107 protein-coding genes and 6 pseudogenes (1 of these 113 cut by a window edge) are annotated in these 113,845 nt (G+C 58.4%); 55 read left to right on the forward strand and 58 right to left on the reverse strand.

Annotated features, from left to right (window positions below):
- Positions 1-134 precede the first annotated feature (134 nt).
- Complete coding sequence (locus ACIQUB_RS24240) at positions 135-1,058, forward strand: LysR family transcriptional regulator (RefSeq protein WP_402932927.1); 924 nt, start codon at positions 135-137, stop codon at positions 1,056-1,058.
- 303 nt (positions 1,059-1,361) lie between these two features.
- Here ACIQUB_RS24240 and ACIQUB_RS24245 read toward each other — a convergent pair whose 3' ends face one another.
- From ACIQUB_RS24245 to paoA, 4 genes are read right to left on the reverse strand one after another with little or no spacing between them, the layout of a single operon-like run.
- Positions 1,362-2,294: an XdhC family protein gene (locus ACIQUB_RS24245; RefSeq protein ID WP_402932930.1), complete on the reverse strand. Its 933-nt coding sequence runs from the start codon at positions 2,292-2,294 to the stop codon at positions 1,362-1,364.
- Between the two features lie 47 nt (positions 2,295-2,341).
- The gene (paoC, locus tag ACIQUB_RS24250; protein WP_402932932.1) at positions 2,342-4,546 is read right to left on the reverse strand and encodes an aldehyde oxidoreductase molybdenum-binding subunit PaoC; all 2,205 of its coding nucleotides are present in this window, start codon (positions 4,544-4,546) and stop codon (positions 2,342-2,344) included.
- A 5-nt stretch (positions 4,547-4,551) separates the two neighbouring features.
- Positions 4,552-5,502 carry an FAD binding domain-containing protein gene (locus ACIQUB_RS24255; RefSeq protein WP_402932935.1) on the reverse strand — a complete coding sequence of 317 codons (951 nt, stop codon included), beginning with the start codon at positions 5,500-5,502 and terminating at the stop codon, positions 4,552-4,554.
- Positions 5,499-6,140: an aldehyde dehydrogenase iron-sulfur subunit PaoA gene (paoA, locus tag ACIQUB_RS24260; RefSeq protein ID WP_113237692.1), complete on the reverse strand. Its 642-nt coding sequence runs from the start codon at positions 6,138-6,140 to the stop codon at positions 5,499-5,501. Before paoA ends, ACIQUB_RS24255 begins: the two co-directional genes overlap by 4 nt.
- A 1,123-nt stretch (positions 6,141-7,263) precedes the next feature.
- Here paoA and ACIQUB_RS24265 point away from each other — a divergent pair.
- From ACIQUB_RS24265 to ACIQUB_RS24275, 3 genes and pseudogenes are all read left to right on the forward strand, one after another.
- A complete protein-coding gene (locus tag ACIQUB_RS24265) occupies positions 7,264-7,737 on the forward strand; it encodes an NUDIX domain-containing protein (protein WP_402932939.1) in 474 nt (157 codons plus the stop codon).
- A 791-nt stretch (positions 7,738-8,528) separates the two neighbouring features.
- Positions 8,529-10,340: a diguanylate cyclase gene (locus ACIQUB_RS24270; RefSeq protein WP_402932942.1), complete on the forward strand. Its 1,812-nt coding sequence runs from the start codon at positions 8,529-8,531 to the stop codon at positions 10,338-10,340.
- A gap of 264 nt (positions 10,341-10,604) precedes the next feature.
- Positions 10,605-11,352 (forward strand): annotated as a pseudogene (locus ACIQUB_RS24275) (SDR family NAD(P)-dependent oxidoreductase).
- A gap of 58 nt (positions 11,353-11,410) precedes the next feature.
- Here ACIQUB_RS24275 and ACIQUB_RS24280 read toward each other — a convergent pair.
- Together ACIQUB_RS24280 and ACIQUB_RS24285 are read right to left on the reverse strand one after the other, a co-directional pair.
- Complete coding sequence (locus ACIQUB_RS24280) at positions 11,411-11,590, reverse strand: hypothetical protein (protein WP_402932945.1); 180 nt, start codon at positions 11,588-11,590, stop codon at positions 11,411-11,413.
- A gap of 92 nt (positions 11,591-11,682) precedes the next feature.
- Positions 11,683-11,871, reverse strand: coding sequence for a hypothetical protein (locus tag ACIQUB_RS24285; RefSeq protein WP_018902156.1), 189 nt, complete (start codon positions 11,869-11,871; stop codon positions 11,683-11,685).
- 251 nt (positions 11,872-12,122) lie between these two features.
- Between ACIQUB_RS24285 and ACIQUB_RS24290 the strand changes: the two genes are divergently transcribed.
- On the forward strand, positions 12,123-12,764 hold the full coding sequence (locus ACIQUB_RS24290) for a hypothetical protein (RefSeq protein ID WP_113237688.1): 642 nt from the start codon (positions 12,123-12,125) through the stop codon (positions 12,762-12,764).
- Between the two features lie 470 nt (positions 12,765-13,234).
- Here ACIQUB_RS24290 and ACIQUB_RS24295 read toward each other — a convergent pair whose 3' ends face one another.
- Genes ACIQUB_RS24295 through ACIQUB_RS24305 form a run of 3 tightly spaced genes read right to left on the reverse strand, consistent with a single transcriptional unit; the run spans position 13,235 to position 18,673 of the window.
- The gene (locus tag ACIQUB_RS24295) at positions 13,235-16,489 is read right to left on the reverse strand and encodes an error-prone DNA polymerase (protein WP_402932950.1); all 3,255 of its coding nucleotides are present in this window, start codon (positions 16,487-16,489) and stop codon (positions 13,235-13,237) included.
- Entirely contained in the window at positions 16,486-17,997 is a 1,512-nt protein-coding gene (locus tag ACIQUB_RS24300) for a Y-family DNA polymerase (RefSeq protein WP_402932953.1), read from the reverse strand. Before ACIQUB_RS24300 ends, ACIQUB_RS24295 begins: the two co-directional genes overlap by 4 nt.
- Positions 17,918-18,673 carry an ImuA family protein gene (locus ACIQUB_RS24305; protein WP_402932956.1) on the reverse strand — a complete coding sequence of 252 codons (756 nt, stop codon included), beginning with the start codon at positions 18,671-18,673 and terminating at the stop codon, positions 17,918-17,920. The genes ACIQUB_RS24300 and ACIQUB_RS24305 overlap by 80 nt, the downstream gene beginning before the upstream one ends.
- A 458-nt stretch (positions 18,674-19,131) precedes the next feature.
- On the opposite strand from ACIQUB_RS24305, the gene ACIQUB_RS24310 reads away from it, so the two are divergent.
- From ACIQUB_RS24310 to dinB, 3 genes are read left to right on the forward strand one after another with little or no spacing between them, the layout of a single operon-like run.
- Positions 19,132-19,458 (forward strand): hypothetical protein, encoded by a 327-nt coding sequence (locus ACIQUB_RS24310; protein ID WP_402932959.1) that lies wholly within the window; start codon positions 19,132-19,134, stop codon positions 19,456-19,458.
- A 12-nt stretch (positions 19,459-19,470) separates the two neighbouring features.
- The gene (locus tag ACIQUB_RS24315) at positions 19,471-20,199 is read left to right on the forward strand and encodes an SOS response-associated peptidase (RefSeq protein WP_402932962.1); all 729 of its coding nucleotides are present in this window, start codon (positions 19,471-19,473) and stop codon (positions 20,197-20,199) included.
- A 1-nt stretch (position 20,200) separates the two neighbouring features.
- The gene (gene dinB, locus ACIQUB_RS24320) at positions 20,201-21,316 is read left to right on the forward strand and encodes a DNA polymerase IV (protein WP_402932964.1); all 1,116 of its coding nucleotides are present in this window, start codon (positions 20,201-20,203) and stop codon (positions 21,314-21,316) included.
- Positions 21,317-21,369: 53 nt separating this feature from the next.
- Here dinB and ACIQUB_RS24325 read toward each other — a convergent pair whose 3' ends face one another.
- Entirely contained in the window at positions 21,370-21,819 is a 450-nt protein-coding gene (locus ACIQUB_RS24325; RefSeq protein ID WP_402932967.1) for a hypothetical protein, read from the reverse strand.
- A 405-nt stretch (positions 21,820-22,224) separates the two neighbouring features.
- A complete protein-coding gene (locus ACIQUB_RS24330; RefSeq protein ID WP_402932969.1) occupies positions 22,225-22,422 on the reverse strand; it encodes a hypothetical protein in 198 nt (65 codons plus the stop codon).
- Positions 22,423-22,537: 115 nt separating this feature from the next.
- Here ACIQUB_RS24330 and ACIQUB_RS24335 point away from each other — a divergent pair, with 115 nt between their 5' ends.
- The 3 genes from ACIQUB_RS24335 (at position 22,538) to ACIQUB_RS24345 (ending at position 25,421) form a co-directional block, all read left to right on the forward strand.
- A complete protein-coding gene (locus ACIQUB_RS24335) occupies positions 22,538-23,419 on the forward strand; it encodes a LysR family transcriptional regulator (RefSeq protein WP_402932971.1) in 882 nt (293 codons plus the stop codon).
- A gap of 293 nt (positions 23,420-23,712) precedes the next feature.
- Entirely contained in the window at positions 23,713-24,597 is an 885-nt protein-coding gene (locus ACIQUB_RS24340; RefSeq protein ID WP_402932974.1) for a Ku protein, read from the forward strand.
- Positions 24,598-24,599: 2 nt separating this feature from the next.
- The gene (locus ACIQUB_RS24345; protein ID WP_402932977.1) at positions 24,600-25,421 is read left to right on the forward strand and encodes a Ku protein; all 822 of its coding nucleotides are present in this window, start codon (positions 24,600-24,602) and stop codon (positions 25,419-25,421) included.
- A 74-nt stretch (positions 25,422-25,495) separates the two neighbouring features.
- Here ACIQUB_RS24345 and ligD read toward each other — a convergent pair whose 3' ends face one another.
- Positions 25,496-28,150 (reverse strand): DNA ligase D, encoded by a 2,655-nt coding sequence (gene ligD, locus ACIQUB_RS24350; protein WP_402932980.1) that lies wholly within the window; start codon positions 28,148-28,150, stop codon positions 25,496-25,498.
- Positions 28,151-28,854: 704 nt separating this feature from the next.
- Complete coding sequence (locus tag ACIQUB_RS24355; protein ID WP_402932982.1) at positions 28,855-29,820, reverse strand: NmrA/HSCARG family protein; 966 nt, start codon at positions 29,818-29,820, stop codon at positions 28,855-28,857.
- A 99-nt stretch (positions 29,821-29,919) separates the two neighbouring features.
- Here ACIQUB_RS24355 and ACIQUB_RS24360 point away from each other — a divergent pair, with 99 nt between their 5' ends.
- Complete coding sequence (locus ACIQUB_RS24360; protein ID WP_018902171.1) at positions 29,920-30,294, forward strand: helix-turn-helix domain-containing protein; 375 nt, start codon at positions 29,920-29,922, stop codon at positions 30,292-30,294.
- Positions 30,295-30,794: 500 nt separating this feature from the next.
- Here the strand turns inward: ACIQUB_RS24360 and ACIQUB_RS24365 are convergent, their stop codons facing one another.
- The 6 genes from ACIQUB_RS24365 to ACIQUB_RS24390 form a co-directional block, all read right to left on the reverse strand.
- Positions 30,795-31,796, reverse strand: coding sequence for a sensor histidine kinase (locus ACIQUB_RS24365; RefSeq protein WP_402932985.1), 1,002 nt, complete (start codon positions 31,794-31,796; stop codon positions 30,795-30,797).
- A gap of 188 nt (positions 31,797-31,984) precedes the next feature.
- The gene (locus tag ACIQUB_RS24370) at positions 31,985-32,980 is read right to left on the reverse strand and encodes a sensor histidine kinase (protein WP_402932988.1); all 996 of its coding nucleotides are present in this window, start codon (positions 32,978-32,980) and stop codon (positions 31,985-31,987) included.
- 136 nt (positions 32,981-33,116) lie between these two features.
- Complete coding sequence (locus ACIQUB_RS24375) at positions 33,117-33,392, reverse strand: hypothetical protein (protein ID WP_402932991.1); 276 nt, start codon at positions 33,390-33,392, stop codon at positions 33,117-33,119.
- A gap of 95 nt (positions 33,393-33,487) precedes the next feature.
- Complete coding sequence (locus tag ACIQUB_RS24380; protein ID WP_402932993.1) at positions 33,488-33,868, reverse strand: DUF6481 family protein; 381 nt, start codon at positions 33,866-33,868, stop codon at positions 33,488-33,490.
- Positions 33,869-33,899: 31 nt separating this feature from the next.
- Positions 33,900-34,124 (reverse strand): hypothetical protein, encoded by a 225-nt coding sequence (locus ACIQUB_RS24385; protein ID WP_402932996.1) that lies wholly within the window; start codon positions 34,122-34,124, stop codon positions 33,900-33,902.
- Between the two features lie 124 nt (positions 34,125-34,248).
- The gene (locus tag ACIQUB_RS24390) at positions 34,249-34,458 is read right to left on the reverse strand and encodes a cold-shock protein (protein ID WP_018902430.1); all 210 of its coding nucleotides are present in this window, start codon (positions 34,456-34,458) and stop codon (positions 34,249-34,251) included.
- Positions 34,459-35,295: 837 nt separating this feature from the next.
- Between ACIQUB_RS24390 and ACIQUB_RS24395 the strand changes: the two genes are divergently transcribed.
- Positions 35,296-35,487, forward strand: a complete 192-nt coding sequence (locus ACIQUB_RS24395) for a CsbD family protein (RefSeq protein WP_018902425.1) — start codon at positions 35,296-35,298, stop codon at positions 35,485-35,487.
- Positions 35,488-35,715: 228 nt separating this feature from the next.
- The gene (locus ACIQUB_RS24400) at positions 35,716-36,057 is read left to right on the forward strand and encodes a hypothetical protein (RefSeq protein WP_402933002.1); all 342 of its coding nucleotides are present in this window, start codon (positions 35,716-35,718) and stop codon (positions 36,055-36,057) included.
- 106 nt (positions 36,058-36,163) lie between these two features.
- Here ACIQUB_RS24400 and ACIQUB_RS24405 read toward each other — a convergent pair.
- The 3 genes and pseudogenes from ACIQUB_RS24405 to ACIQUB_RS24415 all read right to left on the reverse strand — a co-directional run bounded on the left by ACIQUB_RS24405 (position 36,164) and on the right by ACIQUB_RS24415 (position 41,711).
- A pseudogene (locus ACIQUB_RS24405) lies at positions 36,164-39,350 on the reverse strand (type II toxin-antitoxin system ParD family antitoxin).
- A 201-nt stretch (positions 39,351-39,551) separates the two neighbouring features.
- Positions 39,552-40,319, reverse strand: a complete 768-nt coding sequence (locus ACIQUB_RS24410) for an EAL domain-containing protein (RefSeq protein WP_402933005.1) — start codon at positions 40,317-40,319, stop codon at positions 39,552-39,554.
- A 468-nt stretch (positions 40,320-40,787) separates the two neighbouring features.
- The gene (locus tag ACIQUB_RS24415) at positions 40,788-41,711 is read right to left on the reverse strand and encodes an AraC family transcriptional regulator N-terminal domain-containing protein (RefSeq protein ID WP_402933008.1); all 924 of its coding nucleotides are present in this window, start codon (positions 41,709-41,711) and stop codon (positions 40,788-40,790) included.
- A 162-nt stretch (positions 41,712-41,873) separates the two neighbouring features.
- Between ACIQUB_RS24415 and ACIQUB_RS24420 the strand changes: the two genes are divergently transcribed.
- From ACIQUB_RS24420 to ACIQUB_RS24440, 5 genes are all read left to right on the forward strand, one after another.
- On the forward strand, positions 41,874-43,187 hold the full coding sequence (locus ACIQUB_RS24420; RefSeq protein WP_402933011.1) for an MFS transporter: 1,314 nt from the start codon (positions 41,874-41,876) through the stop codon (positions 43,185-43,187).
- A gap of 54 nt (positions 43,188-43,241) precedes the next feature.
- Positions 43,242-44,093: an SDR family oxidoreductase gene (locus ACIQUB_RS24425; protein WP_402933014.1), complete on the forward strand. Its 852-nt coding sequence runs from the start codon at positions 43,242-43,244 to the stop codon at positions 44,091-44,093.
- 268 nt (positions 44,094-44,361) lie between these two features.
- Positions 44,362-45,345: an oxidoreductase gene (locus tag ACIQUB_RS24430; protein WP_402933016.1), complete on the forward strand. Its 984-nt coding sequence runs from the start codon at positions 44,362-44,364 to the stop codon at positions 45,343-45,345.
- A gap of 3 nt (positions 45,346-45,348) precedes the next feature.
- Positions 45,349-45,987 carry a DedA family protein gene (locus ACIQUB_RS24435; RefSeq protein WP_402933019.1) on the forward strand — a complete coding sequence of 213 codons (639 nt, stop codon included), beginning with the start codon at positions 45,349-45,351 and terminating at the stop codon, positions 45,985-45,987.
- Entirely contained in the window at positions 45,984-46,589 is a 606-nt protein-coding gene (locus ACIQUB_RS24440; RefSeq protein WP_402933022.1) for a class I SAM-dependent methyltransferase, read from the forward strand. Before ACIQUB_RS24435 ends, ACIQUB_RS24440 begins: the two co-directional genes overlap by 4 nt.
- 38 nt (positions 46,590-46,627) lie before the next feature.
- On the opposite strand, the gene ACIQUB_RS24445 is transcribed toward ACIQUB_RS24440, so the two are convergent.
- Positions 46,628-47,308 (reverse strand): TetR/AcrR family transcriptional regulator, encoded by a 681-nt coding sequence (locus ACIQUB_RS24445; RefSeq protein ID WP_402933025.1) that lies wholly within the window; start codon positions 47,306-47,308, stop codon positions 46,628-46,630.
- A 360-nt stretch (positions 47,309-47,668) separates the two neighbouring features.
- On the opposite strand from ACIQUB_RS24445, the gene ACIQUB_RS24450 reads away from it, so the two are divergent.
- Both ACIQUB_RS24450 and ACIQUB_RS24455 read left to right on the forward strand, forming a co-directional pair.
- On the forward strand, positions 47,669-48,058 hold the full coding sequence (locus ACIQUB_RS24450; RefSeq protein WP_402933027.1) for a limonene-1,2-epoxide hydrolase family protein: 390 nt from the start codon (positions 47,669-47,671) through the stop codon (positions 48,056-48,058).
- A gap of 228 nt (positions 48,059-48,286) precedes the next feature.
- Positions 48,287-49,426: an epoxide hydrolase family protein gene (locus ACIQUB_RS24455; protein WP_402933029.1), complete on the forward strand. Its 1,140-nt coding sequence runs from the start codon at positions 48,287-48,289 to the stop codon at positions 49,424-49,426.
- Between the two features lie 185 nt (positions 49,427-49,611).
- On the opposite strand, the gene ACIQUB_RS24460 is transcribed toward ACIQUB_RS24455, so the two are convergent.
- The 3 genes from ACIQUB_RS24460 to ACIQUB_RS24470 form a co-directional block, all read right to left on the reverse strand.
- Positions 49,612-50,118, reverse strand: a complete 507-nt coding sequence (locus ACIQUB_RS24460) for an intradiol ring-cleavage dioxygenase (protein ID WP_402933032.1) — start codon at positions 50,116-50,118, stop codon at positions 49,612-49,614.
- Between the two features lie 129 nt (positions 50,119-50,247).
- Entirely contained in the window at positions 50,248-51,330 is a 1,083-nt protein-coding gene (locus tag ACIQUB_RS24465; protein ID WP_402933035.1) for an aldo/keto reductase, read from the reverse strand.
- A 22-nt stretch (positions 51,331-51,352) separates the two neighbouring features.
- Positions 51,353-52,345, reverse strand: coding sequence for an MBL fold metallo-hydrolase (locus tag ACIQUB_RS24470; protein ID WP_402933038.1), 993 nt, complete (start codon positions 52,343-52,345; stop codon positions 51,353-51,355).
- 166 nt (positions 52,346-52,511) lie between these two features.
- On the opposite strand from ACIQUB_RS24470, the gene ACIQUB_RS24475 reads away from it, so the two are divergent.
- Complete coding sequence (locus ACIQUB_RS24475; RefSeq protein ID WP_402933041.1) at positions 52,512-53,432, forward strand: LysR family transcriptional regulator; 921 nt, start codon at positions 52,512-52,514, stop codon at positions 53,430-53,432.
- 146 nt (positions 53,433-53,578) lie between these two features.
- On the opposite strand, the gene ACIQUB_RS24480 is transcribed toward ACIQUB_RS24475, so the two are convergent.
- The gene (locus tag ACIQUB_RS24480; RefSeq protein ID WP_402933044.1) at positions 53,579-54,070 is read right to left on the reverse strand and encodes a lipocalin-like domain-containing protein; all 492 of its coding nucleotides are present in this window, start codon (positions 54,068-54,070) and stop codon (positions 53,579-53,581) included.
- A gap of 48 nt (positions 54,071-54,118) precedes the next feature.
- Positions 54,119-54,949 (reverse strand): SDR family oxidoreductase, encoded by an 831-nt coding sequence (locus ACIQUB_RS24485; RefSeq protein ID WP_402933047.1) that lies wholly within the window; start codon positions 54,947-54,949, stop codon positions 54,119-54,121.
- 97 nt (positions 54,950-55,046) lie between these two features.
- Here ACIQUB_RS24485 and ACIQUB_RS24490 point away from each other — a divergent pair, with 97 nt between their 5' ends.
- The gene (locus tag ACIQUB_RS24490; protein WP_402933049.1) at positions 55,047-55,946 is read left to right on the forward strand and encodes a LysR family transcriptional regulator; all 900 of its coding nucleotides are present in this window, start codon (positions 55,047-55,049) and stop codon (positions 55,944-55,946) included.
- Between the two features lie 43 nt (positions 55,947-55,989).
- On the opposite strand, the pseudogene ACIQUB_RS24495 reads toward ACIQUB_RS24490, so the two are convergent.
- Together ACIQUB_RS24495 and ACIQUB_RS24500 are read right to left on the reverse strand one after the other, a co-directional pair.
- Positions 55,990-56,317: pseudogene (locus ACIQUB_RS24495) on the reverse strand (Atu4866 domain-containing protein).
- A 40-nt stretch (positions 56,318-56,357) separates the two neighbouring features.
- Positions 56,358-56,897: a nuclear transport factor 2 family protein gene (locus tag ACIQUB_RS24500; protein WP_402933051.1), complete on the reverse strand. Its 540-nt coding sequence runs from the start codon at positions 56,895-56,897 to the stop codon at positions 56,358-56,360.
- A gap of 160 nt (positions 56,898-57,057) precedes the next feature.
- Here ACIQUB_RS24500 and ACIQUB_RS24505 point away from each other — a divergent pair.
- The 3 genes and pseudogenes from ACIQUB_RS24505 (at position 57,058) to ACIQUB_RS24515 (ending at position 59,419) form a co-directional block, all read left to right on the forward strand.
- Positions 57,058-57,971, forward strand: a pseudogene (locus ACIQUB_RS24505) (LysR family transcriptional regulator).
- A 157-nt stretch (positions 57,972-58,128) separates the two neighbouring features.
- Positions 58,129-58,605, forward strand: a complete 477-nt coding sequence (locus ACIQUB_RS24510) for a MarR family winged helix-turn-helix transcriptional regulator (protein WP_402933053.1) — start codon at positions 58,129-58,131, stop codon at positions 58,603-58,605.
- 4 nt (positions 58,606-58,609) lie between these two features.
- On the forward strand, positions 58,610-59,419 hold the full coding sequence (locus tag ACIQUB_RS24515; protein ID WP_402933055.1) for an NAD-dependent epimerase/dehydratase family protein: 810 nt from the start codon (positions 58,610-58,612) through the stop codon (positions 59,417-59,419).
- A gap of 179 nt (positions 59,420-59,598) precedes the next feature.
- Here ACIQUB_RS24515 and ACIQUB_RS24520 read toward each other — a convergent pair whose 3' ends face one another.
- A complete protein-coding gene (locus ACIQUB_RS24520) occupies positions 59,599-60,549 on the reverse strand; it encodes a LysR family transcriptional regulator (protein WP_402933058.1) in 951 nt (316 codons plus the stop codon).
- 108 nt (positions 60,550-60,657) lie between these two features.
- Here ACIQUB_RS24520 and ACIQUB_RS24525 point away from each other — a divergent pair, with 108 nt between their 5' ends.
- The 19 genes from ACIQUB_RS24525 to ACIQUB_RS24615 all read left to right on the forward strand — a co-directional run bounded on the left by ACIQUB_RS24525 (position 60,658) and on the right by ACIQUB_RS24615 (position 77,893).
- The gene (locus ACIQUB_RS24525; RefSeq protein WP_402933061.1) at positions 60,658-61,080 is read left to right on the forward strand and encodes a DUF1330 domain-containing protein; all 423 of its coding nucleotides are present in this window, start codon (positions 60,658-60,660) and stop codon (positions 61,078-61,080) included.
- Positions 61,081-61,740: 660 nt separating this feature from the next.
- Positions 61,741-62,373 carry a hypothetical protein gene (locus ACIQUB_RS24530; protein WP_402933467.1) on the forward strand — a complete coding sequence of 211 codons (633 nt, stop codon included), beginning with the start codon at positions 61,741-61,743 and terminating at the stop codon, positions 62,371-62,373.
- Between the two features lie 186 nt (positions 62,374-62,559).
- Complete coding sequence (locus ACIQUB_RS24535; protein ID WP_402933064.1) at positions 62,560-63,129, forward strand: hypothetical protein; 570 nt, start codon at positions 62,560-62,562, stop codon at positions 63,127-63,129.
- On the forward strand, positions 63,126-63,839 hold the full coding sequence (locus ACIQUB_RS24540; protein WP_402933067.1) for a hypothetical protein: 714 nt from the start codon (positions 63,126-63,128) through the stop codon (positions 63,837-63,839). Before ACIQUB_RS24535 ends, ACIQUB_RS24540 begins: the two co-directional genes overlap by 4 nt.
- A gap of 478 nt (positions 63,840-64,317) precedes the next feature.
- Positions 64,318-64,623 (forward strand): hypothetical protein, encoded by a 306-nt coding sequence (locus tag ACIQUB_RS24545; RefSeq protein ID WP_402933070.1) that lies wholly within the window; start codon positions 64,318-64,320, stop codon positions 64,621-64,623.
- Between the two features lie 242 nt (positions 64,624-64,865).
- Positions 64,866-65,453, forward strand: a complete 588-nt coding sequence (locus tag ACIQUB_RS24550; RefSeq protein WP_402933073.1) for a thioredoxin family protein — start codon at positions 64,866-64,868, stop codon at positions 65,451-65,453.
- A gap of 52 nt (positions 65,454-65,505) precedes the next feature.
- Complete coding sequence (locus tag ACIQUB_RS24555; protein WP_402933076.1) at positions 65,506-67,137, forward strand: FAD-dependent oxidoreductase; 1,632 nt, start codon at positions 65,506-65,508, stop codon at positions 67,135-67,137.
- Positions 67,134-67,460 carry a 4Fe-4S binding protein gene (locus ACIQUB_RS24560; RefSeq protein ID WP_402933078.1) on the forward strand — a complete coding sequence of 109 codons (327 nt, stop codon included), beginning with the start codon at positions 67,134-67,136 and terminating at the stop codon, positions 67,458-67,460. Before ACIQUB_RS24555 ends, ACIQUB_RS24560 begins: the two co-directional genes overlap by 4 nt.
- Positions 67,461-67,474: 14 nt before the next feature.
- Complete coding sequence (locus ACIQUB_RS24565; protein ID WP_402933081.1) at positions 67,475-68,311, forward strand: ABC transporter ATP-binding protein; 837 nt, start codon at positions 67,475-67,477, stop codon at positions 68,309-68,311.
- Positions 68,312-68,325: 14 nt separating this feature from the next.
- A complete protein-coding gene (locus ACIQUB_RS24570) occupies positions 68,326-69,183 on the forward strand; it encodes an ABC transporter permease (RefSeq protein WP_402933084.1) in 858 nt (285 codons plus the stop codon).
- A 41-nt stretch (positions 69,184-69,224) separates the two neighbouring features.
- Entirely contained in the window at positions 69,225-70,259 is a 1,035-nt protein-coding gene (locus ACIQUB_RS24575) for an aliphatic sulfonate ABC transporter substrate-binding protein (RefSeq protein ID WP_402933086.1), read from the forward strand.
- Positions 70,260-70,310: 51 nt separating this feature from the next.
- Positions 70,311-70,514, forward strand: coding sequence for a hypothetical protein (locus ACIQUB_RS24580; protein ID WP_402933089.1), 204 nt, complete (start codon positions 70,311-70,313; stop codon positions 70,512-70,514).
- Positions 70,515-70,746: 232 nt separating this feature from the next.
- A complete protein-coding gene (locus ACIQUB_RS24585; protein WP_402933092.1) occupies positions 70,747-72,273 on the forward strand; it encodes an FAD-binding protein in 1,527 nt (508 codons plus the stop codon).
- Positions 72,270-72,608 carry a ferredoxin family protein gene (locus tag ACIQUB_RS24590; protein WP_289727441.1) on the forward strand — a complete coding sequence of 113 codons (339 nt, stop codon included), beginning with the start codon at positions 72,270-72,272 and terminating at the stop codon, positions 72,606-72,608. The genes ACIQUB_RS24585 and ACIQUB_RS24590 overlap by 4 nt, the downstream gene beginning before the upstream one ends.
- A 12-nt stretch (positions 72,609-72,620) precedes the next feature.
- Positions 72,621-73,676, forward strand: coding sequence for an ABC transporter substrate-binding protein (locus tag ACIQUB_RS24595; RefSeq protein ID WP_402933096.1), 1,056 nt, complete (start codon positions 72,621-72,623; stop codon positions 73,674-73,676).
- Positions 73,677-73,687: 11 nt separating this feature from the next.
- On the forward strand, positions 73,688-74,521 hold the full coding sequence (locus ACIQUB_RS24600; RefSeq protein ID WP_402933099.1) for an ABC transporter permease: 834 nt from the start codon (positions 73,688-73,690) through the stop codon (positions 74,519-74,521).
- Positions 74,514-75,290: an ABC transporter permease gene (locus ACIQUB_RS24605; protein ID WP_402933102.1), complete on the forward strand. Its 777-nt coding sequence runs from the start codon at positions 74,514-74,516 to the stop codon at positions 75,288-75,290. The genes ACIQUB_RS24600 and ACIQUB_RS24605 overlap by 8 nt, the downstream gene beginning before the upstream one ends.
- Positions 75,287-76,024, forward strand: a complete 738-nt coding sequence (locus ACIQUB_RS24610; RefSeq protein ID WP_402933105.1) for an ABC transporter ATP-binding protein — start codon at positions 75,287-75,289, stop codon at positions 76,022-76,024. The genes ACIQUB_RS24605 and ACIQUB_RS24610 overlap by 4 nt, the downstream gene beginning before the upstream one ends.
- A 1,053-nt stretch (positions 76,025-77,077) precedes the next feature.
- Positions 77,078-77,893, forward strand: coding sequence for a hypothetical protein (locus ACIQUB_RS24615; RefSeq protein WP_402933108.1), 816 nt, complete (start codon positions 77,078-77,080; stop codon positions 77,891-77,893).
- Between the two features lie 168 nt (positions 77,894-78,061).
- On the opposite strand, the gene ACIQUB_RS24620 is transcribed toward ACIQUB_RS24615, so the two are convergent.
- Positions 78,062-79,225, reverse strand: a complete 1,164-nt coding sequence (locus tag ACIQUB_RS24620) for a zinc-dependent alcohol dehydrogenase (RefSeq protein ID WP_402933111.1) — start codon at positions 79,223-79,225, stop codon at positions 78,062-78,064.
- 35 nt (positions 79,226-79,260) lie between these two features.
- Positions 79,261-80,139, reverse strand: a complete 879-nt coding sequence (locus ACIQUB_RS24625; RefSeq protein WP_402933114.1) for an SDR family oxidoreductase — start codon at positions 80,137-80,139, stop codon at positions 79,261-79,263.
- Positions 80,140-81,223: 1,084 nt separating this feature from the next.
- On the opposite strand from ACIQUB_RS24625, the gene ACIQUB_RS24630 reads away from it, so the two are divergent.
- Entirely contained in the window at positions 81,224-81,550 is a 327-nt protein-coding gene (locus tag ACIQUB_RS24630; protein WP_402933117.1) for a hypothetical protein, read from the forward strand.
- Positions 81,551-81,660: 110 nt separating this feature from the next.
- A complete protein-coding gene (locus tag ACIQUB_RS24635; RefSeq protein ID WP_402933119.1) occupies positions 81,661-82,128 on the forward strand; it encodes a sigma-70 family RNA polymerase sigma factor in 468 nt (155 codons plus the stop codon).
- 359 nt (positions 82,129-82,487) lie between these two features.
- On the opposite strand, the gene ACIQUB_RS24640 is transcribed toward ACIQUB_RS24635, so the two are convergent.
- Positions 82,488-82,694: a hypothetical protein gene (locus tag ACIQUB_RS24640; RefSeq protein ID WP_402933122.1), complete on the reverse strand. Its 207-nt coding sequence runs from the start codon at positions 82,692-82,694 to the stop codon at positions 82,488-82,490.
- A 66-nt stretch (positions 82,695-82,760) separates the two neighbouring features.
- Positions 82,761-83,693, reverse strand: a complete 933-nt coding sequence (locus ACIQUB_RS24645; protein WP_402933124.1) for a calcium:proton antiporter — start codon at positions 83,691-83,693, stop codon at positions 82,761-82,763.
- On the opposite strand from ACIQUB_RS24645, the gene ACIQUB_RS24650 reads away from it, so the two are divergent.
- The 4 genes from ACIQUB_RS24650 to ACIQUB_RS24665 all read left to right on the forward strand — a co-directional run bounded on the left by ACIQUB_RS24650 (position 83,614) and on the right by ACIQUB_RS24665 (position 86,257).
- Positions 83,614-84,285 carry a copper chaperone PCu(A)C gene (locus tag ACIQUB_RS24650; protein ID WP_402933127.1) on the forward strand — a complete coding sequence of 224 codons (672 nt, stop codon included), beginning with the start codon at positions 83,614-83,616 and terminating at the stop codon, positions 84,283-84,285. The genes ACIQUB_RS24645 and ACIQUB_RS24650 overlap by 80 nt on opposite strands.
- 241 nt (positions 84,286-84,526) lie before the next feature.
- A complete protein-coding gene (locus ACIQUB_RS24655; RefSeq protein ID WP_402933130.1) occupies positions 84,527-85,129 on the forward strand; it encodes an SCO family protein in 603 nt (200 codons plus the stop codon).
- Positions 85,130-85,598: 469 nt separating this feature from the next.
- The gene (locus ACIQUB_RS24660; RefSeq protein WP_112821908.1) at positions 85,599-85,853 is read left to right on the forward strand and encodes a type II toxin-antitoxin system prevent-host-death family antitoxin; all 255 of its coding nucleotides are present in this window, start codon (positions 85,599-85,601) and stop codon (positions 85,851-85,853) included.
- Positions 85,850-86,257, forward strand: coding sequence for a hypothetical protein (locus tag ACIQUB_RS24665; RefSeq protein WP_402933134.1), 408 nt, complete (start codon positions 85,850-85,852; stop codon positions 86,255-86,257). The genes ACIQUB_RS24660 and ACIQUB_RS24665 overlap by 4 nt, the downstream gene beginning before the upstream one ends.
- 9 nt (positions 86,258-86,266) lie before the next feature.
- Here the strand turns inward: ACIQUB_RS24665 and ACIQUB_RS24670 are convergent, their stop codons facing one another.
- The 13 genes and pseudogenes from ACIQUB_RS24670 to ACIQUB_RS24730 form a co-directional block, all read right to left on the reverse strand.
- Positions 86,267-86,674 carry a hypothetical protein gene (locus ACIQUB_RS24670; RefSeq protein ID WP_402933137.1) on the reverse strand — a complete coding sequence of 136 codons (408 nt, stop codon included), beginning with the start codon at positions 86,672-86,674 and terminating at the stop codon, positions 86,267-86,269.
- A gap of 327 nt (positions 86,675-87,001) precedes the next feature.
- The gene (locus ACIQUB_RS24675; protein ID WP_402933140.1) at positions 87,002-87,499 is read right to left on the reverse strand and encodes a TOBE domain-containing protein; all 498 of its coding nucleotides are present in this window, start codon (positions 87,497-87,499) and stop codon (positions 87,002-87,004) included.
- Positions 87,500-87,704: 205 nt separating this feature from the next.
- A pseudogene (locus ACIQUB_RS24680) lies at positions 87,705-88,183 on the reverse strand (IS630 family transposase).
- 109 nt (positions 88,184-88,292) lie between these two features.
- Complete coding sequence (locus ACIQUB_RS24685) at positions 88,293-88,652, reverse strand: IS630 transposase-related protein (protein ID WP_402933143.1); 360 nt, start codon at positions 88,650-88,652, stop codon at positions 88,293-88,295.
- Positions 88,653-88,873: 221 nt separating this feature from the next.
- Complete coding sequence (locus tag ACIQUB_RS24690; RefSeq protein ID WP_402933145.1) at positions 88,874-90,160, reverse strand: amidohydrolase family protein; 1,287 nt, start codon at positions 90,158-90,160, stop codon at positions 88,874-88,876.
- 25 nt (positions 90,161-90,185) lie between these two features.
- Positions 90,186-91,130: an ABC transporter permease gene (locus ACIQUB_RS24695; RefSeq protein WP_402933148.1), complete on the reverse strand. Its 945-nt coding sequence runs from the start codon at positions 91,128-91,130 to the stop codon at positions 90,186-90,188.
- A complete protein-coding gene (locus ACIQUB_RS24700; RefSeq protein WP_402933151.1) occupies positions 91,127-92,176 on the reverse strand; it encodes an ABC transporter permease in 1,050 nt (349 codons plus the stop codon). The genes ACIQUB_RS24695 and ACIQUB_RS24700 overlap by 4 nt, the downstream gene beginning before the upstream one ends.
- Entirely contained in the window at positions 92,166-93,683 is a 1,518-nt protein-coding gene (locus ACIQUB_RS24705; protein ID WP_402933154.1) for an ABC transporter ATP-binding protein, read from the reverse strand. The genes ACIQUB_RS24700 and ACIQUB_RS24705 overlap by 11 nt, the downstream gene beginning before the upstream one ends.
- On the reverse strand, positions 93,680-95,083 hold the full coding sequence (locus ACIQUB_RS24710) for an amidase (RefSeq protein WP_402933157.1): 1,404 nt from the start codon (positions 95,081-95,083) through the stop codon (positions 93,680-93,682). The genes ACIQUB_RS24705 and ACIQUB_RS24710 overlap by 4 nt, the downstream gene beginning before the upstream one ends.
- A gap of 9 nt (positions 95,084-95,092) precedes the next feature.
- Positions 95,093-96,079, reverse strand: coding sequence for a BMP family protein (locus ACIQUB_RS24715; RefSeq protein WP_402933160.1), 987 nt, complete (start codon positions 96,077-96,079; stop codon positions 95,093-95,095).
- Positions 96,080-96,476: 397 nt separating this feature from the next.
- The gene (locus tag ACIQUB_RS24720) at positions 96,477-97,241 is read right to left on the reverse strand and encodes an exonuclease domain-containing protein (RefSeq protein ID WP_402933163.1); all 765 of its coding nucleotides are present in this window, start codon (positions 97,239-97,241) and stop codon (positions 96,477-96,479) included.
- A gap of 9 nt (positions 97,242-97,250) precedes the next feature.
- The gene (locus tag ACIQUB_RS24725) at positions 97,251-98,309 is read right to left on the reverse strand and encodes a DUF1932 domain-containing protein (protein ID WP_402933166.1); all 1,059 of its coding nucleotides are present in this window, start codon (positions 98,307-98,309) and stop codon (positions 97,251-97,253) included.
- Between the two features lie 153 nt (positions 98,310-98,462).
- On the reverse strand, positions 98,463-99,122 hold the full coding sequence (locus ACIQUB_RS24730; RefSeq protein ID WP_402933169.1) for a hypothetical protein: 660 nt from the start codon (positions 99,120-99,122) through the stop codon (positions 98,463-98,465).
- A gap of 899 nt (positions 99,123-100,021) precedes the next feature.
- On the opposite strand from ACIQUB_RS24730, the gene ACIQUB_RS24735 reads away from it, so the two are divergent.
- Positions 100,022-101,164: a Fic family protein gene (locus ACIQUB_RS24735; protein ID WP_402933172.1), complete on the forward strand. Its 1,143-nt coding sequence runs from the start codon at positions 100,022-100,024 to the stop codon at positions 101,162-101,164.
- A gap of 210 nt (positions 101,165-101,374) precedes the next feature.
- Positions 101,375-101,884, forward strand: a pseudogene (locus ACIQUB_RS24740) (IS110 family transposase); the annotation flags it as partial.
- Between the two features lie 90 nt (positions 101,885-101,974).
- Here ACIQUB_RS24740 and ACIQUB_RS24745 read toward each other — a convergent pair.
- The 10 genes from ACIQUB_RS24745 to leuC form a co-directional block, all read right to left on the reverse strand.
- Positions 101,975-102,832: an oxaloacetate decarboxylase gene (locus ACIQUB_RS24745; protein WP_402933175.1), complete on the reverse strand. Its 858-nt coding sequence runs from the start codon at positions 102,830-102,832 to the stop codon at positions 101,975-101,977.
- Positions 102,833-102,910: 78 nt separating this feature from the next.
- Positions 102,911-103,990, reverse strand: a complete 1,080-nt coding sequence (gene rutA, locus ACIQUB_RS24750; protein WP_402933178.1) for a pyrimidine utilization protein A — start codon at positions 103,988-103,990, stop codon at positions 102,911-102,913.
- Between the two features lie 88 nt (positions 103,991-104,078).
- Positions 104,079-105,008: an electron transfer flavoprotein subunit alpha/FixB family protein gene (locus ACIQUB_RS24755; protein ID WP_402933181.1), complete on the reverse strand. Its 930-nt coding sequence runs from the start codon at positions 105,006-105,008 to the stop codon at positions 104,079-104,081.
- Between the two features lie 23 nt (positions 105,009-105,031).
- Complete coding sequence (locus ACIQUB_RS24760) at positions 105,032-105,778, reverse strand: electron transfer flavoprotein subunit beta/FixA family protein (RefSeq protein WP_402933183.1); 747 nt, start codon at positions 105,776-105,778, stop codon at positions 105,032-105,034.
- Between the two features lie 29 nt (positions 105,779-105,807).
- Positions 105,808-106,323, reverse strand: coding sequence for a flavin reductase family protein (locus tag ACIQUB_RS24765; RefSeq protein ID WP_402933186.1), 516 nt, complete (start codon positions 106,321-106,323; stop codon positions 105,808-105,810).
- Positions 106,324-106,351: 28 nt separating this feature from the next.
- Positions 106,352-107,287: a 3-hydroxyacyl-CoA dehydrogenase gene (locus ACIQUB_RS24770; RefSeq protein ID WP_402933189.1), complete on the reverse strand. Its 936-nt coding sequence runs from the start codon at positions 107,285-107,287 to the stop codon at positions 106,352-106,354.
- Position 107,288: 1 nt separating this feature from the next.
- The gene (locus ACIQUB_RS24775; RefSeq protein WP_402933192.1) at positions 107,289-108,170 is read right to left on the reverse strand and encodes an oxaloacetate decarboxylase; all 882 of its coding nucleotides are present in this window, start codon (positions 108,168-108,170) and stop codon (positions 107,289-107,291) included.
- A 3-nt stretch (positions 108,171-108,173) separates the two neighbouring features.
- A complete protein-coding gene (locus ACIQUB_RS24780; RefSeq protein ID WP_402933194.1) occupies positions 108,174-108,809 on the reverse strand; it encodes an isochorismatase family protein in 636 nt (211 codons plus the stop codon).
- Entirely contained in the window at positions 108,802-109,455 is a 654-nt protein-coding gene (gene leuD, locus ACIQUB_RS24785) for a 3-isopropylmalate dehydratase small subunit (protein ID WP_402933197.1), read from the reverse strand. The genes ACIQUB_RS24780 and leuD overlap by 8 nt, the downstream gene beginning before the upstream one ends.
- Positions 109,442-110,878 (reverse strand): 3-isopropylmalate dehydratase large subunit, encoded by a 1,437-nt coding sequence (leuC, locus tag ACIQUB_RS24790; RefSeq protein WP_402933200.1) that lies wholly within the window; start codon positions 110,876-110,878, stop codon positions 109,442-109,444. Before leuC ends, leuD begins: the two co-directional genes overlap by 14 nt.
- A gap of 168 nt (positions 110,879-111,046) precedes the next feature.
- Here leuC and ACIQUB_RS24795 point away from each other — a divergent pair, with 168 nt between their 5' ends.
- Both ACIQUB_RS24795 and ACIQUB_RS24800 read left to right on the forward strand, forming a co-directional pair.
- The gene (locus tag ACIQUB_RS24795) at positions 111,047-113,098 is read left to right on the forward strand and encodes a hydantoinase/oxoprolinase family protein (protein WP_402933202.1); all 2,052 of its coding nucleotides are present in this window, start codon (positions 111,047-111,049) and stop codon (positions 113,096-113,098) included.
- A gap of 1 nt (position 113,099) precedes the next feature.
- On the forward strand, positions 113,100-113,845 hold the 5' end (the start) of the coding sequence (locus ACIQUB_RS24800; RefSeq protein WP_402933205.1) for a hydantoinase B/oxoprolinase family protein. It continues 1,027 nt past the right edge of the window; the window shows 746 of its 1,773 coding nt (coding positions 1-746); the start codon lies at positions 113,100-113,102; the stop codon falls past the right edge of the window.

Genomic DNA, 113,845 nt, shown 5'->3' on the forward strand with positions numbered 1-113,845 from the left:
AACAACATCAAATCACACATGACGGTCCCTCTGTTCAATCCAAGTGAATCAAAACCGAGGCAACATAACAAGTAATTTAATAGGTCCTGAACCTAAGTTTGCTCGCGGGCTATCCACAAATGGATAAGGGACACATGCAAGATTGGAACGATCTGCGGTTTTTTCTGGCTGTGGCGGAGCACGGCAGCACACTGGCGGCAAGCGTTGTCTGCCAAACCAGCCAGAGCACGGTGTTTCGCCGGATCGCATCGCTGGAACAGTCTACCGGCGTCACTCTCTTTGATCGGCATGCGTCCGGCTATCGGTTGACCGCGGAGGGGATCAAACTGCTGCCACTTGCTCGCGAAGCTGCAGCGGCCATGGGTATCTTTGGCCAGGCTGCGGCGAGTGAACGCAGACGACAGACGACGGTCATCCGGTTTTCCGCGCCCGACGTGACGATGGAATTTCTGCTGCCCACAATCATGGGCACGTTTCGTGAGAAGCACCCAGAAGCCCAAGTCGAGCTGATCGCTTCAGACAGGAAGTTAGATCTGGCGGCGGGCGAGGCCGACATCGCCTTGCGAACAAACCCTTTGTGGACAGACGCCTCGCTGTTCGGCCGGCGGGTTGCCTACGAGCGGCCGATGCTGGCTGCCAGCAAGAAATACGTCGAGAGCCATCGACTTCCAGCAACAGAAGCAGAGTTCGCCAATCATGATTTTGTAAGCTTGACCAGCAATCTCTCGGAAGTGCTCGGCGATTGGTTTCAACGCAACGTGCCGAGACATCGGATTGTTCTCCAGCCGGACACGCTCGCCAGCACCTTGAGTGCGGTGCGTAGCGGCCTTGGGATATCTGTTCTGCCGCAATTCCTCTGCGATCGAGACGATACCTTGGTGGCCGCTCCTTTGGCACTTCCGGTACCAGAGTTTGAGCTCTGGATCGTATGCCACAAGCGGCTCAAAAGCTCCGAGCCGGTCCGCAGCCTGATGGAGTCCATCCGCAACTATATCGCCGCGACCACGAAGCCGCGACTGTCTCAAGAACCGCTGATGACTAGCGCGGCTTGTCCTTGAACCCATTAAAACGCGCTTCGAACCGCCCCCTCCCCGTTTGGGCGGAATCTTCGCGCCTCATCTCCTCATCCGGGTAACACCTGCTGTGTGACAGGGAGGCGCGCGGTCCCTACGCAGGGCTTAACCCGTCCAACACCGAGATGCCGGTGGTTGCTGGCAACCGAAGTTAGGGATGACGGGATTAATCCTTTCAAGACGCGCAGCTAAGTCACCGCGCGCCCGAACGGGTCGACCATAGGAGCTACTTTTTATCGAGGTAAAACCGGATAGGATTCTAGTGCAACCTCTGCGAAAGTGTCACGGTCAATCGAACACCTCTAGCCGGGCAGCGGCAACGTCGGCGAGAACCGAGAGCGCTAACGAAGTGGCGTCCCTGGTCGGGCCAAATAGCCCGATCGGAGCCTTGATCCGATCGAGGGATTTTGAAGGGGTACCGCGCGACCGCAGCCGCTCGATGCGGCTACGATGTGTCCGAGTGCTTCCAAGAGCACCAATATAGAATGCCGGAGATGCCAAGGCTTCGCTCAGCACATTTGCTTCCAAATCCAAGTCATGATGGAGGAGTACGACAGCCGTAAACGCATCCATAAGAATAGCGCCCTTATCCACTCGAAGCCGAGTGCTTTCTGCCACTTGAACATCGTAGCCTGACACGTCTGCAAGACGACAAACTGCCTCGGCTTCACCCGTTTGACCGGATATGACGAGCCGCGTCCGGGGACGATAGACCGACACGAACGTACCTTCAAACCACTTCGATCGTCGAGGAACCGTGTCAGCCCGAGATAGCGTTTGCGATGCGGGTGTGTAAGCTAGAGCGGCTGAGCAACGGTTGGCCAGATCAACAAGCGCATCAGCCAAAATCCTTGTGTCGCGGATGACATGAATAGCAACGGTGATGCCCCCACCACAGGGAAGTTCGATATCGAAGAACGGCGAGCCCTCACCGAACCTGACAGTCCGATCGCGGCCTACCGAAATGGCTTGTAAAGCTTCGGCCGCCACTGCCGCCTCGACACATCCGCCCGAAACATATCCGCAAAATCGACCATCTGCCGCAACGGCAACATGCGCGCCAAGAGCCCGAGCGGCTCCGCCTCTGATCTCCACCAGGGTTGCAAGAGCCGCGCCACCGCATCCCGTGGCCTTGACTGCAAAGCCAAGGATGTAAGCGGGATCGTCGATCGAGCTCGCCCTGACGGGGACTGGTATTGTCGTGACTAAAGGCTTGTTCAAGTCGGGTCCTCGAAGGGTTGCGGTGGCCAACCGGGCCACCGCTCTGATCAGGCGACGTCCGGCAACCCGCCGATCAGCTTGTCGAGGGTCATCGGGTAATTCCGCAGGCGAACTCCCGTCGCATTATAGATCGCGTTGGCGATCGCTGCCGAAACGCCGCACAGGCCAAGCTCACCTATACCCTTCGCCTTCATCGGCGAAGACATCGGGTCGGTCTCATTCATGAAGATCACTTCCTGATAAGGTATGTCGGCATGCACTGGCACCTCGTACCCGGCAAGGTCGTGGTTGACGAAAAAGCCAAGGCTGGTGTCGACCGCGAGTTCTTCCGATAAAGCCAGACCTGCACCCATCGTCATCGCGCCGATCACTTGGCTTCGCGCCGTGATCGGATTGAGAATACGGCCTGCGGCGCAGACGGCGAGCATGCGGCGGATACGGGTCTCACCGGTGGCAACATCGACGCCAACCTCGACGAAATGCGCCCCAAAGGTCGATTGCTGATGGCTTTCAGACAGCTTCTCCCATTCGATTTTGTCTTCGCCGACAAGTCCGTCTGGACCGGCAGCTTCACCCAGCGAGACCGATCTGGTCCCGGAGCGGACGGCACCGTTTTCGAAGGCAACGTCGCTTGCATTGAGCCCAAGCCTCTCTATCACTGCCTCGCGCAGCTTAACACAGGCGGCATAGACACCCGAGGTCGAACAGTTTGCACCGAACTGTCCGCCAGAGCCCGCGGAGACCGGAAAGCGGGAATCGCCAAGCTGCACAGCGACCTTGTCGATCGGCAGGCCCATCATCTCCGCTGCGGTCTGAGCGATAATCGTATAGCTGCCAGTGCCGATGTCCGTCATGTCGGTCTCGACGATGACGATGCCTTCCCGGTCCAAACGTACCCGTGCGCCGGACGGGATCAACAGATTATTACGGAAGGCAGCGGCGACGCCGGTGCCGATCATCCATTTCCCTTCGCGACGTGTCCCAGGGCGGCCGCGGCCGCCCCAACCGAAGCGTTCAACGCCCAGCTTGAGACAACCGACAAGATCGCGATGAGAGAATGGACGTTCCGGTTTCTCCGGATCGACCTGAGTATCGTTGAGGATGCGGAAATGCACAGGATCCATGCCGAGCTTTTCCGCCATCTCGTCCATGGCAATTTCGAGAGCCATAAGGCCCGGTGCCTCGCCGGGCGCACGCATAGCGTTGCCTTCGGGAAGGTCCAGCGTAGCCAGGCGCATCGCGGTCATGCGGTTTTCGCCAGCGTACAGAAGGCGGGTTTGCATCGCCGCCGTCTCAAGTTGGCCGCCGGGTTGGTCGCCTGACCAGCTCTCGTGCGCGATTGCAGTGATCTTTCCATCGCGGCTCGCACCGATCCTGAGCCGCTGGATCGTCGCTGGACGATGTGTCGTGTTATTGGGGATGAAGGGACGAGGTAAAGCGACCTTGACCGGACGCTTTGCGGCCTTGGCACCAAAAGCTGCAAGAACGGCATCAACTCGTAAGAACAACTTGCCGCCGAAGCCGCCGCCGATGAACGGCGACATCAGATGGATCTTCTCCTTATCGATGCCCAGCGTGGTTGCAAGATCGGACCGCCACCAGTCGATCATCTGGCTAGACGTCCAGACAGTGATTTCTTCTCCGTCCCATGCGGCAATCGAAGCATGCGGTTCCATCATCGAATGCGACTGGTCCGGCGTCGAATAGGTCTCGTCCAAGGCGACCGGGGCGGACCTGAAGGCCCCTTCAAAATCGCCCACCGCCGTATCGGGCGGAGCGCCGCCCGCGTCCTTCGGCTTCACCGCTGACGTCATAGCCTTCGCGAGGTCATAGGCGCCCTTGTCTTCGGCGTAATCGACTTTCACAAGATTTGCCGCAGCACGGGCCTGCTCGAAGGTCTCTGCGACCACCACCGCGATTGCCTGATGGTAATGTTGGATCTCGTCACCGCCGAACAGGCTAGCGGTGTTGAACTTGCCTTTCTCCCGCTTGCCGACGTCGAGCGTCGTGACGACGGCAAGAACGCCGGGGGCGCGCTTTGCGGCATCGACGTTCATGGTCTTGATGCGTCCCTTGGCGATGGTTGATCCCACAGGATAGCCATAGACATAGGGCATGTTTGGATCATGCCATTCATAGGCATACATCGCCTTGCCGGTGGTCTTGAGCTCGCCGTCGATACGGTGGATCGGCTTGCCGACCACCTTGAGCTGATCGATCGGATTGGTGGTTACTGGTGTATCGAACTTCATGGCGATCAGCCTCTCGCTTCGGCGATCACGGCACCGAGCGTGCGCTCGACGAGATCGACTTTGAACTTGTTCTCTTCGGTCGGACGGGCGTCGGCGAGGAGGATCCCGGCGGCCGCTCTTGCTCCCTTACCGAGTTCTGCGTCCGCCGCGTCGACGCGCCACGGCTTGTGGGCAACGCCTCCAACCGCCACCCTTCCCGTTCCGTCAGACTGAATGACGGCGCCAACAGAAACCAAGGCAAACGCGTAGGACGCACGGTCGCGGACCTTGCGGTAGATATGCTTGCCGCCGACTGGAGGTGGCAGCACGACTGCGGTTATGCACTCTCCTTGGTCGAGAACCGTCTCGATATGTGGCGTATCTCCAGGCAGCCGGTGGAAGTCGGCGATCGGGATCGAGCGGTGGGTCCCGTCCCGCTTGACGGTCTCGACGACCGCGTCGAGCACGCGCATCGCGATCGCCATGTCGCTTGGATGCGTGGCAATGCAAGCGTCGCTGACGCCCACCACCGCGTGTTGGCGGCTAAAGCCGCCAATGGCGGAACAGCCGCTTCCCGGCGACCGCTTATTGCAAGGCTGGGCAGTGTCGTAGAAATACGGACAGCGCGTCCGCTGCAGAAGATTGCCCGCGGTCGTCGCTTTGTTGCGCAGCTGTCCCGAAGCGCCCGCCAGAAGAGCTCGAGAGAGAAGGCCGTAGTCACGACGGACCACTTGGTCTGCAGCCAGGTCGGTATTGCGCACCAGGGCGCCGATGCGCAGGCCCCCTTCGGTGGTTGTCTCAATCTTGTCCAGTCCGAGATCATTGACGTCGATGAGATGCGTCGGCTTCTCAATTTCCAACTTCATCAGGTCGAGAAGATTCGTACCTCCGGCGATGAACTTGGCTTCGGGATTATTTGCAGCCGCCTTGGCCGCGGCCTCCGCAGAGGAGGCGCGTTCATATGTAAAGGCCTTCATGCCGGCACTCCTGCAACTTCATTGATCGCATCGAGAATGTTGGAGTATGCCCCACATCGACAGATATTGCCGCTCATGCGCTCGCGGATTTCGGCGGATGTAAGGGCCGCCTGCTCGGTCAGATCTTCGGTTACATGGCTCGGAATGTTGGCTTTGATCTCCTCGAGCACAGCCACGGACGAACAGATCTGTCCGGGTGTACAATAGCCGCATTGGAAGCCGTCATGTTTGACGAAGGCGGCTTGCATTGGATGCAGATTGCCAGGCTGGCCGAGCCCCTCGATCGTCGTGATTGAAGCGCCGTCGTGCATGACGGCAAGCGTCAGACAGGAATTAATGCGACGGCCGTCGACCATGACCGTGCAGGCGCCGCATTGCCCGTGGTCGCAGCCCTTTTTCGTGCCGGTCAAATGCAGGTGTTCGCGCAAGGCGTCAAGCAAGGTTGTTCGGTTGTCGACAACCAATGTCTGTTGCGCGCCGTTCACCGAAAATGCCACAGAGGTGGTGAGGTCCATCGTACTCCCCGAAGATTGTGCTGGCGCCGCAAGCGGTGCGGCGACGCTGGTCGCTGCCAAAGTTGCAGCGGACGTGATAAATAAGTCTCGTCGAGAGATTTCAAGTTGCTTGGTGGTTCGCATGGCAAGCTCCGGGTCCACATGTGGGCAAAAGGCGGTTTAAGCGGCACCACCTTAGCGCATCGCCGTCAAAACAGATTGTCATTGCTCAACGAGCGACTGGACTGATTCGTTCCTGAACGTAGGTCATTTGTCCTCTCGATGACGGGCCAAAGGCCTAGGCCACGAGACGCCGCGAAGGCGATCGTAAAAGTAAGAGGGATTTGCGCGGCATGTCGCAGGCGATAGGTGTCTCGCAGCAGAACCACTTCGGCTAAAAAAGGCCAACAGCGCGACGAACAGCCGTACCATGAATAGTGCCAGCCAAAATCTTGACGCTGATTGCTTTGTCAACTTCGCGCTACCGTGTCACGGCTTGCCTCGCTTTGAGCGTGATCATGGACGGACAGTTTCTGGAAATGCGTGCTGCCTCGAGGCTCGCCCGATGACGCTCACGTCATGTTGGATACGGTCTTTTCTGGCGTCAGGAACGCTTTGGTTACAGCTTCGGGGCAACCGGTCTGCGATCGTCGCTTACGGCAGAAGGCGCCTCGGGAACTCGCGCTTACTGAGAATAAGCTGCTTTAGGTCGTAGGAAATTCACTTCCAAGCGACCCAGAAGCCGTTACAAGGCGGATCTCGCACGATCTACCCGTGCCGCCGATCGTCTGGGTACCAGCGGATTGAGCGCGGTCCAGAACAGCGCCAATGCGCGCTCGCGCGACTTGTCCCAGCGGACTGGGTCCAGGTCGCTATCGACATGCCGAGCCGGGTTGTCAGGAGATCCTGAGGTCGCGCCACTGCGGACTAAGCCACCCCTCACCATTCCCTGTCAGACCATCGTCATTACCGAATGCGAAACGGTGAACATGGGTCATCTTCGCCACCACCTAATCTTCTAGTCTCGTTTGATTAATCCATCCTCGACAGTCTGCCTCTCGGCACATCCCGTGGATCTGGCGTGAAACCGTTGTCGGTGTCGGTGACATTTTTTATCACTTGGAAGACCAGCTCGCAAAAAGCGCTGACCCGAGAACGCCATCGCAGCAAGCTCGCGGGCAGGCATTAGCGCTTATTCAGGGATCCCACTTGGGGTGCCAATAAGCGCTGATATGTTGACGGGGAATGGAAGCAAAAAGGCAGTGGCATGGCAGCGGTGAGTGCCGGCATTCTCTTGTATCGTCTGGTAACGAGCGGCATCGAAGTACTGCTTGTCCATCCGGGCGGGCCATTTTGGCCCAAAAAGAACGAGTCAGCTTGGTCGATACCAAAGGGTCTCGTCGACCCTAGGGAAGACCACCTAGATGCCGCAAAGCGTGAACTACTCGAAGAAACCGGTATCAAGCTTCGTAGCGATCCACAATGGCTTGGATCCTACAAGCAACCTGGATCGAAAACGGTCGATGTGTGGGTCGCTAAGGCAGACGGTTCAGAAAATCCCGATCTATCAGTTAGCACAATGCTCGAGCTAGAGTGGCCGCCGCGTTCCGGACAACGCGCGTTTTTCCCCGAAGTTGATCGGGCTGAGTGGTCCAATCTCGAGGACGCAGCAAGAGCTTTGCACAAGGGTCAAGTTGCCATATCGACCGACCTGAGATCCAAGTTGAGCGACAGTGAGTAAGCTCGCCAGGGGCAGGAGGAGATAAAGCAAAGAAACGCGTCGGGCTGCCGAAACTAACCCGATCTTCCTGAGGATTGGCCGCATATGCATTCACCTCGTCCGCTGCAGCAATCCAACAACTCGGACAAGCCAGATTGCATCTGGGCGTAGCTGAATGGCATCTAGGCAAGTGTGCGGATAGTTTGCCTTATCGGCTGCCGGCCCGCATATAGGAAGAGATCGAAGCGGATAGGTGGGGCGCTCGGCTGCCATTTCGTTGGCCATAGCGAGAAACTGGAAAAACCGCCATGTTCGCCATCTCTGTCGCGTCCAGTTGACACGCTTTCGATCTCCTACAAGCTAATGTCAAACAGCGCATACGGTTCCGAAAACGCGCGGTTTGTACGTTTGCATACATAAGCGACGGACAGCTCCGGTCGGCGTCGATGCGTCCGAACTTGCTTTCCGAAATGCCGCAGGCGACATGATCGAAATCATTGACATCGCTCGGCAGTACGGCAAGAGCATCGAAGGTGCCTGAGTGCTGCACTGAGCGGGCGACGCCACCTGACATCTCACGCCGAATAAGTCGACAGCACGGGTTCCGAACGGCCGGGAAGAAATGGCAATGCACCCTCGCCTCAGCTACAGACCGAAGATATTCCGGAAGACCCCCTTCGTCCGGCGTCATAGTTGAGTTGGGCCAACGGATGGCGAATCTCAAAGTTAGGGAACTCTAAATCACAGCGCCTTATATTAGGTCGCAGACGCGCAGCTCACGAAGCGATCGGCTGCGGCGCAGAGGTGGACAAATGCGCATCAGCACTATCACGAACTGGGCTTATTGGGTCACCGTTGTCCTAACTCTGCTTTCTGGCGGCGCCTTCATCATGGCCGTTCGCGGCGCCGATCAAGAGCGTGACGCGGCAACGACTGCTTGGAAGTTGGACGAGATCGCCGAGCAACTCCAGAGCGCGGCCGAGCAGACGACTGAAGATGCCCGCCTCTATGTCTTGAAAGGTGAACAACGTTATCTCGCGGCATTTGGTGGTGCTAAGACGCAAGAGAATGCCAGGCAGCAGGTTATAAAACGGATGGACGCCGGGTTGCTGACCGAGCAAGAGCGTAAGGCATTGCAGACCGCAGAAACAGATGCGGAACGGCTCGATGCGATTGAGGAGCAGGCTGTCATGGATTATACCGACGGCAACGTCGATAAAGCCCGCGCCGCCTTGCTTTCTCCAGAGCATGAAGAAGCCCAGTCGGGGTTGCTTTCGAGCGTGACCCACTTCACTGATCTCGTTGACGCAAGAGCGCAGGAAGACCTTCGCGCAGCCAAAGAGAAAGCCGATCTCTGGGGTTTGACAGCCAAAGCGCTCCTGGCACTCACCGCCCTCGTCTTCCTGAGCGTCCTCTATTTCGTTTTGAAACGTCGTGTCGCCCAACCCCTTTTGCAAATGAGCGGTGTCGTCAGGCGGTTGGCCAAACAAGACTACACAGTCGAACTTCTGGCAGACGATCGTCGCGACGAGATCGGCGACATGAACGAGGCGATCCAAATTTTTAGGGACAACGGGCTCGAGCGGGACCGATTGGATGCGGAGTTGCGCAAAGATCGCCAGATCAAGGATCTTATCCTGCAACTGATGCATCGCCTTCAAGCATGTCAGGATGGAGCTGAACTCGCACCAATCATGGCAAGATATGCGATCCAGATCTTTCCCAACCTCAGCGGGCATCTGTTTTTCATGAACGAGGGCAGGACAGTTGCGGTCGCGGCAAGCACCTGGGGTGCGCCAACACGGTCGACACTCGATTTTCCGTCGGTCCAATGCTGGGGTTTACGACGCGGCCGACCTCACCTCAGCGAAATCGAGCATGGAGACGTGCCGTGCCAGCATCTCGAAGAGGATAGTGCTGATGGTGGCCTATGCATGCCACTTGCAGCGCACGGCGACACGGTAGGTATGGTCTACTTCGAGCAGAGTAGCGGCGCATCCGACTTGCTGGATGCACGCGTTTACATCGAGCTGATTGCCGAGAACCTCGGGCTTGCCATTGCCAACCTTCAGCTGCGGGATCGGCTGACAAATCTCGCAATCAAGGATCCCCTCACCGGGCTGCTCAACAGGCGGTCGCTCGATGAGAACCTCAATCGCCTCCGCCGCGAAGCCACCGACCTTCCCGCGGCCCTGATGATGGTCGATATCGACCATTTCAAGCGCTTCAATGACGACTTCGGTCACGACGCCGGCGATTTCGTCATGAACCAAGTTGCCGCTATCATGACAGATGTGACCGGTGCCAGAGGGACGGTTCATCGCTTTGGTGGCGAGGAGTTTGCCATTGTGATGCCGGGCTCGGGAAAGGCGGCGGTTGCTACGGTCGCCGAGGCGATCCGTGTTGCGGTCGAAAAGGCGCCGATCACCTACCTTGGACGGCCGCTTGGCACAGTGACGATATCGGTTGGAGTGGCGGCGACGGATAGCAGTCAGCCAGCTGCCACCTTGATGCAGCGCGCTGACCAAGCGCTGCTGCGGGCCAAGGCAAACGGTCGGAATGCCGTTGCGACCGATTGGAACGTCGATGAAGGTTTCACTCAATCGATAAGCCGACGGATCTGAAGCGCATAGGGCTAAGCTACGCCGGCGTCCACGGCGATGGCGTCATGGCGTAGTCGTCGCGCCGAGTTGGCGCTGATGGGGCGCAGCAATTTCTGCTACGTTCGCCATGTCAGGAGGTCAGCTCGACCGGATCCAATCGTGTTCGCATTTCAGAAGCCTGCTGTTCGGCCTAGCCGAACAGCAGGGTCGGCGAAAGGGCACTAATTTGGGCGCTTCAATCGTAGTAAGTCAGTGGTCAGACAATACTCAACGATGGAGCAGGCAATGCAAATTGATCTTACAGGCAAAAAAGCACTCATAAGCGGGTCAACCGAAGGCATCGGTTATGCGATCGCGCGACAGCTCGCAAGGGCTGGTGCGGACGTCATTGTGAATGGCCGTTAGGACGGCAAGACTGCGGCAGCAGCTGAGCGTCTGCGAGGCGAAGGTGCCAAGGGCAATGTTTTGGCCCTCCAAGGTCCCGCAGGTTGATATTCTCATCAACAACGCTGGCATTTTCCAGCCCCTCGATTTTTTCGAGGCCAGCGACGAAGTCTGGGACCGGCACTGGCAGGTCAACGTCATGTCAGCCGTCAGATTGTCGCGTGCCTATCTCCCAGGGATGCAGAAACGAAACTGGGGAAGGGTCATCTTTATCGCGTCGGAATCGGGCTTCAACATCCCAGTCGAGATGATCCACTACGGTGTCAGCAAGACAGCCGACATCGCGGTTGCCCGCGGTCTGGCCAAGCGCATGGCCGGGACTGGCGTCACCGTAAATTCCGTCCTTCCTGGACCGACACTTTCACAAGGCGTGGAGGCAATGCTTGCCGATGAGCGTAGCAAGACGGGCAAACCGATTGAAGCGGTCGCTGCCGATTTCGTCAAGCAACACCGCAGTACATCGATCATCCAGCGAGCGGCGAGCGTCGACGAGATCGCTAGTCTCGTCACCTATCTGTCTTCACCGCTGGCATCCGCCACGACAGGTGCCTCCGTGCGAGTGGACGGCGGGGTAATCGATACGCTCTAATTCCCCATCTCATCCTATCCATAGCGGTCTGTCCGCCCGCGGTTGATCGCCAGAGTGGCTATAACTGACGTCCTTGAGCTTCGGCTTGCAGCCGCCTGACACGTAATCTGTCGGCATCGGCTTCCCGCCGAAGTCTCTCATTGGCCAGATAATCTGCCGCAGATTGCTGCTTGAGCTTGGGAGTTTCAGTACGCAATGTCGTTGATACCACGCCCAGTTTCGCCGAATTCTCGGTCAAAGATGTGTTTCCTCGATTGCGCCAAAGGACGCTGAAACTCGCAAAAGGATAAAGCTTCGACGGAGGTTCCATCGACGGTGCCCCGATCGGGGCTACGCTCGCCCTTCGAACGCCTGCAACATCATCAACGTGCGATCATCGGTGTCTTGAACGACCAAGTGAGCATCGGACTGTTTCATCGGCTTCAATAGGTCAGGGTTGCCGCCCTGTGCAAATTGCAGCTTGGATTTATCGGAATCGACATCCTCGAGATCGGCTTTAAACTCAAGTGCGTTGGACATGGCAGAACTCCGCATTCGCGCTAGGGAATTTAGACGCCTAACGAGAAACCTGCGTCCTTGTTCCAGGCATCTACATGGAATCTGTAATCCCAACTTGGCCGCAAGCATCCGTCGCGCTCCATCGCCGGTATCGGTCCGAGCCTAAAATCAAAGTTCGAGCTGATGCTACCATTTCAAACTGTTTCTGGTAGCGCCTTTTAGGCGGCACCTTCTGCGTTGACGCGGCGGCGTCATGACACCATCTGTTTAGTATGAACAAATCGAAGACTAAAAACAAAGAAGCGGACGAGCCCGAACTGATGAGGGAATGGACCCTTCCGGTAGAAGCAACTCTTGGATCCGCTGTCCGGGTTAAGGGAATCTTGCAGGAATTGCGCTCTCGCTTGCCGCCCGCGGTCAGGAAGTCTCTCGATATGCAAACAGGTGCCCTCATCCTGATCATGCCTGAGACCTCGAAGACGGCGTTTCGCACGACGTCATCGGCTGTGTCGCAGGCGCTCAAGGACATTGCGGGGCTTCCCATCATACCTCGCGAGATCGAAGACATTCTGGCTATCACGACCTCTGAGCGGAAACGCTGGCTCGAAGATGGCCGGCTAAAAAGCGCCGGTACCAGGACCGTGAGGTTGCAAGGTAGAGCGCGACAGATCACTTTTCATGTGTTCGATCCACGCGTCGTTGAGGATCTTCTCAATCGTGGCTCGGTTGATGAGTGGCGCGAAGAGGATGCCGCCCTCAAGGCTGAGAACCGCAGGCGTGCGGCTTACCAGGCAAAGCTTACCCGGTCGCTGAGGAAGCAGGCGCCAGGACAGACAGCCAATGTGACCGTTGGCGAGGATGCTACAGGTCTTAGCGGGTGGGCCGAATTCGGGAATGACGGTTTGCTGCGATAAGTCGCCGGCTTGGATCATTTACGAATTGAGCGACGGCAAACATGCGCGTCGTCAGTAGTGAAGCTTGAACCAATAGCGTCCCACTCCGAGCCCAAGCACATCCATGTGCAGCCAGGGAAAGCTCAAGTCCAAACCGAGCGTTTTGCTGTCCGCAAGGATAAAAAAGCGCCGCCCAGAAGACCGCAGGGATGAAGACTGCGATCATCGTGCCACCTGCACCTTCCACCGTTTGCTATCTCTTTTCCTGCCTTGATGATATGCTATTTGACGGCGAAAAACATGGCTGATCCCAATGCCGGCTTCTTCAAGGTGACGAACGCGACCGGGCGCGATCCATGCATCAGACCCTTATTTGCATGGTCTGCGTATCTTACGACCCTGTTCGTGGCAAACTCATACGACTGACTGGCCAACGCTTGATATTTTATCCGGCTGGCGTTTCGGGCCTTTTGTGGTTTAGACCGCGCGTCTTAGTGAAAATTCCGGCTCTTGATCTTGAGTGTGTCGATATGGAGGTCAGGAATGAAGATATTCCGCGGCTTGATTGGATCTCGGCTGTCATGACCGGCGGGGCCCCCGTGAGCGAATTCATCACCTCGCCCACTTGGCAGTACGAAGCCAGCGTCTCGGTCCGCCAAGCCGGATAGGTCCGCGGTCAAGTCGAACAATTGCTGGGCGACGAGATGAACAACCTCCCCTTCCCGCTGGATGCGACCGTTGATCGCCATCATCGATGCCCCAAGTACGACTTGGCGTCGACGCTCGAACAACGATGGCCAGACAACAATGTTGGCGGGTCCGGTCTCGTCTTCGATGGTGATGAACATGACGCCCTTGGCGCTCCCCGGCTTCTGTCGCACCAACACAAGGCCCGCCGTCATCACCCAGCGGCCGTCACGAGCGCTCATGGCTTCGGCGCAAGTGACGATCCGGCGCTCACTCAAATCCCTGCGAAGAAAGGCGATCGGATGTTCTCGCAGCGTCAAGCCGACATGGCTGTAGTCCTCCACAACGTTATGGCCTTCATTCATCTGGCGGAGCTCGACCGTTGGCTCCTGCTGTTCGGCGACCGCGCGATCCTCACGCTCGGCCGCAGCCGCGAACAATGGCAGCGGCTCGTCGCGCAACGCTTTGATCGCCCATAGAGCGTCGCGCCGTTGGAGACCCAGCGACGGCCGGAACGCATCAGCCTCGGCCAGTTCGACAAGAGAGTCCGCCGGCACATTCGCCCGATGCCACATGTCATCAACAGTCTCGAACGCGCGGTTCATACGGGCCGAGACGATCCGAGCGGCACTGGCATTCGGCAGCCCTTTGATGAGCCTCATTCCTAGACGAACAGCGTGACGATGGGAGCCTTCAATTTCCTCAAGCGTGCAGTCCCAACGCGATCGGTTGACGCAGACAGGTCGGATTTCGACGCCGTGGCTTCGGGCATCTGCGACAATCTGGGCAACAGCGTAAAAACCCATTGGTTGACTGTTCACCAGGGCGGCACAGAAGACCTCAGGGTGATGGCATTTCATCCAGTTGGACGCGTAGGCAATCAGCGCGAAGGATGCGGCATGGCTCTCTGGAAAGCCGTAGGACCCGAACCCCTCGAGCTGGCTGAAGGTCTTTTCGGCGAATTCGGGACTGTATCCATTGCGCACCATCCCGTCGACGAGCTTTGCCTTGAACTTAGAAACGCCGCCGGTGAATTTGAACGTGGCCATACTCTTTCGGAGCTGGTCTGCCTCGCCGCCGGTAAATCCGGCGCAGACCATCGCCACCTTCATCGCACTTTCCTGAAAAAGTGGGACGCCCAGCGTCTTGCCGAGAACCGCTTCAAGCTCAGGCGTCGGATACTCAACCTTTTCCTTACCCTCACGGCGGCGCAGATAAGGATGGACCATGTCGCCTTGTATCGGACCAGGCCTGACAATTGCAACCTGGATGACCAGGTCGTAGAACGTCTGCGGCTTCAAACGCGGTAACATCGCCATCTGCGCCCTGCTTTCCACTTGGAAAGTCCCCAAGGTGTCGGCTCGTCGGATCATGGCATAAGTCGCGGGATCTTCCTGCGGTATGCTGGCGAGATCAAGCGGGATATCCTTATGCTGCTTTAGCAGTTCGAATGCTTTAGCCATGCAAGTGAGCATACCGATGGCGAGCACGTCCACCTTCATGAACTTCAAAGCCTCGATGTCATCCTTGTCCCATTCGATGACCTGACGATCGGCCATGGTTGCAGGCTCGATCGGAACAAGATTGTCAAGACGGTCATGCGTGAGAACAAATCCACCCGGATGCTGGCCCAGATGGCGGGGTGCCCCCATTAGCTGCTGCGCGAGCTTGAGCGTAAGGGCCAGGCGACGATCATTCGGATTGAGGCCTCGCGTCTCGAGTCTCTGATCCGTAACCAGTTCTTCCGACCAATGCCACATTCCTGACGACAAAGCCTTGATGACATCCTCAGGCAGGCCTAGCGCCTTGCCGACATCACGGATTGCCCCCTTGGCTCGATAGCGATTCACGGTGGCGCAAAGGGCCGCCTTGTCCTTGCCATAGGTCTTGTAAATCCACTGGATGACTTCCTCTCGTCGCTCGTGCTCGAAGTCGACATCGATGTCCGGCGGCTCGTCACGCTCTTTCGATACAAATCTCTCGAACAGCAGGTCATTGGTCTCCGGATCGATCGAAGTGACGCCGAGGATGTAGCAGATCGCGCTATTTGCCGCCGATCCCCTACCCTGGCAAATGATGCCCTGGCTCCTGGCGAACCGGACAATCGAGAAGACCGTCAAAAAATAGGGGGCATACTGCATCTCCTTGATCAGGTCGAGTTCGTGGCGGATCGCCTTCACCACCTTTTGGGGCACGCCCTCCGGATAGCGGTTCGGGAGGCACTCGCGGACATAATGCTCGAGCGACTGCTGCGCATCCATGCCCTCAACAATGGCTTCAAGCGGATACTGGTATGTCAGTTCGTCGAGGCTAAAGCGGCAGCGGTTGACGATCTCCATCGTCCGGGCGAGTGCCTCCTTATATCGTGGAAACAGTCTGGCCATCTCCTCGGGAGGCTTCAGGTAACGGTCCGCGTGGCGCTCGCGCTCAAAGCCTACTTCGTCAATGGTTGTCCTGTTGCGAATGCAGGTCACGACATCCTGGAGCTGCCGGCGGCCAGGCTCGTGGAACAAGACATCGTTGGTGACCACGGTCTTCACCCGGAACTTCGTCGCCATGTTCGAAATCTCGTGCAGGCGAAGCTGATCATTCGGGCGACGACGCAGGCTAAGGGACACATATGCCCGGTCGCGGAAGATGTCCGCCGTCTTCCTGAGCTGGACCGCGCACACTTCGTCCGCAAGGTCAGGAACCAGGATGCCAATTAGACCGTCGGCAAAGAGCGCAACGTCACTTAACGTCAGGGTGCAGTTCGCCTTGCCGCCGCGCTCCTTGCCGAATGTCAGCAGGCGCGTAAGCATGGAATAGGCCGCGCGATCCGTTGGGTAGACCAGAAGTGACATACCATCCTGGAGGTCCAGCCGACAGCCGACGACAAGCCGAACCCCGGTAGCGCGCGATGCTTCCAAGGCGCGAACGATCCCGGCAAGAGAGTTGCGGTCGACGATCCCCAGCGCCTCGATGCCCAGCGCCTTGGCCGTGGCGAACAGCTCGTCGGCAGATGACGCACCCCGCAAAAAGCTGAAGTGGCTCGTGACCTGTAGCTCGGCGTAGGTCATGCGAATATTCCATGCACGAACCACCGATGCGATCCGGTCTCAGGATCGACGCCGTCGCCTTGGCGAAAAATCCAAAGGCGCTCTCCGCCCTCACCCTCGATGACAAAATAGTCGCGGACGGCCTCAAGCTCGGCATCGCGTCGCCACCATTCTCCGAACACGCGCTCGGGACCGTCGGCGCGTTTGACCTTTATCCGTCGCCCACGCCAGACAATACTGGCCGGAGGATAGTCAGGCATCAGGGCGATTGCGTCGATGCGATCCGGTCGAGCCAGCAGGCGCACAGGACGTGGCCAGTGAAGCGCCCAGGTATCATCGGCAACCGCGGCGACGGCAGCGATCCGCTGAACACTGCGTTCAGGCACGTCAGATGCGACTGGGCCAATCCTGTAAACCCGTTGCCCTCGATTGCCAAACACGTCGATCAGCGGCGTGACATCGGTCACCTCGTCTTCGACGAGCGCCGACGCTGTCTGCAGCGCGTCAAGCGGCTCCGTCATTACCGCCACCAGTGTCAGCTTCTCGATGCCGTAGCCGGGTTCGATCTTTTCCGTGCGATCGCGGAACAACTTGGCCAGCCAAGCTATGTCGCGCGCGGGCTTCGCGGTACCAGCGCGGATGGCCTGTCGGGTGCCATCCACCTTCTCGACAAGCAAGTCGGTCCGGCGCACGCCTAAGCCTTTGCGCTGAAGCTCCGTCACCAGCTCCTTGACCAGTCGGCCGACATACTTGTCGATCGTCTCCGCAGCTCCAATGGGTTCAGCAAATGCCCGGCTGACCTCGATCAGGTCTGGGGTCCGGATGGGATCGATTGGCTCCGCCATCCGGCCGAACATCTGGTCCAGCCGTCGGCCTAGCTCTGGGCCGAAGCGAAGCGCTAGCGGCGCTCGAGGCTTCGCCGCCAGCTCCCCGATCGTCCTGAAGCCGAGTGTGCGGAGATCGCTGGCAATCTTTGGCGGAAGCCGCAGAAGGGACAACGGCAAGCTGTCTACAGCTCGCACCGTTTCGCCAACAGGCACGATGACAATCTCTCTTCGGATGGCGCGGGCACACGCATGGGCGGCGCCCCAGGTGTCAGCGATCGCGACACGCGCCGATAGCTTTTTCGCGCGAAAACGGTTGGCGATCCCGGTCAACATCGGCAGTTCGCCGCCTTGCAGATGATCTGCACCCTCGGTGTCCATGACGATCCCGTCAGGCGCATCCATCGCCACGATTGGGGAATACTGGCCAAGCGCCCACAGCGTGATGCGCTCAAGTGCGGCCGCATCCGCAACCGGGTCAGCATCGGCCAGTATTAGACCCTGAAAGATGGCCTGCGCTTTGGCTGCGGGCATGCCGACACGGACGCCGGATTTCTTGGCGGCCGCATCGACTGCCGACACCCAGCGCTTGGCCCCGCTGCGTGCGATAACGGCAATGGCCTGCTCAACGGGAATAGACGGATCGGCTCGCCTGATCCTGTCCGTCGCCAGGTTCGGTAGATAAATCGAGACGACCCGTGGCATCACACGCTCCAACAATAAAATCTGCGCACTCGCCCGCTTTCACTCTTATCAATTCCAGCAGCCAGCGCGCCCGACCGATACCGGGCACCGGAAGAGGCTCGCTTGGAAGCACACTGACACGCCACCGCGTGCTCGCAGCCGTCGGCTGGCCGTAATCACTGGCCTCGGTTTGTCGTCGCCATCGTCGGACGGCCAGGCCCATGGTCCCAGTCTTTTCGGCGGCAAGCTGTAGCCGTCTCGACGTCGTCATTGGCAGTCTTACCAGCTCGCCGACCACCGCGCCTAGCCCGCCAAAGGCCAGCGCTTCCTCCATCGAGGCCAAGACGTCCTCCTCCTTGTCGCTTTCGACGAAGATGACGCGTTTCGGATGGAGACCTGCCTGTGCCAGAGCTGGGAAAAAGAGATCAGGTCGCGTGAGGCACCAGACGACCTGGCCCTTTGTCTGCGCTGCGATCCCAGCCACCATCAGCGCGGCGGCTGCTCCGTCGACGGTCCCTGCTCCACCGCCCGCGAATTCATGAAGAGCACCGAAGGCGAGTCCGCCGCCAGGCAAGCGGTCATCGATCTCCGGAATACCGAAGGGCAGCACCTGCTTGTTGCGCGCGGACGTGACTTCGAGATGCTGGATGCGCTCCCGCAGCTCCGAGATCACAAGATTTGTGGCACCCTGCGCCATCGCGACCTCTGTCTAAAACCGGGTTTCCATTTCGCTCCAAAGCGAGTAGGTTCTCTTTTTGTTCCTGATCGGCATGTGAGTCAATCATGATGTTTTGGTCGAAATCGGTCATCCAATAGCCATCCACAGCGGCGCTGCTGGCGATCAGGAAACGAATTCAACAAGCTAACGAGCATCCATCCACAGATGAGCACAATCGAAAAAATAAGAAAAAATTCCTCTGGCGAGGACATTATTCTTCGACAGTTACGTGGTCACATCCTGCGCGTCGACTGTCGGACATGTGACCGCTGCGACGATCTCGATCGGAAGGCCGTCGTAAAACGGCACGGCGCATCAATCCCAATGCACAAGCTGCGCCGTAGGATCGGCCTGGGATGCGACCGGATGAATGCCGCGGACGGTATTGACCGATGCCAACTCACCATTTCCGCGAAAGCCGACAAGGAGGACTGAACATGATCGACAATATCGTTTCATTCGAAGATCGTCGTCTCGCTGGGTTGGACGGTACGCATTTTAGCCGCAGCGATGAAGACGTCATGATCGCGAGCACCATCGAGAGCCTTAAAGCACGTATCAGGGAGCGCGATACCGTTCGCGACCACATCGAGCGTATGGAAACAGGAGAGATCATTCTGCATCCTGACGACGGCAGCGCCGTCTCGCCTTTGCCGCTGGCCCAACTTGCCGACCTTCTGTCCGGATACGACCACATGCTGTCCATCGAAATCGACAGGCTTGAAGTCGAGGCGGAAAGGCTTCACGGTCCCTATCAGGATTAAGGAGGCTTTCGCATGTGCAATGCCTATAACGTCACTACCAATCAGGAAGCGATCCGGTCGTTCGTGTCTATGACCCACGACCATATCGGCAACATGGAGGACTCCATCGATGTCTATCCTGATCGCTTGGCTCCCATCGTTCGCAACAACGAAGACCGCCGGGAACTGACTATGGTCCGCTGGGGCATGCCCTCGTCCAGCAAGGCGCTGCTCGATGCTGCCAGCAAACGGGCCGACAAGCTGCGCGCAAAAGGCAAGGAGTTCGACTTTAACGAACTCCTGAAGATGGAACCAGACGGTGGCACGACCAACATCCGGAACACCTCCAGCCAACATTGGAAACGATGGCTTGGCGTGCAGAACCGTTGTGTGGTTCCGTTCACCCGGTTTGCCGAGCCCGATCCGGCCAGCAAGGTCGAAGGTGGCCGCACGCCGAATGCCTGTTTCGCCAGCACAAGCGACGACCCGCTCATGTTCTTTGCCGGACTGTGGGTGAAGGACTGGACCAGCGTGCGCAAGGTCAAGGATGGTCTCGTCACCATCGACCTGTTTGCCTTCCTGACGACCGAGCCGAATGGCATCGTCGCCCCGATCCACCAAAAAGCGATGCCAGTGATCCTGACAACGCAAGACGAGGTCGAAACCTGGCTCACCGCCTCATGGGACGAAGCCAAAGCGTTGCAGCGCCCGCTGCCAGACGACTTGCTGAAGATCGAGCCCGTGATGGATGCGGGCGCATGATATGGAAGACGTCTTGACCGCAACCCCCGACAGCGTAACACCAGCCCCCGTGCGAAAGATCATCCATGTCGACATGGATGCCTTCTATGCGTCGGTAGAGCAGCGCGACAATCCGGAGCTGCGCGGCAAGCCCGTGGCGGTCGGCGGGTCAGAGGCGCGCGGTGTCGTCGCGGCAGCCAGTTACGAGGCCCGCATATATGGTGTCCACTCGGCAATGGCATCGGTGACGGCCAAGCGGAAATGCCCCGACCTCATCTTCGTCAAGCCGAGATTCGAGGTCTACAAGGCCATCTCTGCGCAGATCCGGGAGATCTTCGCCGATTACACGCCTCTGATCGAGCCGTTGTCATTGGACGAGGCCTATCTCGACGTGACGGAAAATCTAAAGGGCATCGAGATCGCCACACAGATCGCGCTCGAGATCCGCACCAGGATCAAGGACGCCACCGGGCTAAACGCGTCTGCCGGGATCAGCTACAACAAGTTCTTGGCCAAGATGGCGAGCGACCTGAACAAACCAAACGGTCAGGCGGTCCTCACGCCGAAGGTCGGCCCGCGGTTCGTCGAAACGCTTCCGGTCAAGAAATTCCACGGTGTCGGCCCGGCTACAGCAGAGAAGATGCACCGTCTCGGGATCCAAAACGGCGCCGATCTCAGACAAAAGGACCTGCCTTTCCTTGTCGAGCACTTTGGGAAATCGGGGCCATATTTCTATGGCATCGCCCGCGGCATCGACGAGCGACGCGTCAAGCCGGACAGAGTTCGCAAATCGGTCGGCGCCGAGGACACCTTCGCCCAGGACATCCATTCGTATGACCCGGCACTTGAAGGCATGCAGCCATTGATCGCCAAGGTCTGGCGCTACTGCGAGGCCAACGCCATACGCGCAAAAACTGTCACGTTAAAGTTGAAGTACTCGGATTTCACACAGATCACGCGCGCAAAGACAATCGAGCAGCCATTCGAATCAATGGGCGAAATCGAGCAGACGATCGCATTGTTGCTCAAGCCTATGTTTCCACCGCCAAGAGGTGTCCGGCTGCTGGGAGTTACACTCTCATCGCTCGAGAGAGTAGGGCAGCACCTCCAGACAGAGCAATTGCGCTTTTTGCTCTGATTGGCATTGATTGATTTTGAAGTTTTCTGGTGAAGAATGGCAACCTTTCGCGCTCAGTCTGACCCAAGATCTCGCCCGTGAAACAGCTCTCTAAACGCTTTCGCGCCTTTCTTGTGAGGTGAGGTCACGATCACAAAGCGGCGGCCTTTTCCATCGGCCTCTTGATGGGCCAGGTCGAACATCCAGATTGTCATTGCGGTGCCTCGCGTGATTTCGAGGAACTTTTCCATGGCAGGATCCTCCGGTGCGTCAACAACGAAGTGTAGCTCATAAGCGAAGGTTTCCTGGCCAGTCCCTCCCTTAAGCTGTTCCCTGAACCACTCCCACAGATTTGAGAAGTCGACCGGAAATGGTGCTAGGTCCATATTCACGTGAACAACATCCCGCAGAAAAATGACCTCACCATCGAAAAAGGCGTGGATACCGAGGAAGTATTCGGCGAGATCCATGTGCGCCACTAACGCATCGCGAAAAATGTTTAGGTTTGTCGCCGTCTGAAACATGCGGATCTCCATGCGCTTTTGCCATTACAGGCAAAATATGTCTTCGATACTTGGAGTTAACGCTGAATACGTTAAAAGATGCCTTCGACTTCTTCAGCTAGTGCAAGTTCTTACAGGCACGCATCGGTCGAAATGAAAAGCTTATGGCAGCTTTGATCAGAACAGGACGCTGCGGATTTTGTCGTCACCATCAAGCAATCCTGCGTTGCTCGAATGACGCTCAGTGCATTGACCGACATCGCCAAAAACGCCATCCCGTGCCGGGATAAAGCCTGCGTGGCATGTCCTACTCTCGTCATGTCTGCTGACACGTGACCCGATGATCGCCGAGCGGCGCCCCCACAACCGGGGGGATTTCGGATAGTGCCTCAATGAACTCACTGAGAGCGTCGATTTCGAGGCTAGCTAATCTTGCAGACCAACGTTTGCGACTGAAGATCCCGAGGAACCGTCGATGCTCGCGTCGAACGCAGCGATCGTCGCAGGCGCGCCAGCGATGGCTCGCTGAGCTTGATCGCCAAAGTGCCTCGCTGCCAGCACGGCAAGCAGAAGAAGCGCCAATCTGAATATGAAAGCCCGCAGGAGCTTCTCTGTGGTGTCCATCGCATTTCCTTCCTAGTCCGACTTTGATGTAAACCTCGCCAGGCGACACGACACAATGTGTAAGATACAAGGGAAGCCTTCGGTTTATCCGAAGGATCCAAATTGGGGAGGATGCATGCGGTTCGACATCACTGACCTTCGCTTGTTTCTCCATGTGGTGGAGGCCGAGAGCATCACTCACGGCGCCGAACGGGCGGGTATGGCTTTGGCATCGGCCAGTGCCCGAATCCGTGGAATGGAAGAGTTCAGCGCAGTGCCGCTGCTCGACCGTGGCGCACGTGGCGCGCGTCCGACACAGGCTGGCGATGCTCTCGCACACCATGCCCGCATCGTTCTTGGACAAATGGAGCAGATGCGTGGCGACCTGCAACTTTACGCGAAAGGGCTACGTGGTCAAATCAGGTTGATGTCAGGGCGCGCGGCGATGGCGCACCTACCCGAAGTGCTTCGGCGATTCCTGGTCGACCATCAAACAATAGACGTGGACCTCGACGAACGTCAGAGCCCGGATGTCGTTGCAGGCGTCGCTGGAGGTCTTGCCGATCTCGGGATCGCGGCAGACACCACAGACATCGGATCGCTAGAAACTCGGCCGTTCAAGACCGACAGGCTCGTATTGATTACCACTGCCGACAATCCCCTGGCAAAACGGAGCACGGTTCCATTCCGCGAGGTGCTTGACCAGCCGTTCGTGGGTCTGCCTGCCGATAGTGCGCTGCAGGGGCACCTTTCGACACACGCGTCGCGTGAGGGCCGGCAGTTCAAGCTCCGCATCCGTTTGGACGCGTTCGAGGACATCTGCGCTATGGTCGCAAGCGGCGTTGGGCTGGCTATCGTGCCAGAGGTTTACGCGAGGCGATATCAGCATCCGCTCAGACTCGGTGTCGTTCCCCTCGCTGACGCCTGGGCATTGCGTCACCTTCTCGTCTGTGCACGAAATTTCGCGGCCCTGCCTGTTCACGCCAGGCGGCTCGTCGACTATCTTGCGATCGCATAGGCATATTATCATCGCATGTCGCTCCAATGATCGCTCAGGACCCTAAGAAGCCGGTTAAGTCTCGGCTGAAGCTGTGCGGGATCGATAAAGTTGGATCCATCGCCTTCGACCCAGATGATAAGGCGATGCGCTCCCTCCTGCCGCGTCACGAACGCAACCAGATTACAACGCGATCGAGGAACGGATCCTGAGGGCGCCCATCAAGCGATCGTCGTGCAACCGCGTTCGCTCAGCCTCGGGAACCATGTTGGATCAGACATAGTTACCTTTCGACATCTTTGGAGGCACGTGGAATGACCGCTCACCGCGCTCAATGGAAGGGACACCTGAAGATTGGCGATCTTAGTTGCGCCGTCGGCCTGTATACCGCCGCATCGACTTCCGACCGTATAAGCTTCCATATGTTAAACCAGAAAACCGGAAACCGTTTACAGCGGGAGTTCATCGACAGCGAAACTGAAGAGGTTGTCGCGCGAGAGCAACAAGTGAAGGGTTTCGAGACGGGAAGCGGCGACTACATCATGATCGATCCGCAAGAGGTAGCCGCCGTCATCCCAGATTCAGATAAGATGCTTGAGGCAGAAGCTTTCATCGCTTGCGGCGAAGTCGATGATGTCTATTTCGACAAGCCTTATTACCTCGTGCCTGTAGATGACGAAGCTAGCGATCCTTTCAACTGCATCCGCGACGCACTGGCCAGCACTCGCGTGGTGGCTATTGCGCGGACCGTTCTGTTCCGGCGAATGCGGACCGTTTTAATCAGACCACACGGCAGGGGCCTGATCGCGACGACACTCAACTTCGATTACGAGGTGCGGTCTTCAAAGGAAGCGTTCAAGGGCGTTGCGAAGGTTAAGGTCGAAAACGAGATGCTCGACTTGGCCAAGCACATAATCGATACGAAAATCGGCGACTTCGATCCCGCTAAGACTGATGACCGATATGAAACCGCTCTTGCTGCACTGGTAAAGGCAAAGGCTGAAGGAAAATCCCTTCCGAAACCTAAGCCGGTGAAGATTTCTAAACCGAATGATCTTCTGAAGGCACTTCGAGAAAGCGCTGGATTGAGCAAGCCTTCCTCCAGCAAGCCAAAGGCCGCCAACGCCAATGCCGGGAAAAAGAAAACGAAGGCTGATGCAAAGACGCCATCCAAGACCACTCAGAAGAAGGCAAGCTGACCATGGCCCCACGACGTCCGTACTGGAGAGGTTATTTGAAGCTTTCGCTTGTCACCTGCCCCGTAGCGATGGTCCCAGCGACCTCGGAGAGCGAGAAAGTGCGGTTTCATACTCTTAACGAAAAGACCGGCAATCGGGTTGTTTCACAGTACATCGACAGTGTAACCGGCAAGCCGGTCAAAGACGAGGACGAGGCCAAGGGATATGAGCGCGGTGAAGACGACTACGTTATTCTCACCGATGACGAACTAGAGTCCGTAGAGCTGGAGAGCGTTCGCACCATCGACATTGAACGGTTTGTGTCTAGGGAGAAGATCGAGTGGATTTATCTCGACACCCCGTTTTACCTCACCGCCAATCAGAAAATCGGTGACGAAGCCTTTGCTGTCATTCGGGAGGCAATGAAGGCTAAGGACGTCGTGGGCGTCGCTCGGGTCGTCCTTGGCCGTCGAGAACGCGCCGTGATCCTCGAGCCTCGCGACAACGGCATTGTCGTGTGGGCGCTCAGGTTTGGTGACGAAGTCCGACCGGAAAGTGAGTATTTCGCCGGCATAGACAAGACGTCGGACGCAAAGGGCGTCGCCGCACTCGAAAAGATCATCAAGAAGCGTACTCAAAAATGGTCGCCAGCCATGGCGTCCGATCCGATCCAGGATAGCTTGCTGAAGCTTATCGCTTCGAAGAAAAGGGCCCATAAGCCCTCAAAGAAGCAGGCCTCCAAAAAGAGAACGGGAAATGACGGAAACCAGAGCAACGTCGTTAACATCATGGATGCGCTCAAGAAATCAGTCCAAAAAGAACTGAAGTCCCGCAAAGCTGGCTAAAGCAGCAATGCATCACTTCGGCGCGGCTGCCTCGCGTGCAACAGTTCGTCGTTCCACTGGCAATTCTTTGCTCGTCAGGCAGCCCGCTTTTTGGATTTGTTTAATCGCCTGATTGCCTGTTCGAGGGACCGCTCGCCGTCGCAATAATCCTGCCAGGCAGTGGTCTGCTTGAGGAGAGCGGGCACCGATCTGATCGTGAACCGCCTCGGGTCGAGCCCTGCCTTGACCTGCGTCCAGTTGAGCGGCATCGACACCGTCGCTCCTGCTCGGGCCCTCGGTGAAAGCGGCGCGACTGCAGTCGCGGTACGATCATTGCGCAAGTAATCCAAGAAAATGCGCCCACTGCGGAGACTTTTCGTCATCTTGATCAAGTAGCGGTCCGGGTTGTCTCTGGCCATTTCCTGGCAGATATCGTGCGCGAAGGCCTTGCCTTGGTCCCACGTGAGCGTCTTGCCTTTCGGCACGGACAACGGCGTCACCACATGCAGCCCCTTGCCCCCGGTTGTCTTACAGAAGCTGACTAGGCCGAGCTCCTCCAATCGATCTCGTATCTCGCGGGCGCCTTCTATGACTGTGTTGAAATCGACATCCGGACCGGGGTCAAGATCGAACACCAAGCGCCCCGGCACCTCCGGAAGATTGGGTTCGCAGTTCCAAGGATGTAGCTCTGTTCCCCCAATTTGGGCGATGGCGGCCAATCCCTCGACGCGGTCGATTTGCAGATAGGGCTGTTTATCGCCCGACACTTTGACCTGCTCGATGAGGTTTGAAGTTCCCTGCATCGCATGCCGCTGAAAGAACTGCTCGCTCCCGATACCGTCTGGCGTCCGGATGATCGAACAAGGCCGTCCCTTTATGTGATCGATCAGCCATGGCCCCACGGCCTCGTAGTAGTGAGCCAGATCAAGCTTTGTGACCGGCTCTGCGTCCGAGGCATCGGGCCACATGGGTTTCTCAGGGCTGGATATCAGAACGCCCATGACATCGACCTTCGCTCCCTTGCGAAATTTCGATGCCGTGCGCGGTTTCGGAGCCTCGGTCTCAGGGTCGGGAACATCCGTTTCGTCCGGGCTCGCTGGCTGATCTGCCTCAACCTCTTCCGCAGGCTTGTCCTCGCGCAAGCCTTTGAACGCGGCTTGTCGGACCTGGCCGTCCGCTGTCCATCCCGCAAACTCGATTTCCGCAACCAGCTCGGGCTTCAGCCAAAAAATTTCTGGTGTTTTCTTCGGAGCACCGATGCCGGTGAACGGAGATTTCGTGGTTTCGACCTCCTTCAATCGCGGCAACAACTTGTCGATCACGCTCGCCGGGTAACCAGTCCCAACGCGGCCGACATAAACAAAGTGGTCACCGCGATTGACACCGACTAGGAGCGAGCGGAATTTCCCGTTGGTGGTGGCGTAGGCACCTATCACCACTTCGTGTCCCGCTCGGCATTTGGATTTCGCCCACGTCTTCGTTCGGCCGGACACATAGGTTGCATCGGCCTTTTTCGAAACGATGCCTTCGAGCGACAATTTGCAGGCCGATTTTAAAACAGCATCCCCGCCTGTCTCGAAGTGTTCGACAAAGCGTATACGTGGGTCGTCCCCCGCCTTGCGCAGAAGAGCAACTAACCGCTCCTTTCGCTCTGTCAGCGGCAAATCGCGAAGGTCTTCACCGCCAGCAAACATCAGATCAAAGGCGAAGAAGACGAGATCGTCGGTCTTACCTTCCGACAACGATGCTTGCAGCGCTGCAAAATCCGGTGCACCGTTTTCATCGAGGGCGCATATCTCGCCGTCGATGATAGCATCTGGAAGTCCTTCGCAAGAACGAGCGATAGCAGGGTATTTCTTGGTCCAATCGAGGCCTTTGCGCGTTTTGAGGGTGACCTCACCACCTTGGATGCGCATCTGTATGCGGTAGCCGTCAAACTTGATCTCGTGAACCCAGCCGTTTGCGGATGGCGGTCGTTCCAGTGCTTCGCACAGTTGCGGCGCGATGAACGACGGCATTGCAGAGGACACAGTCTTATCGCGCGGATTGGTCCTTTTCTTCGATGCTGCCTTTCGTTCGTCGGCGGCAAGGCCTTCGCTGCTATCCCAGACCGCATCCGCCTCAACGGAACCACCTGATGTCATGAACGGCTTTGGCTTTCGGCCTTTTCCCGATGCAATGGCATCCATCGTCCGCCCAGAAGCAACAGACATCGCATTCTCTTCGAGTACTGCAGCGCCGTCTTTGTCGACGGAGAAATCATCATGGTGTTTGATCAGAAGCCAGTTGTTTCGCGTCTCGCCTTCTCGTCCACGCATTCGCACGAGGACGAAACTCCCATGAAGCCGTTCGCCCTCGAGCGTGAATTTGAAATCGCCTTTGGCGAGCGCCTGCTCTGGCGTCTTGTTGCCCTCTGGCTTCCAGTAGCCCCGATCCCAGAGCATAACCGTGCCCCCACCATACTGGCCCTTAGGAATAGTGCCCTCGAAATCACCGTAATCCAGCGGATGATCCTCGACCTCCACCGCGAGACGCTTGTCTTGCGGATCCAGCGATGGTCCTTTGGTGACCGCCCAGGATTTGAAGACACCGTCCAGTTCTAGCCTGAGGTCGTAGTGGAGGCGAGTAGCGTCGTGCTTCTGGATGATAAAGCGTCGACGGTTCGAGGATTTTACCTGCGCCTCCCCGCTCGGCTCAGCGGTTTTCTTGAAGTCGCGCTTAGCACGGTATTTGGAGAGGTTGACGGCCATGGGTTTTCTCGCATTCGATCACTATCGAAATGCCCAGGATGTGGCTACGGTTCCAGGATAGGCCTGAATTTGATCCATGCGGTTCCGTTCTCTTTGCAGTAAGATCAAAGGGCGCAGGGTCCCAGGCAAGCTTTTGCTCCGGCTGCTCGTCGAACTTTGCTGGCCGGACAGGCGAACGCCATGTTGCGTGGGCGGTTCCAGCAGTATCTGGCACTACACCGATAATGTACATGCGGTGGTGCAGCCTCGTTTAGCCCCATGGATTGACAGATCGGCACCTCATCGGCACCAAAGTGCCACGTCAGGCATCAAGTTGAATCGGACACCCTGAGTTTGCACTACCTTGCTAGCCAATGGCGAGGTCGTAGCTCCGCACCAGATCGGTCGGTTCGGAAAAAGTCGCCCTCGATGATCCGGGCTCTTAGCAGCTTGACGAGGTGCGCCGGAACCAGGACCGGGCCAACGCCAGTAACGTAGCCGCTGTCGCGACCCTTCTAGCATCAGCGCTGGAACAGCCTAATGTCGGCGCCGGCTCTAGCATCCGGCCGCCGCGCCATACCAAAGCTGCAATCCAGCCCGCGTCGCCCCGGGGAATGAACTCCGGCGTGAAGTGGACGTCTTGCGTGCATCGCGCAAGACATTACCTCGGATCGACCAAGGCTGCGGCTCGGAAGCACATGGCATCTTCCACGCAAATGCAGGCTCTAGCGCAGGACAATCGATGAGCTACTGGCGTTCTGTGCTGCTTCAAACAGGCTTTTTCCAGGGCCGTCAAGCCATTCATCAAAGCTCAGCAGATGGCCAAACTCTTCACGAAGACTTCCGATATCTGCGTGGCCTGCCAGTCGTCCGTCATCGAACAACTCAGTCAATCGCCGCAGGAAGTCGTTCTCATTCAGAAGAACATCCGGAAACCGGCTGTAGCTGATCGGCCGGCCAGCGGCGCGGCTGAGGCTTCGCTGCAAGCGGTCTCCCGTCAATTCATCGCCGGCGATCTCAATCGTGCGACCGACAAACCGGCCCGGATAGGAGAAGATGCGCGCCACGATCTTGCCGATATCTCGAACGGCGATGACTTGTCCGATCTGTGTCGGCCGAAGAAATGAGACGTAAGCATCCTGATCCAGACCCATCCCAGGCAGCATCAGCAGTTCCATGAAGCCCGCCGGACGTATGATGGTGCTGGGGATATCCAGCGCCCTGACATGGGCCTCGATCTCCGATTTGCTGTCGAAATGTCCCATGCCCGTCTTTTCCGGCCCGGCGGCATTTACCGAGGTATAGACGAAGTGACCGACGCCGGATTGCATGGCAATATCGGCGATCACTTTGCCATACCTGACCTCATCGTCGTCCGAAACACCGTAGACTGCCCCCTGCCCTGAACTCGGCTGAACACTGAACACGCCATAGACCCCTGTCGTAGCCGATCTGATCGACGCTTCGTTCGTAAAATCCCCCTGGACCACCTCAACACCGAGCGATGCCAAATCCAGACCTCTTTGGGCATCCGGATCGCGGACAAGTGCCCTGACGGACCAGCCATCGGCCCGCAGAGCCGATGCGACGGCCCCGCCCTGTTGGCCTGTCGCGCCGAAGACGAGGACAGTTTTTCCGGAACTGAACTCCGACGCCGCCGTGCCAATATCTTGATGATTGCTGGATGTCATTCGAGCCTCCTTGCTGCTGAAGGCCATCTAGGTATACTTATTATACGTGAATGCAATTACGCACCTGAACACTACCAGGTTTACAGGAGTATCCCAGTTATGGCTGCAATGCCGCCGGAAACTCTCGAACTGAACAGGCTTGTCTTAGAGGAGATTACGACAAAGTGGTCGTTGCTCGTGCTGGGATGCCTGTGCAGCGGGCCAATGAGATTTAATGCGCTGCGACGGGCAAACGATGGCATCTCCCAAAAGGCCTTGACGCAGTGCCTTCGTCGGCTGGAGGCCAACGGCTTTGTAACCCGCTCGGTCGTCAGCACCGCGCCCGTTGCCGTCGTCTACGAGATATCCCGGCTAGGGCGGTCACTCGAACCACACTTGCAAGCAATCCTCAACTGGGCAGATGAACATCGCGACGAGGTCTTAGCTGCGCAACGACAGTTTTATGGCGAGGCAGATGACTTGTCGCGCAAATAGATGATCCTGTGGTTTGGGATCTCGGCGTAGCCGACATCAAGAGTGTAATTCTTCGTGGCTTGGGTGGCGAACGTCTTCGCGAGCATCGTCTTCCCGGATTGTCGGGGCCTAACGATCAGCAAGACTCACGTGTCCAACATGGCGTCCTTAACACTTTGCTCGACGGGTCTTAGATAAAGCGCCACAGCCATACTCCTTGGTGACCATTCGCAATTAGGGCGATGGCCATATGAAACTCGAGCAGTGCTTGCTGTGATGGCGAAATATTAACGAATGGTATGGGGCAGTTGGCGGCCCACCGATCACCGAAACGCGAAGCGGAAAAAGGCTTTGCGACAAGGATGGTGGCCAGGACCGTCGAAGCAGAGTGCACGGGAACGATCAAGCGATGGTTTATGCGGGACGGCTGGAAGTTTCGCTCGATATGCCTTCAGCGATCATCAAGCAGTGCTGCGGACGTCAAGCGCCAGAGGCTATGCCACGGTGTTGAGAATATCCCCTTAGGCCGCGAGTTGGCTTTCTTTCAACCTCAGCGTCACAACCACACCACCCTCGACCCAGCTGACGTCGATTGAACCTTTGAGTTGCCCGGAAACGGTCCGCTGCAGGAGCTTGCTGCCATATCCTTCCGCCGAGCGCGTAGGTTCGACTGTATGGCCGCCTTGCTCGCTCCAGACAATTTCGATATCGTCCTCCACGACCTTGCCTGAGATGTCGAGTAACCCGGTATCATTCGACAGCGCGCCGTATTTGAGTGAGTTGGTCGCCAGCTCATGAATGACCAGCGCAAGGCTCGTAGCGGCCTTATCACCGAGGCCCATCCTGGGGACCGCTACGCGGATACGCCCCGCAAAGGCACCGACATCGTCGTAGGGCGCGAGAAGCACGGTAAACATGTCTCCCAGCAGTGCCGCATTCCCCTGACCATCCGGAAGGGGCCGGACCAACTCATGGGCACGGCCAAGTGCGGTCAAGCGCTGCGTCAGTTGCTTTGCCATTTCCTCCTTCGTCTCGGTGGAGCGCGATGTGATGTTCGTAAGACCAGCCGCAAGCGCCAGCAAGTTCTTGACGCGGTGGCTCATTTCGCCGGCGAGCAGCTCATGCCCTTCCTCGGCCTGTTTTCGGCCCGTCACGTCAAGGAAGATGCCCGTCATTTTCTTTGTAGCTGCGTCACCTTCGTTGCCCTGTCCTCTCGCAGAGATCCACCGAACGTCAGACGTGGTGGTCAAAATGCGGAAGTCGATTTCAAAAGGTCCGTCGATGGCCCGCGTTGCAACGAAAGCGGCTCTGACCCGATCCCGGTCGGCGGGATGAACCTTGGCGGATAGATGCTCAAAAGTGAGGTCTTGTTCGACGGGAATATCCCAAAGCTCGTAAGCCTTCGCATCCATCACAAACGTGTCGTCATCGACGATCCAGGTCCAGAGCGCGACGCCGGCTGACTTAATGGCCTGCCTAAGCTCGTTTGCATTCCATTCGGGCTGTGACCCTACTTGGCTCATGTTCAGTTCTCTTCCGCCAAATCAAAAAAGATGACCCTGATCAGAACTAGCGGGCTGGACAAGCGGAATCAATGGTCTAGCTCCGCTTCGCAGTGACTGCTCAAATCGCACATTAATCGTACATTACAAGCATGAGCCCTCTCCAATTGCGACTGGCGTCAATGAAGGGGCAACCGCGTAGAGCACCTTTATGTCAGGTGAGGCGTAGACCCTAGGCCGATCTGGATACGTGCGAGTGGCGCTGCGAACGTCCAGACGACCACTCCCCCGTCAACACTCCAGGTCGCCTGACCTGAGAGAGCCGATGGTACCACCTTTGAGAGGACAAGAGCACCATAGCCTTCATCCTGCGCCAGTAAATCCGCATAGGGCACGGCTTGCTCAGACCAGATAAGCTCGAACATGTCGACGCCCTCATCACTGGTCACTCGCCACGTGATGGATATGCCGCCGACATCCGTAACGCCGAAGCGCATCGCATTCATGATCAATTCGTGAAAGGCCATGCCGAGATTGAGAACGGCGTTTGCGTCAAGAACGATTTGAGGGCCGATAATCTGGACCGGCTGCACAGCTTCGAAAGGTTTGAGCTGATGAGCCACCAGATCGGCAAGGCTGACGCCGGCCCAATCGACCTGCGAGAGAAGATCATGCGAATGCGATAGCGCCATGATACGCTCACGAACCCGCCTCTCGAACTCTTCGATTGAGCGGGAGCGTGTTGCCGTCTGCCGGATGACGGCAAGCACAATCGCGTATTGATTTTTGACGCGATGATTGATTTCTCGCATCAAAAGGCGAAGCCGGCGGTCACTCTCGCGCGTCTCCGAGATATCCCGAGCGATGCTGGACGCCCCTATTAGCTCGCCGCCGCGGCTTTTGATGGGGGATATGGTGATCGAGATAGGGACTATTCGACCATCTCGATGGCGGCGGGTCGTCTGCAGAGGTTCGATCCGCTCCCCTAACTTCAGCCGCCGTAGGATATCGGCCTCCTCATCACGTTTGTCGTCTGGAATGATCAGATAGATCGGCTTTCCGACTGCCTCGCTTTCCGCAAAACCGAACATGCGCTCGGCCGCATTGTTCCAGCTGACGATCGTCCCGGTGAGGTCTTTGCTGATGATCGCGTCGAAGGAAGACTCTACGATGGCTGCGAGGCGTTCTGCGCTATGCTCTTCCATGTATGACCGCTTGGCTCATTGCTGCTTCGCTGGGTTGATCTAGGCAGACGCCCGACAGATCAACCCCGCACAGGTTTGGAAAGTTCAAGAAGCGCGATTTTTTGACAGTCAACGGCTCAGATGAGCATCGACCGGATCAGGAACGGTCGTAGGTGAAGGAGGTCAGCAAAGTCGTCACGAAATTGCAAGCCCTCTCCTTTACCAGCACCTCCGTCCACTCGTCAGTTCCGCGAAGCCTCAAGTCAGTCTGGATGCTATCCACGGCCGCTTCTTCTATTCGCTTAATGTGGGAACTAAAGCCCGCTTCACCCGCACCATGGTACATGTCGCGGATGACCATGCGCAGGATTTCCTGGATCGCTATCTGCCAGGCCGTATTGATTGCCTGCAGCTCGTTGGTGTCCGGTGCCATCAAAGGCTCCTAAGGAATGAGTAAGTTCGAGCGCGACTGTATATCGCTCCCTGGTCTATTCCACGGCCGCATCCCACACTAGGCGGGAGTAGACATTAAGCCTGCCGGGCCTTTCGGGCGGCGTCACGCCTGTCCCGCTCGGCTTTACGGGCGGCCTCGTCTTGAACAACCCGTGCTATCCGGGCATTCTGGGCCGACTGCCGAGCCTCGATCTCGGCTGCGGCTGCTGCCTCTGTGGCCGCCCGTTCTTGAGCCGCAAGGGTCTCGATCCGGGCGCGCTCCTCGACTTTCAGTCGCGCCCGTTGCGCGCGGCGCGCTTCACGAGCCTCCACAAGGCAGACGCGCTCGGCCTGTCTGGCGGCTTGTGACGGCTCAGCCGCCGTCTTTGCAGCGCGGTAGGCCATAAGGAGAGCTGCCTTGGCGTCCGCAGCAGCTGAGCGTCGGTCGGTAAGGTCGTTGTTTCTGGAGTGTCTCAAATTCTTATCCTGACATTCGTCGTTGGGATGATCAGCCGGCCTTGGTTCGTTTGGCACGCAGCGCAGATGTTGCAGACATCCGGTCGGCTTGCTCCTTGGCGAGACGCGCTTCGCGCAGCCTGAGCGTCTTGGCATCGCGTGCCTGGGCCACGGATTGGAGCTCTTCCGTCGCATTGTTCTTGGCGAAGAACTCGGTCTGGAGACTGCCCCAGGCGGTCTCGGCCTGCTGGCGGGATTTGCTACATGTCTCTGTCATTGAATGTCCTCGATGTTGGCTAAAACGCCTAAACGAAAAAGGCCAGGCGAACTGCCTGGCCTCAAACTGATAATTGCTTCCGGCAGTGCCAGTACATCCGTGGTCAAAGGGAAGCAGATATCGATTAAGCGGACTGCAGATTGCAGGCCGACATCTTGCCCGACTTCATGTCGCGCTCGAGTTCGAAGCCGATCTTCTGGCCTTCGACGAGCTCGCGCATTCCGGCCCGCTCGACAGCCGAGATGTGAACGAAGGCGTCAGCACCGCCGTTGTCAGGCTGAATGAAGCCAAAGCCCTTGGTGGAATTAAACCATTTTACTGTGCCGGTGGTCATGATGAACCCTTTCAAAGCATAGATTGAGGAACCGCGAAGCAGCTGCTCCGCAGGCGAAAACCGACTATTTTTGAAAGAAAAGTTCGCTTAGAGCACGGTGCCAATCGCGCGGTGAACAAAGCTCGGCAAGCAAAAGATCGATAAACTATACATAATGGAATGACAGTCAGAGGTCAACGATTAGTTTTGAATTTTTCGCGATCTTATCTTCTGGTTGTACTTCTCTGAGCACACTCGGTGACTTCCTATCATTTTCGAACCGGACCAACGGAGCCAAACATCGAACCATGGAAGAAAGTCACGCAACTGAGGGGTCTTGCCGGACTTCAGGCGGTCCTGCCCGAACCAAAATGCGTCTGAAGTGGCATGTCTGACGAGCGCAGCACAGGACAGCAAGTGGCGGAGATGAACCGCTCGAAGCAGGACATGAGTGCCAATGGCCGGTCCGGCCCGCCGACCGTCACTGACGACGACCGTTGCGAGATTTTTTAACAAGGGACTTCGCGAAAAAGACTGGTCGATTGCTACGACGATATATCAAGCCATGCTCGCTTGATCGCCAAAGACTATAAAAGGAATGCACTTCGCTCCCATTCAAATAAAGCGTTAAGGCGAAAACGACCTATTCCGGTAGGATCCGACCTGCGCACTTAAACCTATCGATCACCGGTCAGACGCATCGCGGGCGCAATCCCATCCAGCAGTGCGGAACGATAAGCCAGACGGCGCATTGTTTGGACGAGCGGGTCGTTAAGCTACCCAAGATGGACTTCCCCGGCATTTGACCGGGTAGCGACTCGAAGGTCGTGCGTACCGCTCTCAAAAGGAGAACCGAACATGGGTTCGACAGCCGATAAAGTATCCGGCAAGGCGAATGAACTGACTGGCAAAGCAAAGCAGGTTGTCGGTGACGCCACCGACAACAAAAGTATGCAGGCCAAGGGCGCCGCTCAGGAAGCAAAGGGCGACGCCCAGCAGGTAAAAGGTCATGCAAAAGATGCTGTGAAAGGCGTCGTCGACAAAGCCTGAATAGGCACTTAGCGACTGCAAGATGAGGTCGGAGCGATTTCGCTTCGACCTCGCCCTCTTAAAGCTGCGCTTGCGGGCTTGCTCGACGAGCGGGCCGGCAAAGAGGAGTATGACGCTCCAACCTCGGCCAACCTGTCCCTGACATAGCCGATCCGTTGGAACCAAACGACACCGAGACGTCGAATTCAAAGATCGCAACTGAGTACTGGCAGCCGGCGGTCGGTCAAGATGGCCGAAGACGTCAGCACCCGATATCGGGAAGGCGACCCCTTAGAGGCGGACGCGTTCTGGCAAATTTTCGCAGCGCCTCTGACGCATCATGATCCGCCTACCCTCTATGACCGATCGATAATCAAAAAGGATCTGCAGATGACAAAACACAAACATCTCGGCAGCGATGCTGCGCGAAGCGATCCCGAAACCGCCGACCAAGATCGCGAGGCACTGAAGCGACGCGCGCAGGAAAATGTCGATCGGTCAAAGAAGAAAGACGTTGACCCGGATGGTCATGACGAACAGCTAGACAATCCAACGCCCGGGTCCGACGCGGCTGAACCTTCCCCGCAGTGAATCGCAGAGCTATCTCAGTTGTCCAAGCATATGGGAGCGGAGTGAGCCGAACACCTCGTGACGACCTCGCAGCGCACGCATATCCGGATGCATGTCAGACCACCACCTATGCCTCATCCAATTCGTCGTTACTCTGAACGCGATCCAAATGTGCTCCCGTGAATTTCTCAATCCCGGCCTTCGCGATGGCTTCGGCGAGTTTTTCGGCATCGTAGGGTTTGGCCACCAAAATGGCATCCGTTTCATCGCGAACGGAGGACGGGTCACCGGTCGCATATATGATCAGCGCAGCAGGCCTTAAAGCCCTAGCCTCAGCAGCCAGCTGTGAGCCTGATGCGCCGGGGAGATTAACGTCGGTGACAAGCACATCGACCGCCATTGTTTGTAAGACAGCTTTCGCCTCTTCAGCGCTTCCCGCTTCGACGACGATCAGTCCGGCATCCTGGAGCATTTCAGCTGTGTTGATCCGGATAAGGGCATCGTCCTCAACCAGCAAAACGGTCGCGCGACCGACTTTCAACTTGCTTGGCTCAACTTTGCTTGGTTCCACATTGATGGCGGAAGGCGCTGGAGATTGCTCTAGCTTCTGCACTGGGTCCGCCAGGCGGCCCTTGGTTTTCGTATTCGCCCGCTGGGCCTGGTTTGCCAAGACATGACGGAACTTACGCGCCAGCGCCTCACGGGTATAGGGCTTGGACAAAAGCTCGACGCCTGCATCGAGCCTGCCGCCGTGCACGATCGAATTTTCTGTGTAGCCTGACGTGAAGAGCACGGCGATATTCGGTAGCCGTTCTTTCGCCTTTCGGGCGAGTTCGGGACTTTTGAGGGTGCCTGGCATCACGACGTCGGTGAACAGGATGTCGATGGGAATGCCGCTATCGATCACGGACAGCGCGTTCGATGCATCGACCGCCTTCAGCGTGCGATATCCAAGGTCGGTCAGCATCGAGATGACGGTTTCGCGGACCTCCGCATCATCCTCAACGACAAGGACAGTTTCCGTCCCCCCGACAATTGGCCCGTTATCGACAGCGACCTCGACATCTTCGGCCTCGTTCGCACGCGGCAGATAAAGCTTGATGGTCGTGCCGTGGCCGACTTCCGAATAGACTTTGACATGGCCACCGGATTGTTTGACGAAGCCGTAAACCATCGACAGACCAAGACCGGAGCCCTTGCCTTCGGCTTTCGTGGAAAAGAACGGCTCGAAAACCCTTTTCGATGATCTCGGGCGGCATGCCGGACCCGGTATCTGTCACCGCCATCATCACATACTGGCCGGGACTGACCTCATCATGCGTGCGGGCATAGGCATCATCGAGGTGAGCATTTGACAGCTCGATCGTCAGTTTGCCCTGCCCTTCCATCGCATCGCGTGCATTGATGGCGAGGTTCAGTAGAGCATTCTCGATCTGCGTCGGATCGATAAAAGTGTTCCAGAGGCCTCCACCAAATACGGTTTCGACCTCGATGGCTTCGCCGATCGCCCGGCGGATCATGTCGTCCATGTCGCGGACGAAACGGCTGATATTGACCACTTTAGGTTCGAGCGCCTGACGGCGACCGAAGGCGAGCAACTGGCTGGCGAGTTTTGAACCTCGCGATACGCCGGCCATGGCGTTTGCGATCTTTGCTTCGGCACGTTGGTTGCCCGCAACCTCCTTCGACAGAAGCTGAAGATTGCCGGACACAACCTGCAACAGGTTGTTGAAGTCGTGCGCGACGCCGCCGGTCAATTTCCCCACTGTTTCCATTTTTTGAGCCTGCGCCAGCTTCACTTCGGCCTGGCGGCGCTCGGTAATCTCGGTGATGACGCGCGCTTCCAGATTTTCGTTTAGCTGCTTTAGCTGCTCTTCGGCCCGCTCCCGGTGACGAACCTGGCGCGCAAGCGCCTCTGCCTGCTCACGCAAAGCCGCCTCAGCGGCGCGCTGATGGGTGATATCAGTATGAACGCCCACCCATTCGACGATGTCACCTTTTGAGCCGATGATCGGCAGAGCGCGGATGGCGAACTGACGCCACGCGCCATCATGCCGGCGGACCCGATGTTCATGCACGTACATGGATTTCGCTTCGACCGCGGCATTCCAGGTCGCGACCGACGCGTCCATGTCATCCGGATGCACAGCTTGTGCCCAACCGAACCCTTGGTACTGCTCGAACGTCTGGCCGGTGAGTGTTGCCCAGCCCGGCTGCTCGCCGACCATTCTGCCGTCCGCACTGTTGGTCCACAGAACGCCATGTACTGCGTTCACGGCCGTACGAAAGCGTCTGTTGCTCATTTCCAGCTCGGCTTCGCGCACAGCGCGATCTTCGATATCGATGCCGAGAATGTAGGTGCCGGGGACTGATCCATCCCCCGCCAAATGCGGCACGTATCGAATTTCGAGGCGGCGTGGCGCGCCGCCCTGCACCGGCATGTCGGCTTCGCCGGTCACGACTCCGCCAGCCAGTGCGCGGTCGATGTCTGGCCGCCGATTTTCGTATGGTCCCTCACCGATGACCGCGGCGATATGTTTTCCAACCATGTCGTCCGGCTTCATACCAAACCACGCTTCATAGGCATGATTTGCGAAGCGGTAGACGTGGCTGCGATCGACATAGGAGATCAGCATCGGCACGGCGTCGGTTACGCGGCGCAGTTCGTCTTCGCTTTCGCTCACACGTTTTTCCATCGCGACGCGATCACTGTTGTCAACAACCGTACACATCACGCCACCGATTTTGCCGTCGGCCTCGTATACCGGTGTGTAAAACAGATCGAAGATGAATTGCTCAGGCCGACCATCTCGCACAAGCGTCATGCTCTGATCGCGGTAGGAACGAAGCTCGCCGCGAAGGCCGGCCTCGATCATGTCACGGTTCCAGTCCCAGATTTCTGGCCAGACCTCTGCAACGTTGCTGCCAAGTGCGCGAGGATGTTTTTGACCTGCGATCTTCGCATAGGTATCGTTGTAGATCATCACATGGTCCGGCCCCCACATCAGCACTTTCGCAACTGGCGAATTGACGATATTGGCGACCGTGGTACGGAGCTCGACGGACCATCCGCTCGTCGGCCCAAGGGCGGTTTTTGACCAGTCCTTTTCCCGGATGATGCTGCCGCAGGCACCGCCCCCGATTGGCCAAGCTGATGTGGGTGTTATCGCGGGCTTGGCACCGTCACGAAGCAGGCGCAGCCCCGATCGGACGACTTCACTGGCATTGCCATAGTTACCCGACGACAGGCACTCGGAAATGAACCCCTCAAGCTCCGGGGTCAGCGAGAAATTGCGTGTGGAACGTTTGGCCATAACTGGCTCGTCTCATGGAATTTCAGATGTGTCAACGTGTGGCACTGCAAAAGACGTTTGCCGATGCGATAGGCCGTCGGCTTGGGCCCAATCTTTGCATCTCAACAGCCAAGAATGTTTAAAATGGGACGAGGACCTTTACGAGAAACCAAGCTTAACTTACGGCGACCGCCGTGCTTTCATCCCGCTTTCACTCCGGCTTTAGGCGGCGTCCGAGCACATATCCCTCGGACGTGCGGGGATTGCGAGGGATTTAAAGCTAGGCTTTGCCAGAAAGTAACCTTGGATGAGGGAGACGCCAAGGTCTTTCAGTGTCGCCATCTCCTCCGCAGTTTCCACCCCTTCGCACAAAGGAACAATTGCCAGATCCTCTAGCATATCGAGCGTATGTTTTACAATTTTGCGCCGGACGGGGTCTGTGTCGATCCCCCGGATCAAGCCCATGTCCAATTTTACAATGTCGGGCTGGAAGTCGGTTAGAAGGCCGAGCCCGGAATGACCGGCTCCGAAATCATCAATTGCCGTCTTGAATCCCATATCCCTGTAGGTGCGAAGAATATGGAGAACATGTTTGGTATCGAGCTGCTCGTTTTCGGTGAATTCGAAAATGATGCGGTCAAGAGGAAAGCCGGTCTTCAAGGCGGTTGCAAGTGTCAGCCGAATGCAGGCCCGCGGTTCATAGACGGCGTTCGGCATGAAATTGATCGATAGCTTTACATCATCAGCAGGATCGTAAAGTTCAGAGGCCAACTCAATCGCCTTCACGCGACATTGCTGGTCGAACGCATAGCGATTGCCTTCCTTGACTTGGCTGAGAACGGAACCAGCGCCCTCGCCGTTCGGACCTCGCACCAACGCCTCATGAGCGAAGACAGCGCCCGTACTTATGTTGACGATCGGCTGAAACGCCATCGAAAAGGGAAGGTCGAAAGTGGCGCCATTGCGGCAGCCATCACAGTGCGTCGGCATATAGAGCCCTCCATTAAGGGGCAAGTCTTACAGGATCAGCGATTAATCTTCCGTTGCTTCGCAACCCAATAAGTTGCTGTCCGTTCTAGGTAGCGAAATATCCCCCAAGGCGACTATGTTTTACCTAATTCAACCTGTAATGTGACTAACGTATGTCTAAGCAATTTTCGCGCGATGAGATCGCAAGGACTCGATTTCCAGCCTTCGCGCTTTAAACGAAAACGCAAAGTGCCTTACCGAGTAGACCCGTGATTTTGTGAACAGATAACGAACACACCCGCAAGACAAGGAAAGTGGTGTTCTCGCCTTAAAAGGACTCGAACCGGCGACCAGACCTTTCCAGAGCCATCGTCTCGAATAAGACGGCTCTGCGATTATATGATGTTCATTGCACATCAGTCAGCGATGGAGATTTAGGCTTAGTCGAAGTAGATCTCCCCATACCTGCGACGCGATGAGCTGCAGTTCCTATGCCGAGCGCACCGTCCGGCTAGCATATAGGTCCTGAAGCTGTTGCTGTTTCAAGGCATCCTGTTTCGGCGCTATACCGAAAGTTCGGGAATACTCCCGACTGAACTGCGAGGCGCTCTCGTACCCAACTTTGTACGCGGCCTCAGTGACATTCGCGGCTTGCGTTGCCATCAGTCGGCGCGCCTCGAGCAGGCGAAGTTGCTTTTGAAACTGAAGCGGTGTCATAGCTGTGAGCGCCTTGAAATGCTGATGGAAAGATGACGGGCTCATTCGAGCAATATCAGCGAGTTCCTCCACTCGCAGCGTCTCGGCAAAATTGGTGTGCAGAACCGATACGGCCCTCACCACTCGCTCGATGTTCGACCCGGGCAAGCCTAGTTTGCATATCTCGCCGCCATGCGGCCCGGTCAGCAGCCAATAGCATATCTCTCGCACGATCGAAGGCGCCAGGATCGGGATAGCCTTCGGCGTCGCCAGCAACCGAACCAGGCGAAGGATGCAATCTGCCAACGGTTGATCGACCTTGGCAACGAAAGCGCAGGGACCCGATATTTCCGGCTGAGGGGGAAGCGCCTCCAACTGTTTAAGAACCTCCCGTACGGTTGCCACGTCGAAGTCGATCATTACGCCAACGTAGGGAGTCTCCTCACTCGCCTCGACGATCTGGCCGGTCGCTGGGACGCCCACACTGACGACGAGGCACTCCATCGCTCCGTAGCGCAGCAGCTCCTCTCCAAGCTGCAATTCCTTGCCGCCCTCGACGACGACGCAGAGCGATGGGCGGTAGATGTTCCGCATCGGCATCATCGACTGATACGAGCGGACGATGTTGAAGCCTTCAATGGCAGTCGGGAACAGGCCTTGTCCGCCTCCCTGCTCTTCGATGTAGGCCGTTACGGCAGACAGCAATGGTGTATTCAAGCGAGGCTCCGGTTGCTTCAGGGGCCACTGCAACAGGTGGCTTCTCGCCGGCACTATCGCCTCGCTTGTAGGAATAGGCAAGTTTCTTGAGAGTTCGGGCATTCTGGTCATTGGACACTCCATCTAGCTTAAGGGTGCAACCAAGCGAGGAGTGACCTCAAGATGACAGAAATTGTCGCCCGGTCAATAGACCCCGTAAAGACACGAGCGGCGCCTGCTGCCGCCATCCGGGAGTACGTGAAAGGCCTGCGAATGGCCGCCATATGCATCGTGCTTCTGCTGATCAACGCGTTCTCGCAGATCGATCGAATATTGCCGTTCATCCTGGCGGAAAAGATCAAAGCGGATCTGGAGTTGACCGATACCGAGATGGGCCTGCTCACCGGGCTGGCGTTTGCGGTGTGCTATGCACTTCTCTCATTACCGCTTGCCCGAGCAGCCGATCGGGGTTCTCCCCGGCTCGTACTGGTGTCCTGCATCCTGATCTGGAGTGTCATGACGACACTCGGAGGCTTTGCCGCCAGTTTCATTTTTTTGGCACTCACTCGGCTCGGCGTTGCATTCGGCGAGGCTGGCGCAGTGCCGGCAGGCCATGCTCTCATCGTCCGGAAGATCGGGGTAGAGCGGCGCGGTCTTGCTATCGGTATGTTCGCGATGGGCATTCCGCTCGGCACGATGGTCGGGTTTGCGGCAGGCGGCGCGATTGCAGACGTCTTCGGTTGGCGCGTTGTTTTGATGGGCCCCGGAGCCATCGGCGTCCTGATCGGACTGTTGACCATTCTTATTGCCGGCCCCACCCCTCCGCTTCCAGGTACAGCCTCTCGCGACGAACCCTTTCTGCGAACCAGCCTTGACCTGTTGTCGTTCCCGGCCTTCCGCTGGTTGTTCACAGGAGCCGTTTTCCTGGGCTTCGCAGGCGCACCTTTTTATGCCTTCTCGATCCCTTTTCTGATCCGCGCCCATGGTTTTACCGCGACAGAAGTCGGCGTCGCGTTCGGCATGTTGCAGGGCTTGATGGGAATCATCGGGACGCTGGGCGGCGGACGCTGGTTTGACCACGCTGTTCGCTCAGGTACCGGCAAGGTGCTTGGGCCCCCGGCAATTCTGTTCCTCATCGCCAGTACAACGACAACTGCGGCGCTATTTGCCCCGACTGGCTCGATGTCCATTGCGCTCTTCGTGCCCGGAATGCTGTCATTTTCCTTCATGCTGCCGTGGGGCTTCGGGGCTGCGCATCTGATCGCCGGTCCTGGTCGTCAGGCACAGACGACCAGCCTCGTCATGATCGCATCCGGCCTTGCCGGGCCTGCACTCGGTCCCCTGATCGTCGGTATCGTCAGTGATGCAGCTACAGCGGCTGACATTCCGAACGGCCTCGGACTTGGTCTGTTGATCGTGCCGTTAGCAAGCGCTCTCGCAGGTATTGTCTACCTGATCACAAATCAACGCATTGCCGCTTTCCTCCGTCGCCAGTGACCGCAAATCGCCGTCACAGGCAGATCTATCCGAAACTTTTTAGGAGATGTTGAAATGTCCAACCCAGGCAATTCACGGCGCACATTCCTCGCGCTCGCAGCCGCCGTGCCATCCGCTCTCGCCATGAGCGGCATCGCATCGGCCCAGTCGTCCCACACTGGTGGTGCTGCCCAGCCAAATGAAAGGCGTGGCGCGATCGTCACCGGCTCTTCCCGCGGCATTGGCGCAGCGACCGCCCGCCGTCTGGCGCGGGACGGGTTCGCAGTAACGGTGAACTACCTCAACAATCGCGAATTAGCTCAAGCGGTCGTCCGCGAGATCGAGGCTGCTGGTGGCCGCGCCATCGTTCGCCAGGGCGACGTCGCAGATCCGGCTGCGGTCAAAGCCTTGTTCGACGCCCATGACGAGGCGTTCGGCGGTGTGGACGTGGTGGTCAACAATGCTGGAATCATGAATGTCGGTCCATTTGCTCAAATGACCGACGAGGCTTTTGACCGGATGATGGCCACCAACGTCAAGGGGAGCTTCAATGCCTTGCGCGAGGCTTCACGGCGCGTCCGCGATGGCGGACGGATTATCAGCCTGAGCTCAAGTATCATCAAAATGAGCCCTCCCGCTACAGCAGCCTACGCCGCGACCAAGGCGGCACAGGAGATCTACTCAAACGTTCTTGCCAAGGAACTGGCTGGCCGCAACATCTCGGTCAACGCGATTTCACCAGGCGCCGTCGATACCCAACTCCTGCGCCAGCACGGGGAAGAGGCGCTACGCGGCATACCGGAAGCAACCCCGCTCCGTCGGCTGGGCCAGCCAGAGGATATCGCAAATGTCATAGGCCTTCTCTGCTCGCCTGACGGGGCCTGGATCAATGGCCAAAACGTCTTCGCAAACGGCGGGATCGCCTGACGGAAGACCGCTGTGAACTTGCCTCGCAGCCAGCCGGAGCATTCCCCAGGTCTCCGGCACGGATGCGGCGAACACGCCAGATCGCCACATGCCACCCCTCGGCGCACCGATAGGGTCAACGCATAGGCTCGGATCCCGGAGCCGCCCCGTTCCGGATCCGCGAAAGGTCGCTTCACCCCACGGCGACCTCCCCGTCCGCCGGAGACGTGACCTGAACATGGGGTCTTCGGCGGACGATCTCGCCCCAGCAGAAACAAAGGAACTGACGATGTCGAAATCGTGGACACTTGACGATATGCCTTCTCAGAGGGGTCGGACGATCCTGATCACCGGGACTGGTGGTCTGGGCTTCGAAGATGCACTTGCATTGGCTCGCGCCGGTGGCGACGTGATCATCGCAGGACGCAATCCGCAGAAGGGTGCAGACGCTGTCCGGCGCATTAAGGAAAGCGCGCCGCAGGCATCGATCACGCTGGAGATCGTCGACCTCGCCAGCCTCGCGTCGATCCAGGCACTCGCCAAGCGACTGAAAGAAACGCGCGACCATATCGACGTGCTCATCAATAACGCCGGTGTTATGACGCCGCCGACACGTCAGACGACCAAGGACGGTTTCGAACTGCAGTTCGGCACCAACTATCTCGGCCACTTTGCCCTGACGGGCCACCTCCTGCCGCTGCTCGTGCGCGCAAAAGACCCGCGGGTCGTCACGCTCTCCAGTATTGCTGTAAAAAGCGCAAGCGCCGCCATCAATTTCGACGACCTGCAAGCGGAGCGCTCCTATAAACCGATGCCTGTCTACACTCAGTCGAAGCTGGCCTGCCTTATGTTTGCATTCGAATTGCAACGGCGGAGCGAAGAGGCAGGCTGGGGTATCACCAGTATCGCTGCCCACCCCGGACTGTCGCGCACCGATCTGCTTCATAATGCGCCTGGGCGTTACAGTGCTCAAGGCCTCCTGAGGACGTTCTTGTGGTTCCTGTTCCAGCCCGTCGCACAGGGTGCGCTGCCGACCTTGTTTGCGGCGACATCTCCGAACGCTCGAGGCGGTGGCTACTATGGGCCAGACAGACTGGGCGAAACGCGTGGACACCCGACCGAGGCACAAATCCCGCGCCAGGCGCTGGAAAAACATGTCGCGCACAAGCTCTGGGAAATGTCGGAGAAACTGACCCGGATTTCGTTCAATGCGCAGGCTCCCACGTTGGAGATCTCAAGCCTGGGCGCGACAACCGTTGTTCGGGAGGGCTGAGAGATGGATCCGCTCGGACATCTTGTCGATTGGATTGCGATATGCGGCATATTTGGCCTGTTCGCGATCGGTCTGGCGGAGCGCTTCCTGCCTGCCCTACCCTCTTATGGGATTCTTGTCGCGATAGGCATTGCGGCCGACGACGAGGCCTGGTCACTCCACACGGCCGTCATTGGCACGGCGGTAGGAAGCTCCATCGGCGCTCTTGGCCTTTATCTTCTTGTGCGTGCGGTCGGAAAAAAGCGGACGACATCCCTCCTCTACTCTGTCGGCGGATGGGTAGGACTATCGCGACCCCGTGTCGAGTGGACATTGTCGTCCCTGCGCGATCGAGAACGTGCGCTCACGATCCTGTCGCAGCTTATTCCCACCGTGCGGTTGATCTCGCCTGTCGCGGCGGGCCTTTTAGGCACGAGCGCGCTTCGGTTTGCCGCCGGCGTATCTGTCGGCATCGTTCTGTGGAACGGGCTGTTTATTGCCGCGGGTTATCTGGCTGTGCTAGCGATCCCCGGCATAAATTCGTCCACGCTCGCGCTGAAAATACTAATCGTCCTTGTTGCCTCGGAGCTTGTCATCGCCTTTGGATGGCGCCTTCAGCGGCGATATTGGGCGCGCCCAGATCTTGGGGCGAGCAAGCGATGACGACTAAAGCTGCTAATGATACGTTATTGTTTTTTCGGGCGTGGCTTTCAGCTCCGCTTCGCGTTGCCTCCGTTACACCATCGGGTCGCGCGTTATCTTCGCTTATGACCACCGAAATTTCTGCCGATACAGGCATAGTCATTGAACTGGGTCCGGGAACCGGCGTTTTTACGGAAGCATTGCTGCAACGGGGCGTCGCTGAAGAAAATCTCGTACTGGTCGAGTATGGTGCGGAGTTTGCGAACCAGCTGAGCGAGCGTTTTCCAGCCGCAAAGACCTTTCACATCGATGCTGCTCAACTCCGCAAGTTGCCGCTTCACGCCTCGGCGCCTGTTGGTGCCGTTGTCAGTGGCCTTCCTCTTCTGTCGATGCCGCTGCGCAAGGTACATGCTATCTTGGAGGGTGCATTCTCGCATCTTCGCCATGGTGGAGCGTTCTACCAATTCACCTACGGTCCGCGATGCCCGATTGCCAGACCCTTGCTGGACCGTCTAGGCCTGAAGGCGACCCATGTCGGCTGGACCTTTGCCAATATTCCACCTGCGGCGGTCTATCGCATCACTCGACGCAGACCGCGAGACGCGGCCGTCGGTGCGGCCTAACCTCGAAGTTCAACGTTCTGATCGGCCCCGGCCGAGCGTCAGGCGTCGCCCTGCATTCTCTGATCGATGGTGCGGGTGATATTGTCCCAACCGGCAAGAGCGAGTTCCGCTACGGCATGCAACTCGGCGCGATCAGCTCCGTCACGGGCGCGGATCGCCATGCCGCTTTGAACTGTCTGCACGAACCTCGCCAGTTTGGTCGTATCCGCCGTAGACTTCAGATCACCATCGTTCTTCGCTCGATCGAAGCGCGCTTTGAGCAGATCGAAACCGCCTGCACGAGTCGTTCGCATGAGTTCGCCCAGTTCGGAGTGCTCTTCGCTGCCCACGGTCGCCAGCGTTGACATGCACCCATGGGGTAGATCGAGATCTCCACCGGTCATCGCGATCGCCTCATCCTGGAGAAAGAACAGAGCGGCCTGCCTCGCTGTCGAAGCAGCCCTGAAGCGGGTCCAAACCAACCCCTCGTAGGTCGTGTAATAGTATCGGAGGGCCTCGGCATAGAGCGCATCCTTCGAACCGAAGGCCGCATAAAGGCTTTTGGTTCCGATCCCCATTGCCTCCGTGAGGTCGGCGATCGAGGACGCCTCGTATCCCTTCATCCAGAACAGCCGTGTCGCTGCGGCAAGCGCAGCCTGGCGATCAAACTCCCGCGGCCGCCCGCGTGGAGGACGCTTCGACGGTGAGTTCGCTTGATGTATCACAACATTATTTTGCATCGATCGCTGTATAAATCAGTTGACGGTCGTTTGCAATGCCGTTACCTATTTGTGCATCGATCACTGCATAAAGGAATAGTCAGGGATCTATATTGGAAACGCGCACTTTTGAACGGCGGTTTGAGGGGAACGCGAGAGGCATATCGCCTGATGGTCAGCGACAAGATGGACGCAGCCAGCGCGGGCCTCTAAGTCGGTTATGGTAGCCCATCCCGATTCAGTCGCGACTAAGCGCGCATCTTTTGTTTGACGTGGAAGATCGGACCCATCTCAATCAGTGGCCGGCACGCAGTTTCCTGGCGGCCCATGACCAGCAAACAATTTCGTCAAGTTTTCTTAAACCCTATCTGGAGAGTAACCATGTCCACCAATCCTATCGATATCGCCACCACTTTCTTCGGCCACTGGAGTGCAAATCGCATTGAGGACGCCCTTGCGATGCTGTCGGATCACGTCCTCTATGACAACGTGCCGCTGCCCGACATAATAGGGAGGGACAACGTTCGCAAATTCCATTCGGACTTCGGGGTTGGAACGGCGTTTACGGTAGACTGGGCTGTGACCAACATCGCGGCATCGGGGAATCTTGTTCTTAACGAGCGGATCGATGTGTTCACCCATGAAAGTGGCACGAAGCTTACATTGCCGGTCATGGGTACAGTCACCGTGGAGAACGGGGAAATCACTGTCTGGCGCGACTATTTCGATCTGGCCGACTTCGATAGGCAGGTCTCACTTCTCAAGAGATAGCCAGTTCGCAAACCCGCCGCCGCGGAGCCGAAGCGGCGTTGTTCTCGCCGACATGCCGCGCTCGAAGGCAAGCTGCTTTGGTGACCGACCGAGCCGTACCTGTCTTCCCGGCGATCGCCCGGGCAGGTCCGTGGCTCCCCTAACACGGGTATCGATAGAAATGACGCGGTGTTTCTAGGAATTCGCCGCAATAGAGCGGTTTCCTTTCACTCTAAGCGGAGAAACATCATGATTTCACCCTACACGATCAACATCCCTGACGAACGGCTCGCCACGATCAGAGCGAAGGTCGAGGCTTATGACTGGAGCCAGTTGCCGGATGCCGGAGGCTGGTCGGCGGGGGTCGGGATTGACGACCTGAAGCGGCTCGCCGCTTATTGGAGGGACAGCTTTGACTGGCGTGCGGTCGAACGGCGCCTCAACGCACTCCCCAACTTCATGGCCGACGTGGAAGGCGAGCACATCCACTTCGTTCATGTGAAAAGCGACGGCTCTAAGCCGCCCATCCTGCTTCTCCACGGCTGGCCGGGTTCGTATCTCGAGTTCGAGCGGCTGTTGGAGCCGCTCGCAGCGGACGGGCACGATGTCGTCGTCCCCTCGCTTCCTGGCTTCGCGTTCTCCAACCCGATCACGGGCCCGATCGGTCCGCGGCGGGCTGCTGCGCTGATGCATGAGCTGATGATCCAACTGTTCGGCAACGCGCCGTATTTCGTTCAAGGGGGCGATTGGGGCCACGGCATCGCGGCCTGGGCAGCGCATGATCGACCGGACGCTCTGCTCGGCATCCATATCAACATGATGACCGTGTGTGCGAGGGATGCTGCTCCGACGACCGACGAGGAGAAGTCTTTCGTCGCCAAGCGGGCCGCGATCGCCGATCGGGAGAGCGCCTATTTTCACGAGCAGGCAACCCGTCCGCAAACGCTTGGCGTCGCGATGGCCGACAACCCGATCGGAGCGGCGGGCTGGATACTCGAAAAGTTCGGCAAGTGGGCCGATCTTCCGACAACCGCCGACGGCGCCCCGGACATCTGGAGCAAGTTTTCCGAGGAGGAGCTCCTCACCAACATCATGCTCTACATCGCGCCGGCATCGTTCGTGACCGCAACCTGGATCTACTACGGAAGCCGCCTTGAGGAGTCGCGGATGCTTCCGGCCGGCACCCGTATCCAGGTACCGACCGGCTTTGCAGCCTTCCCCGATCCGGTGTTCGTGCCGCCGCCGCGCTCGTTCGCGGAGAAGACCTACGACATCGTGCATTGGACCGACATGCCACGGGGCGGGCATTTCGCCGCGCTGGAAGAGCCGGAACTGATGCTGGCCGACCTGCGCGCCTTTATCGCGACCGTGTCGGGCGCGCGCTCTTGAGGGCGATCCGGTACCCGTGGATGCGACGCGATAAGGCTTGGTCAGGTTGAGTTTTAGCAGCGCGATTACCCGAATGTTCGAGACCTGAAGGCGGCGCCGGACATGGGTGGTCGATAGTAAATCGCTATCGTGACCAGCCGAATTGGCTCTTCGGCCGGATTGCTCGATCGAGAACGGCACCTTCTTCAGATCACGAAATCGAACCGTCCAAACTTTCCGTCACGGGTTTGCTTGATCTCCAGGAGGAGTGCCTCGTCGAACAAGCGGTCTCCGGCATTTCTGGCTTCGCCGGGAAAATAGAGCTGTGTGGTCAGGAAGCGTCCTCCCGGGCGCTGGACTTTGAAATGGAAATGACGCGTTCGGCCGGGATAGAGCGCCGGTATGATTGTGTTGAACCACCAGCGTCCTTGAGCATCGGTGAACTGATGCCCGCGCAGTCTGAAGCCGACGCTATCGTAGTCACCTTTTTCGTCCGCGTGCCAGATCTCGACGAGGCTGCCTCCAAGTGGCCGGCAACGATTGTCGAAAACGAATCCCGCAATGGTTATTCGCTCACCTCCGAGTGCATCCGAATAGAGATCCCGATTGAGCGGTGAGTTTGGTCTGAAGAAGGGGCCGGCTTCTCGTTCGAGGGTCAGCTCGTATACATCGTCACATGCGGGGGTGAGCGGCCTCGGGAGCGGCCTGCGCAAAGGCGCTCGTTCGCGTTGCCTCGATGAGAGGCAGCGTCAGAAAGGCCGTCAAAAGCGAGCGTCTGGAGGAAGGCAAGGCGGGTCTCCCAGTGAATGTTCCAACGTGATGGCGGATTAATCGACGCGCCGTTACTGCAGGCGCTGCGCGGCATTCGCCTGTGCCTCTCGGATCAGGCCGTAATACATGTTCTCTTTGCCGGGATACCACGGCATCGTGCCGATGGAGCCGAAGCCGGGGATCGTCTCCATATGTGCGACCATCCTGGCACGCATGCGCTCGTCCGGAAGCGGGCCCGTCATCGCCTGAACATTGTCACTCATGTGGTCGGGGTTCGACGTACCGCAAAGCACGCTTGTCACGGCCGGGTGAGCCATAACCCATTTCAGGAAGAACTGCGCCCAGCTGGTTGCCCCGAACTCTTGCGCAAAGCCTGGAAGCGGATGTCCCTCGACCACCTTCATCAGGCGCGCCTTTTCGAGCGGCAGATTGATCAGAACGCCGACGCCCTTGTCGGCGGCAGCCGGCAGCAGGCGCCGCGCGGCGTCTCGGTTGAAGATCGAGTAGTTGGTCTGAATGAAGTCGACCTCGTCGCGCTGGACGATCGCCAATAACTGGTCCTGCGCCGCCGACTCGTGATGGGTCACGCCGACATGGCGTATGAGGCCTTCTTTCTTCCAGGCTTTCATCAGCGGAATGACGACCGGCGCGTTTGTGATGCTGTGGCATTGCATGAGATTGATCCTATCACGCCACGTCCGCATGCGAGATTGCCAAAAGCTCTCAACGGCGTGGCTTTCGTCGCCGAGATATTCTCCGGTCGACCAAACCTTATTGGCGAGGAACATCTCGTCGGATCCTTCGAACTCGCCCATGAACTGGCCGACGCTGAATTCCGCCGAGCCGTAGAGCGGAGAGGTGTCGACCACGCGACCGCCTGCGGCGACGTACCGCTCGAAAACCTGACGGAGAGCGTCACGGCGATCGCCGGGCTTCAGGTCGAAGGTCAGGAAGGTGCCGAGACCCAGGGCTGTGACCCGTTCGCCGGTCCGGGGCAAGGTGCGCGTCATTACATTCTGGCCTGATCCGGGGGGCGGCGATATGAGGTTGGTTTGCTGGGTCTGCGCCGTGGCGCTCGTGGCGAGTGCAAGCCCGGTTGCCGCCGCACCCATCGTGCCGAGAAAGCCACGACGATTGATCTGTGAGTGGTTCATAGGTGTCTCCTGTCTCTTAGCGTCAGAACTGCCAGTTGGCGGGGACCCAGGCATACCCACCATCGGTCTTCAGCATCCGGCCAAGGCCGGGGAATGGATAGTGGAAGCCGAGCACGGGCATCTGTTCAGCAGCCGCCCTGTCGAAGATGCGCTGGCGGGAAGAAAGAGCCGTCTCCTTGTCGCGGTCCGGCCCTGGAAGCCATGGCCTGTCGACGTTGACGATAGGGTGATAGGCAAGGTCTGCCGTCAGCAGCAATTGGTCGTTGCCGGAATGGACAAGGAAGGTGGCCATGCCCGGCGTGTGGCCGGATGCGACGATCGTCGTTAGACCCGGCACGATCTCTGCACCTGCTTCATAGAGCTCGACATCGTTCATAAACGGCGCGAGGCTGTTCTTGATGTTCGCCGCAAAGCGCAGACGGAACTCCTCCGGGACCGGCATGTACGAGAGGTCCGGGTCGGTGCGGACAAAGAAGTCCCAGTCGGCCTTCGGAACAAACACGGTAGCGCGAGGAAAGGCTTTGCCGCCGTCTGAGGTTCTCAAGTTGCCGACATGGTCCGGATGGGTATGGGAGATGACGATCGCGTCGATGTCCGCAGCCCCAAGACCGATTGCCGCGAGGTTATCGAAGATCCGGCCGCCATTCGGGCCCATGGTCTTGCCTGCGCCGGCCTCAATCAGGATCCGCCGGCCGCCGGTTTCGATAAGAAGCGTGTTGAGATTGAGCGTCATGTGGTCGGTCGGCAGGAATGCCTGGCGCAGCACCTCCTGAAGCTCGGCCTCCGGGGCGTTGCTGGCGTAGACGCGTGGCGGACCGCCAATCACGCCATCGCTCAAGACAGTGGCGCTGATCTCTCCAACGCGGAAGCGATAATGCCCGGCATTCCCGGCCGCCGGGGAAGCAGCCTGAGCGTTGGCTCTCCCGGAACCGCCTAGGTTCGGCAGGAGCAAGCTGGATGCGCCCGCGACAGCGGACAGCATGATGGTGCGTCGGTTGAGGGTGAAGGCATTCATCTGTGGTTCCTTCTTCTGGGCGCACTGCCTCGACCCTTCCTCGATCGGAGAATGGCGGGCGACGAAGTTTCAGCAGGGCAGAGCTTAAGTTTCGGCGATCATGACACGGCGCCATTGATCTGATAACCTGCGGTGAGTTGATCAGCTTGATTAGTAAATCTTCGCAATGGACCCAATCCGACTGGACAGCTTCGACGTGTTCGTTGCCATCGTGCGCTGTGGCGGGTTCCGCGCGGCAGCCCTTGAGCGAGGAATCTCGTCATCGGCGTTAAGCCAAACAATGAATAATCTGGAGGAAGCGCTGGGTATCCGGCTTCTCAATCGAACCACGAGAAGCGTGTTTCCAACGGAGGCGGGACAGCGTCTCCTTGAACGGCTGGCGCCTGCGCTTGGCGATATCAGGCTTGCTATCGCAGAGATCGACGAGTTACGGGATAACCCGTCTGGAACCCTCAAAATCAACGCGCCGGCGCCGGCCGTCGATCATTTTCTTTGCCCCCTCGTGTTCGACTTCATGGATGTTTACCCAGACGTGAAAATCGAGATCATCAGCGATGCGGCCGTCATCGATATCGTGGAACAAGGTTTCGATGCTGGCGTCCGGTTCGGCAAGCAGCTGGCGCAGGACATGATTGCACTGCCGCTTGGACCCGCGCTTCGTTATGCAATCGTCGCTTCGCCCGACTACATAAAGAGGTGCGGAGAGCCGCGGACGCCGCAAGAACTCGTTGATCACGACTGTATCAAACGTCGTTTCCCTGGTGGCACCCTCGTAAACTGGCGGTTTACCGAGGGAAGCGAGGAAATCGAAGTCACTCCTACCGGCCGTTTGACGGTCAGTTCTGCGCACAATGAACTGCAGGCTGCACTGGCGGGCAGAGGAATTGCCCATGTCTTCGATGACTACGCCAAGCCATATGTTTACGCCGGCCGGCTGGTGGAGCTTCTCTCAGACTGGAGCCCCACCTTGCCCCACTGGTTTCTATATTATCCGAGCCGCCGCCTCCCGAGTGCAGCCATGCGTGCGTTTCTCGATTACATGAGAAGCTACGACTGGAAGACGATGGATGCGCTCGCCCCCTGGTGACAGTACCAGTTCGGCTACGTCGGCCCCGCCTTGACCATGGAACGACAGTTGAAGAGTGAGACTTTTTTGCTCTGGATCAACGTCCTGCCGCCGGAACGGCGGCGCCCGCAAGGCCGCGACCTCGCTTCGAGCCCGGCCTCCGGTCCTCATTCGACGCGCCGCCACTCGATTTTGATTTCAGTACCCTCCGGCCTGCGGAACCGTTCCGTCATGCGGTCGCCCTGCACGACCAGCGTAAGATCATTGCGTGTTCGCGTGCTGCCGACCCAGTTTGGAAATGTCGCCCCTTCGACACGGTTTCCGCTGAAATCTCCTTTCTCGTCGACGGTGTAGGTGCCGAAGAACCCGATACTGCGTGACATGGCCGTGCGATTTTCATCGTCCGTCCCCTCGCCGCGAGCGTCGGAAGCAAACCGCGGGACGTCGGCGTCGGTCAGAACTTCGACGAAGTGCATGTCGGGCGTGAAGACGAGAAGACCGTTGGGCTTCTCTCCATAGGCAGCGATATTTTTGCCGCCGGGATCGATGGTTGCCGATACCATGCGCCAAGTGCCTACAACCTGGTTTTCAGCGGCTGCCTGCGCGAAAGCGGAAGACGAAACGAAGGCAAGAGCCGCCAGAGCTGATCGAATGGACATGTTATCTCCCTTCCTGTTCTTGAAATCCGTGTTTCTGGACCGCTGGGTTCACAGCTCCTGCCTGTCGGCGGAAACTGCCACGTCTCGCTGCGCCTCAAGGGCGGAAAGGCGTGCGGAAAGTGCCCGTGAGATGGATGAGGCGGTGCTACCCAGCGTCAGTCGCAGCGGTGGCTTCTCGCTCTCGGCGGCTGATATAATCGCGGACACGGTGCGCGCCGCATCTCCTTTGATCTCGAAGCTTCCGTCGCTGATCGCCCGGCGAACGGCGCTGGCGGGCGTTTCAGTGTAGGCATCCAGCGGTATGGCCTGAACGAGATTCGCTCCGAAATTCGTGCCCGTCGGCCCAGGCTCGGCGATGATGAAATCGATGCCGAAAGGCGCCACCTCCTGCGCCACAGCTTCGACAAAACCCTCGATGCCCCATTTGGTCGCGTGATAGAGACTGAAGCCCGGATATGCGATCTGCCCTCCTTCGGACGAGACCTGGACGATTCGCCCGCCGCCTTGCCTTCGAAGAAGGGCCAATGCAGCGCGGATCAGATAGATGGATCCGGCAAGGTTGGTGGCGATCTGCCGGTCGATCTCCTCATTTGCGAGCTCTTCCGCAGCACCGAACAGGCCATAGCCTGCGTTACTGACGATCACGTCGATCTGGCCGTGCCGCTGGAAGGCTCCTTCCACGGCGGCGGTGATACTCTCCGGCTTGACCAGATCGAGCTGAACGATGTCCAGACGCTCGCGGTATTCCTGCTCAAGCTGCGCCAGCGTTCCCGGGCGGCGAAGTGTTGCAATTACCCTGTGTCCTTGGGCGAGCAACTGCTGCGTCATCTCGAACCCAAGCCCGGAGGAAGCGCCGGTAATGAACCATGTCTTTGGCATATGAACTCCTCATTTATTCGTCCCTTAAGATGTAGAACAGCAACATTGGTGGCATAAGATCTTTAGTTCGGCATAAGCTGGTGAGGATAATTCACGAATGATGCGCCCTAGTTTGAATGACCTTGCAGCCTTTGCCGCGGTTGCCAATCACCAAAGCTTCCGCAGAGCGGCCGACATCATGGGCGTCTCGCGCTCCGCCCTCAGCCACGCGATTATGGGATTGGAAGCAAAGCTGGACGTCCGCCTCTTCAATCGGACGACACGCAGCGTATCGCTGACGCAGGCCGGAGCGCGCCTACTCGCCCGACTCGACCCGGTCCTGCAGGATCTCGATCAGGCACTCGATACTCTCTCGCAAGAGCGTGGTGCCCCAAGTGGCTCGCTGAGGATCAACGCGAACAAGAGCGGCGCCCGTATCCTGCTCACCGACGTCGTTCCGCGCTTTCTCGATCTATATCCCGATGTCGAGCTTGATCTGGTATCGGAAGGCCGGCTGGTCGATATAGTCGAACAGGGTTTCGACGCGGGAGTACGGCTGCTGGAAGCCGTCCCGAAAGACATGGTCGCGGTGAAGTTTGGAGGCGACGTTCGTTTCATCGCCGTGGCGGCGCCGTCCTACCTCGAGGGTAGAGCAACACCGCATACGCCCGACGACCTTGACGCCCATTGCTGCATCCGCCAACGTCTGCCTAGCGGAAAGCGCTATCGCTGGGAGTTCTCAAAGCGCGGCGCTGAAGTGGCGATCGACGTCCCGGGCAATCTCACCCTCGACGACAATGATCTTCTCGTGCAGGCGGCGGTGGACGGACGCGGTATCGCCTATGTGCCCGACCATTTCGCGCGGCCGTTTTTGAAGTCCGGCCAGTTACGCACTGTACTTGATGAATGGTGCCCGACGACGCCGGGCCTGGCGCTCTATTACCCGAGCAGCCGGCACATGCCATCACCACTACGAGCCTTTATCAACCTCCTCCGAGAAGTGGACAGGTCGCAATGACAGGTCCGGCACTGAGTGGGCGCCGCCCCTGTCGACTGGTATGTCAAGGCGTTGGTGGCTGACGTCGTAAGATCATACCGCCATGGTGCAGTGTGTTGGCATCGACGAAATCGCCATCGGCGGTGAAGCCCGTGTCGTCCCAGTACTCGATATGCGTCCCGTCGACTTCGTATCGGCCCTCATAGGCTTGCTCGCGCTCGCCGCGGGCCTCGACATAGCGTCCGTTCGACAGAAGCTCATGGCGAACACGATTGTCGTCGGTCACCCACATGCCTGCGTAGGGATGGTTCGGCTGCAAATTGGTCTCCTGTGCTTCCGCGGACTGAAATGAAAGGGGTGGCCGTGATGATTGCCACAAGTGCCTGTCGCATGGTCCTGCTCCATTGAGCGTTGCTGTTCTCGGTTTGGATGCTATGGATGCACAGATGCGCGCCTGTCGGTCATTGGGAACGCGGGGCGTTGTTGTCGACGACCTGCTGATAGCCAACGAGGTCCAGAAAGGCCTCCGCATTGACGACGAGGCGGTCCTTCATCTTGAGTATCCAGACGAACTGGTTGCGATAGGGCGCGCCCGACGTCCGCAAAAATGTTGTGCACCTCCGGCGCGATCGGGGTCGCGAGCCGGCTGGTCAGAGGACGCGAGGCCTTCTCGATAAAGTCCTTCTGGTTGCGATAGGTGCCGGCGACCGGCCCTGAACCATGGATCGTCCAGACGACGTCAGGAGCGAGAAGCTCCCCGAAGACATAGGTGCCCCCGCGCCATTTTTCGAAGGCGGCTTCGACGATCGCCCTGTTTCGTTGCTCGATAGCCGCGCTGTCCGCAGCCTGTACCTGCGCTGCCGTGGCGTTTGCAATTGCTGTGCCCGGCAAGGCGAGCGACAGCAATGCCAATGTGATCAGAGCTCTACGACTCGCGTCGGCAACCCACTGGCATGTCGGAAGAATGGTCATGGTATAGTCCTTTCCTGGCTGCTGAGAGCTTGATGAGACCCATCGATCGGCAGTGAAGTTGCGTGCGCTCCCGTCCCAGGTCGTTTGATCTAAGGTACGCGCCTCGGTGAGATCGGACAATTTGCCCAATGATGACGACTCTGGTAAATCCATCTAACCAATGGCAATCGATCTGAATGGCATTTCCGTTTTCCTGGCTGTCGCCGAAGCGCGCAGCTTTCGTGTGGCCGCGGAGAATTTGGGCGTCACTCGGTCAGCGGTCACCGAGGCTGTCCGACGTCTTGAAGATCGGCTGGGCGTCGCTCTCGTGCGGCGCACGACGCGGAGAGTCAGTCTCACGGAGGCCGGCGAACAGCTGTATCATCGGGTGGCGCCGGCGATGTCCGAAGTCGGACTGGCGCTTGACGCGAAGTCGGACTGGCGCTTGACGCGACGGCGGACAGCGACAGCACACCGAGCGGACTGTTGAGGCTGGCAGTGTCGTCCATCGCCGAGCAGTTCATTTCGGGGCCGCTTCTGGCGCGTTTCGCGGATGCCTTTCCCTCAGTTCAGATCGACGTGACGGTCACGGACGAGGAATTCGACATCGTGGCGGAAGGCTATGACGCGGGGGTGCGAATGGGCGAGGTCATCGATCAGGATATGTTTGCCGTTCCAGTCTCGAGCGACCAGCGCCAGGGCGCCTTCGCCGCGCCGTCCTACATTGAACGTTTCGGCATGCCCAAGCATCCTTCGGAAATCTCTGCGCATCGGTGCATCGGCTGGTGACCAGCGCCACACAGCGCGCCCTATCGCTGGGAATTCGGCGAAAACGGGCGCGAATTCGACGTGGCTGTCGACCCACAGATAGCCACCAACGACATGTCGCTTATGATCCGCACGGCCTGTGCCGGCGGCGGCATCACCTTCGGTATGGAAGACACTTTCAAGCCCCATGTCGCATCCGGTGAACTGGTCCCTCTCCTTCAGGACTATTGCCCGCCGTTTGCCGGTTTCTTTCTTTACTACCCCAGCCGGCGCAATCTCGCTCCGAAGCTTCGGGCGCTCGTCGACCATGTGAAGCGGCGGCGATAACGCCCCGGTGTCGTCATCAAAGTCATTGCCGGCCTGATCGCGTCGCTTACGTCGAAGACGGCTCTCTACTTTCTGGCCCTCCCTCCCCTTGAGATCGCTTCATCCGAATCCGACAGCATCGAGCCTTGACATTAGTTCGGTACCTTGCGATTATCGTATGGTAGCGAACGAACAGGCTGTTTTCATGCATGATCAGGCGGACACCAAGAACCTCTCCGTAGGTGCATGGACGAAGCGATGTTACTTCGCGGGCCGGGCCCTCATGGACGAGCGCCTGCGGCCATTCGATCTCGGATCCACGCAATGGTATGTCCTCTGGTATCTCGTCCACAACGGCCCGTCCGTCCAGCGCGATCTTGGTCACGCACTCGAACTGGAACGCGCGACCCTGAGCGGAATCATCGCCACACTCGTCCGCAAGGACCTAGTCGCGCAGACCGCGGATGGAGGCGATCAGCGTCAACGTCTACTGACTTTAACAGCCGCCGGCGAGGCGCTGTGGCGCCGGATCCCTGATCTTTCTTTCATTCACGATGCTGCCTTCGGCGGGATCGACGAAGCCGATCTGGCAGCGACCATCCGTGTCCTCAAATCAGCGACCGAACGACTGCAGGCCCTGTTGAGAAAGCACTAGGCAAATGACCGTATTGATCACCGGAGCCACCGGGCTCGTTGGCGAGCGACTTCTGCCACGACTGGCAAACTCCGGCGTCGCATGCCGAGCCCTGCTCCGGGCGGGCAAGAGCTGCTCTGAAGAAATTGATTCCGTAACGGGCGATATTCTCGACCCTTCAACCCTGGCGAACGCCGTCCAAGGGGTTTCCGCAATCGTGCACCTCGCCGCCGTATTCCGCACGCAGGATACCGATCTCATCTGGAAGAGCAACTTTGATGGGACATGCAACTTGATCGCTGCGGCGAAGACCCATGCTCCCGAAGCACGGTTCATCATGTCGAGCACCAGCCATGTCTACAGCAAGAACAATCCACATCCGGGAAGGGAAGACGACCCGGTCGATCCCCAGCACGCCTATCCCGCAAGCAAGATGGCTGCGGAGAACGAACTGCGCGAAAGCGGCTTGAACTGGTCCATCCTTCGCTTCCCCTTCGTCTATGGCGACGGTGACGGACATCTCCAATCTCTTCCCAAGCACGTCAGCACCTGGCATCCGGCGCAACGCATGAGCACGATCCACCATCGTGACATCGCACAGGCAATCACGCTGGCGCTCAAAGGTGATTTCGATCGGCGCATCGTGAACTTGGCCGACGAGGCGCCCTCCTCCATCTACGAACTCGCGGGAATGGTGGGGAAGCGGTTGGACTCAAGTTGCGAGCCTCTCTCAAATCCCTGGTACCTGCATGTCGATACGTCCCTCGCCCGCAGCCTGGGTTTTCGTCCCAGCATAAGGACCGTCTACCAAGCCTTGCACGAAGGAATTTCGTAGGCGGACCGCAGAGCTTGTGGGCCGAGCTCGACATTTCGGCCTATTAGCGTCTGTTGCCTACTTGGCGCACCTGAATGATTAGGTCTTTCGTAGCATTTTTGAACCGTTCGCAACCAACGACGCTGTCGTGAGAGGCGGCCAAGGCGAAGCTATTGCGGACTTAACTATTCATACAAATCCTACGCCGGCTGGCGCGCTGAAAATTCCCAATTCTTCGCCCGTAAAGCCAGCAAATCGACGAGATCCCGTGTCCGTTGCGGTGTCTGCTTGCGGTCCAGCTGGACGGCATAGATCGGCGTTTCAGGCAGGCGCCAATCCCTCAAAACCTCAACCGCACGCCCAGAATCGAGCTCCTTGCGACCGCACCATGCCGGCAACCAGCTCATCCCAAGCCCTCTCAGCGTCATGGCCCAAGCGACGGTCATGTCCTCAACCACTATGCGGTTTCGCGGAACCATCCTTGTCACAGCACCTGATCCCAAGTTATCGCAAAACAGCCACGGGGAAAGCTGCCCGTTTGCGGGATTTCGGTACCCCAGCTGATGGTGGCTTTCGAGATCAGCAGGCGTTCTCGGCTTTCCCATGTAGTCAAGATATTTTGGCGTCGCCGCGAGAATGTAAGGGAACGCAGCCAAGCGCCGCGCTATCATTCCCGGTTGGCCGCCGAGGTCACCAAAGCGAATAGCGATATCAATTCCCTCTGCGGCGAGGTCTAAGCCGGCATCATCCACCTTGATCTCAAGTTCGAGGGTTGGGTTCGCCTTCAGGATGGCGGGAATGATGGGCGTGATACAGGTTCTTAAAAATGGTCCGGGAGCGGCAAGCCGGACACGCCCTGCGGTGCTGCCTGCCGCAGCCTCTCCGATGGCGGCTTCAAGTTGTTCGGCCTGGCGTAGCAAGTCGCGCGCGCCATCTAGTAACTTCTCGCCGTCATGCGTCAGCGAGATCGCGTGAGTCGTCCTGTGGAGTAGCTTCACACCGTGAAGTGTCTCGAACCGGCTCACCGCCTTCGACATTGCGGATGTGGATGTCCCTGCGCGCCGCGCCGCCTCCGCAAACGATCCTGCATCCACGATCCGGACGAACTGCAAAAGGTTAAGCAGACTGCTATGAGTATTTTGTGTTGCCATGATGGCATCATAGCAATGACTATGCGGTCCCTACAATGACTGGGTTACCTGCGATACCTCGGAGATCAACGAGCAACGGAATCTTTCCAAACAGCAGGAGTTATCGACATGACCGACAACAACAATCTGCAATCGATACTGGACAAGGCAGAAATGCAGTTTCCGGAAGCGGAACCGATCTTCATGCTAAATCTGCTCCGCTATCGGGATGAGGCAGCCTACGAAACTGACCGAGGTTTTGCACCTTGCAGCGGCCGCGAAGCGTATTTCACGAGGTATATACCTGCCTTCGCTAAGGCAACTGAGGGATATGGAATCGAGCCGTTCTGGATCGGCAAGGTCGGTAGCTTGCTTATCGCTCCGCCTGAGGAGGTCTGGGACGATATCGCGATTATCCGATACCCCGACTTCGCGACCTTCAGGCGTATGGCCGACAGCGCTGAATATCATCGCGACGCCGAGCCGCATCGGCTTGCGGCCTTGGCAGACTGGCGGCTGGTCGCATCAACCCAGATGTCCATCCCGCGTTGAACCGGCGTTACTTGCCAAAGCCTCTACGACTTGGAGAGAGCGCGATGTCAGACTTAAACAGTTTCACCAAGCATTGTCACGTCACGCCAAGACATACTGATCCAAGTCGCGATGAGGTTCGGCGGCGAGCAAATCACGGCGACAGACATTCTTCGCAGATCCCGTAACAGTCTTCTTCGGTCGACGCGGGCCGTCCGCAACAGGCACATAGAGGCGTCGCCGGATCGACCGAAACGGTCTCTGGGGGCAGGATCTCAATCTCAGCGTCCAAAAAGAGGCGAAGGGTGTCGTCTTCCATCTCGATGCTCCAGGTCGAGGGTTTCGACTCGAGATAGTCATGCGGGCGGCGATCTCAAGATGGCGTACTGACATGCTCTCTGTAGAAGTCCGCGCGTCTACCACCGCGAACTTGATACGAACACAATCGGTGGCTATCTATGTTGCACAGGCGTCGCTGGGAGTGTCCCAAGGGATGTTCGCGATAGCCGAAGTCGCTTTCCTGCTTTTGACCACGGATGTACTGGCACTGGTATGAGGAGCGACATGAGAAGGTCGGTGCGAATTCGCCCCGGCCTTTTTGTTGCGCCAGCATTTGAAACGTGGCGGAACGACCGCGTTTTCCTTGTTGATCCCGAGCAACGCCAAACCCATCTACGCTGGATGCCGAAACAGAAGATCATCATCGCACCCGCGCTCGTGGAGACCTGGACGCTATCGCCCGGCGCCACGTTCGGCTCCTCCGTCCGCGCCAAAGGTTCTCTTCTGGAAGTCCGGGCGCGCCTGCCTTTGGCCATCCGCAAATCTCTCGACGTGAACGGCATGGCACTCGCGTTAGGGATGGCTGAAGGCTGTGAGGACGAGTTCGTCGCGACGTCGGGGGCCGTCAGCCATGCGCTCGAAGGGATCGAAAACCTGCCGGTCATTCCGCGCGAAATCCAGGACATCCTCGGCATCTCCGCAGGCGAACGGCATCGCTGGCTGAAGGACGGCCGTCTTCAAAGCGCTGGAACACGAACCGTGCGATTGAGCGGCCGCGCAAGGCAGATCACCTTCCACATCTTCGATCCCCGCGTGGTCGAAGACCTGCTTGACCGGGGCGTCATCGATGAATGGCGAGAAGAGGACATCGCCGCGAGAGCGGAAAACAGAAGGCAGGCCGCCTACCGGGCGAAGCTTACTCGTTCGCCGAAGAAAGCAGCGAAGAAGACAAAGACGGTCGGGAGCGAGATCGATGACGCGGCCAGCAAGCTGCTTGGCTGGGACGAGTTCGACGTCGACGGGCTGCTGCGATAGCCCCTCCAAAGGGTCAGAAACGGAAGCCCCCGTCGATCAGCACCAGCTACCCTCGGCCATTCACTTGGTGTGAGTCCCATCGAGCTCTTGCCACCGACCATTAATCCTAGGCGCGGTGTCCATAGATTGACAGGACGTACTGCTTCGGGCTAACTGTCCTCAGTCCTAGGACAGAGGACAGTGTTTATGAAGAGCCAAGATATCGTCGTCCTGTTAAAGCTGCTAAGCCTGCAAGAGCAGGAACTCACCAAGGGCATCGATCGGTTGCGATCGGAATCCGTGGGGGGCGACCCATATTCTGTTCGGAACTTAGAGGCGCTACTCGGGATCAGCAAGACCGAAATAGCGCAGTCGATCAAGCGCAGCGTCGCATCAGGCATCGCGCGAAAAGACAATAGCAAGAACGAGCCTCGGCCAAGCCGAAGGAACCTGTTCGGCTTCATTACCACCGGGCTAAAGTTCGTCTTCCCCGCCCAGGTTGGGCCCATGCAGCGCGGCATACCGACCGCCTTCGCCGCACCTATGCTCACGGAACTCCTGATCAGCGGCGGGTCATACAACTACGTTTGGCCCTATGCAAACGGAAGGGAGATGGGACAGTCGGTGGAGCCGCTCTTCAAGACCGTGCCGGACGCAGTCCTTAAGGATGACGCACTCTATGAATACCTCGGGTTGGTCGATGCGATCCGGCTTGGGAACCAGCGGGAAGTCGGTCTCGCGACCGACCACCTCAAGTCAAGAATCATGAGCAAATGACAGCGATCCGCGCTCAACTGCTGGAAATGATGAAAGCCGTTGCGTCGGCCCTTGGCAAAGACCTCCGCTCGCGCCTGGTTTTCGTTGGCGGATGCACGACCGCGCTCTTCATCACTGATCCGGTCACGCTTGAAGATGTGCGTGCCACAGATGCCATCGACCTGATCGTTGACTTGGCGGGCCTTCCTGCCTGGGCACAGCTCCAGGAAGAGCTCCGACACCGGGGTTTCATGGAGGCCGCTGACGAGGCGGTGATCTGCCGTATGCGTCTCGGCAAACTCACAGTCGACTTCATGCCGGATGATCCGGCTATCCTCGGATTCGGAAATCGGTGGTATGCGAGTGGCATCGAGACGGCACAGCACTACCAGCTCTCGGAAGGCCTCACGATCCGGATCCTGACGCCGCCAATGTTTCTTGCGACGAAGCTCGAAGCCTATGCAGGAAGGGGAAACGGCGACTTGATCATGAGCCGTGACGCTGAAGACATCCTCTTTATTGTCGACGGCAGGGAGGAACTCCTTGCCGAGGTCACTGCTTCCGACAACAACGTTCGAAATTTCATCGCCGAACAGTTTCGCGCACTGCTCGATCAAGCTGACTTCGACGATTTCCTAGATGGCAACATCCGCGGGCCTGCCGGTCGTGTAGAGATCGTTCGGGACAGGCTTGTCTCGATAAGCCATTGTGCGGATGGCCCCGCACAATGAAAATCGACGCCCGGTGGTTGAGCCAAAAAGGAACGCGCACCGACGACAATCGCGACCATGCGGGGATCGCGGGAAGACATGGCGAATTTCTTGCTATCGTGGCTGATGGCGCCACGAACGGCTCGAACAACGGGGGATATGCACGGGCAATTGTCGAAGCTGTCGTCGACTGGTTTGCCGGAACCGACGATGCATGGGGCCACGAGCTCATGCAAGCCAAGCTCCGGGAGGTTCATCAAGCCCTTCGCAAATCGTTTCCGAGAGGTTCCGCCAGCATCATCGTCTTTCACGTAACCGACAGAGGCTCCTTGACGCTCCTCCACTCCGGAGATTGCCTTCTTGGCAGGCAAGACGGCAAAGTACACTGGCAAGTCAAGCCGCATACCCTCACAAACGCTTTGGCGGACATGTCTCTAGTGCGATCGCAAAATTCCCTACGAGGCACCTTCTCACCCAGAGTTTTCGTTCCAGGGAGTTCATGGCCCTAGACGTCCTCGCAGTAGAGAAGGCCAGCGGCACGCTTCTCCTTGTCACTGATGATTTCTGGGCGGAATTGACGGAAAGCGAGCAGGAAGTCTTCCTTGGCGGCGGCCAGTCAGCTGCTCCAGAGACAGATGATCGCAGCGTGCTACAATTAAGGCTTTCCGCCAAGGAGCCGGCAGAAATCTTGCTGGAAGATGGTGGTACCAGCAATTTTACGTGCGGACTCAGGCCTACCAGAAATAGCCCAGGAGCAATAAGTCAAGGGAATGATTGCCACGGACAAGTAGCGCAGTACAGATAACCAAATGCTGGCTTGGGAAGCTCACACTGGCTCCGTACCTTTTCATGCCTCGCGTATGGCGACAAGCTAATGCCGCACGGGGCGCTCGACGAACTGGTGATTGGTTGAGGTTCGATGTTATTTTTCCTGCGAGTTTAGACGCATGAGAACTTAATTCCAATTCGCCAAGCAGGACGCAATTTCCATTTCTTCATTATCTATATATTTAATAGATTATAAGGCCTTCTAGCAAAGGAGGTTACATGCCAAAGACGGTATCCAATTCAATAGAGCTCGGCACCAAGGCGGCGGACTTCATCCTCAGTGACGCAAAGGGTGCCCCGCACAAGCTTTCTGACTTTGACGCCGCTGCGGCAGTGCTCGTTGCCTTCATCTCCAATCGCTGTCCCTTCGTGCAGCTCATCCGCGACGAGTTTGCATCTTTCGCTCGCGAATATCAGGCGAAAGGTCTGCAGGTCATCGCGATCAACAGCAACGATGCCGATGCGCATCTAGAGGAGAGCATTGACGCCATCGGCCGCGAAGTCGAAGCGATCGGCTACTCCTTTCCTTACCTGAAGGATGAAAATCAGGCCGTCGCGAAGGCCTATGGCGCTGCATGTACGCCAGACCTTTTCCTCTTCGATGGCAGCCGCAAGCTCGTCTATCACGGCCAGTTTGATGCTGCGCGCCCCGGCAACGGCAAGGTCGCCACGGGCGAGGACCTCCGCGCTGCGGTCAATGCGGTCCTTGCCGGCGGCAAGCCTGCCACGGAACAGACGCCCTCGATCGGCTGCAACATTAAATGGACCGCCGGAAACGAGCCGTCTTGGTTCTCCAACGCCGCGTGAGGGCACGGCGGCCTAACGGCCGCCCTTCTGCACTGTTTTTCCGGGGATATTGATGTCGCTGAAGCGAAAAGACCTGGCAGGCGGTAATGCGCTGCATTTGCAAACCGACGTGCTTGTTGTGGGAGGCGGTCCCGCGGGCGCGTGGGCCGCGTTGTCTGCGGCGCAGAACGGCGCGCGGGTGGTGCTTGCCGATAAGGGTTATTTTGGCACCAGCGGAGCCACCGCACCGTCCAACACCGGCACCTGGCTGGTGCCGCCAGGTGAAAACCGGGCGCAGATCGTCGAGCGGCGTTGGCAGCGCACCGGTAATCTTGCCGATCAGCGCTGGATGCTGCGCACTGCCGATCAGGCCTATGAAAACCTGCTGAAACTGGCCGAATGGGGCTATCCCTTTCCCGACGACGAAGACGGCAATCTCTACATCGCCAATCTGCGCGGGCCCGATTATATGGCCTTCATGCGCCGCCGCGTCCTCAAAGCCGGCATCACCGTTCTCGATCACCACCCCGCCCTCGAACTCTATTTCGACGGCGAAGCGGTTACGGGAGCTGCGGGCATGGATCGTCAGCGCAACCGAGACTGGCGGGTCGATGCCGGCGCTGTCGTGCTGGCGACGGGCGGCTGCGCCTTTCATGAGCGGATCATGGGGGCTGCGGCTTTAACAGGCGACGGCCTTCTGATGGCGGCAGAAGCCGGCGCAAGCCTCTCCGGAATGGAGTTCACCGGCAAATATACACTCGCCCCCTTTGGCTCTTCCCTCAACAAGGGATTGCCATTCCGCTGGGCTTCGTTCTTCCGTGAGGATAGTACGCCCATTCTCGATAGCGATGGCAACCATCTGCGTAACGGTATCGGCGAGCGCGAGAGGGAAATCGCCAAGGCGATGATCGAAGCTCCCGTTTACGCGGTCCTCGATCAGGCGGAGCCGGCGCTGCAGGATTGGCTGCGCCGCGGCCAGCCGAACTGTTTTCTGCCCTATGACAGGACACCCGTCGATCCCTTTCGCGAGATCTTCCGAGTCACTTTCCGCGCTGAGGGCACCGTTCGCGGCACTGGCGGCATCCGTATTGCCGCACCGGATTGCGCCACCGATGTCACCGGTCTCTATGTCGCCGGGGATGCAGCAAGCCGCGAGCTGGTCGCCGGCGCGACGTCAGGCGGTGGCGGGCCGAACTCCTCATGGGCAATCGCCAGCGGCTGGTGGTCCGGTCAGGGAGCCGCTTCGCATGCCAAGCGGCGTGGCAACAAGGCCTTTAGAACCAATTCCACCCCGCTCGGCCAGGCCGGCCTGCGCCCGGGATCGACATCAAAGGCGTCGCTTACGCCCAAGGACGTCATCGACAGCGTGCGTGCGGAAGTGACGCCGCTGGAGAAGAACTATTTTCGCGAAGGCGGCCGGCTGCGGGCCAGCAGCGAGAAGCTCGATGCTGTCTGGAGTGACGTCAGGAACCACCTTTCGGCCTCCGGCCTCGATCGCCTGAAAGCGCGCGAAGCGGCCGCAATCACTGCTTCCGGCCGCTGGTCGGTGATGGCGGCACTTGCCCGGAAGGAGAGCCGCGGCATGCATCGCCGTAGCGATTGCAAAGACAGCGTTGCGGCTTTCGCACATCCGATCACATTGCGTGGCCTGGGCGAAATCAGCGTGTCGGCAGCGGCCGACAGCCGCCAGGAGATAGCGTCATGATCGAGCTCGTTTCGGAAAGCCGCTGCGTGGAGTGCGATATCTGCGTGAAAGTCTGCCCAGCCAATGTCTTCGATGTGACCGACGGCGTTCCGGTCATCGCTCGGCAAGACGACTGCCAGACCTGTTTCCTCTGTGAAATCTACTGCCCGACGGACGCTCTTTATGTCGCTGCGCGCGCCGACGGCCCGCTTGCGATAAGCGAGGCTGAAGTTGAACAACGAAACCTCTTCGGAAGCTATTCTCGCGCGCTCGGATGGAAGCGCGGCAAGGCGGGCGGATCGCAACTCGATCCGACCCACCGCATCCGCGTCGCGCAAGTATGACATTGGAGAACCGTATGGACCGCATCACCGTCACCGACGTCCACAAGACCTTTCAGCTCAAGCCCGGCCAGTCGGTGCTGATCGATGGTCGACCTTCCGAACACGTCACCGTCCTTAATGGCGTCGATCTTGCCATCCGCAAGGGCGAGTTCATTACGTTGGTAGGCCCGAGCGGCAGCGGCAAATCGGTGCTGCTCGACATCATCGGCGGATTGACGGACGCCTCCGACGGCATTGTCAGAATAGACGGCAAGCGGATCGTCAAGCCGGATCCGAAGACCGGCTACGTCTTCCAGCAATATGCGCTGTTTCCATGGCGTACCGCGCTCTCCAACATCGAATATGCACTGGAAGTGCATGGCGTTGCGAAAAGCGAGCGGACAGAGAAGGCGCGCTATTTCTTGTCGCTGTTCGGGCTTTCAGGTTTCGAGGATCGCTACCCGAACCAGCTCTCGGGCGGCATGCAGCAGCGCGTCGCAATTGCCAGGGCGCTCGCAACCGACCCCGAGGTGCTCTTGATGGACGAGCCATTCGCCGCACTCGACGCGCAAACTCGCGAGATCCTGCAGACAGAGCTTCTGCGCATATGGGAGAAGATCAACACAACGGTGGTCTTCGTCACCCATTCCATCGACGAGGCCATCTACCTCGCCGACCGGATCGTCGTCATGACCGCGCGTCCCGGGACGGTCAAGGAGATCATCGACATCGACCTGCCCCGTCCGCGCGAGGGCGATATCCGCGCCAGTTCGGAGTTCAATGCGCATCGCGGCCGCGTCTGGCAGGCGCTGCGCGATGAGGTCAACAAGGCACAAAAAGACTGGGCGCTTTCACCCGCCTATGCTCACTGAAGGGACGAACGCTTATGGCCTATGTAACAGACAAGACCGCGTTCGGTGCGCGCCTCACATCCGGCAGCAAGACGAAGCGAGCGCCGAAAGTCCGGCGGCGCCTGGAATTTGGCACGTTCATCTATGGGCTGCCGCTGATGGTGGCCTTCCTTGCCCTGTGGGAGATCGCGCCGCGCCTCGGCTGGCTGAACCGGATATTCTTTCCGCCGCTGAGCGAGGTCTGCGAGGCTTGGTATGCGATGCTGCTCGACGGAACGCTGACGGCCAACATCGGCATCAGTCTCCAGCGTGCAGCCATCGGTTTCGTTCTCGCAGTTATTGTCGCGGTGCCGCTCGGTTTCCTGATGGGCCGCTATACACTGTTCGAAAAGGTCTCAGACCTGCTGGTGCAGACGTTGCGCAACACCTCGCAGTTCGCTCTGCTGCCCGTCTTCATTCTGCTGCTCGGCATAGGCGAGGCATCGAAGATCGCGATCACCTTCTACTCGTCGATCTTCTTTCTGCTGATCAACACGATCTCGGGCGTCAAATCCGTCGACCCCCTGCTTCTGAAGGCGGCACGCTCCATGGGCACGTCGGATATAGACACGTTCCGCAAGGTGATTTTGCCGGCCAGCATCCCGTCGATCGTCTCCGGAATGCGGCTTGCCGTCAAATCCTCGATCTTTGCCGTGATCGGCGCTGAAATGCTGGCGGCGAAATCTGGCCTTGGGTTCCTGATCCAACAGTCGCAGCTGATGATGGAGACCGCCGATATGTATGCCGGGATCATCACGATGACTGCGATCGGCCTCCTGGTGAATTACCTGCTCGTCTGGTTCGAGCGCTGGGCTACCGCCTGGAAAGGCAGTTCCGACATATCTCACGCTTGAATTCGCACCCGCTTTCGACCTGGTTTCAATGGGGACACCAAATGACCGCTCTCAATTCATCCATACTGCGCCGTGCCGTGCTTGGCGGCCTTGCAGCACTCGCCTTCGGCAGCGTCACGCTGGCATCGCCGGCCTTCGCAGAAGACAAGCCGAGCGTTATCCGCATCGGTAGTACAGCACCCGGCCACCTGAAATTCATCCTTGAAAGGCACAACGGAACCCTCGCCAAGGAATTCGAGAAGGACGGCATAAAAGTCGAATTCATCGCCTTTACCAATGGCGGCTCCGAGGCGACGACGGCGCTCGCCACGGGCGCAGTCGAATTCATCTACACCGGCAACAACCCGGCATTACGCGTCGCGGCAGCCGGTGCTGACGTCAAGGCGATCGGCCTTTCTAGCTTCGTCAAAGAGAACGGTTCCGCCATCATCGTCAAATCGGATTCGCCGATCAAGACGCTGCAGGACCTGAAAGACAAGAGGGTAGCTTACTTAACGGGGACAGTGCGCCACTCGACTTTCGCCAAGGCCCTGAAGTCTGCTGGTCTCTCGCTCAACGACGTGGAATCGCTCAACCTTGCCTTCGATGCTTCGGGTCCGGCACTAGTGCGCGGTGACGTCGATGCGGTCGTGGAAAGCGGTGATGTCGCCGCCAAGCTCGTTGATACAGGCCAGGCTCGCGTTATCCTTGATGCCTCTTCGCATCCGGAATGGTCGGCCCCCTTCCTGATCTCGGCCAATGGCGAATTCGTTCGCAAGTATCCGGACCTCGTTAAGCGCCTGCTGAAGGTCGATATCGAGACCGCGCGCTGGGCTGATGCTCATCCCGAGGACACGATCAAGATTTTCGTTGATGAGACCAAATCGTCAGAGAAATCTGTCCGGAAAACCTACAAAGAAAATGTCTTCTACCAGGATCCTAAGATTACGCCCGAGGCACTCGCATCCTTGAAGAGCGAAGAGCAGTTCATGGCTGACGCCAAGCTTCTCAAAGGGTCGGTCGATTATGACAAGTGGATCGACACCAGCCTCCTGGATGCCGCCTACAAGGACGTAGATCAGAAGCAGTCCAATTAAAGGAAAGTGGGCGTACCCTACCGCTTGGGGTGCGCCCTAGAGGATGTCGCGATGCTCACAATCAAGCGCTGCCGAAAAATTATAGAAAGTCTGCGTGCCGTCGAGCGCTTGCGTGGGGAGCGTGCGTTCTGGGAACGCCAGGAAGCCGAACGCTACGAGAAGTTGGTCACCGTCTGTCTGCTGCTTGGGATGAGCGATACCGAAGAGATCGACGCAACGGCCATGACAGTGCTCGCTTATGGCTTAAATACCTAGCTGCCTAACACCGCCTCGAAACTTGCCGGCAATTCGACGTTGCCCCTTTGCTTGATCTGCGGCCCAATTTGCTGATGTCCCGCCTTCGCCAAACAAGGCCAGCTGGAATTGTTTTCCCGAAATTGCGGTAACGCTGGCAACCTCTACATCGATTAAGTCTACCTATTTTATAGTCTATTGCTGATTGCCAGGGACGATGAGAGAGACAGCTAGCCGAATTGATACAGACGTCTTGGTCGTTGGCGGCGGACCCGCGGGTTGCTGGGCGGCCTGGAACGCCGCAGCGAGTGGTGCCAGTGCCCTTTTAGTCGACAAGGGCTACGTCGGCACCAGTGGCGCGACGGCAGCGGGCAATACCACAACTATCTACACGCGGCGCGGTACTGCTGAACGCGCGGCCACCGTGGGTCAACGTGTCCGCTTGGGACAAGGTTTCACGGAGGCCGAACGCGTCGAGCGTGTTCTCGATCGGACGCTTGAGAATCTCGATCTCCTTGCAGAGTGGGGTTACGACTTCCCGACCTACGAGGATGGACGACCCTATCGCGGCATGCTCCGTGGCCCCGACTACCTCCGGTTCATGCGCCAGAAGTTGATCAAGGCGCGGGTGAAGGTCATTGATCACTGTCCCGTGGAGGAACTCCTTGTCTCGGACAGAGCCGTTGCAGGAGCAATCGCCCGGTTCCGACGGACTGGCGAGACTGTCGAAATTCGATCTGGTGCCGTCATCATCGCTACAGGTGGTTGCGCGTTTCTGAGCGGAGCGCTCGGCACCAACAACTTGACCGGCGATGGTTATCTGATCGCGGCCGAAGCTGGAGCAGTTCTTTCCGGGATGGAATTCTCGGCACAGTACGGTATTTCGCCAGCCTATTCGAGCGTGACCAAAGGCGTAGTGTATTTCTGGGGTACGTTTAGCGACGAACGGGGCAATGTCCTGACCTCGCCCGGTGATCGGCAAAGCGTGGTGGCGAGCGAACTCATCCGCGGCCCGGTCTACGCCATCCTCGACAAGGCATCACCACGCCTACAGGAAGGCTTCCGCCGAGGTCAGCCGAACATCTTCGTTCCCTTCGACCGCATGGGCATCGATCCATTTAAGGAGCGGTTCCCTATCACCCTCAGGCATGAGGGTACTGTCCGTGGCACGGGTGGTCTCAAGATAGACGAGCGGTCCACGACCACGGTGCCGGGACTTTTCGCGGCCGGCGACGCCGCTACCCGGCAGGGCATGTCGGGAGCGTCGACGGGCGGTGGTGGGCCGAATTCGAGCTGGGCCATGGCGACGGGCTCATGGGCTGGCGAGGACGCCGCACGCTACGTCCGGTCGCTCGGTGCGAACTGGAAAACGAGAGAGTTTCGTTCGGCCAACCAGCGTGAAGCATGCCCATCGTCGCACAATGCTGTCGATCTGGATTCCGTCATCACCCAGACCAAGCAGCAGATCCTGCCGCTGGACGGCGGCTACTTCAGGAGCCAGGAGAGCCTGTCAAAGGCGTCCGGCATACTGTCGGCTCTTTGGAACGATGGATCTTGGCGTTCAGGAGATCGGACCAAGGTTCGGGAGGCCGAGGCGCTGATCGCGACTTCGCGGTGGGCCACAGAGAGCGCGCTGCTGCGCAAGGAAAGCAGAGGTCTTCAACGCCGGACGGATTTTCCAGATGCCAATCCGCTGCTCGCACGATCGATCGATTCCGGTGGGACCGAAAAGATTTGGGCTTCTTTCCAACCTCAGCAGCAAATGAGTGAAGTATCATGATCGAGATCGTCAGCGAGGATCGCTGCGTAAAGTGCGACCTCTGTGTCGACGCCTGCCCGGACAACGTTTTCGATGCCGTTCCGGACGGCGTTCCGGTCATTGCCCGGCAATCCGACTGTCAGACGTGTTTCCTCTGCGAACTATTCTGCCCGACGGACGCCCTGTACGTGTCACCGCTTTCGGAATCTATCGAGGGCTCGACTGAAGCCGATCTGGTCGCAAGAGGCATCATGGGAAGCTTCCGTCGCGAGATGGGTTGGAAGAACGCAAAGCCGCGGGGGACCGCAGGCGACATGAGCTACCGGATCTTCGAGACCGGAACCATTACACCTTAACTGGAGAGACCAATGAGACGACTTCTATCGACAATCCTCTTGGCGGCGACCGTCGCTTTGGGCGCGGCGGCGGCTAAGGCTGAAGATGCCCCCGCGACCATTCGCTTCGGCGACGTCGGCTTCGGATTTGGAACGCCCTTTGGGGTCGGTCTGCAGGCCATCGCGGACGCCAAGGGGTTCATCGCGGACGAATTCAAGGGCACGCCCACCAAGGTCGAGTTCACCTACTTTACCGGGACCGGTCCCGCTATCAACGAGGCACTCTCGAACGGCCAGCTCGACTTCGCATCATATGGTGCTGTGCCTAACATCATCGGCAAGGCCAATGGGCTGGATACCGTAATCCTGGCCTCTTATGGTGGTACGACGATCTTCGGAGCAGCGCGTCCCGATCTCGACATCAAGTCGATCGCGGATCTCAAGGGCAAGAAGGTTGCCATCCAGAAGGCGACCATCATCCATTGGGGCCTCATCACCGCCCTGAAGAACGCCGGGCTGTCCGAAAAGGACATTACGATCGTCGATCTTAAGAATGCCGATCAGCTCGCTGCGATCGCGGCCAAGAGCGTCGACGCAGTGTTCGGCGCAGACTTCCTGCTGCCGCTTGAGGACAAGGGCGTCGCCAAGATTTTCTACAAGTCATCGGACGCCGGAGCTTCCGGCGATGGTTTCGGCGCGTTCCTCGTTACCGACAAGTTCCGAAAGGCGTATCCGGAAGCCACGCAGAAGGTTGTGACGGGCTTCGTCAAAGCGGCTCAATGGCTTGCAGACGACCAGAACCGCGACGAGGCATTCAAGATTTGGTCACGCGCCGGATCGCCGATCGAAGTGATAGCTAAGTCGAATGCCGGGAGCTCGCTTGGCCAGAAATACAATCCACGTCTCGACGACTTCTTCACGTCCCGGTATCAGAGCGGCATCGCCTTCGACCGCGAGCAAAAGCTGATCCGTCGAGATGTCGATCTCGATGCATGGGTTGACCGTACCTATGTCGACAATGCCGTGAAGTCGCTCAAGCTCGAAACGCTCTGGCCGGATCGCTCCGCCACAGGCGCCTTTCAGAACTGATCGGAACGTCAATGGCGACGATCGGTGCAGAAGAAGATATTCGCGTCGCTGGCAGCGTACCGGAATTGCGCCCCGCAAGGCTCAAATCGTTCTTCGTCAGCACCTTACTCGTTGTCATACTGCCAGCAGGGCTGCTCACACTCTGGTGGGCAGCCTCGACGCAGGGCTGGGTATCAGCGCAAGTCTTGCCTCAGCCGGACTGGGTTTTTCAGACCTTCCTCGATCTCGTCGCCAGCGGCGACATCCTCGCGGCAGCCGCAGTCAGCTTCCGCCGAATCGCCGAAGGCTTCCTGATTGGGGCATCCCTGGGGTTCCTTTTCGGTCTGCTAATCGGAAAGTCAAAAACAGCCGACGCCTATCTCGGGCCGACCTTGAGAGCGTTGGCTGCGGTGCCCTCGCTGGGTTGGCTGCCGATATTGATCCTTCTTCTCGGCATTGAGGAGAGCCTAAAGATCGTCATTCTTGCAAAGGCCTGTTTCGTTCCGATGGCAATCAGCACGGCTGCGGGCGCCAGAAATGTGCCCAAAGGCCTAACGGAAGTCGCAGAAGTGCTGCGCCTCCGGCAGACCACCCGGTTCTTCAAGCTGACTATCCCGGCGATGGCGCCCTTCATCGCGAGCGGTGTCCGGCTTTCGCTTAGCCAGGCTTTCGTCTCGCTGATCGTCGTGGAGATGCTCGCTGGAACTGACGGGCTCGGCTACATGATGGTCTGGGGAAGAACTCTGTTTCAGCTCGATATCGTCATTGTCGGCATGATCGTCGTTGGGGTGGTTGGCTTCGCGTTGGATCTCCTTCTGAAGCGCGCCGAAGTGCTCGTTCGTCGAGGGAGTGGTGCTCATGTCTGACCGTTCTGCACGGATCAACGGATTTCTTCGTGGCGCAGTGCTGCCACTGGCCGCGGCGCTGATCTGGTTCGCAGCTTCGGCGACCGGATTTCTCTCTGGCCCCATGGCGGTCACTCCCCTCGAAGTGTTCGTCACCCCCTTCGTCGATCCTTCCGGTCGAGAACTCTGGATGGCCCTGCTCGCGAGCGTCGCCCGTGTACTTTCGGGAGGAATCCTTGGTGGCCTGCTCGGTCTGGTTTTGGGTTATATTGCCGGAATGTACAGGATCGCGGCCCTAGGACTGGCGCCGACTGTCCACACAGTCAGACAGGTCGCCCTGTTCGCGTGGATACCGCTGCTCACGGCATGGTTTGGAAATGGCGAAAGCACAAAGTTGGTCTTCACCGCTCTGTCGACGTTCTTCCCTTTGTTTCTGGCCACTGAGCACGGTGTCAGGCAGGCTCACCTACCCCTCATCGAAGCGGCACAGACGCTGGGCCTGCGACCTTGGACCCGCGTTCGCAAGCTTTATCTTCCCGCTGCTCTTCCGAGCATATATGTCGGGCTCCAGATTGCAGTCCTTTCGGCATGGATCGGAACCATCGGTGCTGAATATGCGATCGGGAATGGCCGTGGCCTCGGCAGCTACATCGCGAGCGCTCGCGATCAGTTCAGGATGGACATCGTCATCGTTGGCGTATTTGCGCTCGCCGGTGGGGGTGTCGCGCTCTCTGCGGCCGTCCGGTTTGTCACCACGAGAATTTCACCTTGCAGTCAGGAAGCCCGATGAACGCCCTCGCACTTGAGCACGTGAGTAAAAGCTACACCCTGGAGGGTGCAGTACGACCGGTTCTGAAAGACATAAATTTGCAGGTCGAACACAACGAGATCGTCGCTATCGTCGGCGCATCCGGGTGCGGCAAGTCCACGCTTCTACGTCTCGTTGTGGGCCTCGATAGCGATTACCGCGGCAGTATATCGTGGGGCGGTCAGAACACGCCTTCCTTGTCCAAGGTTGGCATGGTGTTTCAAGACCATCGTCTTTACCCATGGCTGACTGTTGAAGGAAATGTGGCTTTGGCTTTCGACAACACCAGCCTTTCCACTGCGGACCGACGGGATAGGACGAGACACTATCTTCGGCTTGTTGGTTTGACTGATTACGCCAAAGCGTATCCGCGCCAATTATCTGGCGGCATGGCGCAGCGTGCAGCGATTGCCCGTGCATTGGCGCAGGAACCAGAGGTCCTTCTCATGGACGAGCCGTTTGGAGCGCTAGACTCGATCCTAAGGATGCGGCTTCAGGATGAACTCCTCTCGATCTGGGAAAGAAACAAGGTTTCCATCGTCATCGTTACACACGACGTCGAAGAAGCTCTGTATCTCGCGGAGCGCGTTCTTGTGATGGAGCCCAACCCCGGGCGCATCCGCGATGTCGTGGAAGTCGGGTTGCCCCGACCCAGGGACCGCGGCGATCCTGCTCTCGCTGCGCTCAAGCGGAGGTGTCTGGAAACTCTAATTTAAGGCAATGCCGCATGATCATGAGCGTATCTCTCAGAGACATCATGCTCACTCCCCTCGTCATCATAGGGGCGGTTTTCGATGGGAGGATAACCCCGGCTGGCGGAAGTGAACCCATAGGATGCTGATCCAGGGCGGCGAGTGTTCACCTCGGTCGCATAACGATGGGGAGCGTCGATTCGCGTCGCAAGCGCTCCAATGATGTAAGAAAACGCGCCGCCTGCTCTACAGCGGAGGCGAAGTTATCATCGTCAACAGCCGCAAAGGTCGAAGTGAGGCTCTCTGTCTCGCTAACAAGTTCAGCAAGGGGCAGTGAGCTTCCGGCGGCGTGATGCGAAGACGCTATTTCCAGAACGCTCGTGAGCTCGCATACCAATTTGTCGATAATTGCCCGCCGGTAAACTCTTTTAGGGGATATGGGAGTGCTGTCGGCAGCGAGTGGGTCGACGCTGTTTGAGTTTGTCATTTTTAAAGCAGCTTTCGGGGTCTGAAATGGCTAGCGCTCTGAAAATTGAGAGAACGCCCAGAAGCCCGAAACTATAACGCCCAAAAACATAATGAGGACGATGATCCTTTCGGCTCGGGCACTCATCATAGGTTCCTCGCAGTTCCGGTCATCTCGATCGACCAACATAGAGAACGCGCATGTCTCGCCCTTCTCCCAATACCAATGAGCGATAGGATTGGGGGCCGGAATTCTGAAAGTCGTCGATCAGCATGTTTCGATACTCGTGAGCCAATTCCCTGTCTCGGCTCCCGCCGAAGTAAAGCAGCGTCGGCAGTTTCCCATTCTTCTACCTCAAGCGGTTCTCGAGCTGTCGCTGGCACGGCCCAAAAGCGTGTGGATTGCCTTGAGGACCTCAGCTCGTGAGCCGAAAGAGTGTCCGTCCAGATCGTGCACATGGAACTTCACGGCAATAAAGCGCAGGCGGACCTCGTCTACTCGTCGTTTTCGCTGATGGACGCCTTGGGGACCAGGGAAAACTTCACGCACGTGACAGAGACCACGATTTTCCGCCCCGGCAAGCACGCAGCAAGGATGGCGGACAAACCTGGATGGTGGAGGAATTTCAAGGTCAAGTTCCGGGGGGTGCCAGTCTCTCCGCGGATGAGCACGTAAAAGCGGCTCTTCGGTCCGGACCAAGGCTTTACGACCGACACTTCGATGGTATCGCCTCGCCAATCGACTTCCTCGATCGGGAGTGCATTCTTCTGGCGGCTCGAACCGGGCTGGAGGCGGATGCGAGGAGCTGGTTCTATCTCAGCCGGAACCGGGGCACGAGTTGGGAAGGTCCCTTTGGCTTTCGCGGACTTGATATGGATGGCGTTGCAACCAGAACCGACATCGTTGCCATTTCCGCGCATCATGCATTGTTCATGATGACCTGTGCGAAGCCCGACGGTCAGGAGGGAAGAACGCTGTGCGTCGAGAGCCTGGACGGCGGACAGTCTTTCCACCCGAAATGCTGGCTTCCTTTCGATGACGACAGCTATAGCATAATGCCATCGAGCGTTTTCCCGGAGGACGGCTCCATCCTCACGGTCATCAGGAGAGGTCGGGGAACTGACGAGAGCGGATGGCTCGAAGCATTCAAGTCGGAAGATCTAGGGAAGTCATGGCGCCTGATAAGCCGTCCGGTCGAAAATACAGGTATCGGCGGTAATCCAGGAAGCCTATCACTGCTGCCGGACGGGCGATTGGCAATCGTCTACGGCTCGCGCAACCGCCCATATGCCATTCGTATGAAAATCAGCAGCGATGGGGGGCAATCCTGGTCCGACGAGGAGGTTGTCGGTCAACCCGCGCCGCTGTCAGACTTTGTGCGGAGCCTAGGTGAAAGAGCCACGTTCCCCGCATTGGGAGATTTGTAAGGCGTTTTTCATCACTGTTGGGGGCGACGACAAGATTGCCAACGACGACATTGAGAGGATCGAGCTTCCCTCGATCAGCTTCGAGATGAACGCCCCTGGCAAACTATTTGGAGTAATTTTCACCGAAATCGTCGGGGCCCTACGCTAAGTCGGAGAGCCCCGAGGTTGTTATCCGTTTGGCCGAATGACCACCTTCACGCAACCATCCTTCTTGTCGCGGAAGGTCTCGTAAGCTTCCGGCCCTTCCTCCAGTCCAATTCGATGTGTGATCAGGAACGAAGGGTCTATCTTACCCTCGACGATCAGGTCCATCAGCGGCTGTAAATACCTCTGGACATGCGTCTGACCCGTCTTCAGCGTCAAGGCTTTGCCGACGAAAGCACCCAACGGTGCCGGGACCGCTGATCCGACAAACACGCCAGGCAGCGAAACGACGCCGCCCGGGCGGCACGCTAGGATCGCCTGCCGGAGGGCATAAGGCCGCTCCGTGCTGGTGAGCTTAGTCTGCATCATCTCCATCACTCCACCGGCTCCGTGGCTCTCCATGCCGACCGCCTCAATGACGGCATCTGGCCCCTGCCCTCCGGTCATTTCGAGGATCCGTTTCTGCAAATCGTCGTCGGTGTAGTCGAGCGTTTCAGCGCCCGATTGCCGTGCCAGCGCAAGTCGCTCAGGTATGGTGTCGATCGCGACCACACGCTCTGCACCGAGAAGGAAGGCGGATTTGATTGCAAAGAGACCGACGGGTCCGCAGCCAAACACGGCAATCGTCTGCCCCTGCTTGATGTCGCAGTTTTCCGCGGCCATGTACCCTGTCGGAAATATGTCGGAAAGGAAAAGCACTTGTTCATCGCTGAGGCCGTTGGGTACTTTGATGGGGCCAACGTCTGCGTAAGGGACGCGCAAGTACTGCGCCTGCCCGCCAGGGAAGCGCCCGTAGAGTTCCGAATAGCCAAACAGGCCAGCTGTTGGATACCCGATCTGTTCGGCTTCTTTCGCACCGTTCGGGTTGGATCGTTCACAGAGCGAATACTGACCCCATCTGCACTGCCTGCATTCGCCGCAGGAAATGGTGAACGGCACCACCACCCGGTCTCCGACTTTGAGCTTCGAGTTGCCGCGGCCGACCTCGACGACCTCGCCCATGGTCTCATGCCCCATCACGTCGCCAGCATGCATTCCGGGCACGAAGCCGCCGTAGAGATGCAGGTCGGAGCCGCAGATGGCGCAGCTCGTAACCCGGATGATGGCGTCGCGGTCTTCCTGGATTATTGGGTCATCGACTTCCTCGCATCGAATGTCACCACGACCATGCCAAGTTAATGCCTTCATCATCTGTCTCCTTTGTTTTGATTTTCTCGTACATCTCAGGGCTGCCCGCCGCCGCCGGCCGAACCATAGACCTGACCAGTCGCATAGCTTGCGAGAGGGTCTGCGAGCTGAACATAGATGGAAGCGAGCTCGGCCGGCTGGCCGGGGCGACCCATTGGCGAGTTACCGCCAAACTGCTCAAGTTTTTCCATGGTCGCGCCACCGCTCACCTGGAGTGGCGTCCAGATCGGACCAGGCGCTACACCGTTGACACGTATGCCCTTGGGAGCAAGTTGCTTGGCCATCGACTTCGTGAAGTTCATCGCCGCCGCTTTGGTTATCGCATAATCGACCAAGTTCTCCGACGGATCGTAGGCCTGCTCGGAGGTAGTCTGAATAATGGCCGACCCAGGCTTGAGATGTTTCAGAGCAGCCTTCGTCAGCCAGAACATCGCGTAGATGTTCGTCTTCATCGTCGCATCGAAAGCTTGCGTGGTGATGTCTGAAAGCGACTGAGCCTGCTGTTGGCGTCCGGCATTGTTGACAAGGATGTCCAGGCCACCGAGATGCCTTACCGCATCTTCGATCAGCTTTTCGCAGAATTCCTCGTCGCGTAGATCACCAGGTAAGGCGACACCCTTTCGCCCTTCTTTCTCGATCAACGCAATCACCTCTCTCGCATCTGGCTCTTCGTCGGGCAGATAATTGATCGCAACATCCGCGCCTTCGCGGGCGTATGCGATCGCAGCCGCGCGCCCCATCCCGGAATCGCCACCTGTGATAAGCGCTTTACGGCCTTTCAGTCGGCCTCCACCCTTATAGGAGGTCTCGCCGTGATCTGGCCTGGGGTTCATTTTTCCAGCTAGCCCTGGAAATGGCTGCGTTTGCCGTTCGAACGGCGGTTTCGGATATTTCTTGGTAGGATCTTCGATCATGTCTGTTCCTTCTGCTGGGCATCAAGACGGGAAGAGAAAGCGCGGCGGGGGTAAGCACGGCGAGTTTGGTTACGAGCGCGGAGCGACTGTTTTTGGAGACCTGATGCAATGTTCCTGGAAATCTCCTGTGAGAAGTTAGACGGACGAGGGTGGTTATGTGGATCAGTCGGGTCATTCCGACCCCAGTCCAACTTGGACATCGCCGCCGAGTTCCCGGAAGGCTGCTCCGATATTTCGCAGACCGCGGACCAGGTTAGATCCCTGCAATCAGCCGGTTTCCACGACGAAACCCTCGCGAATTTCGCGAGGGTTTCACCCGATTGAAGGAAAATCGGGCAGACATCCGGGTAGCAAGGGACGCCTGACCACCGAACAAACAGCCCTTGCCTGAGTTCCTGTGGCTCGGTTGTTTGTTACCAAACACCCCGGGAAACCGAGATTGTCGAAGGTTCGGGACCACAACGCACTGCCGTCGAAGTCGTTGGACGAAGCCGTCGCGGGGGGACCCTGAAACAACGCTATCATCCACTGCTTCAATGGAGCATTCAGTCTGGAACAGGCCGGTATTGTCTGCACTGTCTCGCAGACGAATTAACGTACGTCTACCTCTGACTGGGGTCATCAATCCCTTGACCCGGCGCCGAGCGGAGATCGCTCCATTCAGCTATATTCCTTGGGTCGTCTCACAGCTTTTCTCAACGTTGAGGATTTCCGGAAACTTTTGGCAATCCTTCAGGTTAGGCGAGAGCTTCCACTTAAGGCTCTCGGTCGATCCGGGCAGTCAACCTCGCATTCTCTGGCAAGGAGCAGCAGATGAGATATTTGATATTGGCAGTTGTAATGCTGGCGATTGCCGCGATCGCTGTCGGAACACGCCACTCTTCACAGCAGGCAGATGAGAGTAAAGGCCAGCCCTCGCCACACGCCCTGGATCAAAGTCAGTAGGGGAACGGCTTTAAACACGACCTGCGATCGCTAGGTTCAGCAATGCCTAGCCAGTTGGCAGTACACCTTTAAAGCAAAGCGATCGCGACCAATGATCACGAGATCCGTCCCGCTTCTTCAAGGATAACGCATCCTAATCGTGGAGAACGGTTTTTTTGTTTCCAGCGACGTGAGCACAGTGCTGACGCGCGTGGGTGCCGTTATACTTGGTCCAGCTCCGTCAGTCGTATCCGGGATCGAAATGGCCAAGCGATCCTCTCCGGATGGCGCCATCATCGACATTCGCATTGACGGCGATCTGGTTTATCCGATGGTCGAGTTCCTTAGTGAGCGTCGCATTCCCTTTGTCTTTGCGGTAGCGGACTTAGGTATCCCTGTGGACACGGTCTACGGCGGCTACGTTTTGTCAAACAATCTTGCGGAGTTGCAGGAAATCGCCAAAGGCTTGTTCGGTCAAAATACGTGAGATTCATGGCCAGATAGCAGTCAGCGTCATTGGTCGGAACCGTACGGTTTCCCCTGTCTTCGGAACAAAGCTCCGCGACATTTCTTCCTCCCTTGGGCAGAGGAGATGACATGGCCTATGAACAATCAAATCGCGGGTCGATTGAGGAGCAAATCGTCGAATGTGTCCCAGCACTAACGGCTTTCGCTCGTTCCTTCCAACGTCAGCAAGCAGATGTAGAAGATCTCGTTCAAGAAACGTTGGTGCGCGCACTTTCGAACGCCGACCGTTTTGAGAGGGGAACAAACCTGAAGTCATGGCTCTTTACAATCATGCGAAATGCGTTTTGCTCGCGCTACCAGCGCCTGAAGCGCGAAGTGACGGGGATTGACGACGAGGTTGTTCGACAGGCTTGCCACGGACCGCCTCAGGAGTGGCACGTCGTCGGCCACGAACTTGAGCGGGCTTGCGGCGCCTTGCCCGAGCCGTACAAATCGGCATTTGAGTTCGTCTTCATTCTCGGAAGGTCTTATGACGAGGCCGCCCTTCACTTCCACTGCCCGGCCGGAACTGTGAAGAGCCGTGTCAATCGAGCATGAATGCGGCTCTCACATGATATGGACCAGCGCACAGCATTGTCTTAACCGGGGTTTCGCACCGGTGCGTACAAGTTCGATGATCACCCCGCACCCTTCGTCACCGACGCATCTTACCATTGGAAATCACGATCCGGCTTTCCCGCCCCCGCTGTAGAAACAGCTAGCTTGGCGACATCCTTCGATGCCTCTCATTGTCCGAGGCGATGCGCACATAGGTTGTACTCCTGAAGATTCAGGGCATGGGCAAGAGTTTATGTGAAGCGGCCCCATTTCGCATTGAATGACGGGACGCAAGGCTCGCTCGATAAGGCCCACGTCTTCGCTCACTCAGACCAATTTGATGGGCAGGCTTGAGAGCCCTAACGGACCTCGCCTTCGTTTTCTTCCGTAGGATCGTAATTTAGGTCCCAGTCTTTCACCGGCTTCTTTCCGGGCGGCGTTCTATGCTCGGTCGCATCCTCCGAACCGGTGACAACCGTTGGCTTAGCGCTGTGCACACCCGTCGACTTTCGGTCCGCAACGGACTTTGCAAACTGGCCCTTGGCGTCTTCCATTACCTGTGACATGTCATTCACCCTTTATTTGAGCTCATTGAAATCCTCGTGACTTTCGGGTCGCCTTTCGTCTCTGCGTTATCGTCTTTCGTAGAGCCGCCGACTTGTTTTCCTGCAGGCGTGACGAGCGTGTAGATTGACGGGGGCGACGAAGAGCGCAATCTGCGAGGCGCTGCCAAGGGCGATGGCCACGACGATGAAGCCGACAAAGGCGGGCGTCATGCCCATCTTCTCGGCCGCCGCCTGGACAGAGCCGACGAAGACTTCGCTGATCAGCGCCACGAAGATCGTCACCACGACGAGGATGATGATGCTGGTCGAAAGCCCCCAGCCGCCATGGTGCTCCTCGGCCTCGCCGACGCTGGCAAAGAGCTCGCGGTGGGTCTTCAGCGAAAACAGCATGCCCATGGCATAGACGGCGATCAGGATCACGGCGAGGCCGAGGCTGAGCGTCTGCACCATCTCCGGCCCCTGGTCGGCGCGGCTGACAAGCGAGGGCACGAACAGGGCGACGGTTGCCAGAAAGAGCAGCGACGCCTGGAAGCGGGCGCTGACGCGATTGAACTCCTGCAGGTGATGCTTGAGGCCGCCGAGCAGGAAGGAGCCACCGAGCATGAAGAGCGTGTTGGTGACGATGGCGCCGGCGATCGAGGCCTTGACCAGCAGATATTGCCCGGCCTGCAGGGCGGCGAGCGAAATGACGAGTTCGGTGAGGTTGCCGAGCGTGGCATTCAACAGGCCGCCGACGGCGTCACCGGTGCGGGCGGAGACGGCTTCGGTCGCGCGGCTGAGCAAGGCCGCGAGCGGGATGATCGCCAGCACGGAGAGGATGAAGAGCAGCGTGTGTGACTCGGGTGCTGCCATATCGGTGAGGATCACGACGGGTACGAAGACGAGGAGTGCCAGGAGCGGCGCGGCGCGAAGCGACACAATGGCAAAATACGCAGTTTTACTCGCAGGACTTTTTCTGAGCACTTCGACCCTGGCACACGAGGCCAGTATCGGCTCCATCAGCATCGAAAGGCCTGCCGTTCGTGCCATGGTGCCAGGCGCCAAGGTTGGTGGTGGCTACCTCACCATCAGGAATAATGGAACGCAGGCCGACAAACTGGTCTCAGCAAGCGCCGATCGAGCCCGATCAGTCCAGATGCACGAAATGAGCACCAGCAACGGCATCATGGTCATGCGGGAGATGAAAGGCGGCATCGACGTGCCTGTCGGGCAGACAGTTGATCTGCAACCCGGCGGGAGCCATCTGACGTTCATGGATGTCCAGCAACCCTTCAAGCAAGGAGAAGAGATCAAGGCCACATTGACGTTCGAACGAGCCGGTAGTGTCGACGTCATATTCGATGTCGGTCCGATCGCTGGGCCGCTCTACGTTGGACGCGACGGAAGCGACCACACGTCGATGGAGATGCCGGGCATGGACATGGACGCGAAAGCGGCCCCGGATGACCCTTCTCAATCGATTCGCGCGACCCTGAAGATCATGTTTGATCGACCGGAAAAGCCGCTCGTTGTTGAACCGGTCGTTGTCCAGGGTGATTTGGCGATTGCCGGATGGCAGCAAGATGGCAGGGTGGTCGGGCTCTTCTTATGAAAACCGCGCACGGCTGGTGACTGCATCTTTGCAGTGGCGATGGGATCAAGGATGCTGCGTCACTGGAGAAGATTGGCCTGTCGACTGGCGACGCGTCGGCCCTGTCGTCGTCGCTACGCGCAGCCGAGGCAAAGCTCGATCCCAACGTCGTTTCACTCTTTGCCAGTTTCGAAGGCACCGTGATGATGGGAGAGGAGACGAGCAGCGACAAAAGCCATAGTGGACATGAGGGGCATGCACAATGAAAGCGCGAACGCTTGCAATCACCGCGTTGTCAGCCGGCGGCGCGCTCTTCCTCGCCCTGATCGGCGTGATGACATGGGTTCATGCCGACGAACCGCGAACTGGTCGCTTCGATGCCAGCTTCTCCCTCATCGACGATCGCGGAAACGCTGTCGACCAATCGATCTTCCACGGCCGCCTCGCGCTGGTTTATTTCGGATACACGAATTGCCCGGAGGTTTGCCCGACAACGAAGTATGAGGTGGTCGATTGGATGAATGCTCTTGGAGATCAGGGAAAGTCCCTGAACGCCTTGTTCTTCTCCATCGATCCGGAGCGCGACACGCAGGAGGTGATGCATAACTACGTCACCGCCTTCAGTTCGCGCATTCGTGGAATTACCGGAAGCCCAGAAGAGATGAAGAAGGTGGTCGATGGCTGGTTTATCCATGCCGCAAAGGAGGCCAGCGAGGACGGTGACTATCACATGAGCCACACGGTTTCATTGCTACTGATTGGTGCAGACGGCCGCCTGAAGGGATTGATCCCCTATGGTGCCGACCGGGAAGATGCGATTTCAAAGATCCGTCATCTGCTGCTCAGCGAACCTAAAGGCGCTTGAGATAACCGTCGTTCAACGAGTGGAGAGCTTTCACGTGTCGCAAATACTTCTCACTGCTTCCGTTGGACGTTTCCTTGCTGGGGCGACTGTCCAACTAGGCTCTCGCCGTTGCGCATTTGCACAGCCGTCGATAATGTCGACTGTGCGCCGGTTTCAATAAAAGTCCATCAAGTGCCGCACCATTCGCACCTTGATGGCTTTTCCCTACCCGTTTTAGGTGCGTTATGTTGACGTCTCCGTGCCTCGTGACATGGGCGTCAGTAATCACCAGTGCGTCAGCAAGGCCTTTGAGTGTCGGTGGGACCAAGCTGCGTAAAATCAAGGCATTATGAGGCAGGTGCCACAAACTTATTGTAGTTCGATAGCGCCTGCCCCATTAAACTGGGCAGCTTGGGAACCACCGTATAATGTTCCTCATTGACAAAATACGCAAAATACGTAATTTACAGTTCAATGAAGGAGATGGTTCATGGGTGCAGCGCTTCAAATCCCCGCATCGGATTTCTCTCGTCGGTTTGGACAAGTTCGCGAAGCGGTACATAAGGCCGGGGTGATTGAAGTCACGTCGCATAACCGGGTCGTGGGTGCCTACATCAGCGTAGACGAGCTTGAACATTTCAATCGTCTCAAGCGACGTGAGGTGCAGGTGCTTCATGCAAGCGAGATCGATGACGAGCTCCTCACTGAGATTGAGAACGCAGAGTATGGCGTGATCTCTAAGTGAAGCTGCCAGACCCTACTCCAGGTCTCGTAATCCGGTTCGATTACACTTGGTACAAAGACCATTTCAAGAAAGAACGCCCGTGTGCCATCGTCCTGGCCTCAAGTCAGACAGGTATGGTCACGGTTGTTCCAATTACGCATTCGTATCCAGATATTGGAGAAGAAGGCCACTCGTTGCAGGTGCCCGAAGAGGTCTGCAAAGCACTGGGTTTGGATGAGGACATCAATTACGTTCGACTGAACGAGGTCAACAGGTTTGCGTGGCCTTCAGACCTTATAAAGCCATTGCCAAATGATCCCTCCCGCTGTGATTACGGAAACGTTCCCAAAGATTTCTTCTTAGAAATGAGACGGCGACTTGCAGAAGCCGTCCGAGCAGGACGGCTCAACGCTTCCAAGGTCTGAACAATCCGGCTAATTGGTCGTGAGTTTCTCTGGCCCGCCTGTGGAGCAAGGCTGCTGCTCGCAGGCTCGACGGCGTCTGCTACCGAACTTCGCTTTTTCGGCGTTCGGCTGGACACCAAGGACGAAGTCGATAACTTTCGATGAAGACATCTCGCACGGCTTCAACAAAGGAAGCATCTGGCTGGTTTGATAGAGATTGAAGGAGACGACGTCGTTTCCTGCAAGTTCTTCTGCGAACAGCCAGATGCGACGCTCATTGTCGGATCGGCGTATAGTTATGCCCCAGCTCCCGCCGTTAAACTCGCCCTTGAAGAACCCGGTCGGAAGTCGCGCGAGAGCTCGCTGGAAATCCGAGATTTCTGTCTCGGGATCCGTCAGGCGAAAGACACTCTTCGCAGATGCCGCAACAATCCTCATCCAGCACCGCAGGCCGCCCGCAGCAGTCGCATACGGACGTCTGCAACCCCGCGAGGATCCTCGGTTGAGGCGGCAAAATGTCGATCATGTCTTCGTCCTAATGGCTACTAGATAGGTGTTCGTCCATGCCGGGCTCCAAAATCTGGACTCCAGATAGTGAAGACTTTTCCGATAGCAAGATGGGTGCCTTGAAGGCGACGTGTTGGACGTCGTTTCTCTATGAGAGCCTTGCTGTCACCTTCCCCTGGAGGGGCATCCCAGCCGTTTCCTCATTGTCAGGACACGATGGATGATATCTCCTCCACAATCGCAGGTCGCTGCGCGCGCTCAACCAATTTGCGGATCGATCAAGCGGGTGGCCCCAAATATGCCCGCAGGCGTCGCGACACGCCGACCTGCACTGTCGAAACAGTGGATGGCGTCCGGTTCGGCCTGAAGCATCACCCGGCTACCTATAGACATTGTTGATCTGCCTGCCACTCGAAAGACAATCTCCACGCCACCAGCCGTCGTGGCATGAATATAGCTTTCTGCACCGACAAGTTCGATGGCATCGATGTCGACAGCAAGACTGAAGGTTGAACCTTCCCGCGTGTGACCGATTTTCAAGTCCTCAGGGCGAATTCCGATGGTTGCCACTCCGATGGGAAGTGACAGGCCGGGAGCGTCGGTGCCCAACGCGTCGGCGCTGACAAGGTTCATGGCCGGCGAACCAATGAAGGCTGCCACGAAAGTCGTGGCCGGCCGCTCGTAAAGCTCGATCGGCGTGCCGACCTGCTCGATCTGTCCACCATTCAGCACGACAAGGCGATCTGCAAGGGTCATGGCCTCCAAGGCACAGCAGTCTGTTTATGATGAAGTTGCGCACACTGGATCGACAGCCGGTATGCAAGATCGCATGCAGACACGTGCTGCCCTGTATGACCTTATCGATCTTGCGAGCTACGAAGAACTCGATTCAAGCATCGTTGCCAGTCGTCTTTCCATCTAGACCTATTTCATAGATCTTGGAGCACACTACTAGAGCGTTTCATCTTTTGACGGAACCATATCCGGCATTTTCGAGATAGTTCTGGCATTCGGCGAGCTGGATGGTTTCGACCAGCCTGCCGATATGGCGCCATGTGTCGTCGATGGTGCGCTTTTGTGCATTTCTCATCCAATGTTTGATCTTGGAGAAGGCCTGTTCGATCGGATTGAGGTCCGGCGAATAGGGCGGCAGGAACCAGAGCCGCGCACCGGCGGCTTTGATCAACTGACGGATGGCTATCGACTTGTGGCTGCCGAGATTGTCCATGACGACGATGTCGCCTGGCTTGAGCACCGGCACCAGCTGCTGTTCGACATAGGCGCGGAAGCACTGGCCGTTCATCGGTCGTCGAAGACACAGGGTGCTGTCAGCCGATCGTTTCTCAAGGCGCCCAGGAATGTCAGCGTGCGCCAGTGGCCATGCGGTGCAAATGCCCGCAGTCGCTTGCCTTTTGGACCCCAGCCCCTGATCGGCGACATGTTGGTCTTGATCCAGGTCTCGTCAATGAAGACCAGCCGTTCGGGATCGAGATGATTTTGCAGGGCCTTCCACCGCTGTCTTCTGCGAGCGACGTCGGCACGCGCCTGCTCAAGGGCGAACAGCGTTTTTTTTGAAGCGTAGCCCTTCGCTGCGAAGGAATTGCCAGATCGTATTTTGCGAGACGGAAATACCCCGCTCGGACAACTCCGCCTTCAGGCCGTGCAACGTCAGGTGCGGGTTCTCGGCGAGCCGTTGCACAATGATATCGCGATGTGGTTCGAGTATCCGCTTGCGGTAGCTGCCCATCTTGGCGGGATGAACCGATCCCGTCGCACGGTGGCGCTGCGACCATTTCACGACGGAAGAGGCGGCAACTTCAAACCGTGTCGCCACTGAACGAACGCTTTCGCCACTCAGTACGGCGGCAACAACACGCTCGCGAAGATCATTCGATATCGGTGCGGTCATCGGATGCTGGCCTCCATCCAGCCAGCATCAATGAATCAGAACAAAACCGATTTGGGAATCGCATTCGATTCAGAAAAACACGGAACCGCTCTAAGGTTTGATAAAGGTGGGAATGGCGCCCCAGGAAGGCGCCGACTGTTTTGAAACGAGACAGGTTCCGGCTTGCAACGCGATGACGACAGAGTCCTGTTCAGTTCATTGCGCCCAGCTCTAGGGTTTGACTACCGCCGCGTCGGATTGAGGCCGGCGTCGACCACGCCCGGCCGGCCGTCAAGCTTCAGATGCGAGACTTTCGGCTCTGTGCGGGCAATGACCCGGCCGCGCCGGATGACGGCGAGGCGGGTCGGCTTCAGCCGCAGTGCTTCAATCACGTCTTCCGCCTGCAGCATGACAAGGTCGGCATTGCAGCCGACCGACAAGCCGTAATTCTCCAGCCCCATCGTTTTTGCCGAATTGACCGTCAGCGCGTCAAAAATCTTCTTCTTGTCCTCGACGCCCGACATCTGCGCAACATGGATTGCCATGTGCCCGACTTCTAGCATGTCGCCGGAACCCATCGAGTACCAAGGGTCCATCACGCAGTCATGGCCGAAGGAAACGTTGAGGCCTGCTGCCATCAGTTCGCGCACCCGCGTCATGCCGCGGCGCCTGGGATAGCTGTCGTGGCGTCCCTGCAACATGATGTTGATCAGCGGGTTTGGAATGACGTTGATCTCGGCTTCCGCCATCAGCGGGATAAGCTTCGAGACGTAATAATTGTCCATCGAATGCATCGATGTCAGGTGCGAGCCGGCAACGCGCCTCTGCAGTCCGAACCGCACGGTCTGCGCCGACAGGGTCTCGATATGCCGCGACAGCGGATCGTCGGTCTCGTCGCAATGCATGTCGACCGGCAGGCCGCGATCGGCAGCGATGCGGCAGAGTGCTTCAACGGAGGCAGCGCCGTCCTGCATGGTGTGCTCGAAATGCGGAATGCCGCCGACGATATCGACGCCCATGTCGAGCGCCCGCTCTAACGACCTCACGCCATCGGCCGCGCGATAATAACCGTCCTGTGGGAAAGCCACGAGTTGCAGGTCGATATAGGGCGCCACGCGCTCCTTCACTTCCAGCATCGCTTCCGCCGTCACCAATCGCGGATCGGACGTGTCGACATGGGTGCGGATATGCAGAAGGCCCTGAGAGACGGCGAGATCGCAATAGGCGAGCGCCCGCTCGACCAGCGCTTCCTTGGTCAAGAGCGGCCGAAGCTCGCCCCAGAGCGTGATGCCTTCCAGCAGCGTGCCCGAGGTGTTCATCCGCGGCAGGCCGAGCGACAGCGTGGCGTCCATGTGGAAATGCGGATCGACGAAGGAGGTGCTAACAAGCCGGTTCGTCGCATCGACCGTTTCGCGCGCTTCACCAGCAATGTCGGCCTCGATCGAAGCGATTTTCCCGCCCGAAACGGCTATATCGACGCCCTCGCGGCCGTCCGGCAGGTTGGCATTTTTGATGATGAGATCGAACATTTAAAGACTCCTCAGAATTAAATCGTCAGCGCTCGCCGCGGCGATAAGGCTGCATCAGCGCCTGCGGCACACGGGCGCGCCGTGCCATGACGGCAAGCGCTGCTATCGACAGCAGATAGGGGATCATCAGGAAGATCTGGTAGGGCACGACGCCGCTCAAAACCGTCTGCAGGCGAAGTTGGAAGGCATCGAACAGCGCAAACAGGATCGCGCCGAGCAGCGCCCGCTCCGGCTTCCACGAGGCGAAGACGACAAGCGCAATACAGATCCAGCCACGCCCCTGAACCATCGTGGGGAAGAAACTATTGAATGCCGAGAGCGTCAGAAAGGCACCGCCGACGCCCATCAGCGCGCTGCCGAAAATCACCGCGCCATAACGGATCGCCATCGGGTTCAGCCCCTGCGCTTCCGCCGCGTGCGGGTTTTCGCCCGTCATGCGGATAGCAAGCCCCACCGGCGTGCGGGCAATCAGATAGGCAAGCGCAATCGCCAGCCCGATCGCCAGATAGGTCGGCGCGGTCTGGTTGAAAAATGCCGGACCGAAGAAAGGCAGATCGGAAAGAGTAGGAATGTCGAGCGGCTGGAACGGCGTAATCGTCGGCGGCGTACCTGCCACCGGCACCATCAGCCGGAACACGTAATAGGCAAAGCTCGAGGCGAACAGCGTCACACCGAGACCCGAGACATGCTGCGACAGGCCGAGCGTGACCGTCAGCACCGAATGCAACAGCCCGAACATCGCCCCGCCGAGTGCCGCCACGAGCAACCCAACCCACAGATCAGCGCCATTATAAACGGCCAACCAGCCAGACATCGCCCCAAAAGTCATGATCCCCTCGATGCCGAGGTTCAGCACACCCGCGCGTTCGGAAATCAGCGCACCGAGCGTCGCAAGGATCAGCGGTGTCGCGATCCGCAGCACGGCGGCCCAGAGGCCGGCAGAGGCGAGGATGTCCAAAAGCGCGCTCATCGGCGTATCCTGTATTGCGTGAAGAACACTGCGACCAGCATGGAAAGCAGCGACAGCGCCACCGTCACGTCGGCAATATAGGTTGGAATGCCCATGCTGCGGCTCATCCCGTCCGCCCCCACAAACATCGTGGCGGTAAACAGCGCCGCTAGCACGACGCCGAGCGGATTGAGATTGGCGAGCATGGCGACGACGATGCCGGAATAACCGTAACCGGGCGAAAGATCGGTCGTCACATAACTTTTGACGCCCAGAACCTCGATTGTGCCTGCAAGACCGGCGAGACCACCGGAGATCATCGCGACGATCATCAGCGTCCGCCCCAGCGGCACACCGGCGAAAACGGCACCGGAAGGATTCAAGCCCGCAGCGCGCGACTGCACGCCGAACACCGTGCGTGTCTGAACGAAATAGATCAGGAAGGCGATCACCACGGCAATGCCGAGGCCGATATGCAGCCGTGAACGGGCAAGCAGTTTCGGCAGGCGGGCGGCGGCATCCACCGCCTCCGACTGAGGCCAGCCGAAGGCGGCCGGGTCCTTCAGCACACCGTCGATCAGCATCGAGACGAACAGAAGTGCCACGAAATTGAGAAGCAGTGTCGTCACGACTTCATCGACGGAAAAGCGCAGCCGCAGCCACAACGGCAAAAGCAGCAGAACCATGCCGGCAAATGCTCCGACGATGAAGAGAAGCGGGATCTGCAAAAGCGATGGCAAGCCCGCAAACAGATGCGCGCTCGCGGCAGCGGCAGCAATTGCGCCGAGATAGAACTGCCCCTCCCCGCCGATATTCCAGAGCCGCGCCCTAAAGGCGACGGCTGCGGCAAGTCCGGTCAGGATCAGCGGCGAAGCGCGTGTCAGCGTCTCGGTGGCGGAAAGCCGCGAGCCGAAGGCACTGGTCAGGATCTTCCAATAGGCCTCGAAAACCGGCGCACCGGCAGCGGCGATCAGCACGCCGGCAATGGCAAGCGCCGCAATCACGGCGAGGATAGGGGTTGCGATGACCAGCAATGTCGAGCGTTGTTCGCGCCTCTCAAACCGCATCGGACGCACCTCCCCATTCCCCGGCCATCATCAACCCGAGCTTTCGCGCATCGACATCCTCGGCATCGACGGAGGGCGACAGCCGTCCGCCGACGATTGCCTGGATACGGTCTGCCAGCGCCATCACTTCGTCGAGATCCTCGGAAATCAGAAGCACCGCGGTGCCTGCCTTGCGCGCGTCAAGAATACGTTCATGCACGGCCGCCACGGCACCCTCGTCCAGTCCACGCGCCGGCTGCGCCGCAAGCAGGATTTTCGGGTGCTCGATCAGGTTACGGCCCAGGATCAGCTTCTGCATGTTGCCGCCGGATAAGAGCCGGGTACGGCTGGTAGGCGTCCCACCACGCACGTCAAAACCCTCGATGATCCTTCTTGCAAAGGCGATCCCCGTTTTGCGATCGACCAGCCCGGCCTTCGAAAATTCCGGCAGCCGTTCCAGCACCGCATTTTCCCAGATCGACATCTCGCCGATCGCGCCGTCGCGGTTGCGATCCTCGGGAATGCGCCCGATACCGTAAGACACGGCGTCCGCCACCGTCAGGTCGCCGACACCCTTGCCGAACAGAACCAGATCGCCGGCGCTGCGGCCGATCGTGCCGCTCAGAAGCTGGGCCAGCACCGCCTGCCCGTTGCCGGAAACCCCGATAATGCCGAGCACTTCACCAGCCCTCAGCCGGAAATTGACGGATTTCAGCCGCTCTACGCCGCCAGAGCGCACGGTGATACCAGCGGCTTCCAGCACAATCTCTCCCGGAGTCGAAGCCTCGCGTACCGGCCGCGTCACCTTGCGGCCTACCATCAGTTCGGCAAGTTCGACCTTGCTGGTCTCGTCCACCTTGCGCTCGGCGACTTGTCTGCCGCCGCGCAGCACGACGATCCGATCGGCCGTCGCCATCACCTCGTCCAGTTTGTGGGAGATGAAGATCAGCGACAGGCCTTGCCGTGCCATATCCTTCAGGGTCGAAAACAGCGTCTCGGCTTCCAGCTTGGTCAGAACCGCCGTCGGCTCGTCGAGCACCAGAATGCGCGCATCGTTATAAAGCGCCTTCAAAATTTCGACGCGCTGCTGCTCGCCGACCGAAAGATCGCCGAGCCGCGCATCCGGATCGACCTTCAGGCCGAAACGCTGCGAAATATCGAAAAGCTTTTTCCGGCCGGCAGAGACATTGGAGCCGAGGGACCAGAGGCTTTCCGTCCCAGTCATGACGTTTTCGAGCACGGTCAGGTTTGGCGCCAGCGAAAAATGCTGGTGCACCATGCCGACACCGGCGCGGATCGCGGCGCGCGGTTTGCCCGGCGGCAGCGTCTGCCCCATCACCGAAACGGACCCCGTGTCCGGCACATAATGGCCGAAGAGAATGCTCATCAGCGTCGTCTTCCCGGCACCGTTTTCGCCGAGCAGCGCAACGATCTCGCCCTTTGCGAGCGACAGCGAAATATCGTCATTGGCAAGATTATCGCCAAAACGCTTGCTGACATTTCTGATGTCGAGAACGGTATCCGTCATCGGTCGAGGCCTGTGATTGGGAAAGGGTGCGACCAGCGTTGTTCGCCCTCAAGCCTTGCGGCAAGGGCCAGAAGCAGCGCCTCCTGCCCCATAGGAGCTATCATCTGCACAGGCAAAGGCAGACCGGCCTTGTCCACCCCGAAAGGCAGGGTGATCGCCGGGAAACCAGATATGTTGGCAATTGCCGCGAGCGGGGCAAAGGATCCCATACGGGCAAAATGCAGGTCGGTATCGCGGTTATCGCTCGGGAAAGACCCGATCGGCCTTGGCGCACAGGCGAGCATCGGCGTCAGCAAGCAGTCAAAACGGTCGAACAGCGAATGCAGATCGCGGCTGACATACACCATCTCTTGCACCAGATCCCAGATCGCAACGCCGCTAATCCGGCCGCCCTCTTCGGTAACGGCCTGCGTCATCGGCTCCCACAGGGATGCATCGATACCAGGCAGCTTCGCAAGACTTGCGAGATTGATCGCAATCACATCGCGAAATGCCCTCCCCGATGCTTCAATGACCGCGCGAATATCGCTCCATGCCAGCGAAACGATCTCGTGCCCCTTGTCCTCCAAGACACGGGCAGCATCCGCAACGGCCTCGGCTCGAACCGGATCGATCGCAAAATCCGATCCAAGCTCCGTCAGCAGCCCGATCTTAAGCTTCCCGGCCTTGGCCACGGCCTGCTCGACCGGCGGATAGGGCCCACGCGCTGAGCCGGAGAGCACCGAAAATGCCCGCTCAACATCGCGAACCGAGCGGCAGACGGCAAGTTCGCTGGCAATGCCGCCTAGATGGTTGGTAAACAACGGCCCCGCCGCCATCGCCCCGCGTCCGGGTTTCAGCCCGACCAGACCACAGCAGGCCGCCGGAACACGGATCGACCCACCGGCATCGGTCGCATGCGCAATCGAAACAATGCCGGCCGCAACAGCCGCAGCGGCTCCGCCGGAAGATCCGCCGGATGTCAGCGACGGATCAAGTGGGTTGCGCGATATCGGACCAATCAGGGGCTCGCTTGCCAGCGACAGGCCGAACTCCGGCGTCGTGGTGATCCCGAGCAGACAGAACCCGGCATTGCGATAACGGGCCGCGAGATCGGAATCCGCCTCGCCGCCCTGCCTCGGTAGAGACCTCGATCCGGCACTGACCGGAAATCCCCTGAACGGCCCGCCAAGATCCTTGGCAAGCGTCGGCACACCGCCAAACGGCCTGAATTCGCGTTGCTCGATAGGCAGTGCATCAAACGCATTAGCCGATGCCAGCCCCTGTTGTGCATCGAGATAACATATGGCGCCAAGCGCCTCGTGTTTTTCCGCTGCGGCAAGCGATCTTTCCATCGCCTGCCGCGCCGTCAGTTGTCCGCGGCCGATCGCTTCGGCAAGTGCTGTCGCGTCGGCCTGCATCGATCCGGCTTACTTCGGCTCGTTCATGTTGCGCGGCACTTCGAACGTACCAGCCTTGATCTCGGCGCGCTTGGCTTCCATCGCAGCTTCTGCATCCGCCGGGGCAACACCCTTCGTATAGGCGATGTCGCTGCCACCTTCCTTCAGGAGGCCGAAGGGAGTGTAATCCTTGCCGACCGGCTTGCCGGCCGCAACATCGGCGATCGCCGCGTTGAGGATCGGGCGGAAACCCCAAAGCGCGTTGGCAAATACGGTTTGCGGATAACGTGGCGTGTAGTCGATCAGGGAACCGACAGCCTTGATGCCGCGCTCCTTGGCCGCATCCGCCGTGCCGATACGCTCGCCGAACAGGATGTCTGCACCGGCATCGATCTGGGCAAGACCTGCCTCGCGTGCCTTCGGCGGATCGAAGAAGGTGCCGATGAAGGAGACGAGCACCTTGGCATCCGGATTGACGGCCTTCACGCCTTCGCCGAAGGCGTTGATCAACATGTTGACTTCCGGGATCGGCATGGCGCCGACGGCACCGACCGTGTTGCTCTTGGTCATCTTGCCGGCCAGCATGCCGGCGAGATAGGCGCCGTCATGGTTCCAGGTGCCGAAGACGCCAAAGTTGTCGCCGGCCTGCTTGCCGCTGGAGCCGAGAACGAAGGCGGTTTCCGGATATTCGCCCGCCACTTCACGGGCTTCGCTTTCGACAGCATAGGCTTCACCGATGATCAGCTTGTTGCCCTGTTCGGCATATTCGCGCATCGCGCGGCCGTAATCGGTGCCCGAAACGCCTTCAGAGAAGACATATTCGATCACGCCTTCCTTAGCGGCTTCCAGCAGGGCTGCATGCAGAACCGAGTTCCAAGCATTTTCGACCGGGGAGCCATGAATGCCGGCCACCTTCAGTGGCACTGCCGTGCGAGCCGCCGGAATGAACGCGCTGGCACCGACTGCTGCTGCAGATGCGATCAGAGCACGGCGTGAGAGCTTGAAATCATTGATCATGGACGAGAACCCCCTGTTTTATCATTTGGTCAAGTTTTGTAGGCAGTGCCCAAAACAGTGTCAAGCGACGGATGTGCTCGCTGATTGGGCAGCCACAATATTTTGGTACGAGCGCGGATGCATATTTAACCGACGGCAATCAGGGCTGACGGTTCAATTGACCACGGCCTGCGTCTCGATCTCTACCACACAGTCGCCAGCTAGATTGCCTGCTTGAATAGGCGTATTGGCAAGCAGGATTTCGCCGAAGAAACGGCCATGCGCGCGCGATACCGGCTCCCATTTTTAGGCATCCCGAGCCCGACGTCCGTCTGCCCGTTTGGACATTTTGCCTAAGAGAGGGCCGCCCGGGCTCTCCCCGCCAATCATTTTCAGGTTGCCTATTCCTGCACCACAGCTAGAAGAGGCGGCCTTGGGCTGGGCTGGGCTCCCGCGCAGGCTGCTCGCTCCGTCGCGCGATTTCCGTTTCGGCAGTGAAACGTACATCTCGATCTCGATCCGCAAGGAAGTGCTGCACGATTTCCATGTCGACTTGATCCCAAGGTTTTCCCCGTGCCGGTCCGGAGGGAACGCGGGGCAAAAGTCCTCGTTCGGCGCTCCACGCAAGCAACTGTCCGAGCGAAGTCTCATTGAGCATGTCGCGAAGATGGTGGGCGGTCACGTATGCGTCGGGTAATGCACGGTGGGCCGGGAGGCCTAACTCGTGAACCAGTCCGCTGGGCATGCGCAGGTAGCGAAGCATCTGGTTGGAAAAACGCGGTAGGTTCGGCCATAGCCTCAACGCGCACTTCCATGTGCAAATCCATTCTGCACCTCCGGTAAGACGAGCAGTGCAATATCGTTGTTCGAACGCAGCGCGGTGAGCGGCCAGTGCTACCAAAGGCCGACGCGGTTGCAGCACCAATGATGCGACTTCCCTCCACAAAGGCGCTCCGGCGACGTCACTGTCGAGGATGTGATGAACGGCCATCGTTTCCGGCGAGATAGGTCGTCCCGGATTCACCATCAATGAGCCACGCTCGACATCAAGTTGCCATCGGCCATCTTGAGTTTGGACCACGTCCTGCCAACCGATTTCGCAAACCTCGTGCGGGCCATTGCCGCCGGTCTCAAGATCGACAACGCGGACAACGGCGATTGAGGTTGGATTGTCTGAGGTCATCGGAAGCGTTTACGTCCTTGTGCTTCCCGGTATGCTGGTGACGGTAGCCAAGATCGGATCACTGGCCGGAAAGCTGTCCTCAAGCCCCTCCTCCAGCCCCTCCTCCAGTTCGGCTTCCAGCTCGACTTTATCCTGGCTTCCGCGAGCGCTCGAAACCGGTTCAAGGCCCTTGCTGCCTTCGTCAAAGTTGCCGTTACTCAAGGCGTCGTACCGATTAACGCTACCCTCCGGTCGCTCGGCCAGCATCTCGGACAAGGTCGTCGCCATCTCGCTGTTGCCTGTGCGGGCGGTTGCCAGTTGTTGGAAGACACCTGCCATTCCGCCGAATATGTCGGCAGCCGAATTATCTGCACCCAAGAACGAAGCAATCTCATCCATTTCCGCGACCCAGCGATATGCTTTCGGGTACATGTCGGGGATGCCTTTGGCGAACTTCGCTACGAGCTGCGACTGGCTTTCAGAAAGTTCGGCCATTAAAGCTTTGTCCGCTCCGTTCTTCGCGGCAGCCAGGAGCATCGAGGTGCCAAGACCGATGAGGCCTTTGTTGATGCCCGCGTAGCACATTTTGAGGGCGGACGCCGTACCGATATCGCTGTCCAGGGCCCGAGCATCCAAGCCGTATCCGACGAGAACCGCTACAGTCTCTTTCGCACCTCCGCTCAGATAGAAGCGTGGACCAGGATTTCCTGCCATCGGAGGCCCGCCGATGATGCAGCCGTCAAGTACCTTGGCATCGGTATCGTCGAACGGCTGAGCGACCGCACGCATCGTCTGAGGTGAAATGGCATTGCAGTCGACAAAGATCGCAGAAGACTGCGACGCGCGCATCGCCGTCGCAACGAGGTCGGCCACTTCCATAGCCTGAGACGGCGGCACGATTGACAGGATAATTTCCGCCTCAACCAACGCCGGCAGATCAACTTCGCGAATACCAGCAGCGGCCGCGCGTTCTCGTGTCCCCGATGATCGTCCCTCTAGGTAGGTGACGATTTCCGCGCCAGATGACAGGAGAGCCTTTGCAACGGCACTTCCCATCGCGCCCATTCCGATAACTGCGATCCTACGCATGGTCACTCTCCACAACTCCACTCAATCTGGAACTAGCGGCGATGGCGCTCGGTGCAAGGCTCTAAGATATCCAGTTTTAGAGCGCCGCGCCCCTGAAGCAGGCCCGGGCGATGAAACGCGAACTGCAATTACCACACTCCGTGCAAAGCTTTGTTAGGTTGACGCGCTCTCTGGCGCTGTATTTCGCCCGAAAATCGGTGTCACGTTGGATGGTTCACTCGGAACCTGCCGCGCGGATTGAGCTCGCCGTTTCCAGAAATTCTCCATCTCCGATATCTTTGCAATGAACTCACTGCGAGGGTCGTAGTAATCGGGGCGGGTTGGCAACGGCAATTGATGTTCAGCGCAGATGCGCTCGACGAGGTCCATCGCACGCAAGCCAAGGCGGGCGTAATCATCCTGTCTGTGCTCGAACAGATCGCTGAAGTCCGGCGGCTCGATTTCGATCGACTCCAACGCATCGCGCACATTGCGAAGCCGGTTCGGCAGCCACCTGATTTCGTCGGCGAGATCGCGGTTTAGAAGCGACCAGTCGGCGTCTTTGGGAAGGACGAGAGCGGGATCATCAGAGTGAAGGAAAAAGTTCTCAGGCTCATCGACGTCGTACTCAGGGTAATCGTGAGCTGCGATATAGCAGGCACCGACGAAGTCATCGATCGCCAGCACAGACTGCATCGCAAGGTCGCGAGCTGCCTGGCTGAATGAACTTTGTCGGACCAACTCACCTCTCGCCCAGAGCCATGCTCCAATCGACGTCGCGCCGATCAGGGCTCCGCCTGCGAAAGTTACTGCAGCTAGGTCGAAGGGGATCATGAGATGTCCTTGAGTGTCAGCTGTGGCTTACCGATAGGAGCACGATTCTCGGAAACAGAGAACGCGTCGTTGTCATCAAATTAGCATCTGCAAAGCAAAATAGAATGCAAGAACCAAGGTTGAAGCCGTTAAGGTCCCCAGAGACAAAATTACCAAACGCAAGAAAATTTCAATCGATAGGAGGCCCTCATAAACGAGTCTCGACGAAAACGTTCAACGTAAGCCTGACTTTCGATTTCGAACTTTTATGAGTGAGGACTTTACAAACTCGTAGCCGGCCCATGCATTAACTGGTTCAAGCAGAACCAGACCCGCGGAGGAAACCAGTTATCTTCATTAACTCAATTTTCGAGCTTTGGAACTCAAGGAACTGTTAACGCGTTATTTTTCGCTTCAGGTAGGAGTGAAGCAGCGCATGTCCGCTGTCGACCGCACTGGCCTCTCTACCTTGTCTATAAACCGCGGGACAGAAGTGGTGGATCACCTCGGACATGACAGTGAGCCACGACTTCCGGCCGCACGCCAGTTCCCTGAAAGGTCGCCTTCCGGCGCAACCTTTCAGAACTGGACGGGGCTACAGAGTTAGCTAGGTGCGCATCGATCGGTCTTGATTCGAGCCCGCGACATACGATCAGAGCTTGCATTCTTTCAGGTGCATCGCCACAACAGGCGATCGACACTATTGATCCGGTTATATCTTTATTGTGGAGTGGGCTGCCTCAAAGTGGGGTTTAGTCGGCCAGTTTCAGCCCTCATCGCCAGCGACTTTATGCGAGCGCGGTAAAACCGACACTGTTTTGAATGCCCAGATTTGGTGTGCGGCGCAAATGGATCATAAACTCCGCAAGTATGCGGAGATAAATCTTGCTATTCTCCGCACACGAGCTCTATCGTGGCATATGACCTATATCTGGCAGTCCGCCCTATGGCCGAAATTCGATTGGAACATCGACCGTCTTACATCGAGGGTGGCGGCAGTGCGTCTTGATCAAGGCAGGCTGATCGGCCGCGTCGAGAGCCTCGGCTTTCGTACGCGCGAGGCAACATTTCTACGAGCGTTGACAGATGATGTTGTGAAATCGTCAGCGATCGAGGGAGAGAAGCTGGATGAGCAGCAGGTTCGATCCTCGCTTGCCATGCGGCTCGGCATCGATATCGATGGATTTGTCACTCCAAATCGCTCTGTTGAGGGCATCGTCCATATGACGCTCGATGCCACGATCAATTGCGCAGACCCGCTGACGGCAGAGCGACTGTTCCAATGGCATGGAGCTCTTTTCCAGACTGGTCGCAACGAATGGGGCCATAAGCTTCGGGTCGGCGACTGGCGTGACGACTCTGGCGGCCGTATGGAAATCGTTTCCGGCGCATTCGGGCACGAAAAAGTCCACTATGTTGCTCCACCCGCAGAGCGGGTGGAAGCTGAGATGTCCACGTTCCTGGAGTGGTTCAACGGGCCGCACGAACATGATCCTCTCGTCAAAGCAGCCATCGCACATCTCTGGTTCGTTGCTATTCACCCTTTCGGCGATGGAAACGGACGCATAACCCGCGCAATCGCCGACATGACGCTCGCACGCAGTGGTGGGGGCGCCCAGCGACTTTATTCCATGTCCGCAGCAATCGAGCGATCCCGCATCGGGTACTATGAAGCTCTGCAATCAATTACCAGCAAGGATAGCCTTGACATCACGAACTGGATCGAGTGGTTCCTCGATCGTCTGGGCAATGCTGTTGGCGAGGCGCTGCTGACCCTCGACAACGTGATGCTGAAAAATGATTTCTGGCAGGCGCATGCTGCAAGCGATCTCAATCCGCGACAAGCCAAGGTCCTCAACCGGCTGCTGGAAGGAAACTTCCAAGGCAAGCTCACATCGACCAAGTGGGCAAAATTGACGAACGCATCCCAAGACACAGCATCTCGCGACATTGCAGACCTCATGGCTAAAGGCATCCTGCAAAAAGGCGAGGCTGGCGGACGGAGCACGGCCTACGAATTGGTTTTGAGCTTTCCAACGAACCACGCTTCTCGATTTGGGTAAAGTCAAACCGGTTGTCGGTGAGGCAACTCCGAGACCGCTTGATGCACGCACCTGGCTCCTCGCATTTATCACGAGGACGGTGCCCATTAAAGGGCGAGGCAGTTTTTCAGCCCACGGTAAATGGTCTTGAGATCCCATCAGGGGTGAGCAGCGGCCAGCACTGTGGCAGAGTGAGGTCGCTCGAAAACTCTCTGGAGGCCAATCATGCCGATGACAGCAGATCAAATTCAAGTACAGACCGCTACCCCCATCGATCTTGGCGCAATTTTCGTCTCGTTGGAATTGAGCAAAGCGACAGGGCTCGTAACGGCTTTATCGCCTGGAAGCGAAAAGATGTCTCGCCATACTATCACTGGAGGCGACACCGCCGAACTATTCTCGTGTTTTGCCGCACTTCGCCAGAAGGCCACGCGGCGTAAAGACAAGCTTTATCCGCTGGTGGTAATCCAAGAGGCTGGGCTTGATGGCTTCTGGTTGGGTCGAGTGCTCAGCAAAGAACCTTGGATAGAGAGCCACATTGTGGAGGCGGCATCGATTGCCAAGCCGCGCCGGCATCGCCGGGCGAAGACCGATCGCATCGACGGCGAAACGCTGATCCGCGCTTTGATGGCGTGGGAACGTGGCGAGCCCCGCGCATGCTCGATGGTCAAACTTCTTACACCCGAGGAGGACGACAACCGTCGTATCGGGCGGGAGCGGAAAACTCTGGTTGCGGAACGTGCTGAAACAAACCTCCGAGGTCCCACGCTTGCCTCATCCAGAACGAGACGCGATGCGGCCCTTATTAATGCCTTCGCTTGGCGGACTTTCCTACCGCGCGTACGTCTTCTCGAAATCCCATACGTCCTCGAAGCCTAGCAAACGGTTGAACTCCTCAAATGGATAGAGATCGATAGCGTCGGTGGTAATGCCATTGTCCTGCAGGTCTTGATAGGCTTGTCGGACGGCATGGCCGTGAGCAAGAAAGCCAAGCGCCGGATAGATGGCCAGCGAGTATCCGAGGTCGGCGAGCTCGTCCCTCGCAACCAGTGGCGTGCGGCCCCCATTGACCATATTGGCGAGTAACGGTCTGTCGATTGCCGCGGCAATCGCTTGGATCTCTACGCGACTTTCTGGCGATTCGACGAAGACGATATCGGCGCCTGCCTGCGCATAAGCCTGTCCTCTTTGGATTGCATCATCGAGTCCGTGGGCCGTGCGGGCATCCGTGCGGGCGATGATCAAAAAGTCACTGCTCGAACGGCTGTCTACGGCGACTCGAATCTTGTCGACCATATCCTGCGTTGGAATGACGCGTCGCCCCGGAGTATGGCCACACTTTTTTGCGAACTCCTGGTCTTCAAGCTGGATGGCGCTGACGCCTGCCTGCTCATAGCCGCGAACCGTCTCGCGGACATTGAGCAAGCCACCATAACCCGTGTCGGCGTCGGCGATGATCGGTGTCTTAGTCATCTTGGCAATCTGGGCGATGCGTTCAAGCATGTCGCGATAGGTGGCGATACCGGCATCCGGCAGGCCAAGATAGGAAGCGATGGTGCCATAGCCAGTGACGTAAAGTGCCTGGAAGCCCATCCTATCGGCAATCAAAGCCGAGATCAGATCGTAAACGCCGGGCGCGACAATGCATTGACCGGGTTTGATTGCATTCTTCAGTACTGGATCGGCCATGCGTCCATTCTCCCATTTTAGGCTCACCGCAGGCCACTGCGGCAAGGCATGCCGCAGGACCGCGTTACAAGTGTTATTTCAGGCAGCCTCGGATAGGTGGCTCCTGCTCTGCATCAGTGGCTGGATCCGTTGACCGAACTGATCGAGCCCGATCAAGAAGTCGTCGAAGGTCAGCATTATGCCCTTGGTGCCGGCGACATCACCAGCTTCGTCCAGCATTCTCGCCACGTTTTCATAGGAGCCGACGAGTGTGCCAATGTTCATGTTGACAGCGCCTTCCGGCAGATTGATCGACTTCGCTGTCGAAGACGCATCGGCTGAGACATCCTTACCGCCTTGATCGGCCATCCATGACAATGCGTCGAAGTCGGCACCGTCACGGTAGCTTTCCCATCTAGCCCGGGCAAGTTCATCCGTTTCGTCCGCAATGACCATGAACAGCACATAGGCGCCGACGTCGCGCCCAGTCTTTGCAGCAGCCTCGATCAACCGCTCGTTGCCCGGTGCATAGGCCTTGGGAGTGTTGATACCCGTACCGAGTACAAAATTATAGTCGGCATATGTGGCGGCAAATTCCATTCCGCGTGGGCTCTGCCCGGCAGCGACGATCTCGATCTTGCTCTGCGGCGTCGGTAGCATACGGCAGTCCTTCATGGTGAAGTGCGTGCCGTCGAAAGTGCAGACGCCGTCCTTCCACAGCGTCTTCATGATATGGACGTATTCGCTGGAGTAATCGTAACGATAGCCAAAATACTTGTCGCCCGGCCACATTCCCATCTGATCGTATTCAGCCATCTGCCATCCGGAGACGATATTGATGCCGAAACGTCCAGGTGCGACGGAATCGATCGTTGCTGCCATGCGCGCGACAATCGCGGGCGGCAAAGTCAGTACCGCCGTCGAGGCGAAAAGCTTGATCTTCTGCGTCACGGCGCCAAGGCTGGCCATCAGCGTGAAAGATTCGAGGTTGTAGTCCCAGAATTCCGATTGCCCGCCGAACCCCCTAAGCTTGATCATCGATAATGCGAAGTCGAGACCGTATTTCTCTGCTTTCTGTACGACCTGCTTGTTGAGGTCAAAGGAAGGCTTGTATTGCGGCGACTTGGTCGAGATGAGCCAGCCGTTGTTACCGATTGGAATAAAAACACCGATATCCATTTTCTAGGTTCCCCTTGTTGCTCGGAGTTCTGTTGCAGTCTGACGAAAATCCGGCCCCCCTCCAGATTTTCGGGTTGTGCCCTCCCCTTCAAATAGCCCTTTCGAGCTGCGGCAGGATTTCAAAGAGATCGGCGACGAGGCCAAAATCGGCGACCTGGAAGATCGGTGCTTCCTCGTCCTTGTTGATCGCGACGATGACCTTCGAATCCTTCATGCCGGCCAGATGCTGGATGGCGCCGGAGATGCCGCAGGCGATGTAGAGATCGGGCGCAACGACCTTGCCGGTCTGGCCGACCTGCCAGTCGTTCGGCGCGTAGCCAGCATCGACGGCGGCGCGCGAGGCACCAACGGCGGCACCGAGCTTGTCGGCAACCGGCAGGATGACTTCCTGGAACTTCTCCGAGGAACCCAGCGCGCGGCCGCCGGAGATGATGATCTTGGCCGAGGTCAGTTCCGGACGGTCGGAGGTCGACAGCGCGTCCTTGACGAAGGTCGAGAGACCTGGATCGGATACGGCCGGGATCGCTTCGACCGACGCCGAACCGCCTTCAGGGGCAGCGGCGAAGGAAGCCGTACGGACGGTGATGACCTTCTTGGCGTCGGTCGACTGCACCGTCTGGATGGCGTTGCCGGCATAGATCGGGCGCTTGAAGGTGTCGGCGGAGACGACTTCGATGATCTCGGAGACCTGGGCGACGTCGAGCAGGGCTGCGACGCGCGGCAGCACGTTCTTGCCGACCGAGGTGGCGGCCGAGATGATGGTGTCGTAGCTCGCTGCCAGCGAAACGATCAGGTCGGCCAGCGGCTCGGCCAGATTGTTGGCAAGCTCGTCGCTTTCGGCGAGCAGGACCTTGGAGACGCCGGACAGCTTTGCGGCGGCGTCGGCTGCGGGCTTGGCGCCCTTGCCGGCGACCAGCACATGCACATCGCCGCCGATCTTGGCGGCTGCCGCAAGCGTCTTGGCGGTCTGGTCGGAAAGGGTTGCGTTGTCGTGATCAGCCAGAAGAAGAATGGCCATGATGATATCTCCTTTCTCGAACCTTAGAGGACGCCAGCGGACTTGAGCTTTTCGACGAGCTCAGCGACCGATGCGACCTTGACGCCTGCCTTGCGGCCGGAGGGTTCTTCGGTCTTCAGCACCTTGAGCTTCGGCGCGGTGGAAACGCCGAAATCGGCCGGCGCCTTCTTGTCGAGCGGCTTCTTCTTCGCCTTCATGATGTTGGGCAGCGAAGCGTAGCGCGGCTCGTTGAGACGCAGATCGGTGGTGACCACGGCTGGGAGCTTGACGTCGATGGTCTGCAGGCCGCCGTCGACTTCGCGGGTCACGGTTGCCTTGCCATCGCCGATCTCGATCTTCGAAGCGAAGGTGGCCTGCGCGGTGCCGAGCAATGCCGCCAGCATCTGGCCGGTCTGGTTCGAGTCGTCATCGATCGCCTGCTTGCCGACGATGATGAGGCCAGGCTGTTCGGCGTCTGCAACGCCCTTCAGGATCTTGGCTACGGCGAGCGGCTCTACCTGGTCGTCGGTCTCGACCAGAATGGCGCGGTCGGCGCCCATGGCGAGCGCGGTGCGCAGCGTCTCTTCAGCCTTGGCCGGACCGATCGAGACCACGATCACTTCCTCGGCCTTGCCGGCTTCCTTCAGGCGAAGCGCCTCTTCCACCGAGATTTCGTCGAAGGGGTTCATCGACATCTTGATGTTGGCCAGTTCGACGCCCGTGCCATCCGGCTTCACGCGGATCTTCACGTTGTAATCAACCACCCGCTTTACCGGGACGAGAATCTTCATTCCCAACTCCTGACTGCTATGACTGGATTTTACCGTGCGATCTCGGCAAGACCCCGATGGAAGGTGCGGTCAAAATAGATCAGCGGCGTGACCTCTTCCGCTCCAAGGTGCACTGCAAGAATCTTGCCAATGAAGATCGAATGGGTGTTATATTTTATCGACTGCGCCACTTCGCAGTCGAAAGCGACGATCGAGGCCGATAGAACGGGGGCTCCGGACGCCAGCTCCAACCAGTCGCCGTCCTGAAAGCGTTCGCCCTTGCGCGCCGTGCTGCTGAATTGGCCGGCAATGTCCAGGCATCCGACCGGCAGAACGTTGACGCAAAAGGCACCGCTTTCCTGGATGACGCTATGTGCGGACGCACTCTCGTTGACGCAAATGAGCAGCGTCGGCGGCTCGGTGCTGACGGAGCTGACTGCCGTGGCGATCAAGCCGGCGCGATTTCCACCCGATGCCGTCGTTATAAGCGAGACGCCGGCGGCAAGCCGACGCATCCCAAGCTTGAAGTGATCGACCAGTTCGGCCGATCGCGTATCGTCTGTCATTGCATTCCCCATTGTTGTTTTTTGCTGTTCAGCGCTTTTCGGCGTCGTGCTGCACCTGGCGCGTCGCCAGGATGTTTTCATCGCGCCAGGCCTGCCGGGCCTTGAGTTGGTCCAGCGGCACCCGCTTGACCATTTCGGCATGCACCGCCTCAGTCAAACCTTCCGGCCAGTCGTAGGCGGTGTTGGCGTTGCGTCCCATACGCCGCATCATGTCGCCCAGATGATTGACAAAGCCTTCGTAGCCATGCGGCGAATTTAGGTGGGCGACCTCGAACGGGCCAATCGTCGACCAGCGCAGCGCCAGCCCATCGGTGATAACCCTGTCGATGTCTGCTGCGTCGCAATAGCCCTCCCCGACCAGATGCAACGCCTCGGCCACAAGCGTGTATTGCAGCCGGTTAAGAATAAAGCCGTCGATCTCCTTCCTGATGACGATGGGCTTCATGCCAAGTTCCGTCATGAAGGTCTTTGCCCGCTCGACGGTCTCCGCGCTTGTCTTCGGCGTGCCACAGAGTTCGACCAGCGGGATCAGCGACGGCGGGTTGACGGGGTGAGCAACGAGGCCGCGCTCGGCGCCATCAAAATCCATGAACAGCGAGCCGGCAAAGGCCGAGGTCGAAGAGGCAAGCACGGCATCAGCCGGCGCATGCCGGCCGATTTCTGCGAAGACCGCCTGCTTGACCTGAATGTCTTCCTTGACCGATTCCTGCACGTGCACGGTGTCGGTAATGGCGTCGGCGAGTGTCGGCGCGAAGCTGATGCGTGCCTCGATATCAGCCACCGGTTCTGTCAGAGCGCTCGATCGGTCGAGCATTTCCAGCGTCTCGAGGATGGCCGCCCGCGTTCTCGGCTCGACCTCGCCACCGCCGCTGTCGAACAGCGACACCGTGTGACCGCCACGAGAAAAAACCACGGCCCAGGCGGAACCGACCAGACCGGTACCGATGCAGGCGACCTTGGCCATCTCACTTCACCGTTTCTTCGGTTGGCCGGGCCCACTTGCGCTCGAACGCCCAGACTTCCTCGAAGCCGATGAGTGTATTGAACTCCTTGAAGGAGAAGAGCGGCAGGTTCGGCGAGTTGGAGGTTCCCTCGGTCTTCAGCACCGAAAGCGCATGTTCGACAGCCTGAGCGGCAGCAAGACCGGTCATCGCCGGGTAGATGGCACAACTGTAACCGATCGCCGAGAGCTCCATGGCGCTGCGTATCGGCGTCAGGCCGCCATCGGCCATGTTCGCCATAGTCGGCTTTCTTAGACGGCGGCAGGCCTCGCGCATTTCCTCCTCGCTCTGCAGAGCCTCGACGAAGAGAATGTCGGCACCGGCTTCACCGTAGGCTTCGGCGCGCTTCAGGGCGCCCTCGAAGCCCTCGCTCTGGCGAGCGTCCGTGCGAGCGATGATCAGCGTGTCCTGCTTGGTGCGCGCCTCGCACGCAACCTTGACCTTCTCGACCATGTCGAGAACCGGCACGATGCGCTTGAACGGCGTGTGGCCGCACTTCTTCGGGAATTCCTGGTCCTCGATCTGGACGGCGGCGACGCCGGCCTCTTCATAGCCGATGACCGTATGGTGCACGTTGAGCAGGCCGCCATAGCCGGTATCGGCATCGGCGATCACGCCGGCTCGTACCGTCTCGCAGAGCGTGCGGACACGATCGACCATCTGTGAATAGGTGGCGATGCCGGCGTCCGGAAGCCCGTAGGCGGATGCGGTCATCCAGTAGCCGGAGGCATAGGCGAAATCAAAGCCCATCTTATTGAAGACGGAGGCGGCGATCATGTCGTGGATACCGGGCGCGACGACGAACGTGCCGGCCTGGAGGGCAGCTTTGAGACTGGGTCTGGTCATGGATTATCTTTCAAGGGAACGCATGTAGGAAACGACTTCGTCCTCGCCGACGACATCGCCGTATTTGGCATCCATGTCGAAGAGGTTCGCTTCGTGTGGCGCCTGGTGGCGATCGCCGACCGCATCGCGAACGATGATCGGAATGAAGCCGTGCGAGCAGCAGTCGACGCACGTGGCGCGGACGCAGCCGCTGGTCGAAAGACCGGTGTGGATCAGTGTGTCTACGCCCATTGCCGTCAGTGTCGAGGCGAGCGACGTGCCGAAGAAAGCGCTCGGATACTGTTTGGAGATGACGATCTCACCGGCATCCACACAAAGGCCCTTCGGCCACTCGCCCATTGGGCTGCCCTGCTCGAAATTATGCAGCACCATGGACTTTTGATAGAAGCGGCCGCCATCGACGCCGCCCGGTCGATAGACGACATTGGTGTAAAGCACCGGTACACCGGTTTCGCGCGCCACCTTCTGAAGTCGCAGCGCCGAAGCGAGCGCATCTTCGACGCCGGCATAAAGGGCGCAGGTCGGATCAAAATAGGCTTCGACGAAGTCGATCATGATGAGCGCCGGGCGCTTACCGTAGCCGATACGCTTGCCGAAGGCTCGCTTGTAGTTGTCGCCGAGGCTTTCTGTATCAGCCAATGGATGTCCCCTTGTCCAAATCGTCAAAAAATTCCAGTTGCTTCTTGGCTAGATAGAGCCACGGGCTGGTTCGCCGCTGCTGCGCCTCGAATGCGCTTATGTCGTCCACATCCTCAGCAAGAATTGCGCCAATCTCGTCCAAGCCCTTCAGCAAGGCTTGCTTGCGAAAGGCATCGACCTCGAAGGTCAATGTCAGCTCGTTGCCGATGGCGATCGTCTGCGCGGCGAGATCGATGCTGAAACGCTTACCGGCCGCCGCTGCCGCCTGGATAGCCTCTAGGTCGGCACCCGTCTTGATGACCGGCAACACGCCGTTCTTGAAGCAATTGGCAAAGAAAATTTCCCCGAAGCTTGGCGCGATCACGCAGCGGATGCCGAAATCGGCCATCGCCCAGACCGCCTGCTCGCGGCTGGAGCCGGTACCGAACGTCTTGCCGCCGACAAAGATCTCCGCCTCGGTAAAAGGCGGCGTATCGAGCACGAAGGGCGCGCCGGATCTGGCATTGCGGCGCTCATGGAAGGCGTGCTTGCCAAGGCCGGTCTTATCTAGCAGCAGCAGGAAGCGCGCAGGAAAGATGATGTCGGTATCAACTTCGTCCTCGTTGAGCCAGGCAGCGACGCTGTCGATCCTCTCAAACGGCTTCATGTAGCGGCCCCATTTCCCTGATATCGGTCAAATGCCCGGTCAGGGCGGCGGCGGCGGCCATGGCGGGGCTCATCAGGTGGGTACGCCCGCCCTTGCCTTGACGGCCTTCGAAATTTCGGTTGGAGGTCGACGCGCAGCGCTCGCCCGCGTTCAGCCGGTCATCGTTCATCGCCACACACATCGAACAACCTGACTGGCGCCACTCGAAGCCGGCGTCGCGAAAGATGATATCAAGCCCCTCGCTCTCGGCCGTGAGGCGGACGGCGGCGGAGCCCGGCACGACAATGGCGGCGACGTTGTTCGCTACCTTGCGGCCGGCAACGACGGCGGCGGCCTTGCGCAGATCCTCGATCCTGCCATTCGTACAGGATCCGATAAAGACGCGATCAATGCGGATGTCGGAAAGCGCCAGGCCGGGCGTCAGACCCATGTAGTCGAGGCTGCGCTGCATGCGGGCTCGGCGCGACACATTTTCCTCCTGTGCCGGATCGGGCACAACCGCGTTGATCGGCGCGCATTCTTCGGGGGTCGTGCCCCAAGAGACGAAGGGTGCAAGTCCCGTAACGTCTATGACGACCTCGCTGTCGAACACAGCGCCCTCGTCGGTGACCAGATCGCGCCAACTGTCGACGGCAGCGTCCCATTGCGTACCGGTTGGCGCCAGCGGCCGGCCTTTGAGATAGGCGAAGGTCTTCTCATCCGGTCCCACCATGCCAACGCGGCTGCCAGCCTCGATCGACATATTGCACAACGTCATCCGCTCTTCCATCGAGAGGGCGCGGACGGCCGAGCCGGCATATTCGATAGCATGGCCGATGCCACCGCCGACGCCGATCCGATTGATGATGGCAAGGATCAGGTCCTTGACTTCGACGCCGTTAGGCCGCTCTCCTTCGAGCAGGATGCGCATGCGCTTCTGCTTGCGTTGGCGAAGCGCTTGCGTCGCAAAAATGCATTCGCATTCACTGGCGCCGATTCCGAAAGCAATCGCACCAAAAGCGCCATGCGTACAGGTGTGACTGTCGCCGCAGACAAGCACGATGCCTGGAAGCGTAAAGCCCATTTCCGGACCAATCACGTGGACGATGCCATGCCGGCGGTCGTTCATAGGTATATAGGGAATAGAGCATCTTTCGGCGTTTTCCACGAGCCGCGCGACCTGGCGTGCAGCCAGGCCGTCCGGCAGTTTGCCGCTGCGGTTTGTTGTCGGAACAGCATGGTCGGCGACAGCAATATGGGCCTCAGGCCGACGCAATGCGCGCTTTTCGTCGATAATTCCGGCAAAGGCCTGCGGACTGGAAACCTCCTGAACGAGATGCCGGTCTATGTAGATAAGGGAGGAGCCATCGGGATAATCCTTAACGACATGACGCGACCAAATCTTGTCGTAAAGTGTTTGCGCCTGCGCGGGCGTGGAATCCATTTGCGGCAAACTCCAAAAAGAGTCGCTTAGAACAGCGACGGACAAAAATCGCGGCCCGCAAATTTAACGCCTTGCGCGCCTGAATGATCGCATTATAGTGATCTTGCATGCGCATGCAATATCAATTTGAACCATGCAGACATGCAAAATTCAGAGGAAGGAAAAACGATGAGACTGGGAGTCGACGTCGGGGGAACGTTTACAGATCTGCTTCTTCATGACGATTCAACGAAGCGGACTTATCAGGCTAAGACGCCGTCAACGCCTGAGGACCAATCAATCGGTGTCGCCAACGGCGTTCGGTTGATCTGCGAGAAGGCGGGCATATCGCCGGCGGACATCTCGCTTGTCCTGCATGGGACGACGGTCGCAACCAATGCCGTTTTGGAAAACAAGGGCGCGCGCGTCGGTCTCCTGGTGACCGAGGGCTTCGAATATACGCTGCACCTTGCAAAATCCTGGACGCCGGGGCCTCTGTTCGGTTGGATCGTCATGAACAAGCCTGATCCGCTTGCGTCGCTTGCCGACACACGCGGCATCCCCGAGCGAATGAACGCCCGCGGCGAAATCGTCCGCGAACTCGATCGCGCGCGCGCCGTCGAACTGATCGACGATCTGTGTTCGTCCGGTATCGAAGCGCTGACGATTTCGCTCATGCATTCCTACGCAAACCCCGTCCACGAGGTGATGCTCGGCCAGATCGTCCGTGAGCGCTATCCAGATATTCCGGTCTCGCTCTCGTCGGACATTCTACCGGAATTCCGCGAGTATGACCGGGCCATTACTACGGTCATGAACGATTACGTCCGGCCGATCATGAAGCGCTATCTTTCGCAGATCGAAAAGCGGCTTAAGGCCGAGGGCGTGACGGCCCGCCTGCACATTGTGCGCTCCGACGGCGGCCTGATGAGCGCCCAGGCAGCCTCTGAACGACCAGTCCACACGGTCCTTTCCGGCCCGGCCGGCGGCGTCACTTCAACCGTCATGGTCTCGCGACGCACCGGTATCGGCAAACTCTTAGCCTTCGACATGGGCGGTACCTCCACCGACGTCTCCGTCATCATCGACGGAGAGCCGACCATCTCGCGCTCGACCGAGGTGGGATCATTCCCGGCCAAGGTGCCGACCTTGGACGTTCGCTCCGTCGGCGCCGGCGGCGGCTCGATCGCCGAGGTCTCCGAACTGACAAAATCGCTGCGCGTCGGCCCGCGCAGCGCCGGCGCCCGCCCAGGCCCGGTCTCCTACGCCCGTGGTGGCACCGAACCTGCCGTCAGCGACGCCAATGTCGTGCTCGGCTACCTGCCGCCGGTCCTGCTCGGCGGCGAGATGAAGCTCGATGTCGACAACGCCCGCAAGGCGGTTGCCAAGATCGGCGAAGCGATCGGCCTGTCGCCGGAAGATGCGGCACAGGGCATCATCGATATCGCCAACGAGGTCATGTTAGGAGCGTTACGCGTGATCACAGTCCAGCGCGGCCTCGATCCGCGTGACTTCGGCATTGTGGCCTTCGGCGGCGCCGGCCCACTGCATGCCAACGCCATGGCAGAGCTACTCGGGTGCTATCCGGTCGTTGTTCCAGCCAATCCCGGGGTGCTTTCCGCCCTCGGCTTCCTGGAATCGGAATTCAAGAACGAGTTCGTTCAGACCTTCATCCGCTCGACATCGGGTCTCGACGAAGCCGACGTGTGGCGCCGTTTCCGCGAATTGGAGCACAAGGCGGTGACGTGGCTCGACGAAGAGCGCGTTCCGGCCGCCGACCGTTCGTTGCGGTATTCGCTCGACCTGCGCTACGAGCAGCAGGGCTTCGAAGTCGCGATCGATCTCGACAGCGGCGTTCTTGCAAATCGCGGCAGCCTCAAGCCGGTGTTCGACAAGTTCCATGAGACGCATGAGCGGCTCTACGGTGTGCGGTTCCACGTGCCGGTCGAGCTGGTGGCGCTGCGCGTCATCGCCACGGGCGCGACGATGCCCGTCGAAGAGGCGGCAGCTGCCGCCGCCGGTAGCGGCGAAGCGCTCATCGAGACGCGGCCGAGCTATTTCAAAGGCCGATGGATCGATACGCCAAACTACGACCGCTCTAAGCTGGTTATCGGTGAGAAGATCGCCGGCCCGGCCATCATCCGCCAGTACGACACCACGACCGTTCTCCTGCCCGATCACTATGCCCAGCTCGACGCCCATGGCAACGTGCTGATCTGGCCGAACTCGAAGGAAAACTGACATGACAAAAGTGGATCCAATAACACTCGACATCATCGAGAACGCTCTGAAGAATGCGCGCTTCGAGATGGACGGCGTCGTCGTGCGCATCGCGCTGTCACCCGTCATCCGCGAACAGCATGACGAATTCCCGATGATCTGCAACGAACGCGGCCAGATGGTCGTCGGCCAGTTCGGCTCCTACATCCCGGCGATCGTCGAGCAGTTTGAGGGCGACCTGAACGAAGGCGATGTCTTCGTCTGGAACGACCCCTACGCCTGCAAGGGCTCCATCTCGCACAACAACGACTGGTGCGTGATGCAGCCGATCTTCCATGAGGGTGTTCTCGTTGGCTTCTCGTCGATCTTCGGCCACATGGTCGATGTCGGCGGCAAGGTGCCCGGCTCCATGCCCTTTGATGCCCGCAGCATTTGGGAAGAGGGCCTGCGCATCCCGCCCGTGCGCATCTTTGACAAAGGCGTGCTCAACAAGGGCGTGCTCGACATCATGCTTAACAACACCCGCACGCCGGACATGAACCGAGCCGACCTTATGGCGCTCGTCGCCGGCTGCCGGACAGCGGCCACCCGGGTGCGCGAGCTCTGCGACCGCTTCGGCCGCCAGACCTACATGAGTGCCTGCGATATGCTGCTCGAGCGCACTCGTGAAGCCATGAAAGTGTTGATCGACAAGTATATCGCCGAGGAGCCGGTGAGCTTCACCGACTACGTCGACGATGACGGCGTCGGGAACGGCCCGTTCAAGAT

The sequence above is a fragment of the Rhizobium sp. NPDC090275 genome, assembly GCF_044772225.1.
Classification (GTDB): Bacteria; Pseudomonadota; Alphaproteobacteria; order Rhizobiales; family Rhizobiaceae; genus Rhizobium.

Bases quoted from the DNA above. Each gene is read 5' to 3' on its own strand.
- ACIQUB_RS24440 (WP_402933022.1), top strand. From the start codon at position 45,984: ATGACGACTAAAGCTGCTAATGATACGTTATTGTTTTTTCGGGCGTGG.
- rutA (WP_402933178.1), bottom strand. From the start codon at position 103,990: ATGGATATCGGTGTTTTTATTCCAATCGGTAACAACGGCTGGCTCATC.
- paoC (WP_402932932.1), bottom strand. From the start codon at position 4,546: ATGAAGTTCGATACACCAGTAACCACCAATCCGATCGATCAGCTCAAG.
- ACIQUB_RS24565 (WP_402933081.1), top strand. From the start codon at position 67,475: ATGGACCGCATCACCGTCACCGACGTCCACAAGACCTTTCAGCTCAAG.
- ACIQUB_RS24315 (WP_402932962.1), top strand. From the start codon at position 19,471: ATGTGCAATGCCTATAACGTCACTACCAATCAGGAAGCGATCCGGTCG.
- ACIQUB_RS24725 (WP_402933166.1), bottom strand. From the start codon at position 98,309: ATGCGTAGGATCGCAGTTATCGGAATGGGCGCGATGGGAAGTGCCGTT.
- ACIQUB_RS24410 (WP_402933005.1), bottom strand. From the start codon at position 40,319: ATGCCGACGCACTGTGATGGCTGCCGCAATGGCGCCACTTTCGACCTT.
- ACIQUB_RS24430 (WP_402933016.1), top strand. From the start codon at position 44,362: ATGTCGAAATCGTGGACACTTGACGATATGCCTTCTCAGAGGGGTCGG.
- ACIQUB_RS24605 (WP_402933102.1), top strand. From the start codon at position 74,514: ATGTCTGACCGTTCTGCACGGATCAACGGATTTCTTCGTGGCGCAGTG.
- ACIQUB_RS24395 (WP_018902425.1), top strand. From the start codon at position 35,296: ATGGGTTCGACAGCCGATAAAGTATCCGGCAAGGCGAATGAACTGACT.
- ACIQUB_RS24730 (WP_402933169.1), bottom strand. From the start codon at position 99,122: ATGATCCCCTTCGACCTAGCTGCAGTAACTTTCGCAGGCGGAGCCCTG.
- leuD (WP_402933197.1), bottom strand. From the start codon at position 109,455: ATGAAGCCGTTTGAGAGGATCGACAGCGTCGCTGCCTGGCTCAACGAG.
- ACIQUB_RS24650 (WP_402933127.1), top strand. From the start codon at position 83,614: ATGGCAAAATACGCAGTTTTACTCGCAGGACTTTTTCTGAGCACTTCG.
- ACIQUB_RS24540 (WP_402933067.1), top strand. From the start codon at position 63,126: ATGACAGCGATCCGCGCTCAACTGCTGGAAATGATGAAAGCCGTTGCG.
- ACIQUB_RS24690 (WP_402933145.1), bottom strand. From the start codon at position 90,160: ATGTTCGATCTCATCATCAAAAATGCCAACCTGCCGGACGGCCGCGAG.
- ACIQUB_RS24290 (WP_113237688.1), top strand. From the start codon at position 12,123: ATGAACAAATCGAAGACTAAAAACAAAGAAGCGGACGAGCCCGAACTG.
- ACIQUB_RS24755 (WP_402933181.1), bottom strand. From the start codon at position 105,008: ATGGCCATTCTTCTTCTGGCTGATCACGACAACGCAACCCTTTCCGAC.
- ACIQUB_RS24590 (WP_289727441.1), top strand. From the start codon at position 72,270: ATGATCGAGATCGTCAGCGAGGATCGCTGCGTAAAGTGCGACCTCTGT.
- ACIQUB_RS24620 (WP_402933111.1), bottom strand. From the start codon at position 79,225: ATGAAGGCATTAACTTGGCATGGTCGTGGTGACATTCGATGCGAGGAA.
- ACIQUB_RS24325 (WP_402932967.1), bottom strand. From the start codon at position 21,819: ATGTTTCAGACGGCGACAAACCTAAACATTTTTCGCGATGCGTTAGTG.
- ACIQUB_RS24610 (WP_402933105.1), top strand. From the start codon at position 75,287: ATGAACGCCCTCGCACTTGAGCACGTGAGTAAAAGCTACACCCTGGAG.
- ACIQUB_RS24340 (WP_402932974.1), top strand. From the start codon at position 23,713: ATGACCGCTCACCGCGCTCAATGGAAGGGACACCTGAAGATTGGCGAT.
- ACIQUB_RS24365 (WP_402932985.1), bottom strand. From the start codon at position 31,796: ATGAGCCAAGTAGGGTCACAGCCCGAATGGAATGCAAACGAGCTTAGG.
- ACIQUB_RS24710 (WP_402933157.1), bottom strand. From the start codon at position 95,083: ATGCAGGCCGACGCGACAGCACTTGCCGAAGCGATCGGCCGCGGACAA.
- ACIQUB_RS24545 (WP_402933070.1), top strand. From the start codon at position 64,318: ATGGCCCTAGACGTCCTCGCAGTAGAGAAGGCCAGCGGCACGCTTCTC.
- ACIQUB_RS24525 (WP_402933061.1), top strand. From the start codon at position 60,658: ATGACCGACAACAACAATCTGCAATCGATACTGGACAAGGCAGAAATG.
- ACIQUB_RS24530 (WP_402933467.1), top strand. From the start codon at position 61,741: ATGCCGAAACAGAAGATCATCATCGCACCCGCGCTCGTGGAGACCTGG.
- ACIQUB_RS24255 (WP_402932935.1), bottom strand. From the start codon at position 5,502: ATGAAGGCCTTTACATATGAACGCGCCTCCTCTGCGGAGGCCGCGGCC.
- ACIQUB_RS24385 (WP_402932996.1), bottom strand. From the start codon at position 34,124: ATGACAGAGACATGTAGCAAATCCCGCCAGCAGGCCGAGACCGCCTGG.
- ACIQUB_RS24240 (WP_402932927.1), top strand. From the start codon at position 135: ATGCAAGATTGGAACGATCTGCGGTTTTTTCTGGCTGTGGCGGAGCAC.
- ACIQUB_RS24770 (WP_402933189.1), bottom strand. From the start codon at position 107,287: ATGGCCAAGGTCGCCTGCATCGGTACCGGTCTGGTCGGTTCCGCCTGG.
- ACIQUB_RS24745 (WP_402933175.1), bottom strand. From the start codon at position 102,832: ATGGCCGATCCAGTACTGAAGAATGCAATCAAACCCGGTCAATGCATT.
- ACIQUB_RS24305 (WP_402932956.1), bottom strand. From the start codon at position 18,673: ATGGCGCAGGGTGCCACAAATCTTGTGATCTCGGAGCTGCGGGAGCGC.
- paoA (WP_113237692.1), bottom strand. From the start codon at position 6,140: ATGCGAACCACCAAGCAACTTGAAATCTCTCGACGAGACTTATTTATC.
- ACIQUB_RS24420 (WP_402933011.1), top strand. From the start codon at position 41,874: ATGACAGAAATTGTCGCCCGGTCAATAGACCCCGTAAAGACACGAGCG.
- ACIQUB_RS24575 (WP_402933086.1), top strand. From the start codon at position 69,225: ATGACCGCTCTCAATTCATCCATACTGCGCCGTGCCGTGCTTGGCGGC.
- ACIQUB_RS24795 (WP_402933202.1), top strand. From the start codon at position 111,047: ATGAGACTGGGAGTCGACGTCGGGGGAACGTTTACAGATCTGCTTCTT.
- ACIQUB_RS24455 (WP_402933029.1), top strand. From the start codon at position 48,287: ATGATTTCACCCTACACGATCAACATCCCTGACGAACGGCTCGCCACG.
- ACIQUB_RS24695 (WP_402933148.1), bottom strand. From the start codon at position 91,130: ATGAGCGCGCTTTTGGACATCCTCGCCTCTGCCGGCCTCTGGGCCGCC.
- ACIQUB_RS24270 (WP_402932942.1), top strand. From the start codon at position 8,529: ATGCGCATCAGCACTATCACGAACTGGGCTTATTGGGTCACCGTTGTC.
- ACIQUB_RS24470 (WP_402933038.1), bottom strand. From the start codon at position 52,345: ATGAATGCCTTCACCCTCAACCGACGCACCATCATGCTGTCCGCTGTC.
- ACIQUB_RS24485 (WP_402933047.1), bottom strand. From the start codon at position 54,949: ATGCCAAAGACATGGTTCATTACCGGCGCTTCCTCCGGGCTTGGGTTC.
- ACIQUB_RS24555 (WP_402933076.1), top strand. From the start codon at position 65,506: ATGTCGCTGAAGCGAAAAGACCTGGCAGGCGGTAATGCGCTGCATTTG.
- ACIQUB_RS24625 (WP_402933114.1), bottom strand. From the start codon at position 80,139: ATGATCGAAGATCCTACCAAGAAATATCCGAAACCGCCGTTCGAACGG.
- ACIQUB_RS24660 (WP_112821908.1), top strand. From the start codon at position 85,599: ATGGGTGCAGCGCTTCAAATCCCCGCATCGGATTTCTCTCGTCGGTTT.
- ACIQUB_RS24640 (WP_402933122.1), bottom strand. From the start codon at position 82,694: ATGTCACAGGTAATGGAAGACGCCAAGGGCCAGTTTGCAAAGTCCGTT.
- ACIQUB_RS24675 (WP_402933140.1), bottom strand. From the start codon at position 87,499: ATGACCCTTGCAGATCGCCTTGTCGTGCTGAATGGTGGACAGATCGAG.
- ACIQUB_RS24400 (WP_402933002.1), top strand. From the start codon at position 35,716: ATGGCCGAAGACGTCAGCACCCGATATCGGGAAGGCGACCCCTTAGAG.
- ACIQUB_RS24480 (WP_402933044.1), bottom strand. From the start codon at position 54,070: ATGTCCATTCGATCAGCTCTGGCGGCTCTTGCCTTCGTTTCGTCTTCC.
- ACIQUB_RS24510 (WP_402933053.1), top strand. From the start codon at position 58,129: ATGGTAGCGAACGAACAGGCTGTTTTCATGCATGATCAGGCGGACACC.
- ACIQUB_RS24355 (WP_402932982.1), bottom strand. From the start codon at position 29,820: ATGACATCCAGCAATCATCAAGATATTGGCACGGCGGCGTCGGAGTTC.
- ACIQUB_RS24720 (WP_402933163.1), bottom strand. From the start codon at position 97,241: ATGACCTCAGACAATCCAACCTCAATCGCCGTTGTCCGCGTTGTCGAT.
- ACIQUB_RS24445 (WP_402933025.1), bottom strand. From the start codon at position 47,308: ATGCAAAATAATGTTGTGATACATCAAGCGAACTCACCGTCGAAGCGT.
- ACIQUB_RS24500 (WP_402933051.1), bottom strand. From the start codon at position 56,897: ATGACCATTCTTCCGACATGCCAGTGGGTTGCCGACGCGAGTCGTAGA.
- ligD (WP_402932980.1), bottom strand. From the start codon at position 28,150: ATGGCCGTCAACCTCTCCAAATACCGTGCTAAGCGCGACTTCAAGAAA.
- ACIQUB_RS24600 (WP_402933099.1), top strand. From the start codon at position 73,688: ATGGCGACGATCGGTGCAGAAGAAGATATTCGCGTCGCTGGCAGCGTA.
- ACIQUB_RS24335 (WP_402932971.1), top strand. From the start codon at position 22,538: ATGCGGTTCGACATCACTGACCTTCGCTTGTTTCTCCATGTGGTGGAG.
- ACIQUB_RS24450 (WP_402933027.1), top strand. From the start codon at position 47,669: ATGTCCACCAATCCTATCGATATCGCCACCACTTTCTTCGGCCACTGG.
- ACIQUB_RS24310 (WP_402932959.1), top strand. From the start codon at position 19,132: ATGATCGACAATATCGTTTCATTCGAAGATCGTCGTCTCGCTGGGTTG.
- ACIQUB_RS24435 (WP_402933019.1), top strand. From the start codon at position 45,349: ATGGATCCGCTCGGACATCTTGTCGATTGGATTGCGATATGCGGCATA.
- ACIQUB_RS24765 (WP_402933186.1), bottom strand. From the start codon at position 106,323: ATGACAGACGATACGCGATCGGCCGAACTGGTCGATCACTTCAAGCTT.
- leuC (WP_402933200.1), bottom strand. From the start codon at position 110,878: ATGGATTCCACGCCCGCGCAGGCGCAAACACTTTACGACAAGATTTGG.
- ACIQUB_RS24295 (WP_402932950.1), bottom strand. From the start codon at position 16,489: ATGACCTACGCCGAGCTACAGGTCACGAGCCACTTCAGCTTTTTGCGG.
- ACIQUB_RS24375 (WP_402932991.1), bottom strand. From the start codon at position 33,392: ATGGCACCGGACACCAACGAGCTGCAGGCAATCAATACGGCCTGGCAG.
- ACIQUB_RS24580 (WP_402933089.1), top strand. From the start codon at position 70,311: ATGCTCACAATCAAGCGCTGCCGAAAAATTATAGAAAGTCTGCGTGCC.
- ACIQUB_RS24550 (WP_402933073.1), top strand. From the start codon at position 64,866: ATGCCAAAGACGGTATCCAATTCAATAGAGCTCGGCACCAAGGCGGCG.
- ACIQUB_RS24715 (WP_402933160.1), bottom strand. From the start codon at position 96,079: ATGATCAATGATTTCAAGCTCTCACGCCGTGCTCTGATCGCATCTGCA.
- ACIQUB_RS24475 (WP_402933041.1), top strand. From the start codon at position 52,512: ATGGACCCAATCCGACTGGACAGCTTCGACGTGTTCGTTGCCATCGTG.
- ACIQUB_RS24670 (WP_402933137.1), bottom strand. From the start codon at position 86,674: ATGAGGATTGTTGCGGCATCTGCGAAGAGTGTCTTTCGCCTGACGGAT.
- ACIQUB_RS24685 (WP_402933143.1), bottom strand. From the start codon at position 88,652: ATGACCGCACCGATATCGAATGATCTTCGCGAGCGTGTTGTTGCCGCC.
- dinB (WP_402932964.1), top strand. From the start codon at position 20,201: ATGGAAGACGTCTTGACCGCAACCCCCGACAGCGTAACACCAGCCCCC.
- ACIQUB_RS24635 (WP_402933119.1), top strand. From the start codon at position 81,661: ATGGCCTATGAACAATCAAATCGCGGGTCGATTGAGGAGCAAATCGTC.
- ACIQUB_RS24655 (WP_402933130.1), top strand. From the start codon at position 84,527: ATGAAAGCGCGAACGCTTGCAATCACCGCGTTGTCAGCCGGCGGCGCG.
- ACIQUB_RS24345 (WP_402932977.1), top strand. From the start codon at position 24,600: ATGGCCCCACGACGTCCGTACTGGAGAGGTTATTTGAAGCTTTCGCTT.
- ACIQUB_RS24700 (WP_402933151.1), bottom strand. From the start codon at position 92,176: ATGCGGTTTGAGAGGCGCGAACAACGCTCGACATTGCTGGTCATCGCA.
- ACIQUB_RS24300 (WP_402932953.1), bottom strand. From the start codon at position 17,997: ATGCCACGGGTCGTCTCGATTTATCTACCGAACCTGGCGACGGACAGG.
- ACIQUB_RS24515 (WP_402933055.1), top strand. From the start codon at position 58,610: ATGACCGTATTGATCACCGGAGCCACCGGGCTCGTTGGCGAGCGACTT.
- ACIQUB_RS24490 (WP_402933049.1), top strand. From the start codon at position 55,047: ATGATGCGCCCTAGTTTGAATGACCTTGCAGCCTTTGCCGCGGTTGCC.
- ACIQUB_RS24760 (WP_402933183.1), bottom strand. From the start codon at position 105,778: ATGAAGATTCTCGTCCCGGTAAAGCGGGTGGTTGATTACAACGTGAAG.
- ACIQUB_RS24265 (WP_402932939.1), top strand. From the start codon at position 7,264: ATGGCAGCGGTGAGTGCCGGCATTCTCTTGTATCGTCTGGTAACGAGC.
- ACIQUB_RS24285 (WP_018902156.1), bottom strand. From the start codon at position 11,871: ATGTCCAACGCACTTGAGTTTAAAGCCGATCTCGAGGATGTCGATTCC.
- ACIQUB_RS24645 (WP_402933124.1), bottom strand. From the start codon at position 83,693: ATGGAGCCGATACTGGCCTCGTGTGCCAGGGTCGAAGTGCTCAGAAAA.
- ACIQUB_RS24705 (WP_402933154.1), bottom strand. From the start codon at position 93,683: ATGACGGATACCGTTCTCGACATCAGAAATGTCAGCAAGCGTTTTGGC.
- ACIQUB_RS24390 (WP_018902430.1), bottom strand. From the start codon at position 34,458: ATGACCACCGGCACAGTAAAATGGTTTAATTCCACCAAGGGCTTTGGC.
- ACIQUB_RS24330 (WP_402932969.1), bottom strand. From the start codon at position 22,422: ATGGACACCACAGAGAAGCTCCTGCGGGCTTTCATATTCAGATTGGCG.
- ACIQUB_RS24570 (WP_402933084.1), top strand. From the start codon at position 68,326: ATGGCCTATGTAACAGACAAGACCGCGTTCGGTGCGCGCCTCACATCC.
- ACIQUB_RS24560 (WP_402933078.1), top strand. From the start codon at position 67,134: ATGATCGAGCTCGTTTCGGAAAGCCGCTGCGTGGAGTGCGATATCTGC.
- ACIQUB_RS24370 (WP_402932988.1), bottom strand. From the start codon at position 32,980: ATGGAAGAGCATAGCGCAGAACGCCTCGCAGCCATCGTAGAGTCTTCC.
- ACIQUB_RS24595 (WP_402933096.1), top strand. From the start codon at position 72,621: ATGAGACGACTTCTATCGACAATCCTCTTGGCGGCGACCGTCGCTTTG.
- ACIQUB_RS24735 (WP_402933172.1), top strand. From the start codon at position 100,022: ATGACCTATATCTGGCAGTCCGCCCTATGGCCGAAATTCGATTGGAAC.
- ACIQUB_RS24465 (WP_402933035.1), bottom strand. From the start codon at position 51,330: ATGAACCACTCACAGATCAATCGTCGTGGCTTTCTCGGCACGATGGGT.
- ACIQUB_RS24425 (WP_402933014.1), top strand. From the start codon at position 43,242: ATGTCCAACCCAGGCAATTCACGGCGCACATTCCTCGCGCTCGCAGCC.
- ACIQUB_RS24360 (WP_018902171.1), top strand. From the start codon at position 29,920: ATGGCTGCAATGCCGCCGGAAACTCTCGAACTGAACAGGCTTGTCTTA.
- ACIQUB_RS24520 (WP_402933058.1), bottom strand. From the start codon at position 60,549: ATGGCAACACAAAATACTCATAGCAGTCTGCTTAACCTTTTGCAGTTC.
- ACIQUB_RS24535 (WP_402933064.1), top strand. From the start codon at position 62,560: ATGAAGAGCCAAGATATCGTCGTCCTGTTAAAGCTGCTAAGCCTGCAA.
- ACIQUB_RS24615 (WP_402933108.1), top strand. From the start codon at position 77,078: ATGGTGGAGGAATTTCAAGGTCAAGTTCCGGGGGGTGCCAGTCTCTCC.
- ACIQUB_RS24775 (WP_402933192.1), bottom strand. From the start codon at position 108,170: ATGACCAGACCCAGTCTCAAAGCTGCCCTCCAGGCCGGCACGTTCGTC.